Source organism: Collinsella sp. UBA1693 (assembly GCF_002320115.1).
In the GTDB taxonomy this organism is placed as follows: Bacteria; Actinomycetota; Coriobacteriia; order Coriobacteriales; family Coriobacteriaceae; genus Collinsella; species Collinsella tanakaei.
Window position 1 is genome coordinate 599,129 of sequence record NZ_DCJT01000010.1, and the last position, 90,609, is coordinate 689,737.

A 90,609-nucleotide genomic window follows, 5' to 3' on the forward strand; every position below is an offset into this window, starting at 1 on the left:
CCCGAGACATACGCACCGGAGGGCTCTAGGGCCTTGATCAAAAGCAGTGCCGTCTTATCGCGTTGACTTGCGTTCCACCAGGTCAAATCCCATCTTAACCTCGCGCACCGCGCCGGCGTCTTTGCCCATGAAGCCCAGCAGCATCTTGGCCGCCTCGATGCCGGTAGATTTGTAATGGTGGTGGATGGTTGTGAGGGGAGGATCGACAATCTGCGACAGGTCCCCATCGCCAATGCCCGCGACCTGGACGTCGCCGGGCACGGAGAGTCCGCGGTCGCGCAGGCAGGTAAGGGCGCCGCAGGCGATGGTGTCGGTCGCGCATACAACGGCGTCGATCGTTGGGTCGGCATCAAGGAGCTGCTCGGTGCAATCGTAACCGGCTTCAATATTGAAGTCGCCCACGGCGATATGGTCGAGCGGTACCTGAATGCCCGCCTGCTCGCATGCCGCCAAAAAGCCCTCGCGGCGCATCTGGCCTGCGGAGACATCGTCCTCGTCCACGCCTATGTAGGCGGGGTTCGAGCTGGTTTTCAATATGTGCCCGGTGATGGTGCGAACGGCACCCAGGTCATCCTGGTAGACGCAGGGACGGTCGGGCGTTATCTGGTCCACAATGACCAGCGGCACGCGCAGGGCGTCCATGGCGCGGTAGTGCTCCGGGCTAAACATGGTGGCGACCAGTATGGCGCCATCAACTTGGTTGGATTGCTGGAACAGTTTGAGAAACTCAACCTCGCGTGCGGAATCGTTGGCGGTGTTTGCAAGCAGCACTTGGTAGCCGGCATCGTTCACCACCTGGGATATTCCCGCGACAATGCGGCTTATAGAGGTTGAATTGATCTTGGGGATAATGACGCCAACCACGTTGGTCTTGCCAGTGCGCAGCGTCTTGGCTTGCTGCGACGGCGCGTAGCCGGTTTTTTCGATAACCTTCGCGATGATTTCGCGTTTCTCCTGGGATACGTATCCGTTATTGAAATACCTCGACACGGTGGCGCGAGAGACTCCCGCCATCTGCGCGATCTGGTTGATGTCCATGTGCTGGTCTCCCTTCTGGTTAGGCAGTCTAGCGTAAGGGGGACTGCACACGGGCGGGTTTTCTGTTATTCGGCGGTGCGTGAGTCGGCGATGCGCGGGGCGCATGCGGCGCGCACGGATGGATGGGGTGGAGACGAAGTTTTTGTAACCATACGTATAGAATGTAGCATTCTGGTTCGCACGGTATTCAGCTTTGTGGTTTGCTGGGATAATTATATGTATCTGTGATATCGGATGTATGAGATGACGCACGTGAGATGGCTGGTCGAAAGGGCGGTGGCATGACGGATGCGCTAACAAGCGATGAGCGCTGCGACAGGTCTGCGTTGGACGAGGTCGAGCGCGCGGCGCTTGCTCTCGAGCGCGACGGCAGGCTTGGTCTGACGCGCGGGTTTATCCAGCACGGCACCGTGAGCGTGTACGAACATGTACGATCGGTCGCGCGGGCTAGCTCCGCCATCGCTTCGGTGCTGGAGCGCGCGGGCGTGCGAGTTGACCGCGCCTCCCTCATTCGAGGCGCGCTGCTGCATGACTATTTTCTCTATGATTGGCATGATGCGGACCCCTCGCATCGTCTGCATGGGTTCACGCATCCCTCCTGCGCGCTCGCCCGGGCCGAGGAGGATTTCGAGCTTACGGAGCGCGAGCGAAATATCATCGCCCGTCATATGTTTCCGCTGGTGCCCGTGCCCCCCACTTGCCGCGAAGCATGGATTGTCTGCATGGCGGATAAATGGTGCGCCCTGTACGAGACGGTTGCCGCCCGGTTGCCCGGCAAGGGCGCGAGCGTTTCGGCATCGCGGCATGTGCGGACGAGGATGGGCGCAGAGGCCGATAGCATGACGGGGGAGTAGCGAGTGTTCGCTGAGTTTGTTGCAACGGGAGCCCCGCTATCGGCGCTGTTCATCTCTTTTTTGGTCTACTCGTTTGTGGGCTGGTTGTATGAATCAACCATTTGCGCGCTTGCCAACTACGGCCACTTTGCCAACAGCGGCTTTCTGTTGGGCCCGTGCTGCCCCATCTACGGAGCCGGCGCGTTGGCGTGCTGGTTCTTGCTGCGCGGCATCCCCGAGGTGGGCGCGCAGTTTGTCGCGGCGGCGCTAGTGTGCAGCGTACTGGAATATAGCGTGGGCGCCATGCTCGAGCGACTTACCGGAGCGCGTTTCTGGGATTACTCCAAGTTCCCCTTCAACATCAAGGGCAGGGTGTGCCTGTACGGCGCCATGCTATTTGGCGCGGGCGCGGTGGTGATATGCAGGGCGGCCGAGCCGTCTCTTCTGGCGGCGCTGCAGGCGGTGCCTCGGGAGGTGCTCGCCGCGATCGCGGGTGCATGCGCGGGGGTCCTCGTCCTTGATACGGCGTTTGCCCTGGCAAGCTGGCGACAGCTGTCGCTCAAGCTCGAACTGCTGCGGGACGAGATGGCCGATAAGATCAACGAATCGCTCAAAGACGCCTCGGCCTCGATGCTCGACCGCGTTCCCGCCGCGGCATTGGATACCGCTTCCGAGCTTAAATCGCGCAGCGGCGCCGTAAACTCCTGGCTGGCAGAGATGTCAGACGGAATGTTTGAATCCGTACGCGAGAAGGTGGAAATGCCCGCCTTTATCGCGGAGGGCGGCCGCGGGCTGCGCCTGGTTGCGCGCCGCATGAAAAACGTCGCCCAGCGAGCGGAGGCATCTGCCCCCGTAAAGCTCAAGACCATGATGACCCGTCGAGAGCTGAGATTCTTCAACGCGTTTCCAGAGATCAAGTTGAAGTCTTACGAGGGCGTTATCCGTGCGACCAACCTTAAGGAGCGGGCGCGCGAGCTTTTCTATAGAAAGTAGCCTATAGAAAGCGGCTTGGGGACAACCGCGCCTACAGGCCAAGCATGGTCCGTACGTCTGCCAAGATGCCCGCGGTCGACATGCCGTGCTTGGCAAGCAGTTCCTGTGGCTGGTAGCGGTCGGGGAAGCCCGGGGCCTTGGAGATGCCGTAGCATTTCATGCGCATGCCGCTTGCGGCCATCGCGACGACAACCTGCTGACCCCAGCCGCCCTCGACTATGCCGTCTTCAAGCGTGATCAACGCGGCGTGGTCGGCGGCGATGCGATCAAGCTCCTGCATATCGATGGTGCTGGCGATGCGCGGGTTGATGACGGTGGGCGAGAACCCAAGCTCGTCCAAAACGGCATCTGCGATCTGCTCGGCAAAGGGCAGGAAATCGCCCAGGCCAAGGATTGCTAGGCGCTCGCCCCGGCGCACGGTTTGGTAGGCGGGTCGGCTCCAGTCGATGGTTGCCGGCTCGGTGGTTGCGTGATCTGCCGCCGCGGCAGATGGGTCCACCGGCGCGGCGGGCGCAAGGTCTGGACGAGAAATGACGCCGGCTCCGGGCACGCGGATGAGGACGGGCAGCGCGCGCTGGCCGAGCGCCCAGTTGAGCATGGAGAGGTATTCCTCTTGACAGCACGGTGCTAGAACAACCAGGTTGGGCAGGTTGCTCACCATGGAGAGGTCGAAGAAGCTCAGGTGCGTCTCTGCCGTGGTGCCAAACACGGACGCGCCAAAGTCCAAAATGGTGACGGGTGCGCTGTTGAGGCAGACGTCATGCCACAGCTGATCATAGGCGCGCTGCAAAAAGACGCCGTACACGCCAAAGACGGGCGATGCCCCCGCCAAAGCCAGGGCCGCGGAGCAGGTGACGGCGTGCTCTTCTGCGATTCCCACATCGATGAACTGACGACCCGCCTGCGCGCGGCGCTGGGGGTCGAAACCCATGATGTAGGGGGTGCCGGCGCTCATGGCCACCACGCGCGGATCGCGCTGGATGGCGTCCATAAGGTACGTACCGGTGATCTGCGCGTAGGTGGCGCCGGATCCATGGGCGCTTGCGGGAGCTTTGGCGTCAAGGGGGAAGGGCCCCACGTGGTGCCAGGCTTCCGGATTGGTTTCCGCCGGGGCAAAGCCGGCGCCCTTTTTGGTGTGGACGTGCAGGACCACGGGACGCGGGGTGTCGCGGACCTCTTGCAGCGCGCGAACGAGCTCTACCACGTCGTTGCCCTGCTCAAGGTAGCGGTAATCAAGCCCCAGCGCACGGAACGGGTTGTTGGGCGAGGTGCCGCCGGTGGCACGGAGTTGGGCCATGCACTGGTACAGGCCGCCGTGGTTTTCCGCGATCGACTGGTCGTTGTCGTTGATGATAATGATGAGGCCGGTGTTTAACTCGCCCGCGGCATCGAGCCCTTCAAAGGCCAGGCCGCCGGAAAGCGCTCCGTCGCCAATGACGGCGACCACGCGAAAGTCCTGGTCCGTAAGGTCGCGAGCCATGGCAAGGCCGCAGGCAAGGCTTACAGACGTCGAGGTGTGGCCCATGGAGAACAGGTCGAAGGCGGATTCGCGCGGGTTGGAGAAACCGGAGACCTCGCTGGCGCGCGCGGGGTCCGTAAAGGCGGCGGCGCGGCCGGTGAGCATTTTGTGCGCGTATGTTTGATGCGAAACGTCGAAGATGATCTTATCGACCGGCGCGTTGAAGACGTGGTGCAGCGCTACCGTGAGCTCGATGGTCGCCAGGTTGGGGGCCACGTGGCCGCCCTCGCGCGAGCAGTAGGCGAGAATGGATTCACGCAGCTGGGAGCACAGCTCGACAAGCTGCGCATTGTCCAAGCTGTGGACGTCTGCGGGTGATGCTATGCGGTCCAGAATCATACGCTGCGTATCGCTCCAAGCTCATAGGGTATGCGACGGGCATCCGTGCGCGAAGACGCGGGTGGACGCTCGCCGGGGCATGCGTGTAGAGAGTAAAGTTTCTCACACGCATGCCATCAAGATGTGGTGGAACTTCGCAGTCGCGATGTGTGACAAATTCACTCCACACTCAAATGTAGCCGTATGACGAGCTGGTTGCAACGTATGCTCGCCGACAGGCGCATGCCCATGGCGGTGGCGAGCTTGGCGGCGGTGGCGAGCCCCAGGCCGGCGCCCTGTTTGCCGCGCGAGGCATCTGCCTGATAAAAGCGCTCGAAGAGGCGGGTGGGGTCGATGGCGGCGGGGTCTTGGACCTGGTTTGCGACATCCAGCACCGGGCGGCCGTCTTGCGTTTGCTGGGCGAGCGCGGGCGCGCTTGCCCCGTAGCGCAGCGCGTTGGTGATGAGGTTCTCCAGAATGCGCGCCAGGGCGTCCTCGTCCGCCTGCACCAAAAGGCCCTGGTCCTCAAAGGTGAGCGCGGGCTCCCAGCCGCGTGCCTCAAAATCGGGGTAGTGGGCGATCAACACGCGCTCCACCACCGGCCGCAAGGCGATGGGCTGCATGTCGAGCACAAGGTCCGGGTCGCTTGCCTTGGTGTACAAGAACAGCTGGTCTAGCAGGACGATGGTGCTATCGATGCGGTCCGTGGCGGCGGAGAGGTGCCGCTGGCGGCCTTGGGGCGAGTCTTCGTCCAGCGCAAGCTGCAGGTAGCCTTTGGCACCCATAAGCGGCGTGCGAATGTCATGCGATAGGGCGGAAAGATCGCGCTGGAACTCCTGCGTGTGGCGCTGGGCGGCGATGCGCTCCTCCATAGCGCGGTCAAGCTCTGCGTTGACGGCTGCGGCGAGGTCTTGCAGCGCGGGGGCTGCCGCCTGTACGGTGAGGCGCGCGTTGCTGCGGGGCTGGCGCTCGCGGATGAAGCGGGCCATGCGGCGCAGCTCCATGGCGTAGGTGGCGCCGGCGGCAAGCGCGCCTAAGGCTGCGCCCAGGATGAGCATGCATATGGCGAAGAGGGTGGAATCCACGGCGGAGCCTCCTTGTGGTGGTGCAGGGACACGTGCGGGTGTGGACGAGGATGGGTGCGGGTGCGTGCGCGGGTGCGCGGCAGTTAGTACTCGCGCTTGGGGCCCTTGGTGAGGATGATGGCGATGGAGAACAGAGCGACTATGCAAAATCCCAGCAGCGCCTGGGTGGCAAAGCCGCCGGGCAGCGCGAGGCCGGGGGTGGTGGCGGGCTCGAAGAGCACGTGCGATCCCAGGGCGAGCCTGCTGATGAGGTTGGTGGGCAAAAGCTCTGCAAACGAGCCCGCAGCGGCGTACATGGAGGAGGCGCCCAGCTTGAACTCTGAAAATACCCTGCAGAGCTCTGCGAAGAGGTCGAAAAAGCCCGAGATGGCGCCCGCGCCGATAAAGATGATGGCGACGTTGACGGCGCCCGTGCGGCGGATGAGCACGGCGATGGCGAGGGCCACAAGCGTGAGGGTCCACAGGCCAAGCCAGGTGAGCGCGAGCCAGGCGAAAAGATGCAAGGGGTCCTCGTCCAAAGACAGGGGAAAACGCAGGATAGCTGCGAATGCGATGGCGATAAGGCAAGCGGCGAGGAGGACCAGCGCGGTCCAGATGGCGTTGAAGACGATCTTCTCGAGGAAGTAGGTTGCGCGCCCGTAGCCCTGCATGAGGGTTTTGGCGAAGCCGTCGCGGAAGTCCGTGCAGGCGACAACGACGATGCCGAGCATGGTGACGATGTTGAGGATGGCTCCGTCGAGCAAGATAGAGCCAAGGAAGGCGGAGGGGTGGACGAGGGCGAGGTTGAATTCGCTGGCGAGCTCGGCGGCGTCTTGGCTGGTGACGAGGCCGGAGCCGGTGGAAGCCCGCGAGAGCATGAAGGCGGTGAAGCCGAGCGCGCCGCCGATGATGAGGACCAGCGCTACAAAGCAACCAAAGAACTCGCCGCGCAGACGATTTGGGTTGAAGATGCGGTAGAGGTCTGATTTGAGAAGGCCGAGCATGGTGAGACCTTTCGAAGTGACGGGCGGCTGAGGGGCAGGCTGCTAAGGCTGCCGCGGGTATAGGTCGCGAGGGTGCGGGCTACGGAGGCCGGCTGCAGAGGCTGGCTGCAGGCCGGGGGGGTTATTTGGGTGCAGGCGTACCCATGAGCTCGACAAAGTAGTCCTCGATATCGCGCTCCGTGACGGAGAGCTCGAGTACAACCTGGTCGGCGTCGTGAAGGATGCGGGAGATGTGCTCGACGGCCTGGGCGGCGGGGGCGGGATCAGTTGCAGAAGAGCTGGACGTTGCGGATGCGGCGGGCGCGGCGGGGGCGGATGCGGATGCGGCGGGCACGAGGCTGGGGAGCGAGATGGAGATCGCTTGGTCGGGCAGCGCGCGAAGGTTTGCGCCGGGTAGGCGCTCTTCCAGGATCGCGAGGGTGCGGGCGGGATCGGCGGTCTTTATGCGCACCGAGCTGCCGCAGGATTCGTGAACCTGCGCCTCGGTGATCTCGCGGACCAGTGCGCCGTCGCGGACCACGCCGTAGCGGGTGGCCATACGGTTGAGTTGGTCGAGCACGTGGCTGGAAATGACAATGGTAACGCCGCGCTCGCGATTGAGCCGGACCAGCGCTTGACGCATGTCGCGCGTGGCCTGCGGGTCCATGCCGTTGAAAGGCTCGTCCAAAAGCAGGAGGTCGGGCGTGCCGACCAGCGCGAGGGCCAGACCCAGGCGCTGCTTCATGCCCAAGGAGAACTTTTTGGCGGGCTGGCTGCCGGTATCTGCGAGGCCGACCAGCTTGAGCAGGTCGCGGCAGTGCTCTTTGGGGTTGATGACGCCGATGGCGAGCGCTTTCATCATGAGATTGTCGAAGGCGGAGTGGGCCTTGAGGACGCCGGGCTCCTCGATGAGTGCGCCCACGTGGTGCGTTTGGGTCGCGTTTACGCCGCCGTCATTGCCGCGTGCGGGATGAGCCCCGATTGGCCGGCCGTAGAGCTCGATCTCGCCCCAGGTGGGGGAGGCAAGCCCGGCGATCATCTTCATGGTAGTGGACTTGCCGGCTCCGTTGTTGCCGACGAATCCATAGATGTCGCCCTCGTGGACGGTCATGTTGAGATGGTCGACGGCGTGCTTCTTGCCGTAGATCTTTGTGAGGTCGTGCGTTTGGATGGCGTACATGGTTGCTCCTGAGGACGAGGATGGTTTGAGTATGGCAGGAGTGGCGGCGCGCGGCGGACGGCACGCTGGTAAAGAATTGCTAAAGATGGGGCGGTGCGGGCTGCGGCGTGCGGGCCGCATTGCCCCTCGGCACGGGCGCGGTCGTTACAGGTCGCGGCGTTTGCTGATGGCGATGTAGGCCGCGCTTCCTATGAGAATCCAGATGACGCCGGTGACTGCGCCCCATGCCCAGCCGGGCACGGCGCCGATAAGCGGCAGGGTTGTCGCGGTATCGAACATGGTGTTGGCGCCGTTGGAGAACGCCTTCAGTACGGAGCTGGGCATCCAAGCGGCTATGCTGGTGAGCGCGGGGGCGATGGGTTGCAGGAAGGAGAGCATGCCGCCAGACGAGAACGCGAGCGCGCTGAGCGTAAGCGGGAATAGGCCGCTGATAGGGGCAAACGCGAAGATATAGACGGGGAGCTTTTTGCGGAAGATCGCTACGGCGATCATGGCGATGACCGTGATTGCCCAGGTTGCAAGCCATGCGCCTAGAAGCCAGAGGGCGAAGGCGAGCGGGCTGTCCGGCCCCTGGATGGCAAAGCCGTAGGGCATGGTGAGGAAGACCTGCAAGATCACCAGGTGGAAGGTGCAGCCCAGGGCAAGCATGAGGGCGGACCAAATGCCGGCGAGAAGAATCTTCTCGCCCAAATACAAAGCGCGCCCTCGCGGGGAGGAGACCAGGCATTTTACATAGCCCTCCGAGAGATCAGGTAACGTGTGCTCGACCATGCCGAACGACGCGGCCAGGGCGAGGACGGAGAAGGATCCCAGCATGGTGCTTCCCAGGAAAGAGGACGGCGTCGCCAGCTCCTTGATGAGGTTGGCGTTTTCCGCCGGACCCAAGCCGGATTGCAAGATAAACCAGGTGAGGCCCGCCTCGAGGCAGGAGATAAAGAGCAGCACCGAGGCGTATTGCCAAAGTTCGCCGCGCAAGCCGCGGATGCGGGTCATGCGGTAGAGGTCCGAGCGCAACAGGTTGAGCATGGGGTCACCTTCCTTTTTGCGAAGTGAACAGAAGATAGGCGAGGGCAGCGATGATGGCAAGGTCGATCGCGATGTTTATGGCGTCGGCGGGGTGCATGCCGCGCCTCCTCTCTGATGCGGTTGCCGTGCATCTTTATAATGCTGGCCGGACCTTGGGAGAGTTATAAGCGGGGTTTAAGAATGCTTAAAGATGGGGCGGCGGGGAGAGGCGGTGGGGCGAGGCGGTGGGGCGAGGCGGTGGGGCGAGGCGAGCGGGGGCGCGGTGCGATTGGACGCAACGGGGAAGACGTCTCGGAGCACGCTGGGACAAAAATCGACTTAGTGCGGAGGTTGGACCAAATAATGGCTTAGTGCGGTTCAAATCGCGATAAATAATGCGTTAGTGCGGTCCGGGCGAGGTTATAGTAAGGGTACCTTATGAATAGGGTGTTTACATCATCCAAGCTAGAAGGCTTGGACGATGCCGGTCTATGCATAAGAAAGGTGTCCCGGGCCGCTTCCAAACCGCACTAACGCGCTATTTGACCAAATCTCCGCACTAACGCGTTTTTTGACACTCCGCCCTTTCCGCACTAACGCGTTTTTGGCCCATCCTTGCACGGAGGGGTTGTTGGTGTTGGTAGGCGACCTCGTGAATGGCTGGGAAGCTGTTCTGTGTTAGCCATAGTGAACAAAATGTTAGACCGTTCATACAAAATGGCGTCATAATGAGCTAGATAAAGTATCCCATAGCTAACATAGATAAGGCTAACTGTAGGGAGCTCGTTGCATGTTCGATAAGAGGTTGCTGTCGCTTGTACCAGGCATTATGCCGCTTATTGTTGGATCGGTCGCAGCAAAATGGATCGCCTTGCTATGCAATATCGCCATCATCGCAACGATCGGCAACGTGTTCGCCGCGCTGCTTGCGGGGATGCCGGCGTCCGGAATTGGCTCTGGTGCGGCGGCTGCGGGCGCGGCGGCGTTCGACGCTCGCACGTTGTTGACGCTTGCGATGCTGATCATCGTCCGCGCTATTTCGATCTATGCGGCCCAGCGCGCCGGCGACAAGGCGGCCTTCGCGGCCAAGCGCCAGGTGCGCCAGCTGGTGTACGACAAGCTGGTCCAGATGGGCCCGGCGTACACGGAGCAGGTGTCCACCGCGGAGGCGGTGCAAACCAGCGTCGAGGGCGCCCAACAGCTCGAGGTTTACTTTGGCGGCTACCTGCCACAGCTGTTCTACGCGGTACTTGCCCCCGTCACCCTGTTTGCGGCGCTAGTGGGGCAGGCGGGCTTGCCGGCGACCGTGCTGCTGGTCATCGTCCCACTCATCCCCATTTCCATCATGATGGTGATGCGCAACGCCAAGAAGGTGGCTGCCGAGTATTGGGGCAGCTATGTGGATTTGGGCGGCAGCTTTTTGGAGGCGGTGCAGGGCCTGACCACGCTGAAGATCTATCAGGCGGATGGGCGCTGGCACAAGCGGATGAACGACGAGTCGGAGGGCTTTCGCCGCGCGACCATGAAGATGTTGCGCGTGCAGCTCAACTCCATCAACGTGATGGACCTGGTCGCTTTTGGCGGCGCCGCTGCGGGTATTGTGGTGGCGGTGCTGCAGCTGGCGTCCGGCGCCATAGGCTTTTCGGGTGCCTTTTTGGTTGTGTTCCTGTCGCAGGAGTTCTTCTTGCCCATGCGTCGTCTGGGCTCGCTGTTCCATACGACCATGAACGGCATGAGTGCGGCTAAGACCATGTTTCGCATTTTGGACGCACCGGTACCGCCGCGCGGCGAGCGCGAACTGGACGGTCGCGGCGACATCGTGTGCCGTGGCGTGGGCTACTCCTACGGCGAGGGCGGTGCCCGCGGCGAACATGTGGTGCTTGATCAGGTGAATTGCTCGATGCGCCGCGGCAGCTTGGTGGCGATTGTGGGCGAGAGCGGCTCGGGCAAGTCGACTTTGGCGGGTATTTTGTCCGGTCGCAAGGCTTCTTACCTGGGAAAGCTCGAAGTAGGCGGCGTGGACGTGCGCGACGCCACGCTCGATTCGCTGGTGCGCGCGGTGACGCTGGTGCCCACGGCGGGCCATCTGTTCGCAGGATCGTTGCGGTCCAATTTGCTGCTGGCGCGCCCGGATGCGACGGACCGGGACCTTATGGACGTTCTCGAGCGGTGCCGCATCGCTGGGTTTGTGCGCGCCAACGGCGGGCTCGATATGGAGCTGGCGGAAGGCGGCGCCAACCTTTCCGGCGGCCAGCGCCAGCGCGTCTGCGTGGCCCGCGCCCTGCTGCATGATTCGCCCATCTACATCTTCGACGAGGCCACCTCGAACGTCGATGTGGAGAGCGAGCGCGCGATCGGCCGCGTGATCGATGAGCTGGCAGGGGACCATACGGTGATAGTCATCGCTCACCGTCTGGCTTCCGTGGTGCATGCGGACCAGATCCTGGTGTTTAGCTGCGGTCATCTGGTGGAGCAGGGAGCGCACGCCCAGCTGCTTGCTGCCGGCGGGATATACGCCAGCATGTGGAGCAGCCAGCATGAGCTTTCCGCCTATGCGTTGGACGAGGAGAACGAGCGCGCCTCGATGCCCGCGGGCACCGTGGTGGACGCGGCGGCGCTTGAATCCGGACCGGCTCCCGTGCAGGCATCGCACGCAGCTGCGGGGGTGCCTTCGTCCTGCGGACCCCGGCGCTCGGCGTTCTCCATCATGGCGCGTATGATCGGCCTGGTGCGTCCGCTGGCTGCGCACCTGGCACTCGCCGTCGCGCTGGGCACGGCGGGATCGTTGGCGGCGACGTTTGTGGCGGCCTTTGGCGGATACGGCATCATGGCCGCCGCAGGCCAGGGGACGGGCCTCGCCGTCGCGAGCGCCTGCGTGCTCGCGGTGGCGTGCGGCGTGCTGCGCGGACCGTTGCATTACGGCGAGCAGCTGGCAAACCACTACATCGCGTTTCGCTTGCTCGCCCTTATCCGCGACCACGTTTTCGCTGCGCTGCGACGCCTCGCCCCGGCCAAGCTCGAGGGGCGCGACCGCGGCGACTTGGTATCGCTGGTGACCGCCGATATCGAGCTGCTCGAGGTGTTCTACGCGCACACCATCTCGCCCATCGCGATCGCCATCGCGTCCTCTGCCATCATGCTCGCGTTCATCGGCGCGCACTCGCTGCCGCTGGCGGCCATCGCCCTGGCGGGTTACCTGGTGCTGGGCGCCATCATGCCCATCGCCTCGTCCAAGCTGTGCGGAAACGCCGGCAGGGCATCACGCGATGCGGCGGGATCCATCAGCGCGTACGTGCTCGATGGTTTGCGCGGCCTTGCCGAGACCGTGCAGTTCGCGGGCGTCTCCAAGCGCTCCGCCGGCCTCGCCGCGCAGACCGATGCCATGGGCGCCACGGACCGTTCCCTGCACGTGCGCTCCGCTGCGGTCGAGGGCCTGGCGGATGCGTTGGTGCTGCTCACCAGCCTCGCCATGATCGCGACGTCGCTGGGGCTCTACGCCGCGGGCGACCTCTCGTTCTCGTCCGCGTTCATTTGCTCCTTTGCGTACCTGTCCTCCTTTGGCCCGGTGCTGGCGGTGTACCGTCTGGGCACGTCCCTGCAGGCGACGCTCGCCTCCGGCGCGCGTGTGCTCGATCTTTTGGACGAGGAGCCCCAGACCGTGGACGTGCTCGATGGCGCGGATGCTTCCTTTGACGGCGCGGCGTGCGAGCACGTGACGTTCTCCTACGGCTGTGTCGCCGCCGACACGAGCGCCGGAACGTTGCGCGGTGCCAGGGCGGCTTCAAACGGCGCGCTCGCGTGCATGCCCTCGTCCAAAGACGATTGCATCTTGGATGACATCTCGATTTCGTTTGAGCCCGGTGAGATGGTGTGCGTTACCGGACGGTCCGGCTCGGGAAAGTCGACGCTGCTCAAGCTGCTTATGAGGTTTTGGGATCCTACGTCTGGCGCGGTGAAGATGAGCGGACGCGACCTGCGCGGCGTCAACACCGCGAGTCTGCGTAACGCGATTGGGTACATGACGCAGGATACGCATTTGTTTGTGGGCACCATTGGCGATAACCTGCGCATCGCGCGCGAGGACGCCACGGATTCCGAGCTCGATAGCGCCTGCGAGGCGGCGGCGCTCGCGTCGCTGATCGCAAGGCTGCCGCAGGGGTACGACACCCCGGTTGCGGAGCTGGGCGATTCTCTGTCCGGCGGCGAGCGCCAACGCATTGGCCTTGCGCGCATCTTCTTGCACGATGCCCCGTTTGTGTTGCTTGACGAGCCCACCAGCAACCTAGATGCGCTCAACGAGGCGGCGGTTATGCGCGCGATCGATCGTCGTCGCGCCGGCAAAACGGTGGTGTTGGTGAGCCATCGAGCGTCTACCTGCGCATTTGCCGATCGCTTCTACAGCGTGGAGCACGGTCGCATTAGCTAGCGCCTTGAGTTTGACAACCGTGGGCGTTGGCTATGGCAGTTGAGTGCCACGAGGTGGGTACGCGGAGGGCATGCATAGCCTTTTGGCGTGCCCCTCGTGGCATTTTCTTGGAGCAAGCGTTCTATTGGCGGCGATGTAGTTGCGCCTCGGCTGCGTCACGGCACCATTTCTGTTTAAAGTTGGAGACACATTGTGTAAACCTGTAGCCAAACGTGGTTATAAGTCTGGGTGAGCGTGAGTGAGATTTGCGGGATTCCGTGAAGGTCGGTAGCGCTTTTGCGAGCGGGGGCCCGGGTTTTACCCACCTCGTGGCCCTCAGCTGCCATCCCGAATGGACACGGTTTTGCATGCGCAAATCTCTATGCATTTTTTTGCATTGACAATCTTCTGAACAGGCAAAATAATGACCCGGTATCCAATGCTGTGAGAGCGCTGCCGGATGCTGAAGTGTCACAAAAAGCGGCCCGATTCGATACCAGGGAGTGCGGGGGTATCGAATCGGGCCGTGTCGTTATCGCGGTTTGCCGCGTGTTGGGTGCTCGATGTGCTCGACGCTAAGCGATGAGCCGCGCGATGCCGGGAGTCGCAAGCCGGGCATCAAACGCCGGGTACTAGAGCGTGCCTATTAGAGCGCGCCGCGTCCGTGCTCGCCGGTGCGAATACGGATGACGTCGTCGACCGGGGTGACAAAGATCTTGCCGTCGCCCACGCCACCGGTGTGCGCGGCGCTGCAGATGACCTGGATCAAGCCATCTACCTGGTCCTCGTCCACCACAATGTCGAACTTGACCTTAGGGATGGTGTTGAGAAGGACCTCGGTGCCGCGGACGTATTCCTTCCAACCGTGCTGGTTGCCGCAACCTTGCACCTGCGAGATGGTCATTCCACGGATGCCGGCGTCGAACAGGGCCTCTTTGAGAACCTCGAGCTTCTCCTGGCGAATGATAGCGGTCAGTTGTTTCATGGCTGCTCCTCCTCCAATTGATCTATGTGTTGGTAATGATTCCTATGCCAGGGGCATAGCTGCTAGTCCAAGCCGGTGAACGCGGGGTAGGCGCTCTCGCCGTGCTCGGAGATATCAAGGCCAAGGGCTTCATCGGCCTCGTCAACGCGTAGGCTGCCGCCGCACAGGGCCTTAACCACAAGAACAAGGACAAGGTCGAGAATCAGGACGATGGCGATGGTGACCACAATGCCCAGAACCTGGGCGATCAGCAGTGTGGGATCGCCGGTGTAGAACAAGCCGCCAAAGTTGGTCCAGGACAGCTCGGGCACGCAGAACAGGCCGGTGAGGACGCCGCCTACGATACCGCCGATACCGTGGCAGCCAAAGGCGTCGAGGGCGTCGTCATAACCAAAGCGGGCCTTGAGGTTGGAGATAGCGAAGAAGCAGACGGGCGGAACGGCGGCGCCAATGATCAGCGCGGCCCAGGGCTCGACAAAGCCAGCGCCCGGAGTGATTGCGACCAGGCCGGCGACCAGGCCGGTGCTGGCGCCAACAAGCGTAGGCTTACCGGTGACCAGGCGCTCGACTACCAACCAGGAAGCCAGGCCGGCGGCGCTTGCGGTGACGGTGTTGAGCAGGGCGAGTGCGGCGACGCCGTCGACAGCGAACTCGGAGCCGCTGTTAAAGCCGAACCAACCAAACCACAGCAGGCCAGCGCCCAGGGCGACAAACGGAACGTTGTGCGGGCGATAGCTCATAACGCCAAAGCCGCGGCGTCCACCAAGGGCAAGGCAGAGAACAAGACCGGTGAGGCCGGAGGAGATGTGGACAACGTCGCCGCCTGCAAAGTCGAGCGCGCCAATCTGCTCGCCAATGAGCGAGCCGGCACCGCCCCAGACCATGTGCGCCAGCGGGGCGTAGACAACAAGAACCCAGAATGCAAGGAACAGGGTGACGGCCTTGAACTTCATGCGGCCGGCGACGGAACCGGTGATGATGGCCGAGGTGATCATGGCAAACGCCATCTGGAACGCGATGTTAACGATAGAAGGATAGGTCGCGTCCGCGGGTGGGTTGGCCGCCTCGTCCAGAACCTGCTGGACAATGGGCAGGCAAAGCAGTTGGTCAAAGCCGCCAAAGAACGAGATGGAGCCGTCGCCGCCGTAGGCAAACGACCATCCGGCGACAACCCAGAGAACGCCAACGACGCCAATGACAATGAAGGTCATGAGCATGGTGTTGGTAACGTTCTTACGCCGGGCCAGTCCGCCGTAGAAAAAAGCAAGACCAGGCGTCATAAGGAACACGAGCATGGTACAGATAAGCATAAAGCCGGTGGAACCTGTATCAAACATGTTGTTTCCCCCTCACAAGTTCCGGTTTTATCGTAGAAGCCATTAGGACCGGTCGCGCCGCGCGGGTGCACGGCCGCGCAATTGCGACTTGCTCATAATGGCATCGAGTTGGCGTGAAAAAAGCGGGGGATTATGCCGTTAACGTATGGATGCAAGGCGGAAACAGAGCCGTCGGCGCTTGGAAACCGCGGCGCAATCTTGGAAACCCGTTAGAAAAACGTGGGAAATATCGGTGCTATTCCACCAGTTTAAAGCCCATGCCCCAAACCGTTTTGAGGTAGCCGTCCGTTCCGGACGCCTTGAGTTTGGATCGAATGTTGGAGACGTGCACGTTCACGGTGTTGTCGTCAGCGGCGTACGGCTCGCCCCAGGCTTGCTCAAAAAGCTCCTGCTTGGTGAACACGCGCTTGGGGTGGCGCATGAGGATCTCCATGATGTTGAACTCGATGCGGGTGAGGGATAGCTGCTCGCCGGCGGCGCAAAAGACGCGTGCCTGAGGGTCCAGGGTCCAATCGCGAAAACGCAGCACGCCGTCGTTTGAGGTGGCGATGGCCGAGGAGCGCCCGTGGTGGCGAAGCTGCACCTCTATGCGCGCGAGCAGCTCGTCCAAATCGAAAGGTTTGGCTAGGTAATCGTCCGCGCCCAGCTTGAGCAGGTCTATCTTGTCGCTTGCGGCGGTGCGGGCGGAGATGACGATGATGGGCGTGTCTTGGTCGCACTCGCGCATGAGCCGCACCAGCTCTTCGCCGGGAAGACCAGGGAGCATGAGGTCGCAGATCACCACGTCGGCCATGGGGGAGTTGCCGGAATCGAGCAGCAACTTTGCCTCGGTGCCGGAAAACGCCTGCGTGCACGTGTAGCCGGCGCGCGTGAGGTGCGTCGCTACGATGTTGTTGATGTCCGCATCGTCTTCAATGATCAGCACGCGCGTGCTCGCCATGGGTCCTCCGTGTTTTCTTGTGGGGCGAATGCCCTTGCCGGCCTGTATGAAACCTGCCGGCTGGAACTTGCCGCTTGATAGTTGTCTGCAGCCTGGCACAGATGCTAGCACCTTCACCGCGCCGGTTCCTTGTTGGAATGCATTAAGAAAGCCTAAGCGTTTGGAGCGTCGGCGGCGAACAGATACTGACGGCGTGCAGATGCCGGCCGCGCTGGCCACTTGGAGGGGACCTGGCCTGGCTGCTGGCGTGCCTTGCCTAGCGGACGGCCGCCGCTACGGTTGAGCGTTCGACCAAGGTGCCGGGGATACGCAGTGCAACGGGTGCCGCGGGCGTGTCCGCAATGGCGTGCTCGTAGACCAATCGTCCACGTTTGCGCAGGTCAAAACGAACGGTTGTGAGTTCTATATTGGGCACCATGGCATCCATCGAGTCGTCGATGCCAACTACGCTCACGTCCTGGGGCACGCGGCGGCCGCGGGAGCGCAGGGCCGCGATGACGCCCATGGCCATCTGGTCGTTGGCGGCGTAGACCGCGGTCATCTCTTTGTCTTCGGCAAGCTTGAGGCCAATGCGGTAACCGCTATTTGCCGTCCAGTCGCCCGCCATGGGCTCTGCAGGCTGCAGGCCACGCGCCGTCAGGGCATCGCGCCAGCCCGCCTCTCGAAACGCGCTGTCGATTGAGAACGAGGGGCCGCTTACAAAGCGGATCTCCTTGTGGCCGTGGTCGAACAAGTGGTTCATCACCAGCGTCGAGCAACCGTAATGGTCCGAATCGATGGTGGTGCAGCGCGGATGGGCGTACATGGTGACAATGACCGTGTTCATGCCCGGTTGGGGGCGGAACTGCTCGAAGTCCGGCGCCATGCGGCTCATGCCTATGATCATGCCGTCGACGGGGAGCGCGGCTAGCCGACGGGACGCCTCGGCGAGGGTGAACGCGTCGGAATCCTCCATCTCTATCATGGTGACGGCGCATTCCTGCTCGCGGGCGGCGGCGAGAATGCCGTCGAGCATGGTGAGGTTGCCAATCTGCGTGACGTCGTAGACGCATAGCCCTACGGCGTTATATTTGCCTCCGCGCAGCGATCGGCCGGCGTAATTGGGCCTAAACCCCAGCTGCTGCATGGCGTCCAGCACTTGCTTGCGCGTCTTTTCGCTTACGTTGGGAGCCCCGTTGGCAACACGCGATACGGTTTGCTGCGATACGCCGGCCGCCGCTGCGACGTCGCACATGGATACGGGGCGTCCTGTGGCGGGGCGCTGCGTGGCCGGGCCGTTCTCAGTGGAATGGGTCTGCATCTGCTTGTCCTTTCTGGCCTACAGGCTCCATGCGGCGCCCGCGCCGGGCGTTGCGCTCGCGAGGGCGCCTTGTTTTTACACACGGGACGCTCGCGCGATCTGCAGGTATGCCGGGGCGGACCGTTTACGGCAATAAAGCTGCCGATTAAAAAACATGGTGTCGTATGCTTGTGAGTACGTTAACATATGAGTACGTTAACATCTTGCCTGAAGGCCGAGATGCGTGAAAAGGCATGTGGATAATGCAGGGAGAGCCCTATGATCACCGTTGATATCTTTGGAAGCTTGCCGGACGGCCGCTGCGTAACCAAATACACGCTGTCGACGCACGGTGCATCCGTCTTCGTCATGGATTTTGGCGCAACCGTTCTGTCCGTTTGCATTCCCGACCGCACGGGTGCTGCCGCGGATGTGCTGCTGGGCTTTGGCGACCTTGCGGGCTATCTCGACAACCCGGCCTGCTACGGTTCGACCATTGCCCCCGTTGCAAACCGCACGGACCGAGCAGAGGTGCCGCTTGCCGGGCGCATCTACCACCTGCCCGCAAACGATGGCCCGGACCATGCGAACAACCTGCATACCGACCTTGCCCGGGGCCTGCACAAGCGCTTGTGGTCGACGGAGCTTTTTGAGGACGATAACGCCGTGCGCTTTAGCTGCGAGCTTGCGGACGGCGAGCTGGGCCTGCCCGGCAATCGCCGCTTCGCGGTCACCTATCGTTTGGACAAGGAGGCCCAAAAAGACGGCGCGGACGGGGGCGTGCGCCTTGAAGTGGAGCATGTCTGCGAGACCGACGCCGAGACTTATGTGAACATGACCAATCACAGCTATTTCAACCTTGCCGGCCACGCGAGCGGCGTCTGCCTTTCACAGCGCGTCTCCATCGATGCGGAGACCTTCTTGCCGCTTCGCGCAGACAGCGTGTCTGCGGGCGAGTCCTTGTCGGTCGCAGATACGCCGTTCGATTTTCGAAGCCTCAAGGAGCTCGGTGCGGACATTGAATGCGGCAACGCGCAGCTTGATCGCGCCCGTGGCTACGACCACTGCTTCTGCGTTGCCGGCTATGCGCGTGGCGCCGCGCCCCGCCATGCCCTGCGCGCGGTGGACGATGCATCCGGCCGCACGCTCGATATCTTCATTACCGCGCCGGGGGCGCACTTGTATACGGGCAATTGGCTGGGGGATGAGGGCGCCAAGGACGCCGCGTCATATGGCCCGCATGATGGATTTGCCTTTGAGCCCGAGTACTATCCGGACGCCGTGCACCATGCGGAATGGCCGCAGCCTGTCTGCGCGCCGGATCGTCCGTATCGCGAGCGCATCGTCTACCGTTTCGGCGTCGACCCTGATGCCGCCGGCGCCTCAGATGTCGCCGGTCCCGCCGGCGTTGCGTAAACGGCCTTTCATCAACAGGCGCGCTGCGATAGAGACGGGGCGCGTTATCAATAGCTTTTTTAAAGAGAGGATAGTCCATGCCAGCAACTAACAACCAAGCCGCCCTTGCCGCGGCGCGCGAGCTGTTTGAGAAGACGTTCGGCGAGATCTCGTCCAACGCAAAGGTCTTGGCGGTCCACGCGCCCGGCCGCTCTGAAATCTCCGGCAACCATACCGACCATGAGGGGGGCCACGTTATTGCCGGCGCGCTCGATGTCGCCGTGGACGGCGTGGCCGTTGCTAACGGAACCAACGTGGTGCGCGTAATCGACGCCAACTTTCCTCTGGTAGAGGTCGACCTGAGCGACCTGTCTGTACGCGAGGACGAGCGCGAGACCACTGCCGCGCTGGTCCGCGGCATGGCGTTCGAGTTGGCCCGGACCGGGCGCACGCCGGCGGGCTTTGATTTCGCCTCTATCTGCACCGTTCCCGCCGGCGGCGGTCTTTCCAGCTCGGCCGCGGTCGAGGCCGCGTACGGCCGCGCCATGGAGGCGCTGTGGGAGGGTCCCTCCATCGACCCCGTCGAGCTGGCCAAGATGGGCCAGTTTGCAGAGAACCGCTACTTTGGCAAGCCCTGCGGCCTTATGGACCAGGCCGCCGTTTGCCTGGGCGGGCTCGCCTACATGGACTTCGAGGTTCCCAGCGAGCCCAAGACCGCCAAGCTCGATTTCGATTTCGATAAGTCGGGTTACGCGCTGTGCCTGGTCAAGGTGGGGTCCGACCACGCCGACCTCACGTTTGAGTACGCCGCGATTCCGGATGAGATGCAGGCGATTGCGGGAGAGTTCGGCTGCAAGCGCCTATGCGAGGTCGACCCCGCCGTCTTCGACGCCGCCGTTCCCCAGCTGCGCGAAAAGTACGGTGACCGCGCGGTCCTGCGCGCTATCCACTATTGGTATGAGAACGGCTTGGTCGATAAGCGCTGGGAAGACCTGGCCGCCGGGGACATCGAATCCTTCCTCGTCCACACGCGCGCATCCGGTGCCAGCTCCGCCATGTTCTTGCAAAACGTGTCCGCAACCGTTGGCGACGTGCGCGAGCAGCACGCCATGTTGGCATTGGGCCTGGCCGAGCGCATCTTGGATGGTCGCGGGGCGGCCCGTATTCACGGCGGCGGCTTTGGCGGCTCGATCCAGTGCTTTGTCCCGCTTGATTTGGTGGACGAGTTCATCGCCCGCATGGACACGTGGCTGGGCGAGGGGTCGTGCCGTAAGTATTCCATTACCGAGGAAGGCGCGTGCGCGACATGGATGTAATCAAGGCCGCCGCACAGGCTCTTATCTCTTATGCGATTCGCTGCGGACTGATCGAGGAGGCCGATCGCCGCTGGGCGTACAACGAGCTGCTTGATGCATGCGGCATCGAGGCGGTCGCGCCCGACCACGCGTGGGAGATCGGCGTTGACGAGTGTGATCCCGACGCTTTTGACCTGGACGCGACGCTGGCGGTTTTGGCCGATGCCGCCGTTGACGCCGGTCGCTTTGAGGACTCATCCGGCGGCCGCGACCGCGCGGCTATGGCGGTTATGGGCCGCTTGATGCCGCGTCCCTCGCAGGTCGCCGCAGAGTTTGCGCGCCGCTCGCAGGCCGGCTCCGCCACCGCTACCGACTGGTTCTACCGTCTGTGCTGCGATGCGGGCTACGTCCGCCGCAGCGCTATCGCGCGCAATATCGCCTGGACCACGCCCACAAGGTGGGGCGACCTTGAGATCACCATCAACCTCTCCAAGCCGGAAAAGGATCCACGCGATATCGCCGCAGCCCTTTCTTGTCCCGCAGATGTTGAGCCGTATCCCGCCTGCCAGCTGTGCATGAGCAACGAAGGGTATGCGGGTCGCGCCGCCGCGAGCGCGCTGGGCGCGCACCCGGCCCGCCAGAACCTGCGAATTGTTCCCATCGAGCTGGGGGGAGAGCGCTGGGGCCTGCAATATAGCCCGTATGCGTACTTTGAAGAGCACTGCATCGCCATGAGCGCGGAGCACCGGCCCATGCATGTTGATCGCGAGAACATGTCGCGCCTGCTCGACTTTGTCGACGCCTTGCCGCACTACTTTGTGGGTTCCAACGCGGACCTGCCTATTGTGGGCGGCTCCATTCTCACCCATGACCACTTCCAGGGCGGCCGCCATGTGTTTCCCATGATGCGCGCCAAGGTTGAGCGCGTTTTCGAGATCTCTGGTTTTAGCGATGTGCGCGCAGAGGTGCTGGTGTGGCCGCTGAGCGTGCTCAAGCTCTCGAGCTCCTCGCGCGATTCCGTGCTCGACGCGGCGACCCGCGTGCTCGACGTGTGGCGCGACCATGATGACGTGGAGTGCGGTGTCATCTCGCATGACGCTGACGGCACTCGCCATAACACGGTCACGCCCGTGGTGGCCAAGGAGGGCGATGCCTACACGGTCTACCTGGCGTTGAGGTGCAACGTGACAACGGCTGGGCATCCGCTGGGCGTCTTTCACCCGCATGCGGACAAGCATCATATCAAGAAGGAGAACATTGGCCTCATCGAGGTCATGGGCCTTGCGATTTTGCCCCCGCGCCTAGTGGACGAGTTGTCTCGCACCCAAGAGCTCCTGCTTGCCGCTCAGTCGCGCGGCGCCGGGCCGGAAGAGCTGCGCGCTGACTTGGAAGCGGATGAGCTGTCTGCGTCCCATGCAGCTTGGGCAGTGGAGGTTGCGCAGAAGCACCCCGCCCTTGCTCAAAGCGACGCCGGGCACGTTTTGCGTGATGAGGTCGGCCTGGTCTTTGGCCGGGTGCTCGAGGACGCGGGCGTGTATAAATGGGACGACGCCGGCCGCGCCGGGCTGGAACGTTTCTTGAGTCGCCTGTAAGCCGCGCGTGATCCAGTTACTGCCGAACGCGTTGGCGAAGAACAGCTGAATAGTTGAGGTTGACCCCGTTGCGCTAGCGAATATGCGCAACGGGGTTTGTGGTTAGCTATGGGAAACTATTCTCGTCCAAAAAATGAAAACTAGTGTAGGATAGGGCGTTGAATGAATAGGGAGCCGCGCTTGCCAAGGGCGCTTCCGAGCGCATTTGGCGCCGCGCCCGCCGTCTTTAACGGTGCGGCCGGGCGAATGCGGTTGTGGGCGCGCTGGTGGATGGCGCGGTCGAGTAGGGGGCAGCTATGTATCAAAACTCTATCCAGCTCATGCAGAGCATGCGTGAGGCGGGTATTGAGCATCGAAGCGATACGCCGCTGGATGATGAAAACCTCATCGACACCATCCGCGTTGGATGGTCGGGCGCCAGCCTGCCTGCGACCGTGATCTTGTTTCGCGTGAACGATCGCGGCGCGCACCTGGAGGTCGAGGAGCTGGGGCGCGTGGCGCCGGGACTTCGCGCGCAGGCGCTCGAGCTGGTCAATGCGCTGAACGGGTCGTATCGTTGGATTACGTTTGTTGTGGAAGACGACGGGCGCATTGCCTGTTCGTCCGACGTGTTCATGATTCCCGAGGTGGCGGGGCTGTTTGGCATCGCGGCGATGGGCCGCATGTTCGATACGCTCGATGAAGTCTACCCCAGGCTGCTTCGCGTGCTGGCGTAAGGGCACCTTACTTGCTACGGGGTCCGCGGGTGCCCGGAGACCTGTTCTTGCTGTTTCTACTCGTTTTTGCTTGGAGGCGTTATGTTATCTGCGAATATTGGCCAGGCGTTGCTGTGGGCGGCGCTGGGCTGCGGGTTTACCTGGCTTATGACTACCGCGGGTGCGGCCATGGTCTTCTTCTTTAGAAGCGACCGCAAGCTTATGCATCATATCTTCTTGGGTTTTGCGGCGGGCGTCATGATCGCGGCGTCCGTGTGGTCGCTGCTCAATCCTGCTATCGAGCAGGCGGAGGAGCTGGGTCAGATAGGGTGGATCCCCGCTGCCGGCGGCTTTTTGCTGGGCGTGGCCTTTCTGCTCGCGCTCGATACGTTCTTGCCCCACCTGCATCCCGAGGAGGACCAGCCGGAGGGCATCCAGACCAGCTGGAAGCGAACCACGTTGCTGGTCTCCGCCGTCACGCTCCATAACATCCCCGAGGGCATGAGCGTTGGCCTGCTGTTTGCCATGGCGGCCCAGGCCTCCGGTGCCGCTGCGGACGCCTACCTTGGCATGGCATTTGCGCTCGCGCTGGGTATGGGCTTGCAGAACTTTCCCGAGGGCGCCGCGGTTTCGCTGCCCCTTGCGCGCGAGGGCATGAGCCGCGTCAAGGCGTTTGCCATGGGCAGCCTTTCCGGCATCGTAGAGCCCATCTTTGGCATCGCGGTGGTTCTGGTCTCCGGCTGGATCACGCCGTTTATGCCCTGGATGCTGGCATTTGCCGCTGGAGCCATGATCTACGTGGTTGTCGAGGAGCTTATTCCGGAGGCGCACCTGGGAGAGCACTCCAACGTGGGCACGCTGGGCGTCATCGCGGGCTTTGTTCTCATGATGGTCCTGGACGTTGCCCTGGGCTAGGGGGCTTTGCGATCGCGGATTCGCATGTTTAGCCTACGGGTGGTAGCTATTGGCCGGTAGATTGAAACCGTGCCCGATCGGGATGGCAGTTGAACCGCTCCAAGCGGGGATTTTCAAGCCATGTATAAAGCGATTTGGGCCGTTTGGCCGCAGAAAGAGAAGAAGAATGCAGAGGAGGTGCGGGCTGCCGCGCCTCCTTTGCCGAAGAGGGGCCTTTTTAAGCCGAAATATGGAGACATCTGTATCAATAAAGTGGCCTAGCGCGTTCATAACGTGGTTGATAGAGGCGTTTCGCAAGGGGAGCGGGCGCTGGGTTAGCCGGTTCTTACCCACCTCGTGGCCCTCAGTGACCATTTCAAAGCGGCACGGTTTTGCGGCGTTCAATTCTTATGCAAGGGCTTGACAGACGCGCAGGATGCATGGTGGCCGTTATGCATTTTGGCAAACGCGGTGCCCTTGCGTCGCGTTATGCCCGCATCGTCCCCGTGCGCACGCCGTGCCCATGCCCTCGCCGCCGCGCTTTTCGTCAAGGATGCGTACGACCTGTCTAACCACGGGCCAATCTGCTAACGTTTCGAGATACGTGAGCGCGCAGCGGGCGCTGATGTAAGACGCCCGCCGCAACGTATGACACGCACAAGGGGCCTTGGAAGAGGGAGAACGAATGATCAAGCTGTTTGCGAGCGACCTGGATGGAACCCTGCTCAACGCAACCCATATGGTCGACCCCGTCATCGTGTCCGCTCTGCGAACGGTTACTAAAAGCGGCGCGCATTTCGCCGTCGCCACCGGCCGCACCATGCGCAGCCCCAATGACTTTGGTTTTCACGGCGTTGACATAGAGGCGGTGTGTTCCAACGGGTCCATCATTTTGGATCGCGATGGCAACACCATCTACCATAGCGATGTGGACAAAGGGGTGCTCGAGGAAATGCTCCGCACATTCCCGCAGGTCTGCTTCGAGTGCGTGGGCCTGGATCGCACGTATGTCACCGGTAGCCCGCAAGACCAGCTCGCCGGATTTGTCGCCACGGGCGCTATCGAGAAGGTGAAGATGGCCGCCATGCGTATTCGCCGCCGCCAAATGCAGGCGGATTGCATCCACAACCAAAGCGTCTCTGACGTGCTTTCCCACAGCATCTGCAAAATCAACGCCCGCGTGAGCGACCCCTCGCTCGATAGCGAGCTCAAGGATTTCCTTTCCGGCCACGCTGACAAGGTGGTAAACGCCCCCTTTAGCCCCGTCATGTTCGAGATCACCAACGTCGGCGTCGACAAGGGCGCGGCGCTTGCATGGCTGGCTTCCTATTTTGGTTATTCCGCGGACGAAGTGGCCGTCTACGGCGACGGTGGCAACGACATCGCCATGCTCCAACGCTTTACGCACGCTTACGCCACCAGCAACGGAAGCGATGCCGCCAAGCACGCCGCGGGCAACGTCATCGGTAGCTGCGCGTTTCATGCCGTGCCGCGCCACATGGTCAAGACGGTCCGCGAACAGGGGAGCGTTGCTTCTTCCAATGCGGACGCAGGCAAGGGCTCCGGCTACGTTCGAATCGAATAATTCCCGTCTGCAGCCCTTCTGTAGACAAATGATTGATGGTTGTCAGGTTTCTGTAAGTGCTCCTCCACATTCGTTCAATTATGCACACCGTGTGCAATAATGCTCGGAGAGAGTAATATCGGGCCGCGTTACAACCACGGCCCCCTCAAGCCAAGGAGGGCCAGTGTCGAAAGAGGCCGTGACCGAACAAAAATGCGACCGTCGCAGTCTCCGCTCCCAGCGCCTGCTGCGCCAAGCGCTCGCGCGGGAGATCGGGGCGACGGGCGACCTTTCTAGCGTCACCGTCGCCGGTCTCACGGATTGCGCGGGCCTCACGCGCCGCACGTTTTACAGCCATTACAAAGACATCCCAGACTTCATCGAGCAGGTAGAAGCTTCCATTTTGGACGAGGTGGGGCGCCATGTGCTCGCCATCTCCGCCTCCACGCTGGATGATCTGTATCGCAACATACATGAGCTGGAGCCGGCGTCGGGTTCGGTGGAGCTGCTGTCCTATCTCAAGAAAGATGGAGAGCTCATCGGCGCTCTGTTGGGCCCCGGCGGCGACCCGGCGTTTATCGAGAAGCTGCTCGACCTGGTGCGCGCTTGCGTGAGGCATCGAATGGAGACGGGCATCTTCCCGGATGCGCTGGGCACGTTCTTCGATTATTACCTCGATTCCGTTATCACGTCCGAGCTGGGCGTTATCAAGCGCTGGTTCCAAACGGGTCTCAAGGAGGCCCCGGAGACCATGGCGCGCATCATGACCGTGATCGCATTCGTCCGTCCCGGCGACCTGTACGGCAAACCCATCGACATCAACGTGCCGGAGTACGGCATGAAGCTGCTAGGAAAAAGCGCCGCGCGGGACTTACGCAGCGTGCTGGAGGTTCTCGCTGCGTCAAACGTCGGTCTGCAGGCATCGTCGCTTTCATCATCAGGCGTCGAGCCGCGATCGAAAGCGGACGCCAAAGACACCATCTAGGGGGAGAGCTATGAGTAACCAAGAAGTAGAGAATACCGTGGTCGAGTCCGTAGCTATGGACCAGGCCGTGCGGGATGCGGCCGACGCGATGGCGGGTGCGCTTCAGTCCGCGCCCGCGTGCCCGCAGGCCCCGGTCGTTCCGGAGGGCGCCATCTACAATCCGCAAAACGCCACGGGCGATCTGCACCTGGGCATAGACGTGGGGTCGACCACGGTCAAGCTCGCCGTGCTCAACGACGCCAACCAGATCGTCTACGCCAAGTACCAGCGCCACCACACCGACGTGCGCGCCTGCGCTCGCGACCTGTTTGCGGGCGCCGCCGGCGTGCTGGGAGATGCCCGCATGACCTGCGCCATCACCGGTTCGGGCGGGCTTCTGCTCTCGCAGTGGTTGGATCTGGAGTTTGTCCAGGAGGTCATCGCCTCCAAGCGCGCCGTGGAGACCCTCATCCCGCAGACCGACGTCGCCATCGAACTGGGCGGCGAGGACGCCAAGATCATCTACTTCGATTCGGGCATCGAGCAGCGCATGAACGGCACCTGCGCGGGCGGCACCGGCGCCTTCATCGACCAGATGGCCACCCTGCTGCACACGGACGCCGCGGGCCTCAACAGGCTCGCCGCCGACGCGACCACCATCTACCCCATAGCCAGCCGCTGCGGCGTGTTCGCCAAGACGGACGTGCAGCCCCTGCTCAACGAGGGCGCCCGTCCGGAGGACGTCGCCGCGTCCATCTTCCAGGCCGTGGTGACCCAGACCATCTCCGGCCTGGCGTGCGGCCGTCCCATCCGCGGCTACGTCGCCTTTTTGGGCGGACCGCTGCAGTACCTCTCCGAGCTGCGCCGCCGCTTCTACATCACGCTTGATTTGGACGAGGAGCACCGCATCGTCCCCGACAACGCCCACCTCTTTGTGGCGTCCGGCGCCGCCATGGCGCACGAGTCCACCAAGCTGTCCACGTTTGGCGAGCTCATCACCGCTATCGACGCGCTGGGCGACACCCAGGGCGCGGAGGTCGAGCGCCTCTCCCCGCTGTTTGCGAGCGTGGACGAGTACGCCGAGTTCAAGGAGCGCCACAACAAGGAGGTCGTTCCCAAGGGCGATCCCGCCAGCTATGCCGGCGAGCGCGTCTTCATCGGCATCGACGCCGGCTCCACCACCATGAAGGCCGCGATGGTGGGCGAGGACGGCCAGCTGCTGCATACCTGGTACGGCAACAACAACGGCGACATCCTGGGTACCGCCAAGGTGATCATGGCCGATTTCTACCGGCACATCCCCGCCGGCGCGCGCATTGGCCACGTCACCACCACCGGCTACGGCGAGGCGCTGCTCATCGAGGCCCTCAAGGCCGACTCCGGCGAGATCGAGACCGTCGCCCACCTGCGCGGCAGCCGCGCGTTTCTGCCGGGCGTGGAGTTCATCCTGGACATCGGCGGCCAGGACATGAAGTGCCTGCGCGTGCGCGACGGCGTCATCGAGCACATCATGCTCAACGAGGCCTGCTCCAGCGGTTGCGGCAGCTTCATCGAGAGCTTCGCGGTCTCCATGAACATGGACGTGCGCGCGTTCGCCCAGGCGGCCATCGAGGCCAAGGCGCCGGTCGACCTTGGCAGCCGCTGCACGGTCTTTATGAACAGCCGCGTCAAGCAGGCTCAAAAAGAGGGGGCCACCGTGGGCGACATCGCTGCGGGCCTGTCCTACTCCGTTATCAAGAACGCGCTGTTCAAGGTCATCAAGCTGCGCGACCCCAAAGAGATCGGCACGCAGGTCATCGTCCAGGGCGGCACGTTTATGTCGGACGCCACGCTGCGCGCGTTTGAGCAGCTCACCGGTGTCAACGCGGTGCGCCCGGACATCGCCGGCTGCATGGGCGCCTACGGAGCCGCCCTGCTGGCACGCGACCGCGCTGGGGCGGACGGCATCTCAAACATCCTGTCTGCGGACCAGGTCGCGTCGCTCACGGTGACCCAGCGCCACGCGCGCTGCGGCCGCTGCTCCAACAACTGCCAGCTCACCATCAACGACTTTGGCGGCGGCCGTCGCTTCATCACGGGCAACCGCTGCGAAAAGGGCGCGGGCCATCGCTCCAACAAGACCGAGGCGCCCAACGTCTTCGCCCAGAAAAACGCCCTGCTGTTCGATCGCGAGTCGCTTGACCCGGACGCCGCGCCGCGCGGCACCGTGGGCATTCCCCGCGCGCTCAACATGTACGAGAACTACCCGTTCTGGCACACGTTCTTCACCAAGTTGGGCTTCTCCGTGGTGCTTTCGGACAACTCGACCAAGCAGACCTACGAGGCCGGCATCGAGTCCATGCCCAGCGAGTCCGTGTGCTATCCGGCTAAGCTCAGCCATGGCCACATCATGAACCTTATCGACAAGGACCCGGACTTTATCTGGATGCCCTGCGTGCGCTGGGAGCGCAAGGAGGATCCCACCGCGGGCAACTGCTATAACTGCCCCATCGTTATGAGCTACCCCACGGCGCTGGGCCTGAACATCGACGAGATCTCCGAGAAGCACGTCGAGTTCATGTACCCCTTTGTGCCTTACCATGACAAGATCGAGCTCAAGCGCCGCCTCTACGAGCTGATCGCCGTGGAGCGCGTGGCAGACGCCCAGGCGGGCCGCGGCCGCGTTCGCGGCCCCAAGATCACCCGTACGGAGATCGATGCCGCCGTCAACGCCGCCTATGAGGAGGATGCTCGCTTCCACCAGCAGATCCAGACCATGGGCGAGGAGGCCGTGAAGTGGATCGAGGACAACGGCGGACACGGCATCGTGCTCGCCGGCCGCCCCTACCATAACGACCCGGAAATCAACCATGCCCTGCCCGAGTTGATCACTTCCTTTGGCTTCGCGGTCCTTACCGAGGACTCCGTGGCGCACCTGGTGAAGCCCGAGCGCCCCATCCGCGTGGTCGACCAGTGGATGTTCCATAGCCGCCTGTACGCCGCCGCGCGCTTTGTCACCATGCGCAACGACCTCGACCTGGTGCAGATGAACTCCTTTGGCTGCGGCCTGGACGCCCTCACCACCGACCAGGTGCAGGAGATCCTGGAGGCGTCCGGTAAGATCTACACCGTGCTCAAGATCGACGAGGTCTCAAACCTTGGCGCCGCGCGCATCCGCATCCGCTCGCTCATGGCCGCGCTCAAGGACCAGGCGGCGGAGCGTGCCGCGGAGGCTGCCGCCGCGGGCGAGGAGTTCCAGGTTGGCGCCGCCAGCCCGGTTGAACCCTCCGCGGATCAGCCGGTGTTCGCCACGCATAAGTACGCCCTGGAGGCCCAGCGCGCGTCCAAGTCCGCGGCGTTCCCCAAGGTGAGCTTCACCCAGGAGATGAAGGACGCCGGCTACACCATCCTGTGCCCGCAGATGGCGCCCATCCACTTCGACCTTATCAAAGAGGTATTCCGCGCGTCCGGCTACAACCTGGAGCTTCTGCCCTCCACCGACCGCGGCGCCGTGGAGGCGGGCCTGCGCTACGTCAACAACGACATCTGCTACCCGTCCATCCTGGTCACGGGCCAGATCATGGAGGCCATCGAGAGCGGCCGCTACGACCTCTCCAAGACCGCCGTGGTCATCACCCAGACCGGCGGCGGCTGCCGTGCCACCAACTACATCGCCCTCATCCGCAAGGCCCTGCGCGACTCCGGACATGCGGACATCCCGGTCATCTCGCTTTCCGCGGTCAAGTTGGACGAGGACAACCCCGGTTTCAAGTTGACGCCCACCATGCTTAAAGCCGCCGTCTACAGCGTGCTGTTTGGCGATGTCATGATGCAGATGCTCTACCGCTGCCGTCCGTATGAGGCCACGCCGGGCGCTGCCAACCAGCTGTTCGAGCAGTTCATGGACCGTGCGCGCAAACTGGCGCCCGCTTTCAACCGCCGCAACTTCACCAAGCTGTCGCGTGAGGCGATCCGTGCGTTCGACACCATGCCGCTGGTGGGCGAGGGCACCAAGCCACGCGTGGGCGTAGTGGGCGAGATCCTGGTCAAGTTCCACCCCACGGCAAACAACCACGTTGTCGACGTCATCGAGGCCGAGGGCTGCGAGGCTGTAGTCCCGGGTCTTCTGGACTTCTTCCTCTACTCCATGAGCAACGCCACCGTGCAGAAAAACGAGCTTGGCAGCTCCGCGGTAACGCGCGCCGGCATGGACGCCGCCATTGGCATGGTCGATTGGATGCGCAGGCCGGTTGAGGAGATGCTCGAGCAAAGCGAGCGCTTCGAGCGCCCCGAACCCATCTCCGTTATGGCGCAAAAGGCCACGCAGGTGCTGTCGCTGTGCAACAACATGGGCGAGGGCTGGCTGCTCACGGCAGAGATGCTCGACCTCATCGACCACGGCGCGCCCAACATCATCTGCACCCAGCCGTTCGCCTGCCTGCCCAACCACGTGGTGGGCAAGGCGGTCATCAAGGAGCTGCGCCGCCAGCACCCGGAGAGCAACATCGTGGCGGTGGACTACGACCCCGGCGCCTCGGAGGTCAACCAGCTCAACCGTATCAAGCTCATGATCTCCGTGGCCAAGGAGAACCTGCGCGCGGGCAAAGGCTTTGTGATGGAGCCCGTCCACCCGCTTGAGATGGACGCGGTCGATAGCAAGTTCCGTCCGCACCACTTCACCACGCCGGCGGAGGTCGCCGCGCACGAGGCAGAGGTCGAGGCGACCGCACGCCGTCTTGGCCGCGGCCTCAAGCGCCATAAGAAGTAGCGCGCGTTTTTGGACGAGGACGGGCGGCTGCGATGTAACCTTTGCGGACCGTCCTCGTCCATACGCTGCCGAGCGCCCCGCTCGTACAACGCTTCGTTCGCACGGCACTAAGCCCCCGCCCCCGGCATCGCAGCTTTGAACTGCTGTGCCGGGGGCTTTTGTTGCAGCCCGGCAAAAGAGGCGGATCGACCCTGACTTCCTGACTTAATACATATGGTTATCGCCATCATATAAATAGGCGAAGTCAAGTATATGCGAGGGAGAAACGGAGGTGTCGGAGGACGTAGGTCAAGAACGAAAAGACCCTGCTTCGTTCCAATGTCCGCAGCTATTCGTTTACGTATTCATCAATCGTGTACGGAATCAATCATTTTGCTTGCTGTATAGGAGGGAACATGCCTGCATTCGTTACACAAATGCCGTTCCAGGGCATCCTCATCGCCGCGTTATTCCTTACCGTGGGTCTTGCGATTGCGTACAAGCTTGCTCGAAAAGCGGCGCCGCAGCCCCTCGAACGGTGGCGTTGATGGGGGCAACCGCCCTCTATGCGATCCTTATTTACGCTCTATTCATTCGTCCTAAATCCCTGGTTGCATCAGATATCCCGTTGGGTTCTATCTTGCAGTTAACGCCGTTCGCAACCATATCGACCGCCGGCCAACTTTCCATTTGGGGAACGCTTTTGGCGTTTGTTCCGCTTCCGTTGCTGGCATTTGCGTATACGCGCTCGATGAAGAAAGCGGTGGTATGGGCGCTTGCGATTGCGATTCTCATTGAGTCGCTGCAGTTGGTCATCGATCTTGCCACCGGCTTCCCCAGCTTTGTCGTCGATGTGGACGACATGATGCTTCAGGTGCTGGGAAGCGTTGCGGGCCTTGTTCTCACGGCGCTCATGGTTCGCGTTTCCTCGGGCAGCAAGGGCAACGGGCTGGCGCCAGATAGGGGTTAGCGAGGGTGCAAGGCAAAGAGCTTGCTTGGGAGTCTGCCTGCTCTGTTTTCCATTAAGCCTCTCGACGTCGGTGTAAATGTGCCCGGCGCCGAGAGGCTTTTGTCGTTAGCGGTTCGCCTGCAGGAAGATGCTGATCCTTGGCGAGCTGTACTCGTCAAACTCATCGCGCGAATCAGTTGAGAACGTTGCCCATGCGCGCAGGTCCCCGGTGTTGTCCAAGTCGACATCAAGCGGGGTGTAGTAGTCGCCTGCAAGAAAGGATTCGCGAAACTCTGCGGGTAGCTGGGGTTTGTTGAACAGACCTGCGGCGACTTGGGGCGCATCGACGTCGGCGATAAGCTCATAGAGGCGGTCGATATTCTCGTCCGCAAACGCCAAATTATCCTGTGCGGTCCTTTCGATATCGACACTTGCGGTGTAGACTACGCCGTCCACCGCGCCCTGAGAATCCGTTTCGATGGATATACGGGCGACGATGTCTCCATCTTGGTCGGTGACGTTGCCGCTGACCTGGTAGCCGCTGTCCTGTCGGCGCTCAAGGGGGTCGTCGGCCATGACGTAGGAGACGCCGGGCTCCAGAGCGTTTTGGAATGCGGAAAGGGTCTGGGCTGCGCTGTTTTGCGCGGAGGATGCCTGTGCCGCCGAGTCGATGAAGCGCGGGGTAAACGCGAGGACGAGCAGCAAGATGGGCGCGAGAAAGACGGTTGCTGCGGCGCGGCCCTGCCTTGGCAGCGCGATGTCTTGTTTGTGTGCGATGGCGGCGGCCGAGCTGCCGAGAAGGTCCATGAGCGCGAAGACGTTGAGCCCGCTTGCGGAATCCGGGCACACTGGTCCGCCGTGCGTTTCGCGTTCGATCGCTCCCCAGCGCTCGCTGCGCAGCGTGGCTTTAGCCGAGAGGCCGCAGGCGATGGTGAGGATTCCCTCGGCAATCATGACGGAGGATATGGCTATGAGCTGCAGGTCGCCAAGTCCGTTCGATCCCAGGGCGATGTTGTCGATCATTACGAGCAAAATAGCCGCCGCGCCCGTGGGGAAGAGCGATAGCAGGGAGTATCGCGCGATCTTGGGAACGAGATAGCACTTCTTAACGAGCTTTGCTTTGTTTTCGCTCAGCATGGAGCCTCCCGGAACGTGGATGCGCGGGCGCGCGATGCGAATCTGCCTCATCCACAGTATGACGAGGGCGCAAGGCGGTGGGGGCGCGGTTTTGGCCTTCGGCGCGATTCTGGTGGCGACCGCCTAGTTTACGCGCGCGCCAAACGGCAGCAGCGACAGCTTTGCCATCTTGAACGACTGCAGGCCAAAGGGGATACGGCAAGACGGTGCTGCTATGGGAGCTTGCAGACCGCGCGGCCGCCATGGGGTATGTGGTGGCGCACCCAACCATCGTGTCATCGGGGATGCTCGACCGAATTGTTGAGAAAGTACAGCAAGACGGCCGCAGGCACCTGGGGAGCAAGAGCGTTCGGCTTGCGAACGCGTCAATTGGCGCGTATGGGTTCTCCGCTGGATTAGAGTTCACACGAGAGGTTCAAGAAGGCAAGTCTTCTCAGTTCAAGCTCACCCAGCTGGCTAGAAAGCTCACGGCAGAAGGCCATGGCATGCTGATTTTGATCGATGAGCTGCAGGCGAACTCAGAGGAAATACGTCAGTTGGTTTCGCTCTATCAAGAGCTGGTGGGGGAGCGTCTCAATGTTGCGCTTGTTATGGCCGGCCTTCCCGGCGCCGTTTCCGCCACGCTGAACGACAAGGTCCTAACGTTTCTTAACCGAGCGCGTAAGGTGAGCCTGCCGCCGCTTTCCCTGGGCGATGTCGACGCGTATTACGCGCGGGCGTTTGAGGAACTGGGCGTCTGCATTTTGGACGGCGAGCGAAAGCGCATAGTAAAGGAGAGCATGGGGTCTCCGTACCTCATGCAGCTCTTGGGTCACAATGTGGTGGTGCGCGCAACAGACCAGGGGCAGCTAAGCGGCTCTATGATTGATGCGGCGGTCGAGGCGGCGCGAGCGGATTTTGAGAACGATGTTTGCGGCACGCTGTTGGCCGCGCTATCGGTTCGAGACGTTCAGTTCCTCAGCGCGATGGCCCGGGACGAAGGCGATAGCAGCATCTCTGCCACTGCCGAGCGCATGAACGTTACGCAGGACTATGCGCAAAAGTACCGAAAGCGCTTGATCGATGCCGGGGCGATCGAGCCCGCCGGCTGGGGCCTCATTAGGTTTGCCGTGCCGTATCTGGCGGACTACCTGCGCAGGGAGGCTGGGGTGTGGTAGCGTCTTTCTGACGGGGCGGGTGGATGAGCATATGTTGGATCATGCGCCCGTCCGGCTCCTACTCGACTTGCTGCCAGGCTCAGCCAGGTGTCAGGCTCCTCGTCCATATCCACAACATCTTCGCTTACAAGCGTTCGCGAAATCTGATAGGGTATTCCCCACGGCTGCAATATTCAATGTATCAGTTGGCGTCACCGCGCGAATCGGTGGCGCCTTTTTTGTTGCCGTGATGGTCGATTTGCCGCGGCTGCGCGGCGCTAAACGAAAGGACAAGGGATGCCCACCAACAAACGAGAAAGCTTGATCTTCACCTTTATTATGTGCTTTGCCATGGTGTTTTGGATGTCCATCTACAACGTGGCGCTGCATCAGGGGGCGCTTACCATGGGCGCCGTTGCGCAGGCGTGGCTTGGATTCCCCGTGGCCTACGTGTTCGCCATGTGCGCCGACTGGTTTGTCGCCGCGCCGCTTGCCAAGGGTTTTGCGTTTCGTTTTTTGGTGACGCCCGGCAAGAGCTCGCCGCTGGCCATGACGCTGGCCGTGAGCAGCTGCATGGTTGTGCCCATGGTGATCATCATGTCGCTGTTCGGCGCGGTCGAGGTCGCTTCTCAAACCGGAGAGTTTGCCGCGATTCCCTTTATGTGGATTTCCAACATCCCCACCAACTTCATCATGGCGCTGCCGTGGAACCTGCTGGTGGCGGGGCCCGTTTCTCGCTTTGTATTCCGCCGGGCGTTCCCCGTTGGCACCGTTCTTGCCTAGCGTGGGTGGACGGTATGCGTAGCGCGGCATGAGGCCCTGTGGACTCTAAGTGAGGCGGGGACTGGAGAAGGTCATCGTCAAAAGACGGTGGCCTTTTTCATTCCCGCTGCAGGTCAAATTCGCGTTACGGATCCAGCTGGTCCTCTCACATCACGTCATAATGGTCGAAAAACAATCGGGGCGGGACGCTGTTGTCGCGGCTTGCGGAGAATCGTTGCTGACGTCTGCGCAAAAGGGTGTGCGCAAAAGGCGTGGCGACAACGCCCGCGCTAAAAGGGGGAGCAATGTCTTTTGAGGCCGCAAAGGCGCATTTGGAACAATACGGGCTGGCAGATCGCGTGATTGTATTTGATCAGTCTTCCGCCACCGTGGCGATGGCGGCCCAGGCGGCCGGGACCAGCGAGGCAGAGATTGCCAAAACGCTCTCGTTTTTGGTGGACGATGCAGCGGTCCTCATCGTTTCGGCGGGCGACGCGAAGGTGAACAGCTCCAAGTTCAAGGCGAAGTTCCACATCAAGGCGAAGATGGTCCCGGCAGATCGCGTGGAAGAGTTGGTAGGTCACGCTCCTGGCGGTGTGTGCCCCTTTGCCGTGCACATTGGCGTGCCGGTGTATTTGGACGAGTCTCTCCGTCGTTTCGAATACGTCTACCCCGCATGCGGAAGCTCCAACAGCGCCGTGCGCCTTACGCCCGCGGAACTAGAGCGCGTATCCGGCTGTGTTGAGTGGGTCGACGTGTGCAAGCTGCCAGAAATGGCGCAGTAACTGCTCCCATGTTCAAGAAGATCGGTTGATTTCTCTTCGGGAACAATGCCAAGCGCTATGCTCCTTTGACCTCATAGGGGCGGCTGCTGAAAACGCCCTCCAGTTGGACTTGGTGCTCTGCTAAAAATGAGGTCCAGTTCACACGGGATGCTGAAAATGGCCTCCAGTTGGACTTGGCATTGGCGGGCGCCTGGTGCGCGTGGTTTCTATCCTGCGCTTTTGCGACGGCTCCTCGCTGGCCGCTGGATCAAAGTCTAACTGGAGCTCGTTTTCAGCGTCGTCAAGTCCAACTGGACCCAAAAAGTAGATAGCGGGTGCAAACGGAGGCTGTTTTCAGCAGAGACCCCAAGTCCAACCGAAGCCCAAAAACAGCAGGGAGACAAAAAAGAGCGCTTTCTTGTCGAAGCGCCCTTAAGAATCTTTTTGTAGGATGCTATGCGAAGAATATCCTGTTGATCATTATGTAGAGGATGATGATTGCGGCAATCATGGCTACGGCGATTGGTACGCCGGAACTCCCGTCGTTGTTGTTCTTACTCATGTTTACTGACCTTTCTGCTGGAATCTGACTTCAAGAGTGGCTCCCTCGGGTATCGCATCCCCGCGAAGAGGCCCTCGAAGGTGGTCTTCGCATTTCGCTGTGCTTCTTCGTAAAGTCCCAGGGATTTTGCTCTGTCGACCATAGGGGCCTTCTGGCTTTCGATCCAACTCGACTCTTCGCCGGCCTTGATTGTTCCGTCAAGCTGTAACCGTGGAATGAAGATGTCCTTTCGTCATAAAGTGCAACCTCTTGACGCGGGTGCGCCATCACCCATTGCTCAGACTGTTGGACATCTCATTTATTCTAGAGCTATCTTAATAGCAAAGAAAAAACGTGCTATCAGAAATAGTGCAGAAAAAGCGTGCTATTATGAGGACGTATTAAACTGCGAGTTATTTGGAATGGCTATGCAACAATGTGCGGCTCTTATGGTGGATGTTCGTGATTCTCGCAAAATGAAGGACGAGAAACGCGTTGATGCGCAACGCCTGCTTGCCGCTTCGATAGCTTATCTCAACGGGCTGTTTCGTCGTGATCTTCTTTGCGATGTGGTCTTTAGCGCAGGCGATGAGGTGCAGGGCTTGTTTGCTGACGCTGCTGCCGCGTTCCTCTATTTCCGACAGCTATCCCTTCTTATGGCTCCCGTCGAGTTGCGGGGCGGCGTGGGAATGGGCGGCTGGGAGATGAAGATCGAAGGGGCGCCGTCTACTGTTCAAGATGGAACTGCGTATCATCATGCCCGCGATGCAATCGCTACGTCGAAGAAAAGCCGGTTGTACGGTTTTACAATTTCATCTTCCACTCCAATGCCAGAGCAAACTGTGATTGCTAACTATCCCTTGCTGCTGGCATCTGCAAGGACGGCGCGCCAAGCTGAACTCGCGCGCCATGTGGAGTTGCTCTTTCCGCTGGCGGCCCAAGCGGACGCCCTTGGAAGCAAAGAAGTGCAGGGGGCGTTGGAAGTGCTGCTGGCTGCTCTCGAGCGAATAGATGGGCACGCGATTCTTCACAACTGGAAGGCGGAGCCTCCTTGTCCGGTGGATGCTGCGAAGCTGAATTCGGCAGGGATGGTTGAACTGCCGTCGCAATTGTCGGGATTGTCATATAGGATGGAAACGTGCGCTGGCCGCACCAGGCAGTCGCTCGATAGGCTGTTGGATGGGGGGATGGTAAATCAAGAGCGTGTTGCCGCTGTAATGGCAGCACGTTTCTTGGGGGAGAAGGAAGCCGGTGGTGAGCTTGGGTGAAACGCTGTGCCTGCTGCTTTTGGGGCACGTTGTGGGGGATTTTTACTTTCAATCCGATGAAATGGCGATCGCTAAAGAGCGCTCTTATGCCGAGAGGGTGCGCCACGGCGTCTTCTACGCACTGGGCATGGCGCCTGTATTAGTAGCGATCGCTATTTTCTTGGGGTGCCCTCTTGTGTTGGCTGTGGTGGCGTGGATGGTGTTGTCCGCAATGCATGGCGTGATTGACTTCATGATTCGTCCGGGGATAAAGAGCATGACTCACGGGGAAGTGCAGGCTTTTCTGCTGGACCAGGCCCTACATGTGGGTTGTTGCGTAGTGGCGGGCGTGTTTTTGGCAAAGAATGCCTCAAGGGAGCTTTCGCCATATTGGGCCGAAACGCTTGTGTGGACCGCCTCGCTTGCTCTTTGCATTGTACCTGCATGCGTGTTAGTCAAATTACTGCTGGGTTCTCTGCGAAGGGATGCGGCTTTTCCTGATGGATTTAGGAAGAATGCTGCCAATTCTGGGCGTTCAATAGGAATGCTTGAGCGTGCGATTGTGGGCGTACTTACCCTGCTGGGACAGTACGATGCGATTGCGTTTGTGGTGGCAGCGAAGAGCATCGCGCGATACGAGAAGCTGAAGGACGATAAAACGTTCGCGGAGGTGTACCTGGTAGGCACGCTGGCGAGCGTTGCGACCGCAATATTTCTTCCGCTGTTTGTACGTTGGGCCATGGTGCTGTGAGTCATTTATGCATGACTGTGATGTCGGCATAGGGATATTTTGTCCGTTTTAATCTGGATAGTCATGTCGCTATTGTTGGCGCGGAGCCAATCGATGATGATGGCGAAGCGGTAATGCACAAGAGGGGCGGAGCGTGATGATGGACAAGCGACAGACCTGCGACTGCCTCGACGCGCACGGCGTCTCTTACGAGGCGACCGAGCGCGCGGCGGTCTACAGCATGACGGAGCTCTAGGCGGTCGAGCTGCCGTACCCCGACTGCGACGCCAAGAACTTCTTTGTGCGCGACGACGAGAAGCGCGCCTACTACCTCATAACGCTCATGGGCGACAGACGCGTCGACCTTAAGGAGTTCAGGCGGAGGTGCGGTACGCGCCCGCTCTCGTTTGCGTCCGCCGACGACCTTGGGTCCATTATGGGGCTCGAGCCAGGTCCCGTGATGCCCCTGGGCCTTCTCAATGACGAGGAGTGGAAGATGGCGCTCTTTCTGGACGCCGACCTTGTCGACGGCATCATCGGCGTTCACCCCAGCGACAACACCGCCACCGTCTGGATGCAGACGGCAGATCTTGCGCACGTTGTCGAGAACCATGGCAACGAGGTGCGCATCGTCGAGCTGTCGCGAAGACTCCTTGCGGCTGCTGTTTTTCGTACTGTATAGAGCATGCGATTCTCGCAGGAATTGAACCTACTCTATTCACGCTTTATACAGATCGCCAACATCGAGCAAGCCGCCCTTGTTAGGGATGGCAGCTGAGGGCGGCGAGGTGGGTAAGCAACGCTCCGAAAACGCATTGAACGGCACCAAAGGGTGATTCAAGGCTTCTTTGGTCGGTCGGCATGGACTTGGTGAGCGCTTTAGCGGGTGCCAGAAGCGCCAAAGGCACTCTGCATAGAGAAAAATACCCACCTCGTGGCCCTCAGCTGCCATCCCGACCGGGCGCGGTTGAAAAGACGGCGTATTAGCTCGTGGAATCAGTACGCGGAGCTGGGATGCTAAAAGCGGGCGGGTGCCGTTGTGCGCCCTAGCTGCCCTCGCGGTCCTGGCGACCTTGGAAAATGTGGTGCGGACCTACCCCACGCTGAACTCCACGCGGTCCAGGTCCTTCGCGTCCAGGCGGATGAGCTCTTCCGCCATGGTTCGGTCCTCGCTATCGAGCTCCTCGTCCGTGACAACGCGCGCCACCAGCTCTTCGTCCATAGAAGTGCCGTTAGAAGCGGGGGCGGCTTGCAACCCAACCGTGTACTCCTTAAACCCTGGGCAGACCACGGCCAGCTCGCGCGCGGTCTCGGCGGCGCCGTAGGAATCAGGCGCGGGGTCGTCTGCCGCTCTCACCATGTTCGACGTGAGGATGATGCAGGGAATGGCGAAGATGGCGGTGCCAATGAGGATGCGCCACCGTACGGTGTGGGCACGCGAGCGCGCATCGGCGTCTTCCTGCGCGGTTACCACCCCATCGTCGTTGAGGTCGCGTTTAAGCGGGGTGCCCAGCAGCAACAGCACGAGCATGGCGGATAGCGCGATAAAGACCACGTTGATGCCAAATTCGTACAGCGCGCTCAGCGAGAGCCCCAGGTTCATGGCGGCGATGCCGTAGCCCGCGGCGCACAGCGGCGGCATCAGCGCGGTGGCCACGGCGACGCCCGAGATGAGCGTGGCGGGCTCCTGGTCGCGCGAGTTGCCCAGGCCTCCCGCAAAACCGCCTACCAGCGCCAGGATGAGGTCCCATACCGTGGGGCTCGAGTTGTCCGCCATGGCCTGCGTCATGCCGGCGACGGGGGAGAGATTGAAGTAGAGCGTCGAGGTGATGAGGCAGAAAACCATCTGGACGATGAGCCCCGCCGCGGCGTCGCGCGCCAGGGTGCGGTCAAGCGTCGCCGCGGCGTATGCGATGGCGAGCACCGATCCCATGAGGGGGCAGATGAGCATGGCGCCCACGATAGCGATGTCCGAGTTGGTATCCAGGCCAATGCACGCGATGACCATGGCGACGATGAGGATGCACAGGTGGTTGCCGTTGAGTCGCGCCCCGTTGACAAAGCGTTTGCGAATCACATGGTAGGGCGCGCGTCCCTCGCGAATATTGAAGGTGTGCTTGAAAAAGGTGGCGACGCTGCGCCAAATCCGCTGCAGCGCGGGTCTTTCGCCGTGGCGCCGGCGATGGCGGTCGATGTATTTTTGCAGGTCTATGGCGGCGGAACGGCCGACGCGCTCGCCGTGATGGTCTTCGCGCCGATTGTTGTGCTGGCTGCTGCGTTGGTCCGCCATAGTGTCCACCTGCCGTGTTGGTAGTCCTCGTCCCCATCATCACGATCGCCGCAACCGCCGCGGGGCGGGGGCATCTCATCGCATTCTTGCCCCTTGCGCCGCACCTGTCAACGCACTGGGCACATACGCCTTGCGCCAACATGGTATAGTGTACGTTTGCGCGGGTACAACCCGTGGAAGCCAATATGAGACGCGTGCGCCACCTTATCCGACGCGCGCTCGTTGAAAGGACTGCCCCATGGCAGTAAATGAACAGCTTTTGCTTGAAGTTCTTGAGCAGATCCGCCCCAACCTGCAGGCTGACGGCGGCGACATGGCCTACGTGGGCGTGGACGATGATGGCGTTGTTTCCCTTGAGCTGCAGGGCGCCTGCGCCGGCTGCCCCATGAGCCAGCTGACGCTCTCCATGGGCGTGGAGCGCATCCTCAAGGAGCACGTCCCCGGCGTGACCCGCGTTGAGGCCGTCAACAACGGTCCCGCTGCAGATATGTACGACGAGTACGCGCCGTTCTAGGCGATTGCCGTTTCAAAGCGTTTTGCCCCGTGCCGCGCGCGGGGTTGATGGAGGTCCGCTATGGTTCTCTCTGACCACGACATCAAGATCGAGATCGAGAAGGGGCGCATCGTCCTCGACCCGTTCTGCGCCGAGCTGATCCAGCCCGCTTCGATCGACGTGCGCCTTGGCAATGATTTCCGCGTGTTCCGCAACTCCGACCACGTGGCGATCGACCCCGAGCTGCACCAGCCCGATCTTACCGAGCAGATCATTGTTTCCGACGGGGACGCCTTTGTGCTGCACCCCGGTCAGTTTGTTTTGGGCACCACGCTGGAGCGCATCTGCGTTCCGGATGACGTGCTGGGCAAGCTTGAGGGCAAGAGCTCTTTGGGTCGCCTGGGCCTGATGATCCACTCCACCGCCGGCTACATCGATCCGGGCTGGAACGGCCAGATCACGCTGGAGCTTTCCAACGTGGCGAACCTGCCCATCCTGCTTCGCCCCGGCATGCGCATCGGCCAGATCAGCTTCGAGCGCATGAGCTCCCCGGTCGATGTGCCCTACGGCGCCCCCGGCTTGGGCAGCCATTACCAGGGCCAGGTGGGAGCCACCGCAGGCAGCCCGCTCACCAGGCCCGGAGTCGCCCGTGGCTAGCGAGATCCCCGCGCCCCAGTCGCCCATGCCGGCGCGGGGCGCGTCTTGTATGCCGGCACCGGGCGGCGCGCCCATGCCCGGCGGCCGCGACGTGGTGGTCGAGGATCCTCGCGGCGAGGACGGCGTGGTGCGCTGCTGGGAAGTGCGCGGCTGCGCGGGCCTGTACGGTTTTTCCGGTTTTATGCAGGACGAGTGCCCGCACAATGAAAAGGACCGCTATATGCCGTGCCCTGCTACCTGCGCCTTTACGCGCTGCCAGCGCCCGTGGCACAAAGACGCGGTCACGTTGGAGGACCTTACCGATCCAACCGTGGACCGCATGGCCACCATTAAGGAGCAGTGCCGCCACTGCCTGCACTTTATTAAAAACGGTCCGCGGGCATCTGCCCGCTAGCGTGCCGGCGCCCGTTCCCGCGCGGGGCGACCTATAAGAGAAAGGGAGCCATTTTGCTCAACGACCTCTATCACATGCTCGATCCCGTCGCGTTTTCAGCGGGCCCCATCACCATCTACTGGTACGGCATCGCCTACGTGGTGGGCTCCATTCTCGCCGGTTTCGTTATGTATCGCGTGCAGCGCCGCTGGAACATGGGCCTCACCGTGGATGATGTCTGGATGCTGGTAACGGGTGCGGTCTTTGGCCTCATCATTGGCGGCAGGCTGTTCTACGTCATCTTTTACGGCGACGGGTACTACTTCACCCACCCGCTTGAGATTTTCGCGACCAACCAGGGCGGCATGAGCTTCCACGGGGGCTTGGTAGGGGGCTTGGTAGGGGGCTACATCGTGTGCCGCATGCTCAAGTTGTCTGCCTGGACCATTGCCGACCTCGCCATCATAGGCGTGCCGCTGGCGCTGGCGCTGGGCCGCTGCGCCAACTTTGTGAACGGAGAGCTGTGGGGCAAGCCCACGGACCTGCCTTGGGGCGTGGTCTTTGGCGGGTCGGCCGGCGAGATCCCCCGTCATCCCTCCCAGCTTTACGAGGCGTTTCTAGAGGGCATCGTCCTTTTTGTGATCCTGTACTCCATGAGCCGCAAGAAGAAGCTGCCGCCGCAGGGCGCCTTTATAGGCACGTTTGTGCTGGGCTATGGCGTTGTCCGCTTCCTTATCGAGTTCGTTCGCGTGCCCGATGCACAGCTTGGTTATCTCTTTGGCGGCTTCATCACCATGGGCCAGCTGCTGAGCCTGCCCTTGATTGTGATCGGTGCCGCCTTGTTGTTCTATGCATACAAGGCTTCTCGTCCACAGCATGCGTTTTTGGACGAGGACTAGCGGGCAGCGGGGTAAGCGAGCAAGTGGAAAGGCCTATGAGGAAAAAGACGTTTTGTAGCGCCCTCGCACACGCGGGGGCGTATTTGGTTTCGATTGCCGTGCTGCTGGGGCTGTGGCACCTGGCTGCCGTGGTGATTTCAAGTCCGGCGCTACCAACCCCGGGGGCGACGGTGGCGGTGTTTCGCGAATATGTTCCCGATCTGGCCCCCGCGTTTGCGGTGAGCCTGTATAGAGTGCTCGCGTCGCTTGGCATCGCGTCGGTGCTGGCGGTGCCCGCGGGCTTGGCCCTGGGGAGATCCCCGCGCCTCGATGCGGCGGTGTCTCCGGCGCTGCACGTGCTGTACCCCATTCCCAAGGTGGTCTTGCTGCCGGTGTTCTTGGTGCTGTTGGGGCTGGGCGATGCAGCCAAGATCGCCCTGATGTCCGTCACGGTGTTCTTCCAGGTGCTGGTGAGCGTGCGAGACGCCGCGGCGTGCGTTCCGCGCGAGTCGATCCTGGCGGCGCGGAGCCTGGGTGCCGGCCGCGTGGTGACCTGCCTTCACGTGGTGGTTCCGGCGGTGCTGCCCGAGCTGTTCACGGCGCTTCGCGTTGGCTCTGGTACCGCGGTGGCGATTCTCTTTTTGGCCGAGTCCATCGCTGGTTCGACTGGGTTGGGCTATTTCATTGTGGATGCATGGTCGATGGTGGACTACCCGCGGATGTTTGCCGGCATGATTGGCATGGCGGTGCTGGGCGTGGGAATCTACGAGGTGCTTGCCCTGGTGGAACGCCTGCTCACTCCATGGCGGCGCGCCTAGCGCGTGTCGCGCGGTTATGCGCGGGCGGCCTCTGCTTAAGGCCGTGGGGTTGCTGAAAAGCCCCCTTTTGTCGCCTTGATGACCGCAGCAAGGCAGCGGGTATTTCCCGAGGCGGGCAAATGGACGTTTATTACTGGGGTTAGCCATCGGTAAAACGTCCAAATGTCCGTCTCAAGGGATGGGTGCCTGGCGGCAGGCTACTTTACCGGTCCAAATTCGCCGGTCTGCTCGTCAAAGAACAGGGCGTTTTTAAGGTAGCCGCGCGCGAGCATCCAATCCAGCTGCGGCTGGATCATGTCGCAGGTGGGCTTGGCGCTCGCGGGGTACTCCGCGATGGGGTAGGTCTTCTTGAGGGGGTCGGCCAGGTTGGTCTTCTCAATAAGCAGGTCGCGGTAGCTCTCCGGGTCGCTATTGATGGCCTGGGCAGCAAGGTCCCAGCCGCGGGCCACATCGGCCACGGCATCGCGGCCGCCCTCCTCGTCCTCAAACGCCTCGCGGACCACCACAACGGACTGGGAGAGGTTTTGGCCGTCGGAGTCCTGGGCGTCGTTCATGATAACGGTGCACCCGTTGATCTTGCCCAGTTCCAAAAGGCTGTTGGGCAGCGCCGCGGCGTCCACCTTGCCAGATGTCATCATCTCAAAGCGAACGGGCATCTTCTTGATTTCCTCTTTGGTGAAGTCGCCCTCGCCAATGCCCTGGATTTCCAGGAGCTTGTCCATCACGTACTCGGGCACGGTATTTGAGCCCACGCCAATGGAGGCGCCGCGTAGCTGATCGGCGGTCTTTATGGCGGAGTCCGGACCTACCATGATGCCGAAGATGCCCTGTTGGGGCGTGGCGCCAAGGGCGATCCAGCGCATGCGCACCGGCGTGCCGCCCGCGGTGAGCGAGGCGGAGACCTGCGGGTCGGTCATGGCCATGTCGATTTCACCGGCGGTCACGGCGGCGGAAAGCTCCTGAGCGCTTTGGAACTCGGTGACCTCCACGTTGACGCTTGCGGGGAACATCTGCTCCTTCGCGGCAACCCAGCCGGGAAGGAAGTCCTCGGTCATCATGGTGCCCATGCGCACGGTCCGCGCGTTGGCCCCGGTGCCCGCGCCGGAGCCCGCGGCAGATCCCGATACGGCTCCCTTGTTGGTGCATCCTGCGAGCATCATGGCTCCCAGCGCGCCGGCGCCGGCAAGAAAGCCGCGGCGCGTGGGGCAGGGGTTGGTGGGTTGTACGGTCATAGCGATCGCCTCCTGTGTCGTGGTTGCGTATCACTCGTCGCGCCAGTCGATGTATGTGTCGCTTGCGCGTCGAGCACGGGCAGTATAGATGCCGCCGCAAGTCCGTTTGTGAGCTTTCGTTACAATGAGCCATTGGTTTTTGCAACGGGCTCGCTTGGTCGAGTTTTTGGACGAGTTCTGGCGGAGCGTCTTAGCGCGCAGGCGGTGCCCTTGGGTTTTGCGCGGGCCCCTGCGTGCGACGCCGCGGGGCGACCGCGTACGGTAGGGGGCCATATGGCGCAAGAGAGTATAACGAATGTGGACGATGAAAGCGCCTTGGCGCCCATGAAATCCGCGGGCCCCGGCAACCTGGCGGGGGAGTCCGCGCCTGCCCCTGTTTCGCCCGCTGCGGGAACGGCCCGCAAAGACGCCATACGCCTGCTGTGGTTCAGGCACTATCCCCTGTGGCAAAGCGCGATCGCCTTCTTGCTGGGCTTGCTCGCGACGGCGGCGCTCTCCATCGACCTTGCGCCCGTGTCCTACAAGACAATCACCAAGCTCGACCCCACTGCCACCGGTGCGCTTTACATCTGCTACGAGGTGCTTCTTTCCTTTGCTGGGCACAGCGACGCGATCGTGCTGTTGGCGCTGGCCCTGCTGTTGGTGCTCCCTATACGCTACGTACTGTTTGGAAAGGGCGATTCGCTTAGGCCATCGGTTGTGCTTCCGGCGGCGGCGTTTGCCCTGTGCACGGTCTTTGGTATGAGCTATGACCTCACGGATAGCGCCGCGCTGGTGGCGGGCGGCATCTCGCAGGCGATCAAGGCCGTCATCATGGGAGCCGGCTGCGCAGTGCTGGGGCATACGGGCTTCTACTTGTTCTACGACTGCCTGGATTGGTTGGGTACCCAGCGCCCGGCGTTTAGCGAGTCGCGCTTTGGCGTTGCCTGGCGCGCGGCGCACGCCGCGCTGGATCGCCGGCCGTTCCTCGTTCCGTTGGCGCTCATCGCGCTGGCGTGGTCGCCCTCCTTTATCGCGGCGATGCCGGGCATTTTTATGGGGGATACCGGCGCCCAGATTCGCCAGTGGTTCAATCTGCCTAACGGCACCAGCGACTACCTTAACCTCATCAATCCCAACGTGCTGCTCAACGGCCACCACCCGGTGGCGCACACGGCGCTGGTTGGCGGCTGCGTGCAGCTAGGCATGCAGGTTTTTGGGGACGAGAACGCGGGCCTGCTTATCTACACCGCCTTGCAGTTCTTCATCACGGCGGCGACGGTCGCCTACCTGGTGTGCTCGCTGCGTCGGTTTGGCTGCGGGCTTGCGCCCCGCGCGGCGTCGCTGCTGTTTTTTGCGCTCATGCCCCTGTTCTCAAATTATGCGGTGCTCATCACCAAAGACGTCCTCTTTGCGGACGCTTTGGCGGTGCTGGTGGTGCAGACGGCGTCGCTGCTGGCTGCGGGAACAGGTCATGGCGTGACCATGCGCCCCCGCGACTGGGCGCTACTGGTCATCTCTTCGATTGGGTGTACGTTTTTGCGCAACGGAGGCTTGGTGTTTCCACTGGCCGCGTGTGGGCTGGCCGCCATATTCGCAGCGCGGGACGCGCGGGGCACGCGGGCGCCGCGCCGCCGTTGGATCGCCATCGTTGGGGTAGCGGCGCTTGTCCTTGTCCTCAACATGGCTTTTGCGCGTGTGGTCATGCCGGCGCTCGACATCACCCCGGGTAGCCGCCGCGAGATGCTCTCCATCCCATTTCAGCAGACCGCGCGGTTTGTGCAGAAGCACGATGGCGCCAACGCCGGCATCGAGGGCGGCGTCGACGATGGGTTGGTGAGCGAGGAGGAGCGCCGGGCAATCGACCGCGTGCTGGGGTACGACTCCCTGGCCTCGCGCTACGACCCCGACAAATCAGATGCGGTCAAGAACGGCTTCAACGAGGATGCGACCACGCAGGACCTGGCGGCGTATTTTGCGGTGTGGGCCAAGATGTTCCTACGCGATCCAGAGAGCTACATCTCTGCGGTGGTGAACAACTATTACGGCTACTTTTATCCCAGCGAGAGCGATGTATGGTTCTACAGCACAATCGAGGGCGCCAAGATTATGGCCAGGGAAGAGAACCGCGCCTACTTTGATTTTCACCCGGTTGAAAACTCGCTGGTAGAAGCCTGCGGGCATGCGGTGAACCTGTACCGCGTGGCAATACAGCGCGTGCCGTTGGTGTCGCTTACCATGAGCTCGGCATCGTATACGTGGTTGCTTATCGCCGTGGGCGTCTACCTGCTGAGAAGCGGACAGTGGCGTTCGCTGGCGATGATGGTGCCGTTGTTTGGCGTGCTGGCGGTCTGCCTCGTTGGCCCGTGCAATGGCTCCACCTACATGCGCTATCTCTATCCAGCCATCCTGTCTCTGCCCTTCGCCTTGTCCGTGGCGCTTGCCTGGCCGCGGCGTCTGTGGCGAGCGAGGTAGGCGTGGAAAGGGAGGGTCGTCACAAGGGGCTTTCGACGTCTCTTGCGGCGTATTGGCGGCGACGTCGCCCCGTGAGTATTGCGTGTTACCGCGCGGTGACTATAAAATTCATGCTTTCGCAGCTCGCGCATTCGGTATATCATTTCCAGCGTCTGTTTCTACAGGGTCACCGATCCGCCGCGACCGAGCGACCGAGCGCATATTCGATAGGAGTCTCGCATGTCCGGACACTCTAAATGGGCAACAACCAAGCATCGTAAGGGCGCACAGGACGCCAAGCGTTCCGCCCTGTTCTCCAAGCTGAGCCGTAACATCACCGTTGCCGCCCGCCTTGGTAACGACCCCAACCCCGACAACAACGCCTCCCTGGCCGCCGCCGTCGCCAAGGCCAAGGCTCAGTCCATGCCCAAGGACAAGATCAAGGCCGCTATCGACAAGGCTTTTGGCTCGGGTGCCGATGCCGCCGTGTACGAGAGCATCGTGTACGAGGGCTATGGCCCCGCAGGTGTCGCCGTGTACGTCGAGTGCCTGACCGACAACCGCAACCGCACCGCTGCCGACGTCCGCTCCGCGTTCTCCCACGCTGGCGGCAACCTGGGCACCACCGGTTCCGTCGCCTTCCAGTTTGAGCGCAAGGGCCAGGTTGTGGTCTCCAAGGAGATCCTCGATCCCAACGCCAAGAAGGAAACCATGATGGCCAACGGCGCCGCGGGCGATGAGGAAGAGTTCATGATGGCTATCGCCGAGGCCGGCGGCGACGATTACGAGGACGCCGGCGAGGAGTGGGTTGTCTGGACCGCCGCTGGCGACCTGATGGCCGTTTCCAAGGCCATCGAGGCCCAGGGCATCGAGGTCAAGGGTGCCGAGCTCACCATGGTTCCCACCACCCCCACCGCCGTTTCCGGCACCGACGCCAAGAAGGTCCAGCGCCTGATCGACCGTCTCGAGGAGCTCGACGACGTCCAGGACGTGTACTCCACCATGGACATGACCGACGAGGTCATCGCCGCCCTCGAGGAGGAGTAGGAACTTTTTAGACCCTTAGGGTTTCATTAAGAAGACTGCCTGCGAGCCGGGCCCGCCAACGCGTCGGGTCCGGCTCGTTTTATAATCGTTTTTTGTACCCGCGCCCCGTGCTCACCGCAGCGCGTGCCCGCCTGTGGTGCGCCGACATGTGGATGCATCGTCCACGGCATAGCGGGGTACAAGGTACTAATCTGCGCGCGGTGCCGGTCTTTGTCCGCAACGCGCATTCGATAGTTCTACTCGTCCATATGAGGGGAGGCGGTATGGGTAGGTTTAAAAAGCTCTGCGCCGTGGTGTACCTGCTTTCCTGCGTTGTCGCGCTGGGCACCTTCGCCGCTTCGCTGTTTGGCCCCGCAACCGGCCGTGTGGAGGCGTTGCTTGATAAGCCCGCCTTTCGCATCGTGCTGGCCGTATGCCTGGTTATCTGCGCGCTGCAGGCTCTGTGGGTGCTGTTGCGCGTGATTATTGAGCGCCCTGAGCCCGATTGCGTGCGCATCGATGCCGCGGGGGAGGTTCAGGTGACGTTGACCGCCATCGAGTCCGTGGCGCGCGCCGCCGCGCGCGAGGAGGATGTGCTGGTCGAGGAGGTGCACGGCCGCATTACGGGGAGGGACTCCTCCGGCGTCCGCGTGGCCATCGATGCCATCGCCTTGACGGAGACGGGTTTGGACGATGTGGCCCAGCGCATGCGCCAGCGCGTTGAGGCGGCGCTTGAAACCATGTTGGGAACGCCCGCGGCATCGGTGCGCGTGCGCTTTCTTCCCAGTAAGACCACTACCGTGACCAGGGAGGTTTAACGGTGAGCGATAGCAAGAGTACCGGTCGCGGCCCTCGCGCCGTGATTGAGCAGGAGCCCGAGCGGGCGCATGCGGATGAGCGCGCAGCCGAGCGTGAAGCCGGGGACCATGTCTCGTCCAAGAGTTTTCAGGATGCGACCATTGGATTTTTCACCGGGGTGGGCCGTCGCGCCTGGCGCTATGCCGACGCGCACCCGCATACCGTGCTGTACGGATGCATTGGCTTGGTGCTCGCTGTGTTGATCTTGTGGCTGGGCCTGTGGGATACCATCGTCATCGCGATCTTTGTTGGCGTCGGTGCGGCGATGGGCCAGGTACGCGACGGCGACGGCGGCATCTACCGCTTCTTCAACCGTTTGTTTGGCGGTAGGCGCTAGCGGCGACGCACGTTGGCGGCACCGGAGTCCACGGCACGCAAACCATGCTCGCAAGGCAAGATTTTGAGGCTTGATCAAGCTTGAAAGGGGATAGGCATCATGGCGGAGAAGGAAGTTATAGAGATGGCCGATGGGGCAAGCGAGGTCTCCACGGAGCAGACGCCCGCCCAGGATTTCGCGGCCAAGCTCAATGAGGATGATACCGTTGAGGCCGAGGGCGATGCCGAGGTGGAGGTCGAAGAGGACGAGCTCGATACGGATGATTCGCTGACCTATTCCAACGGCGTAATCGAGAAGATTGTAGCGCTGGCGACGCGCGAGGTGCCGCATGTGCTGGGCATGAAGGGCAACCTGATGCACTTTGTGCAGGAGCAGTTTGGTGCGGAGAACCTCACCAAGGGCGTAACCGTTGAGGTTACGGACGATAACCGCGTTGTGGTGAACATTTCCGTCATCATCGAGTACGGCGCCTACGCCCCGGATATCTTCGACGACGTGAAGGCCCGCGTGACCGAGCGCCTGGCCGCGATGACCGGCCTCGAAGTCGCGGGCATCAACCTGCGCATCGACGACGTGGTGACGCCGGAGGAGTACGCGGAGCGCCAGAAGCACCTGATCGACAATCTCAAAGCGGACGACGAAGACTAAGTCTGGTCTGGTGGCTCCCATTGGAAGCCGTGCATCTCTATCCGCTTTGCGGAAGCGCGGTTCTATCTGTCATTTTTGCCCGGGTCTCCTGGCTCGGGCTTTCTTATGCGAGCGGGGAGGGCGGACGGGCGTGCCCCGCTGCCGGCGCAAGCGCCCCGCGCCGTTGCTTGCGACGTTCACGAATCGGTAACAGTGCCGCTAGGGGTTGCGTCTGCAAATGCTACCGTGCTATTCTCGTCCGCATGATTACTTACGCTGAACATATCACGATGATGATGGTCATGGAGATGCCCTCGCCCGGGCACTTTGCCATGCCGCGCGATAGCCGGCGTGGGGAGACCGGGCGCCTCGATTAGGCCGTCTCCGGCGGGAGACGGTCCGCCTTCTCATACAACCAATCATCGAGCGGAGTTTCACTCGTGATCAGCATTCAACATGTTTCCAAAACCTATGACGTTCCTAAAAAGGCCGCGCGCAGGGCTCGCGGTAAGTCTGCGGGCATCGACACCAGCTACGCGGCATCCGTGAGCGGCAATGCCGTCCTTGCGGGGGCGGCAGTGTCCCAGGCTGCAGCCGAGGTCGCCGATGCCCTGCGTCCCGCGGTGCGCGACGGCGTGGTGTATGCGCTGGACGATATCAACATCGAGATCGCCGACGGCGACATCTTCGGCATCATCGGTATGAGCGGCGCGGGCAAGTCCACCTTGGTGCGCACCATCAACTTGCTGGAACGCCCCACGTCCGGTCGCATTGTGGTCGACGGGCAGGATGTCACCGACCTTGCCGGAAGCGCGCTGCGTGCGTATCGCCGCCGCGTCGCCATGATTTTCCAGAACTTTGGCCTGCTTGCCCAGAAGACGGTAATCGATAACGTGTGCTTCCCGTATCTCGCGGCAAACGGCAAGGTGACGGAGGCAAACCGTGTCCACGCCCTGGAGCTGCTTGATCGCGTTGGTCTTGCTGAGAAGGCACATTCTTATCCCAGCCAGCTTTCCGGCGGCCAGCAGCAGCGCGTCGCCATTGCCCGCGCCCTTGCCTGCGAGCCGGAAGTCATTCTCTGCGATGAAGCCACCTCTGCGCTGGATCCCAAGAGTACCAATACCATCTTGAAACTTCTGAGGGACATCAACCAAGAGACCGGCGTCACCTTGGTGGTCATCACCCACTCTATGGACGTTGTCCAAAAGATCTGCAAGAACGTAGCCGTGTTGGACTCCGGCCGCGTGGTGGAGACCGGCGAGGTCGCTCGCGTCTTTGCCGAGCCCGCTGCCGAGGCTACGCGCGTTTTGCTTGGAAAGGTGGACTGGGATGCTTAACGAATTTCTGGCCAACTTCTCCGGATTGCTCGCCCAAGGTACCCTCGACACCCTGGTGATGGTCTTTGTCTCGACCGCTATCGCCTATGTTTTTGGGACCGCATTGGGCGTGGTGCTGCATCTAACCGCTGCGAGCGGCCTGCGTCCCATGCCCGTTCTTAACGCGGTCTTGGGCTGGGTGGTCAATATTGGCCGCTCGCTGCCGTTTATCATTCTGCTTATCGCGCTTATGCCGTGGACTGCGGCGATTGTGGGCGTCTCCACCGGCGTTCGCGGCGTTATTCCGCCCTTGGTGGTCGCCACAGCTCCCTTTGTCGCCCGCATGATCGAGCAGTCTTTGGCCGAGGTTTCGCATGACGCCGTAGAGGCCGCCGAGGCATGCGGGGCGTCCGTGCCGCGCATCGTCTTCTCCGCCCTCCTTCCTGAGGCGCTGCCCTCCATTGTGCGCGGAGTCGCGGTCACTTTGATCGCCGTGCTGGGCTACACCGCCATCGCCGGCGCCGTGGGTGCGGGTGGACTTGGCGATATCGCTATCCGCTACGGTTACTACCGCTACGAGAACGAGGTCATGATCGTCACGGTGGTGTTGCTGATCATTCTCGTCCAGCTTATCCAGACCGTGTGCAATTTCATCGCACGCAAGGTGGACCATCGCTAGATTGGACTGCACGTAAGCGGGCATGCCTGCTGGTTTGGCATAAATCGCGCTTCTTTTGAAGGGTCGCGCGGGCATGCGGCTTCTACCTGTTCTATAAGATTTCTTCTGAATCACGCATCTAAGGCGCATTTCGCACCGTTTTCAACATCGATTTTGAAAGGGGTTATCCCATGACTACATTTACTGGCAACCATGGCGATCGTTTCGACGCCGCCGTCTCTCGCCGCTTTGTCCTCAAGGCTGGGTTTGCCGGCCTTGGCGCCGTCGCCCTGGGCGGCCTTACCGCTTGCGGCGCAGGCGATGCCAGCGGTTCCGGCGCTGTCGAGGCGTCCAAGAAGCTCACCGTTGCCGCCAGCCCCGCGCCCCACGCGGAGATCCTCAATTCCTTTGCCGCGTCCAAGCTTAAGGAGGAGGGCATCGAGCTGGTGGTTAAGGAGTATACGGATTACATCCTGCCCAACAAGGACACCACGTCCGGCTCGGTCGACGCCAACTACTTCCAGCACATCAACTACCTTGAGAACTACAACAAGGAGAACGGCACCGATCTTATCTCCGTGGGCTCCATCCACTACGAGCCCATGGCCGTCTACGCCGGCAAGTCTTCTGACCTCGCCGCCATCGCGGACGGTGCCACCATCGCGGTTCCCAACGATCCCACCAACGAGGGCCGTGCGCTGCTGCTGCTCCAGGACCAGGGCCTGATCACCCTCAAGGACCCCACCAACCTGGAGGCCACGCCCAACGACATCGCCGAGAACCCGCACGGCATCGTCTTCCAGGAGCTCGAGGCGGCCGCGGTGCCGCGCGCCCTCGAGTCCGTTGACTTCGCCGTCATCAATGGCAACTACGCCATCGAGGCCGGTTACCACGTCAAGGACGCCCTGGTGCATGAGGAGACCGGCTCCACCGCGGTCGAGCAGTACGCCAACATCGTCTGCACCACACCGGAGAAGGAGGAGGACGAGAACATCCAGGCGCTGGTCAAGGTCCTGCAGTCCGACGACTTCAAGGCGTATCTGGAAGAGAACTACGGTCAGGACGTTCTTCCTGCCTTCTAATCAACAATAGGGGAGTAGCGCCCGGCATCGTCGTTGAAGAGCGGTGCCGGGCGCTATGTGTGAGGATGAGAACAGTAGGACGAGAACCACGGCGGGTCTCCGTCCGATCGTCCCGGTTGGGCAAGGGCCTGCCAAAGTTATGGAATCGCCTGCACAGAATAACTTTTTGTAGCGTTCTTTACGCAAAGGGCGTATAGTAACGAATGTTTTGTCGGCTCCTGCCGTCAAATCGTCATGTCGCGAACAGCCAGATGCGGCGTGATGTATACGTCAGGAGGCACGAGGACAACCCGCAGTGGCCAAGCCCCGTGCTTAAAACCCCATGAAGGAGTGAAAATGGCTGAAGAGAAGTATGTCCCGCGTCTGAAGACCAAGTACAACGACGAGGTCAAGCAGCTTATGCAGGACAAGTTCCAGTACAAGAACGTCATGGAGATCCCCAAGTTCGAGAAGATCGTCGTCAACATGGGCGTTGGCGAGGCCGCTACGGACTCCAAGGCTATCGACGGCGCCGTCCGCGACCTGCGCGTCATCACCGGCCAGCAGCCCATGGTGACCCGCGCCCGCAAGTCCATCGCATCCTTCCGCCTGCGTGCCGGTATGCCCATCGGTGCCAAGGTCACCCTGCGCGGCGACCGCATGTGGGAGTTCTTCGATCGTCTGACCTCCGTCGCGATCCCCCGTATCCGCGACTTCCGCGGCATTTCCGCCAAGTCCTTCGACGGCCGTGGCAACTTCTCCATGGGCGTTACCGAGCAGCTTATCTTCCCCGAGGTTGACTTCGACTCCGTCGATCACACCCGTGGTATGGATATCACCATCGTCACCACCGCCAAGACCGATGAAGAGGCCAAGGCCCTTCTGGACGCCTTCGGCTTCCCGTTCAAGAAATAGGTTCTAATGTTCCGGGTCGCGGGCGGTGCGCGAAGAGCACGTGCCGCCCGTCCGGAATGAACAATACTCAATGTGAGGAGGAAATAAGTGGCTAAGACATCGATGATCGTCAAGTGCAATCGCGAGCCGAAGTTCTCGACGCGCAAGTACAGCCGTTGCCAGCGTTGCGGCCGTCCGCATTCGGTCTACCGCAAGTTCGGCATCTGCCGTGTCTGCTTCCGCGAGCTGGCACTGAAGGGCGAGCTTCCCGGCATCAAGAAGGCCAGCTGGTAAGTCACTGCCAGCGCGCGCGGACGAACGACTCGTCCGTTCGCACGGAAGAACGTGCTGTCCTGGCTTGTTCGCTAAGGGCGAAGAAGGACCGCAGCACGTGTTCATCAAGAACGAAGGAGAATCTGCATGAACGTCACAGACTCGATCGCAGACATGCTTACTCGCATTCGCAATGCGAACTCTGCGAACAAGGCTGAGGTCTCGATGCCGAGCAGCAAGAAGCTCGTCGAGATCGCTCGCGTTATCTGCGAGGAGGGTTACGTCGAGAGCTATTACGTCGAGGACACCGCTCCGGCCAAGACCCTGCACATCACGCTCAAGTACGGCCGCAAGAAGGCCAAGGTCATCAACGGCATCAAGCGCATTTCCAAGCCCGGTCTGCGCAAGTACGCCGGCGCCAAGGACCTTCCCCGCGTTCGCGGCGGCCTCGGCACTGCAATCATTTCCACCAGCCAGGGTGTTATGACCGACCGCGATGCCCGTAAGCTCGGCATCGGCGGCGAGGTCATCGCATTCGTTTGGTAAATCGCTTCGGCGTGTAGAAGGAAAGGAGACCACCGTGTCTCGTATCGGTAGGAAGCCTGTCCAGATTCCCGCTGGAGTCGAAGTGACAGTCAATGGCAACACCTGCGTCGTCAAGGGCCCCAAGGGCACCCTTCAGCAGGATTTCCATGAGAACATCACCGTGACCGTTGAGGAGAACGAGGTAATCGTTGACCGTGCCAACGACGAGCGCGAGTCCCGCGCCCAGCACGGCCTGACCCGCGCCCTCATCCAGAACATGGTCACCGGCGTTTCCGAGGGCTTCACCAAGTCCCTCGAGCTCGCTGGCGTTGGCTACCGTGTTCAGCTCAAGGGTACCTCCCTTGATTTCTCCCTTGGTTACTCTCACCCGGTCGTCGTCGAGGCTCCCGAGGGCATCACCTTCGAGGTTCCCGACAACACCCACATCAACGTCAAGGGCATCAACAAGCAGCAGGTCGGCCAGATCGCCGCTGAGATCCGTGCGAAGCGTCCGCCCGAGCCTTACAAGGGCAAGGGTATCCACTACGTTGGCGAGCACATCCGCCGCAAGCTCGGCAAGGCCGCTAAGTAGTAACGCGTTTACCTCGCACATAAGACCAGCACCCCGTTAGGTGTTGGCATGACTTCTTAAGGAGTTTCAGCATGAACAAGAACAAGGCGAAGCAGGCAGGCCTCAAGCGCCGTCAGCGTCGCGTTCGCGGCAAGATCTTCGGCACCCCCGAGCGTCCGCGTCTGCGCGTCGTTCGCACCAATGCGAACATCTACGCCATGATCGTTAACGATAACGAGGGCAAGACCCTGGTTTCCGCTTCCACTCTTGAGGCCGAGTTCAAGGGCACCAAGACTGGTAACAAGGATGCTGCCGAGAAGGTCGGCGAGCTCGTTGGCAAGCGCGCCATCGAGGCTGGCATCACCCAGGTCACCTTCGACCGCGGTGGCCGCATCTATCACGGTCGCGTCAAGGCCCTGGCTGACGGTGCTCGTGCCGCCGGCCTGGTCTTCTAGGAGGTATTAAGCAATGGCTCGTAATATCAAGCAGCAGCGCGAGGCCTCCGAGTTCGAGGAGCGCGTCGTTTTCATCAACCGTGTTGCTAAGACCGTCAAGGGCGGTCGTCGCATGTCCCTGGTGGCCCTCGTGGTCGTCGGCGACGGCAAGGGCAACGTTGGTCTGGGTATGGGCAAGTCCGCTGAGGTGCCCCTGGCCATCTCCAAGGCTACCCTGGACGCCAAGAAGCACATGTTCCACGTGCCCGTCACCGAGGAAGGCACCATTCCTCATGACGTTCTCGGCAAGTTCGGTGCCGCTAGCATCCTGATCAAGCCCGCTGTCGAGGGTACCGGCGTTATCGCCGGCGGCGCAGTGCGTCCCCTCTTCGAGCTCGCTGGCATCAAGAACGTTCTTTCCAAGTCGCTCGGTTCCGACAACGGCCTCAACATCATCAAGGCCGCTGCTGAGGGCCTCAAGGAGCTCTCCAGCCCCCAGGATATCGCTGAGCGCCGTGGCCTGACCGTCGCCGAGATGTTCGTCGGTAAGGAGAACTAAGCATGGCTAACACCATTAAGATTAAGCAGGTCCGCAGCACCAACGGTTGCAAGCAGGATCAGGTCAGGACCGTTCGCGCCCTCGGCCTCAAGAAGATGAACGCCACGCGCGAGATTGCCGACAATGACGGCGTCCGCGGCATGATCTTCAAGGTCAAGCACCTTGTCGAGATTGTAGAGGAGTAACAATGCAGCTTCATGATCTTACTCCGGCACCGGGTTCCAACAAGCGTCGCAAGCGCGTCGGCCGTGGTAACTCGTCCGGTAAGGGCACTTATTCCGGTCGCGGCCAGAACGGCCAGGGTTCCCGCTCCGGCGGCACCAAGGGTGCTGGCTTCGAGGGCGGCCAGACTCCGCTCGCGATGCGTCTCCCCAAGCTCCCCGGCTTTGTGAGCCCCCGTCGCATCGAGTACACCGCTATCAACGTCTCCGATCTCGAGGCCCGCTTTGAGAACGACGCCGTCGTCGACGGTGCTGCTCTGAAGGCTGCCCGCTTCGTCAAGAGCGAGTTCGAGCCCGTTAAGGTGCTCGGCAACGGCGAGATTACCAAGAAGCTCACGGTCAAGGTTGACAAGATCTCCGCCTCCGCTAAGGCCAAGATCGAGGCCGCGGGCGGAAAGGTCGAGCTCCCGTGCTAAATGGTTTGAAGAACACGTTCCGCATCAAGGAATTGCGCGGAAAGATTCTTTTCACCATCGCTATGCTCGTGGTGTACCGTATCGGTGCACACGTTCCTGTGCCCGGTATCCCCTTCCAGGGGATGCTGGGCCTTTTCCAGTCTGCGGGTGATTCCGTAGCTTCTGGAGCGATGGCCCTGCTGAACCTTTTCTCCGGTGGCGCACTTTCCTACGTGTCGGTATTCTCGCTGGGCATCATGCCCTACATCACAGGCTCGATCATCCTCCAGATGCTTCAGAGCGTTGTGCCTTCCCTGCATGCGCTCGCTCGCGAGGGCGAGGTTGGTCAGACCAAGATCACCCAGTACACACGCTACCTTACGCTTGGACTGGCGATCGTAAACGCCATTGGCTACCTTTTCCTCTTCAAGAGCTTCGGTATCAGCTTCAATGGTGCGGGCGCGCCCGAGATCATCTTCGATATCATGATCGTCGGCACGCTCGCTGCGGGTGCGATGCTCATCATGTGGATCGGCGAGCTCATTACCCAGCGTGGTATTGGCAACGGCATGAGCCTTATCATCTTTGCCAATATCATGGCCGGCCTTCCCCAGGCTATCTTCTCCTCTGTTGAGGGCACCGCGGGCGTAATCACCACGGTGGTCATCTTCGTGATCATCCTGTGCGTCATCCCGCTGATCGTCTTCATCGAGCGCGGCCAGCGCCGCATCCCGGTCCAGTACGCCAAGCGCGTTGTGGGTCGTCGCATCATGGGTGGCCAGTCCACTTATCTGCCCATCAAGGTCAACACCGCCGGCGTCATTCCCATCATCTTCGCCAGCGCGCTGCTGTACTTCCCGGCGCAGATCGCGGTCTTCTTCCCCAACATCGGTTGGATTCAGACCGTCGCTAACGCGATGTCTACCGGCTGGATCAACTGGATCCTCAACGTGTTGCTGATTGTCTTCTTTGCATACTTCTACACCTCCATGGTGTTCAACCCGGATGATACGGCAGACAATCTCAAGAAGCAGGGTGGCTTCATCCCGGGCGTCCGTCCCGGTAAGGCGACCGCGAACTACATCAAGAACGCGCTCAACAAGATCACCCTTCCTTCCGCCATCTTCCTGGCAATCATCGCTATCGTCCCGTCGATCGTGTTTTCTTTCACGGGCAACCAGCTGATCCAGGCTTTTGGCGGCACCTCTGTTCTCATCATGGTCGGTGTCGTTCTCGACACTATTTCCAAGGTTGAGAGCCAGCTTAAGATGTACGATTACGACGGGTTCTTTAAATAACAGCTGAGAGGAGACTCCCATGAACATCGTTCTTTTGGGTGCACCGGGCGCCGGCAAGGGCACGCAGGCCCAGCGTCTTGTGCGCGACTTTGGCGTAGCCCACATCTCCACTGGCGATTTGCTTCGCGCCGCCGTCAAGGGTGGTACGGAGCTGGGAATCCAAGCTAAGAAGTACATGGATGCCGGCGAGCTCGTTCCCGACCAGCTCGTTATCGATCTGGTTAAGGAGCGCCTTGCTGAGGACGACGCCCAGCAGGGCTTCCTCCTCGACGGCTTCCCCCGCAACACCCTGCAGGCCGTGACGCTCGATTCCGAGCTTTCCGAGCTTGGTCGCGAGCTTGATTGCGCCCTGCTGATCGACGTCGACCGCGACGTCATCATCAACCGTCTGTCCTCTCGCCGTACCTGCCGCGCTTGCGGCTACACCGGCACCGCTGCTGACGAGGTATGCCCCTCTTGTGGCGGAGAGATGTACCAGCGCGACGACGATAAGGCTGAGACCATCGCCAACCGCATGGATGTCTACGAGAAGCAGACGAGCCCCCTGGTCGAGTACTATCGCGGCCAGAACATCTTGAAGACCATCGATGGCGATCGTGACGTCGACGTCGTCTACGCGGACGTCAAGGAAGTCCTCGGTCTATGATCAAGATAAAGTCTGCGGATGAAATCGAGCAGATGAAGGTTGCCGGAGCGCTGTCTAAGATGGCGCTCCGGCGTATTGGTGCCATGGTTCGCCCCGGCGTTTCCACCTTTGAGCTCGATCAGCTTGCCGAGCAGATTATCCGCATGCACGGTGGCAAGCCAGCGTTTAAAGGATATGGTGGATTCCCCGGATCCATCTGCGCTTCTTTGAACGACGCCGTGGTCCACGGCATTCCCAATCCCGACATCATCCTTCGCGATGGCGATATCGTGTCCATAGACACCGGCGCCGTGGTCGATGGTTGGGTTGGCGACAACGCCTGGACCTTCTTCTGCGGAACCCCTTCGCCCGAAGCTAAGGCTTTGTGCGAGGTAACGCTCGATTGCCTGAAGGCGGCTATCGAGCAGGCGGTACCTGGTAACCATATCGGAGATATAGGGTATGCTGTTCAGTCCCTTGCCGAGTCACATGGCTACGGTGTCCTGCGCGATTATGTTGGCCATGGTGTCGGGCGCGTTATGCATGAAGAGCCCAATGTTCCCAACTACGGCAAGAAGGGGAGGGGCGTTAAGCTCCATGCCGGCATGGTCATCGCCATCGAGCCGATGATCACCATGGGTTCCCCGCGCGTGAAGGTTGGACGTGACGGTTGGCTTGTTTCTACCAAAGACCACCTGCCTGCTGCCCACTTCGAGAACACCGTTGCCATTACCAACGATGGGCCGGTCATCATCACCTCCGATGAATCGGGTGCCTGGTGTGATATGCAAGGCGGATCGCTAGTTGTGTAGCGATTGGGGAATTTTGTGAATTGGCGAATGTGTGATGTATCATTCGCTATTGCTGTCGTTTTCAACGTAGAGAAAGATGATTGCTTGTGAAGAAGGAAGATGCTATCGAACTCGAGGGCACGGTAACCGAGCCGCTGCCTAACGCTATGTTCCGCGTCGAGCTCGAGAACGGTCATTCGGTCCTTTGCTCGATTTCGGGCAAGATTCGTATGAATTACATCCGTATTCTCCCGGGCGACAAGGTTGTCGTGGAGCTTTCCCCGTATGACCTTACCCGTGGCCGCATCACCTATCGCTATAAGTAACGATAGCAGCCATCCACTGCCATTTCCGATCGCTAAGAAGTGCTCAGCCTAGCGGTCGTATTGGCATGTGTAGACCAGCCAGTGTTAAACGCCTGCGGCTGGGCGAGTAGATAGTACTGTTGTTTGAGCACTACCGAAAGGAAGAACGATGAAGGTACGTCCTTCGGTCAAGAAGATGTGCGATAAGTGCAAAATCATTAGGCGCCATGGCAAGGTTCTCGTCATCTGCGAGAATCCCCGCCACAAGCAGCGTCAGGGTTAAGAGAGGAGACCAACGTTGGCCCGTATTAATGGTGTCGACCTTCCGCGCGAGAAGCGCGTCGAGATCGGTCTGACCTACATCTACGGCATCGGCCGCACTACTGCTACCAAGATCTGCAACGAATGCCAGATCAACGTCGATACCCGCGTTAAGGACCTTACTGAAGATGAGGTTAACGCTATTCGCGAGTACATCGACAAGAACGCCATCATGGTCGAGGGTGACCTCCGCCGTGAGCGCACCCAGAATGTCAAGCGCCTTATGGACATCGGCTGCAACCGTGGCCTGCGTCACCGTAAGGGCCTGCCGGTCCGCGGCCAGCGCACCCACACCAACGCTCGCACCCGCAAGGGTCCGAAGCGTCAGATCGGTGCTAAGAAGAAGAAATAGGGAGTTTGACGCATAATGGCTACTGCTAAGAACAAGCGCGGCGCCGCTTCTCGCATCAAGCGTTCCGACCGCAAGAACATCTCCGTGGGCCAGGCTCACATCCGTTCCACGTTCAATAACACCATCGTTTCGATCACCGACGCTCAGGGCAATGTCATTGCCTGGAAGTCTGCCGGCACCGTGGGTTTCAAGGGCTCCCGTAAGTCCACCCCGTTCGCCGCTCAGATGGCTGCTGAGGCTTGCGCCAAGATCGCCATGGAGCACGGTATGCACAAGGTTTCCGTGTTCGTGAAGGGCCCCGGCTCTGGTCGCGAGACCGCCATCCGCTCCCTCCAGGCTGCTGGCCTCGAGGTTTCGAGCATCCAGGACAAGACCCCTATCCCACACAACGGCTGCCGCCCCAAGAAGCGTCGCCGCGTGTAACTGAAAGGATCGAAAAACTATGGCAATCGATAGGACTCCGGTTCTCAAGCGCTGCCGTCAGCTCGGGATCGATCCCGCTGAGCTCGGTTACAGCAGCAAGAAGGAATCTATTCGCCAGCCCAAGCGCCGTCGCAAGGAATCTGAGTACGGCATGCAGCTGCGCGAGAAGCAGAAGGTTAAGTTCATTTACGGCGTTCTGGAGAAGCAGTTCCATCACTACTTCGACCGCGCTCGTAAGATGAACGGCATCACCGGTGAGAATCTTCTCATTCTCCTGGAGAGCCGTCTCGACAACGTCGTGTTCCGTCTCGGCTTTGCTCGCACCCGCAAGGAGGCTCGTCAGACTGTCCGTCACGGCCACTTCACCGTTAACGGCCGTCGCGTTGACATCCCCTCCTATCAGGTCAAGCCTGGCGACGTCGTCGCCGTTGGCGAGAAGTTCCGCGATCTTCTCCCCATCAAGGAGGCCCTGATCTCCTCTGAGCGTTTCGAGGTTCCCGGCTGGCTCGAGGTCGATATCGAGAAGCTGTCTGGCAACGTTCTGGCTATGCCCGTTCGTGAGCAGATCAGCGGCGATATCAAAGAGCAGCTCATCGTCGAGCTCTACTCTAAGTAGTCCTTTTGGGCTGCTGAGGCTGGAGGTATTACATGTCAGAATTCATTAGGCCCCAGGTTCAGGTCGAGGAAATCAACGATACGTGTGCCCGCGTATCCGTCGAGCCGCTTGAGCGCGGCTATGGCGATACGCTCGGCAACTCGCTTCGTCGCGTGCTGCTGTCCTCTCTCGAGGGCGCAGCCGTCGAGGCGATTCAGATCGATGGCGCTCAGCATGAGTTCATGTCGATCGATAACATGGTCGAGGATGTCACCGACATTGTCCTGAACGTTAAGGGCCTGGTGTTCCATTCGCTCGGTACCACGGATGAGGCTACCGCGACCATCTCGGTCGACGGTCCGTGCGAGGTTACCGGTGCGGACTTCTTCATCCCGTCGGAGTTCGAGCTCGTGAACCCCGAGCAGCACATTGCAACCCTCACCGAGGGCGGACACCTCACCATGAGCATGCGCATCGGCTACGGTCGCGGCTATGTTTCTTACGAGGCCAACAAGCGTGACAACGATCCCATCGGCGTCATTCACGTTGACTCCTTGTATTCGCCGGTCCGTCGTTGCGCCAAGCTCGTCGAGGCTTGCCGCGTTGGCCAGCACACCGACTACGATCGCCTTGTTCTCGAGATCGAGACCAACGGCGCCGTTGCTCCGCGTGAGGCTGTTGTTCAGGCCGCCAATATCATCAACCAGCATATGGCTGCCTTCATGAACCTTGCCGACGCCCCCGAGGAAGAGGAGGAGATTTCGATCTTCGCTCCCGAGCAGGCAAACGATAACGCCGAGCTCGACAAGCAGATCGAGGATCTCGACCTTTCGGTGCGCTCCTACAACTGCCTGAAGCGTGCGAGCATCCACTCTGTGCGCCAGCTTGTGGAGTTCTCCGAGAACGATCTGCTGAACATCCGCAACTTCGGTGTGAAGTCGATCGAGGAAGTCAAGGACAAGCTTGAGTCCATGGGCCTGAGCCTGAAGGCTTAAGGGACCGTGTTTTAGAGGAGAACCAGACCATGCGTCACAACAAGAAGAAGGGCCTGAAGCTCGGTACTGATACGAGCCATACCAAGGCCATGAAGAAGAGCCTTGCCAAGGCGCTCTTCGAGAACGACCGCATCAAGACCACCGAGACCCGTGCTAAGGCGCTGCGCAGCGTCGTCGAGCCCATCATCACCTGGGCCAAGAAGGGTGACCTGCACTCTCGTCGTCTCGCTATCGCCAAGCTGGGCGATAAGAACCTCGTGGCCGAGATCTTCGATAAGGCCGCTCAGGGCATGTGGGCCGACCGCAACGGCGGTTACACCCGCATCATGAAGCTCGGCACCCGCAAGGGCGACAATGCCGAGATGGTCATCATCGAGCTCGTCACCGAGCCGGTCGTCAAGAAGGCCCCCAAGAAGGCCGCTGCTCCCAAGAAGGTTGCCGAGAAGGTCGAGGCTGCCGAGGAGACCGCCGAGGTTGAGGCTTCTGCCGAGGAGACCGCTGAGTAACATCAGCCGTATGGCGATATTGCTTAAGGTATATGAGGGGTGCTGAGAGGCGCCCCTCTTTTTGTATTTATGCAAAGTGCACTTTGGACGATAGTGCGGATTGGAACGATTGGGGGAGGGCGAACAATGATTGAGGTTTCCGGGGTCTCGGCATGCTATATCTCCGCTGATACGGGTGGGGACATTTGCGATCTCATCACTTCTCAATACGCCCTCAACGGCGTCTCCTGCTCGTTTTCGCCCGGCGAAGTCGTTAGTCTGGCCGGCTTGAACGGCTCTGGCAAGTCCACGCTGTCTCGCTTACTTTGCGCTATGCGCTTGGCTGACGCGGGCTCTGTTGTTGTCGATGGAGTTGATCCCGCAAAAAGCGAGCATGATCGCCTGGCCGTCCGCAAGGCCGTGGGTTTTGTCCAGCAAGATCCTGCCGATCAGATTGTTTCAACGCTCGTGTTTGATGAAGTTGCTTTTGGCCCCCGCAATCTTGGCTTGGACGAGGATGACGCATGCGAGCGCGTTCGTGCCTCGCTTGCCGCCGTGGGCCTCGACGGATTTGAAAAGCGCGATGTGAGCGGGTTGTCCGGCGGCGAGCAACAGCGTCTGGCGCTTGCCGGCGTATTGGCGATGGATCCGGCGTATTTGGTTCTCGATGAGGCGACATCTCATTTGGATAGCGCCGCCCGCCCCGCTTTCCGCGCACTGGTGGACGATCTCGCCCATAAGCGAGGTCTTGGAATCGTCCAGGTAACCCATGACCCGGTTGAACTACTGGCATCCGATCGCGTGATGGTGCTCGATGCTGGCCGCCTTATATGGCAGGGCTCGCCCGAGGCCCTTCTTATAGGGAAGCACGACCTATGGGATTCCCTCACGCTGCAATCGATGTATGTCTCAGCCGTTCAGATGGCCCTAGAAGGCGGTGCATTCTTATCTAGCATTCGCAGTCCACATATGTTGGCCACGTGGCTTATAACGCCGTCTGGTAGCTTTGTACGTTCCCGCATTGCAAATGACGGACGCTTCTCCTCCTATGGACAAAATGAGCTTGATGCCCAAAGCGCGACGAGCCGTCAGAATGGACGCGGCGGTATAGAGGTCCGCGACGTCTCGTTTGCCTATGATGACGCGCGCCCGGTTCTTCGGAGCGTGTCGCTTCGCGCCAAACCCGGCAGGCTCATGTTGCTTGCGGGTCGCTCGGGTTCCGGAAAGTCGACGCTTGCCATGTTGCTTGCCGGCCTTTCGCGACCAGACGCCGGGGAGATCTTTATCGACGGGCTGGCGGCGCATCCCGCGCGCTGCGGTCTTGCGTTCCAGCGCCCCGAGAACCAGTTGTTCTTGCAAACCGTGCGCGAAGAGATCGCTTTCGCGCCCCGCAACGCCGGAGTGGGGGCGGGGGAGCTTGATGGGCGCGTGCGCGAGATCGCCGCCCGTGTTGGCTTGGACGAGGAACTGCTCGACCGCTCACCCTTTGAGCTTTCCGGGGGGCAGGCCCGCCGCGTCGGCTTGGCGTGCGTGCTCTCGCTTGGTGCCCCCGCGTATGTGCTCGATGAGCCCACGGCGGGTTTGGACGCGCCGGGGCGTCGAGATTTGCACCGGCTTGTGAGGGAGCTTGCAGCTGAGGGGTCAGCGGTTGTGCTGATCAGCCATGATTTGGACGAGTGGCTTTGCGAGGTGGACGACGTCGCGCTGATGGCAGGCGGTCGCATCGCGTGGTCGGGGCCTGCGGGCGAGCTGTGGGAAAGTCCGGGGATTTATCGTTCGGCTGGAATAGAGCCACCGGATAGCGCGATGCTGCTCGAAGCGCTTTGGGCTGCCGGCGCGCAACGTTCGGTGGATGCAAAACGGGTTGACGGGGGAATGGGGGTGTTCGATGGCGAGCATGAATAAACCCCTGGGGTCTTTTGTGGCTGCGGACACGCCGCTTGCCCGCGTCGATGCGCGCGTCAAGTTGCTTTTGCTGCTTGCGCTTACCGTATTGGTTTTTGCAGCGGACAAGCTATGGGCCATCGCGTGTATCTACGCCTTTTTGGCCCTTGTTATGCGTCTATCGCGTATGAGTCCGCGCGCGATAGCGTCCACGGCTAAACCGGTCTCGGTAATCCTGGCGTTTACGCTGATGGCGAACCTGGTGTCATGCGATGGCACGGGTGCCGTGGCGTTGGCTGGGCCGGTGTCGCTTGACCCCGCGGGCGGCGTACGCGGGCTTTTGGCGGTCCTTCGCATTGTTGCCCTGCTGGGCTTTTCGCTGTGCGTCTCGGCATCTACCACGCCGCCGCAGCTTAGCGACGCCTGCATCCGGCTCATGTCGCCGCTTACGCACCTGGGCGTGCCCGTGGCGGATATAGGCTCGGTGTTGTCGCTGGCGCTGCGCTTCATCTCTGTTGTGGGCGAGGAGTTTCAGCGCATCCAGCTGGCTCAGCGCGCCCGCGGCGTCGAGTTTGACCAAGGGACCCTGCGCCATCGCATCAGCGTGTGGACGTCTGTGTTCACGCCGTTGATTGTGGGGCTGTTTAGGCGCGCGGACCGCCTGGCGGAGTCCATGGCCGCCCGATGCTATGCTGAGGGTTCCACGGCCGCTCCTCGTCCCGCCCCGCTTGCCGCGCGCGATCGCGCCATCTTGATGGGCGGGCTGGCATCCATGTTGGCGCTGGGCGCCGCGAGCCTGCTTCTCTAGCGTCGCGGGCTGCGTGCCGTAACGCGCGCCGCGCCCCGCGCGGGGGCATGCGAAGCCCATACGCGCGGCCAACCTTGTAGTATTCTCGTCCAAAACGCGAACGCCCATACGGGCGGCATCGCTTGAGCTTTGGAGCTGTTGATATGACGCAGACACCCATTACCCAGTACCCCGAGCGCGAGGTTTTGGATGGAACCATCGTGCTGTGCGTGGGCTATGACGGCGCGCGCTTTAGCGGGTATGCCGAGCAACCCGGACAGCTGACCGTGGCGGGCGAGATCCGTCGTGCCCTGCAGGTCTTTTTGCGCCGCGACGTGGAGCTGACGTGCGCGGGCCGTACCGACGCCGGGGTTCATGCCATATCCCAGTACGTGAGCTTTCCTGCCTATGAGAGCGAGCTTGAGATTTTGCGAAAGCGCTGGATGAGGGCCATGGCGGCGCTGCTTCCCTCGGACATCTCGCTTAACCAGGTCTATCATGCCTCGCCCGGCTTTTCCGCGCGCTTCGATGCCCGCGCCCGCACCTATACGTACCGCATCGCCACGGGCGAGTCCAAGCCCTTGTTGACGCGAAACTATTGCTGGTGGCATCGCATGCCCCTGGACGTGGGTGCTATGGAGCGCGCGGCGGCGTGCTTGGTGGGCGAGCATGACTTTAAGAGTTTTTGCAAGGTGGCGTCTGCCGTGGGCAAGCCCACGTGCCGTTTTGTGCGCGAGGTATCGTTTGCAAGCGAGCGTCAGCTGGGTGAGGAACTGATTGCGTTCACCATTACGGGCAACGCGTTTCTGCACTCCATGGTTCGCACCATTGTGGGCAGCCTGGTGGAGGTTGGATCGGGTCGCAGGGACGAGGAATGGCTTGCGCAGGCGCTGGCTGCATGCGACCGCCTTGCCGCCGGTCCCACCGCTCCTGCCCAGGGATTATGCTTTATGAACGTCGAGTATGATGACGGCGTGCTGCTGCCCTGCCCCGTTGCATAGGAATCCGGGACGTTGCCGAGTTCTGCGCGCCTGCGCTGGGTTGCGCCCGCATCCGCTCGCCCGCATTCGCTCGCGGGCGCTTCGCATGGCACGGGGCGTGCTTTAAGCGACGCCTGTTTACCGGCATGAGACGAATTATGGTGCATGGGTGTTGAGCCTCTGTACTTGCCGTGCACGGGAGAGTTCATGATAAAGGGACGCGCACGCTGAGATACCATGACCAAAGACATCAAATGCTCAGTCTCTAACGGAGGAATATCCTTGGTTCGTCGTGCTCCAAAGCGTCCCTGCGTCTCGGTGGTTCTTGCGGCCCATAATGCCGGAGAGCACCTAACGCGCGCTATAGAGAGCGTACTTAACCAGGACTACGAAGACCTTGAGCTTATTGTTGCCAACTGCGCTTCGAGCGATAGGACCGCATCGGTGTGCGAACGTTTTGTTGACCGTGATATACGCGTTGAAGCGGTCTCGGTGGACAACAATTCGATGTCGTGCGGCCGCGCCGCCGCATGCAGCGTCGCCCGCGGGCGCTATCTGCTGTTTGTGGGGCAGGACGATTGGCTGGGTGCGGGCTTTTTGGATGCGATGGTCGCCGTCGCGCGCGAGCATGATGCACAGATGGTGATCCCCGAGTTCTCCGTTGATACCGAGCAGGCAGATGGCAGCCGTGTATTTGCAACCCTGTCTCATGAGTCTTGTTTTTGGGATGGTGCGGAGGCGTTTCATCAGGGCGCCGCTCCTTTTGTAGAAAACGGCGTGTTGGCGTTTGCCGCGGGGAAGCTCTTTGCGCGCGAGTGCATAGAGGCCATGGCCGAGCTACCCGATATGTGCCATAACGAGGTCTCCTTTATGACCGGGTGCGTTCGAGACCTTGAGCGCGTCGCCGTGGTAGAGGGCGCCCGCTACCATTTGCTTCAGCCTTCCACCCCCGCGCACGCTGCTTTTGATCCGGGCATGTTCGCTCGCTGCCAAGAGGATTACCGCCGTCTGCGCGATCTTTATGAGTATTGGGGCTTGCTGGATGACGCCGCTGCCATGAGCGCCGTGCACCGCAGGTATCTTCGTGAGCTTATTCGCTGTATTGAGAACGTGTGCGCATCGAGCAACCGCCTTTCCGCTGCGGAGCGTCGAGATCGCGTGCAGGATATGTTGGATGCTGCGCCTACGCGCGAAGCAATCGAGGCCGTCAGGGAATCGAGCCACGAGTTTGGCATCATGTATGCGCCGATTGCCCGCCGCAGCGTCATGGCGTGTTTCATGGGCGCGCGTATCCAGGATATTGTGGGCAGGGCTCTGCTGCCGTTTGTGTCTTATGCTGAGGCGCGCCTATAGCGCTTGCGTCGAGTCGCTATATGCATGTTTGTGCATGCACCGCTCGTCCACAAGATAATCACTTATACAAATAGGTTGCAACTTCGGCCTACGGTTATGCACCGCCTACCGACATATCGCCAAATGATTGCCCACTTTAAGTCATCTTTGTAAAATGAATGGGATGAGGACTAATTCGTTTTAGTAATCGTTAAGCTTGAAACGATACACAAGCTAGGTGATCGGGGTGAAGCAAGATGGCTAAAAAGCGCAACGGGCGCCAAGACGCCATTCGCGATATTGTACGCAACAAGGATGTTCGCACCCAGCGCATGCTGGTAGACGAGCTGAAGGCGTGCGGATTTGATTGCACGCAGGCAACGGTGTCGCGCGATATCGCGGACATGGGTTTGCGCAAATTGCCCGAGGGCGTTTACGTGCTAGCAGAGGACCTTCACCTGCAGCGTATGGTCTCCGAATTGGTGACTGGCGTGCAGCGCACCGATAACCTGGTATTGGTTAAAGCGCAGCCCGGCACCGCGTCTGGCATTGCGGCTGCGGTCGACGCAGCGGAGCTGCCTGATGTGTTGGGTTCGTTGGCGGGTAATGATACGATTCTGGTAATCGCCCAGACCGCTGAGGATGGCGAGAAGTTCGAAAGCCTGATTACCAAGTTGAGGAGCGTACGCAAATAGTATGGTCGCCTTTGCACACATCGCAATGATTTCGCTGGTTATATTGCTGCCCATCGCCCTGGTGGCACTGTTGGTGGCGTATTGGATGAAGTCGCGCCGTTCGCGCGGGTAGCGAGGACCTTGCATCTCGCGATGCGGACGTCCCCGCGCGGGACTGAGGCAACGCAGAAGTTTAAGCCGGGTTGGGATTGTTCCTAGCCCGGCTTTTTGCGTGCGGCGCGGATTTGCGCGCGGTGTTGAATCCGGGCCGCATGGGCGGGGCGCCGTGTGCGGTTTTGTCCGTAGCTGCGGGCGTGGCCGTGTTTGAGGCGTAGACGCTGTTTTCGAGCTCCAGTTGGACTTCGCACTCTGCTGAAATCGGCCTCCGTTTCACTCCGCTTGCTATTAATGCGGTTCAGTTGGAGTTGCGTGGACTGCGGAATACAAAGAGTGTGGTTTCTACCTGCGCGTTCTCGTAAGAGATTGCATTAGCCTGCTGGGCGGAGTCCAACTGGACGTCATTTTCAGCATCTCCAAGTCCAACTGGACCTAAAAAGTAGCATGCGGGCGCGCACGGACCTCAATTTCAGCAGAGGGCGAAGTCCAACTGGAGCTCGAAAATCGCGTGATCATCGAATGCCTGCTAGCGAGGCGAAGAGAGGTCGAGTCTAGGCTTGTCGACGGTGCTGATGGTAGCGACGTCGATGTTGCCATGCGGCCGTACAAGTAGGGCCCCGCGCCGGCGTAGTAGGCGCCATGGCGTGGCGGCGAGCAAAGATAAAGAAAAAGGCCCGGGAAGCTCCGAGCCTTTTTGAGTCACCGTATGTATGCGTATTAATGCGGATTAGGATGTGGTGCCACCCGTGCCGCCGCCGGTCTCACCGCCACCGGAGGGAGGTGGAGTTTCGCCACCGCCCGTGTTGCCGCCACCGGTGCCGCCGCCGCCGGAAGGAGGTGTGGTCTCGCCGCCGCCCGTGTCGCCACCGCCGGTGTCGCCACCGCCAGTATTCCCTCCGCCGGTGTTGCCGCCACCGGTGTTACCACCGGTATTGCCACCAGTGTTGCCACCGGTGGTACCGCCTGTGTTTCCACCGGTTGATCCGCCCGTGTTGCCGCCGGTCTCGGTACCCTCGCCGGGAGTCTCGGTGCCCTCCTCGTCCTCTTTGTTCTCGTCCTCTTCTTCCTCATCTGGGTCCTTGTACTTGCCACCGGAGAAATCCCAGGACGAATTCGCCTTGTAATCGGGCGTGTCGCCCTCGGGGAACTCCTCGCGGGCCACGCCGGAGAGCGCCTGGGTCATAAACGCCTTGAAGATGGGCAGGGGAAGGTCTGCGGTGCCGTAGCCGGAGAACGAGGCATTGGTGCCGGAGCGCCCGGTCCAGATGGAGCAGACCAGCTCGGGGGTGTAGCCGACAAACCACAGGTCAGAGGTGCGGCTTGCAGTACCCGCCGTACCGGTTTTGCCCGCGACGGGCTGGTCGATGTTGGGACGGCCGTAGTAGCCGGTGCCGCCGCTGGACATAACGCCCTTAAGAACGTCCGTCACGGCCTCCGCCTCGCCGGTGGTCATGATCTGGTCCGGATCATCCTCATGCTGGTAGATCACCTTGCCGGTGCGGGACGTGATTTCGGTGATGGCAACCGCCTCGCGGTGGTAGCCGCCGTTTGCCAGCGCCGTGTAGGCCTCGGCCATCTCCAGCGGGGTGATGCTGGCGGTGCCCAGGGTGAGCGAGGGCACGTCCTGGAAGTTAGCGATCTCATCGGTGGTGTCGATGCCCATGGTGGCGCACATGTCGATGATCTTCTGGTTGCCAATAGCCTCTGCCACCTGCACGTAGGCGGTGTTGGAAGAGACCGCCGTGGCGGAGGCGAGGGTGCGCTCGCCGTAGTCGTGGTTGCCGTAGTTGCTGAACTCGGTGCCCCAGACCTTGAGGGGGGAGGAGCAGTTGAGCAGCACGTTGGGGCTCATGCCGGCTTTGATGGCGGCGGCAAGCGTGAAGGTTTTGAACGAGGAGCCCGTGGAGCGGCGCGACAGGGCGTGGTTCACGTGGTTCTCGTCCGCGTAATAATCCTTGCCGCCCACCATGGCCTTGATGTAGCCGGTCTTGGGGTCAACAACAACCATGCCCACCTGGAGCTCGTCGGCGCCTTCGGCGTTCATGCGCTCGACGGCGGTCTGCTCGGCCAGCGCCTGCAGGTTGGGGTCGATGGTGGTCTTTACGGTGAGGCCGCCCTTGAAGATCATGTCGGAGGAGAACTCCTCCTGCAGCAGCGACTTTACGTAATCGACAAAGTAGGGGTGGGCGAGCGTGCCGCTCTCGGGGATGCTGTTCACGTTGAGGGTGAGCGGCTCGGCCTGCGCGGCATCGCGCTCCTCCTCGGTGATCTTGCCGTTGGAGCACATGCGGTTCAAAACCGTGTTGCGGCGCTGGACGGCGTAGTCGGGGTTGACCGTGGGGTCGTAGCGCGACGGGGCGTTGGGCAGGCCCACAAGAAGCGCCGCCTCGGCCAGGGTGAGGTCCTTTGCGGACTTGCTCAGGTAGGTCTGCGCGGCGGTCTCGATGCCGTAGGCGCCATGGCCGTAGTAGATGGTGTTGAGGTACATCATCAGGATCTCTTCCTTTGAGTACACCTCTTCCATCTTGATGGCGATAAAGGCCTCGCGGACCTTGCGCTCGATGGTGTTGTCGAACTGCTCCTCTGAGAGGATGGTGTTGCGTACCAGCTGCTGGGTGATGGTGGACGCGCCCTCCGAGCCGCCGGTGAGCTGCACCATGACGGCGCGGGCGATGCCGATGAGGTCGACGCCGTTGTGCTCGTAGAAGCGCTCGTCCTCCGTGGCGACGGTGCCGTCAAGCACATACTGCGACACCTGGTCGATGGTCACGCTCTCGCGGTTCTGCACGTAGAGGGTCGCGATCTCGGTGCCGTTGGCATCGAGCACCGTGGTGGGCTCGCTTACCATGTACTGGTCCGGATCCGTGTAGTCTGGCAGGTCGGACAGCCAGCGGTTGATGTTTCCCAGCATGCCGACGCCAAAGGCGATGCCGGCGATGAACAGGAATCCAACCAGCGAGACGATGATGAGGGGAATGGCGTGTGTCTTTGAGCGTTGGCGCATGTGCCGCTCGCGAGAACCCATAGAAACCTCCAACCGGTTGCGCGGGGCGAAACCTCCCTGCGCGCGGGTACTTACCAAATGAACTACAAATAGATATAGATTAGCGCAAGTGCCAGGTGCGGGTCCGTTGTATCCTGTGGCTGCTACAAACAACAGACGCGCTGCATACGCCGTGCAAGGGGGAGGTTCGCGCACCACATGGCCTCATCGTCCACACCTATACGCTACCGCGCGCCGGAGCTGCTGGCGCCCGCCGGCACGCTCGACGCCTTTCTCGCCGCGCTGGATGCCGGCGCCGACGCTGTCTACACCGGTGCCGGCGCCTTCAACGCCCGTGCCGCGGCAGATGACTTGACCTGCGAGGAGCTTGCCTGGGCGTGCGAGGTTGCGCACGGGATGGGCGCGCGGGTCTACGTGACCATGAACATCTTTGTTCGCGACGATGAGCTGGGGGAGTGCGTCGCCCTTGCCCGCCGCGTGCTCGACGCCGGTGCCGATGCCTTGATTGTGGCTGATTTAGGATTGTGCCGCCGCCTGCGCAGGGAGGTGCCGGACGTCGAGATCCATCTGTCGACCCAAGCGGGCGTGCATGCCGCCGCGGGCGCCGTGCTGGCCGCAGAGCAGCTGGGGGCGTCGCGCGTGACGTGCGGTCGCGAGCTTACGGTGGACGAGATTGGGGCCATGGCGGCGACGGGCGTCGAGATCGAGGCGTTTTGCCACGGCGCCATCTGCATTTGCTATGCGGGGGCGTGTTCGTTTTCCGCGCGCCGGCGGGGCCGCTCGGCCAATCGCGGTGATTGCACCCAGCCCTGCCGCGTGCCCTACCGGCTGGTAGACGGTGAGGGCCGGCGCGTGGATGCGCGCGACGGCGACCTGTTGCTGTGCCCATGCGACTACCTGTCTGCCGGGCATTTGGACGAGCTGGTCCGCTCGGGCGTCGGGGCCCTCAAGATCGAGGGGCGCATGAAGAATCCGGATTACGTCTACAACGTGGTCTCGTGCTACCGTGAGGCGCTGGATGCCGCGGTGGCGCGCGTGAACGCCGCGGAGAGCGGCCCCGGCGCGACGGATGCGACGGATGCCGCCGTCGGCGATGCCGGGAGCGACGCTGCCGACGCGACCGCGAAGGTCGTCAGACGCTTGGCGCGCTCCTTTAACCGCGGGTTCACCGACGGCTATTTGACGGGAAGGGCCGGGGCGAACCTTATGAGTTGGGAGCGCTCTTGCAACCAGGGCGTGCGCGTGGGCAGGGTCATAGACCGCCGGCATGAGGAGGTGCTGGTGGCATTTGAAGACGCGGTCGACGCCGGCGACACGCTGGAGGTGCGCTTTATACCAGGGCCCAACACCGCCAAGGATGCGCCCAAGCGCTGGCCCATGGTGCCCGCCCCGGTTGATGCCGCAGACGGCGATAGCGTGTGGGTTCGCTGCAAGCGCAAGGTCGAGGTGGGCGCTCAGGTCAACCTTGTCCGCAGCGAGCGCTTGATAGAGGTAGCGCGCGAAAGGGTGGTCGCCCTGCGCGCCGCCGGTCCGGACCCTGCCTCTGGACGCGATGACGCCGCGGGCCATCGCGCCGCCGAGCGGTCCTTGTCCAAGAACCAGGGGGCGAGCATGCGAGGGGAGGCGGGCGACGCGGCCTGCGACGCTGCGGCCTGCGACGCCGCGGCGGTGCGAGCCGTCTGCATTGTCGACGACCCCCAAGCGGCGTCCGACCTGCTCGATGGATGTTATCCAGACGCCCTTTTAAGCTGTTGCCCGCAGGTGTTGGACGTGGTGCCGGCGGTGTTTGAGCACCGGCTGCTGGAGGCTGATGCCGACGCATGGGCGCCACTTGTGCCGGCGCTGGGCGTGGTGTTGGACGAGGTGTCGCGTGAAGGCGATGCCCGGCGTCAGCGCGACCTGTGCCGCAGGGCCGCGTTTACGGTGTGCCGCAACCTGACGCAGGTCGCCTACACGCGCGAAGCTGGATGCGCCTTTGAGGTGGCCTCTCCCGTGACCGCCGCCAACGGCGAGACGGTGCGAGAGCTGTCCCGTCTTGGCGCGCGGTGCGTATGGCTTCCCGAGGAGATGGGGGAGGAGCGCATTGAGGAGATCTCGCGGACCCTTTCCGGTGGGGTCCACCTCGCCGTGTGGGCGCACGGAGAGGCGCGCCTGATGGTGTGCGAGCACTGCGTGCTCACCGCCGAGGGCCCGTGCTCCGGGGACTGCCCGACCTGCCCGCGGCGCCTGGCGCCGCGCCTTTTGGTGGAGCGCGACGGATCGAGGCTTCCGGTGGCGGTGGACGCCCTGGGCAGGACGCGCATCTTCGACGAGGCGCCGCTCGACCGCGCCCGCGACGTCCCCGGATTGCTCGCGGCAGGGGTGGCGGGGCTGGTGTATGACTTCACCGGGCTTCGCTCTCGCGTCGAGCCATGCGCAAAAGAGGGATGAGTTAAGAATCTTTGGAAAGCTCACCCGCATAATTCGCGGCGTGGGCTACACTAAACAAATTGTGTATTCAAGCACCGCCGCGGGGCGCGAATCCCCTTTGGCGAGTATGCCGGGCGAGGGTGCTATTCGATTTAGCAGGAGGACAGAGTCTTGTTGCCAGTTGACGAGCAGATGCGAATCATCACCTCCGGCACGGCGAAGATCGTGCCCGAGGCCGACCTCAAGAAGAAGCTTGAGAAGGGCGAGCCCCTGAACATCAAGCTGGGCGTCGACCCCACCAGCCCGGACCTGCACCTGGGCCACGCCGTGCCGCTGCGCAAGATGCGCCAGTTCCAGGACCTGGGCCATCGCGTGACCCTGATCATCGGCAACGGCACCGCCACCATCGGCGATCCGTCCGGCAAGAACACTACCCGTCCGCAGCTTTCCCAGGAGCAGGTCGAGGCCAACGCGGAGACCTACGTCGCCCAGGCCATGAAGATCCTGGACCCCGAGAAGACCACCATCGTCCATAACGGCGACTGGATGTTCCCCATGGGCCTGAAGGAGCTGCTGGCCGTCGCGAGCAAGTTCACCGTCGCCCGCATCCTGGAGCGCGACGACTTCACCAAGCGCTACCAGTCCCAGACACCCATCGCCCTGCATGAGTTCCTCTACCCCGTGATGCAGGCTTATGACTCCGTCATGATCAACGCCGACGTGGAGATGGGCGGTACCGACCAGCTCTTCAACCTGCTTGCCGGTCGCGAGCTCATGGAGAAGACGGGTATGGAGCCCCAGGTCGCGCTCACCATGCCGCTGCTCGAGGGCACCGATGGCGTCCGTAAGATGTCCAAGTCCTACGGCAACTACATCGGTCTGACCGATGCGCCTGCCGACATGTTTGGCAAGACCATGTCCATCCCGGACGAGATGATCGCCAAGTACTATCGCCTGGCTTCCTCCAAGTCCCTCGACGAGGTCGAGGCGATCGAGGCTTCCCTGGCGGACGGCACCGGCGATCCCTACCAGCTCAAGCGCGCCCTCGCCCGCGACCTCATCACCACCTACCACTCCGCCGAGGACGCCGTGGCGGCAGAGGCTGAGTTCGACCGCGTCTTCAAGGAGAACCAGCTTCCCGAGGATATCGCCGAGGTCTCCCTTGACCTCACCCCCGGCGAGGACGGCACCGTGTACCTTGCCGGTCTTTTGAAGGATGCGGGTCTAGCGCCTTCTGCCGGCGAGGCCCGTCGCCTGATCGACGGCGGTGGCGTCAAGATCGACGGCGAGGCCGTGGCTCCCAAGAGCTATAACATCGATCCCGCATGCCTGAAGAGCGGCGTGGTGCTCCAGGTTGGCAAGCGCAAGTTCGCCCGTTTGGCCTAAAAGCCCCCGTGCCCGCGCGGCATAGAGCGTAGATAAGCCGGCGATCGGTTCCCGTAAGGGGGCCGGTTGCCGGCTTTATTCATGTATCGGTCTGTATTGTGCGGTTTTATACATGGGTTTTGGAGCGTTGGAAACCGTCCTCCTTCGGGTTGGTCAATAAGTGCCACGAGGCGGGTAAGTTTCCGCTTGTCAGGTGGCTTACAAGCCTGCCTTCGAGGCGGCTCGGTGCCGTTGCGGCGCATATGGACCGTCTTTGATCGAGTTTCTGTCTAAGATGCAATACAGGTGTCGCTAAACGGCAGCAGAAAAAGGCACTTCAGCGGTGGTAAGCGCGCTGGCGGGGCCCTTTCTGGCATGTATAAAGCAAAAAGTCCCCGCCTGAAGCGTTTCAATTGCCATACCGATCGGCCGCGGTATAAAAACGCCCCGGAAAAGAGTGAACTCCAGGGCGTTGCGAAATCCTTGCAAGGGCGCCATCCGCGTCCTAATGGAGCTGCGAACGGCGCGCGCCGCGATCGATGCGTTACAGCTGGCGCAAAAGCGCGGGCAGCTCCGCGAAGGTATCGATCACGGCATCGGCGCCCGCCGCGCGGAACACGGACGCGACGCGCTCGCGTGCGTCCGCCTGCTCGTCGGCGCCAAGCGCCTCGAACTCGTCGTGCGTCATCGCCATCTCAGAGGACCCCTCGATAACGCCGATAGAGATGCAGCCGGCGTTCTTGCCTTCGCGAATGTCTGAGACGGTGTCGCCCACCTTGGCAACGCGGCGCGCGTTGGTAACTCCCAGCGCCTCCATGTTGCGGAACATCATGTAGGGGTAGGGGCGGCCGTGGCCGTCCACGGCGTCCGGCGTGATGATGAAATCGGGCTCATACCCGGCCTCGCGCGCGGCGGGCACCACGATGGCCATCATCTTATCGTTGTAGCCCGTGGTCGAGCCAATGGAGATTCCCATCTCCCTAATCTGGGTGACGGCGTCTAGCACATGCGGCTTCGGCGCGGCGAAGTCGTGCAGGATCGATAACAGGCGCTGCTCATAGGGGCCGTAGAGAGCGTGCACGTCGTCCTCGCATGGGGCGGCGCCATGGACGCGCTCCCATTCGGCGGCGATGCGGTCCATTGCAAGCATGGTGCGGATGTGGTCGATCTTGAGCATGCCCATGGGCTCGCGCGTTTCCTCCATGGTGGGCTCCACGCCTGCCGCCTTGAAGGTCTCGATAAACGCTTGCACCGGGGCAAAGCACCCATAGTCCACCGTGGTTCCCGCCCAGTCAAAAATCACTGCCTCTACCATGTGTATCTCCTCATCAATCGTTGCGTCGTATCGGATGGCACGCGTTCCTACGCGCTGTGCTGCGCCAAGAAGTCGGCGAGCGCGTCGGTGACGTTCATGATGTCCTCTTCGTAAATCTCGCCGATGTTACCCATGCGGAACGTCTCCTCGTCCGTGAGCTTGCCGGGGTACAGCACGTAGCCGTGGTCCTTGATGTAGTCATACATCTCGGCAAAGCTAAACGTCGCGCCTTGCGGATAGTAGAACGTGGTGATGATGGGTCCCTGATGGTGGTCCAGGTACGCTTTGAAGCCCATGGCCTCCATGCGCCGGGCCAGCAGGCGCTGGTTGGCGGCGTAGCGCGCGGCGCGAGCGGGGATGCCGCCCTCCTCCTCGAGCTCTCGTAGGGCCTGTGCAAACGCCAGCACCACGTGGGTGGGCGAAGTGTAGCGCCACTTGCCGTCGCGCTCCATGGGGACCCACTGGTCGTAGAGGTCCATCGACAGGCTGCGCGCTTTGCCCGCGCTGGCCTCCAGCTTGTCGCGGCGGCAGATGATGAACGAGAATCCGGGCACGCCTTGAATGCCCTTGTTGGCGCTGGACACCAAGAAGTCGATGTGCCAGTCCTCCACGGGCATCTCCACGCAGGCGAAGCTGGACATGGCGTCGACAATAAAGGTGAGCCCGCGCTCATGACACAGCTCGCCAACCGGGGCGATGTCGTTCAGCAGGCCCGTGGTGGTCTCTGAGTGCACCATGCACACGTGGGTGATCGCCGGGTCTGCGTCCAGCATCTCGCGGATGCGCTCCACGTGCGGAATGTCGCTGTAGGGCTCGGAGTACACCGCATGCGGCACGCGGGCGTGGCGGCATACCTCCACCATGCGGTCGCCGTAGGCGCCGTTAGAGCAGATGAGCACCTTCTCGTCGTCGCCCACCACGCTGGTGAGGACGGCCTCGTCGCCAAACGTGCCGGAGCCCTGCATCAGCACGGCGGTATAGGTCTCAGGCGAGCAGTTGGCGATGCGCACCAGCTCGGCGCGGATCCACTGGGTGATCTGCTTGTAATCGTCGTCCCAGGTGCAGTGGTCAAACAGCATCTGCTCTTTAACGCTCATGGTGGTGGTCAGCGGTCCGGGGGTGAGAAGCTTGTAGGTTTTCATGCGCGGATTTCCTTTCTGTTTTCGCGTTTTTGTTTTTGCGTGCGTTCTGCGCGTTGTGAATGTGTCTGTGTTTTTGGACAAGGATTTATGCACGAGGCGTGGCTGCGCGGCTATTCCGCTGCGGCGCGTCGGCACCGCTCGGATACCTCTTTGTGTATTTCTAGCAGCGGGACGGTCAGGGCGTCGGGCCATTCCTTGGGGTTGGACGAGGAGTTCTCGCGGGGAGCCTCCCCTTGGTAGAGCGGCTTGGGGTAGGTGTTCATCAAGCGCTTGCGTCCGCTGTCGACTATCACGGCGGCGATCTCTTGCGCCAACGGGTTGACGCCTTCGTTATGGTCGACCACCGCTACGGATTCCGTCAGCGAGTAGGTGCCCTCCCGCGGCTCCACTACCTCGATGGGCAGGCCGCTCGCGCGATCGGATAGGGCTTGGTGGCGCAGGCCAAAGCCGATGGCCACCTCGCCGGCGCGCACGTTCTTGATGGGCGCGGAGCCGGATTGCGATAGGTAGGGCCCGGCGTTGCGGTAGATGCCCGTCAAGATCTCCGTGCCTTCCTCGTCCCCATAGGCGTCCATGATCGCCTGGATCATCAGCCAGCCGGTGGACGACCCGGAGATGTCGGGAACGGAAACCATGCCCCGGTAGACGGGGTCGGCAAGGTCCTTAAAGCTGCCGGGCACGGGCAGGCCCTCGCTTGCGAGCACCTGGGTGTTGTAGAAGATCGCGCCCTCCTGCGCCTGCACGGGCGCGCGCCAGGCGGGGGTGGCGGTGTCGAGCGGAGTGGACTGCACCTGCACGAGGTCGGCGAACATGTGGCTGTTGGCCTGGGCGCTATCGATGTAATAGGAGGACATGGTGATCACGTCCGCCTCGATGGCAGACCCTTCCGCCGCCAGTTTACCGCTTAGCTCGCTGGTGCCAAACGCTTGGATGATGTAGTCGCCGGCGTAGCCGTTTTTATCCAGCGCGGTCCTGTAGGCGTCCAGTGCCTCTTGGTCGGCGTTGGAGTAGATGATCACCTGGCTGCCCCCGGAGCCCGCGCTTGACGCAGCGCCGCCGCCCCCTGCCGGGCTGCCGCCTGCTGCAGCGCCGCCCACGCCTGCGCCGCCGGCGCCCGCGAAGACGCTGATCGCCAAGATGAGCGCCACGCCCGCCGCCGCAGCGGCAAGCCCGCGGTTGCTCACGCGGTCGGGATGCCCCAGCAGGCGAGCCGCCACGGTGACGTCGGAGCGGCCCGTGCCGCGCATCCGGATCGACTTGCGGGCGGTTCGCGCGCCGCTTGCCTGGGTAAGCAGCGCGGTTATACCCTTAACACCCAGGTTGAGCACCAGGATCGCAAGCGACAGCGCGAAGATGGAGTCGAAATCCGCCACGTGCTGCAGCGCGGAGATCTTGGTGGTGACCACCATGGTGCGGGCGCTGGTGAGAAACACCACGGCGGAGATGGTGACCATGGACGAGACAAAGTAGTAGCCAAACACCTGCAGCAGCGTGGGCCAGGCGTTGGGCGTGACCACGCGCAGGATGGTCTTGATCCAGGAGTCGCCCATAAGGCGCGCCGTGGTCTCCCAGCTGGCGTTCATCTTGGTAACGTTGTACTGTCCACCCACGGAGGTGGGGATGCCATAGTCGGTAAATGCCAGGAAGAACGACTGGATAAACGCCACGCACAAGGCGCCGGCCAGCGGCCTCACGATGGTGCGTGCAAAGGTCTGCGCGGGCGAGTCGCCCATGACGCGGCTCACGATGAGGTAGCGCTTATCGATGAAGCGAAAGCTGTTGTCGATCAGTAGAAACGCGGTGGGCAGCGTATAGATGACGTAGCCCATGAGCAGGCCGTTGAAGCCGTAGATGTCGAATGCCTGAAAGCCCAGGGCTCGGGTGAGCGGGCCCTGGCGTCCAAAGGTGTAGATGATGGCGAAGCCGTAGGTTATGGTGGGCAGCAGCATGGGCAGCTGGGCCAAAAGGCCGATGGCGCGTTTTAACGGCGCGGGCACGTTGGTGCAGTTGACCGTGTAGGAGAGCAAGAACGCAAGGCCCGTGGCGATCAACGCGGAGGCGCAGGAAACGGTGAGGCTGTTGGCTATGCTGGCGAGAAAATCCGGATCGGCGAAGGTGGCTGCGTAGTTGCCCAGCGAGGCGCCGCCGTCTGCCCCGGTAAGGGAGCGGATAAGGACCAGGGCTGCCGGCAGGGCTAGGAATGCGCAGAAGAACGCGGTCACCAAGACCAGGATCGCGCGAAGCTCCTTTTCGGACGAGAGGGAGGTGCCGCGGGCGAGGCGCCCGCGCAGCGAGGATTGCTGAATTGTCATGAGGGCCCTCCGTCTTATGCGACGTCCGCGGCGGCAAGGGGAGAGCGGGCGGCGGAAGGGCCGCCCTCGCCAAAGAGCGCGTAGATGTTGTCGCGCTTGATGGCGAGCTGGCGAAGGATAAAGTCGCAGATAAACTGGCTGGAAGGGCGCTGGATGATATCCTGCGGCGCGGCGAACTGGGCGATGCGGCCGTCCTTCAAGATGAGGACGCGGTCGCTCATGGTGAGCGCTTCTTCCGGGTCGTGCGTGACCATGATGGTGGTGAGGTTGTACTGCTCCACTATCTGCATGATCTTGCGCTTGATGGACTCCTTGATGACGCCGTCCAGCGCGGAGAGGGGTTCGTCCAGTAGCAGGACGCGCGGCTTGACCACCAGGGTGCGCGCCAGGGCGACGCGCTGCTTCTGCCCGCCGGAGAGCTGCGAGATGCGCTTATAGAGGTGCTCTTCCAAACCAAGCAGCGAGATCATCTCGGCCACTTCCTCGTCCGTGGAGACGCCGGGGTTGTTGCGAAGCCCATAGGTGATGTTGTCATAGGCGTTGAGGTTGGGGAATAGGGCGTAATCCTGAAAGACGATGTTGAAGCCGCGCTTCTCCATGGCGTGTGCGTGATGTCGTCGCCGTTCCACAAAATCTGGCCGTCCGTGGCGTCCGTGATGCCGAGCAAGATGTTGAGCAGCGTGGTCTTGCCGCCGCCGGACGGTCCCAGCACCGAGACGATCTGTCCGTCCTCGATGGCGAGGTTGATGTCGTCCAAGACGCGGTGGTCCGCATACGTCTTGCCGACATGCTTGAGTTCGAGCATAAAGCCCCCCCCTGGTCGATCGGCCTTCTAGCAGGCGCGCCGCGAGCGCATGGGTGCCCCGTGAGCGGGGGACCGGTGTATGGGTACGCGGGCGCGCGGGTGAGCGCGAAATAATTGCGAGCCATGGCCGTGGGAGGTCGCGTTTGCAGGGCCCCGGGTCTAGCTCGGGTCTGAGTTGCGGGAAACGCGGCAAGGCGATATCGATTATCGGAGCGGCGATTTATGGGACTGAAAGCCGTTTGTAAGGTATGGGCAAGGGATGGGGCCGTAACGTCACGCGTCTGCAAGGACGCTGCCGAGACGTAAGGATATCCGCGGGATTCTCGTCCTAAAACGCAAACGCCGGACGCCTCGCGCGCCAGATGGGTACCAGCAACGTATTGGGGCGCGCCGCCACCGGTGCTTCGATAAGCGCCGCCGGTTCGTCTGTATCCGCAAGAGACCCTACAAGGGGGAGTTCACATGATCAAGCTGATCGCGTCCGACATGGACGGCACGCTTTTGGACGAGAACGGCGAGGTGCCGCCGGAGACCTTCGACCTTATCCTAGCGCTGCGCGAGAAGGGGATCCATTTCGCCGCGTCGTCCGGTCGCCGCTACGACCGCCTGTGCCAGTTCTTCGCCCCGGTGAAGGACAAGATGGATTTTGTGGCATCCAACGGCGCGCAGGTCTACGTGGAGGGCCGGCAGGTGGGTCGCGAGGTCTACTCGCACCTGTCCATCAAGCGCCTTGCCCGCACGGTGGCGATGTTCGACAACATGCACTTGGCCCTGTTCGACCGCACCAAGTCCTACCTCATGGACGATGAGTGCAAGTTCGTGCGCGAGATCGACAAGGACCTGCCCAACGCCGAGCGCATCTGGGAGCTGCCGGACGCGGGCGTGAACATCATCAAGGCGTCGATTTTCTGCGATGACGGCAACGTGATGGACAACGCTTACGTGCTTACCCGCGAGCTGGGGGACGAGTTTGTGTTCGCGCCCTCGGGCAACGCGTGGATCGACGCCATGCAGCCGCATGTGAACAAGGCGACGGGCGTGGCCGAGTTGATGGATCACTACGGTATCGCCCGCGAGGAGGTCATGGCGTTTGGCGACTCCATGAACGATTACGAAGCCATCCGCTTTGTGGGCGTCGGCTGCGCCATGGCCAACGGTCGCCCCGCCCTGCGAGCCGTTGCCGACCGCGTGGTGGGCTACAACTACGAGCAGGCGGTGCAGCGGGAGATGCGCAAGCTGCTGGAGGCGGCGGAAGCGTAGCGGCGGCGTAGGTGGACGAGGATTCCTGCGAGAAGTCCTTTGTGCACGGAAGGGCCCGCCGGCCTTTATCACGGAAATGCGTTCGGTGCGCTTCGCGCGCCTCAGAGCATTTCCTTAGATAAAGGCCGGCGGGTCTGTTGCTGTGAAGGATGCGTCTCGCCTTGCCTGCCAGGTGGGTAGCGTGCGTATTCGCTGGCTAGCTTGTGGGTAGATACGTGCGCTCGCTGGTCGAGGTGTCTTCAAGCTTGATGCTTGTGATGCTGCTCACCTGCTCCGGGTCAACCAGCCCACTCATTACCAGTACATCTCCTGGTGCATCTGGATGGGAATCAACGCCTGACTGCACGTAGGTGTTGAAGATGCTGACGCCCTCCTCGTTGAGTAGCTCATCCTCCAGGATTGTCCACGATGACCCGTCGGAGAGGTTCAGCTTTAGCGATTCTCTGATTCCGTAATGGTCTTTGAGCCAGATGCTGAAGGGGCTTATATAGCAGGTATTGTCGCTTTGCTGATCGCGAAATTCACGCGTTTCCAATAGACCGCTTGGGGTGAAGACCTCGCTGTAGACCTTGCCTTCCTGCAGTTCGTTTAGATACCATTTCACACCGCTCATAACGGTGGCTGCTCCGGGGGTCTCGTCATCAGCTCGGTCTATGTCGTCAATGGGAGTGAAGTACATGGTGCCATCGAGATGGGTATCGCTAAGCGTTTCTTCGTCATAGAACGAGTACGTATTGAGGTCTACGCCGTTTGCGCACTCCATGTACATACCGCCCACGTAGCAGTCGTTCGATCCATCAAAGATAATTTCATTTGTAGACCCGTATTGCATGGCAAGGTGCAGGCCGTCTGGGTTGTCAAGGGAGAAGCGCACCACGCCGCAGCCGTTCTCATCCGCAATCATATCCCTAATGGTCATGGTATAGCCCCAGGCGTGCAGTTGTATGCCCACAGCCTCGACCTCATTCTCCATGTCTGATATGACGTCTTCCGCGGCTATCACGCGATATTCCTGCTTGCATGGGATCCTTTTCGAATCGTCTGCGCCTCCGATGGCATCCCAGGCGACTTGGCTGGATCCGTTGTCGCCGCGTGGCGCGAATGCCTTAGCGAAGAACTCCGAGTTCGAAACGGCGCTCACTGCGATGCCTCCCATAGCGGCGATCGCGATACCTATGGCTGCGACCACGGGGATGGAGCGTAGGGCCAACCGTCCGGGCTTGGGGACCCCGTGTCCGTGGCCCTTCTCCGCGCGTTCCCGCGACTCGGCGACCACGCGGTCATAGAGATCGTCCGATGCATGCAGCGTGTGCATGGCCTTGTCGATCTTGTTACTCCTCATGGCGATCATCCTCCAGATAATCGGCTTTTAGCTTGGCGCGCCCGCGTGGAAGGCGGGTTCTGGCAGTTGCCGGGGGAATCTTGAGTAACGCGGCGACCTCGTTGGTCGAAAATCTTCCGTAGTAATACAGGACCAAAGGCACGCGGTACTTTTCCGGTAGCGCCAGCAACGCGGCGAGCACTTCGCGGACCTCTTGCTTGTCAGGTATAGATAGCGTCCGCGCATGGTCGTCGATGTTTTCGATCCAGCGCCAAGACATGCGAAAGAGCGATTTGCAGCGGTTGATGGCGACGCGCGCCAGCCAGCGGCGGACGTGCTCATCGCTCTCAAAGGCGACGTCGCACCTCATGACTTGGACAAAGACGTCTTGCGTGACATCGTCCGCGTCCGCGGGGTTGCGCAGGTAGGTGTAGGCGATACGGTATACCAGGTCGCGGTAGCGACCCATGACGTCTTTCAGCTCTGTTGCGTCCATGATGGCGGGCCCTCCCTTCGCTTGGTCGTGTGCGTTGCTTGTAAGGATCCTCAACCAATCTACGTTTGAAGGCGCCCACATGTTTCATGCTGTCCTGAAAAAGCTTGCCGGCACTATCTATGGAAAAGCTCTGAGGCGCGCGAAGCGTGCCGAACGCATTTCCGTAGCTAGTGCCGGCGGATTCAACGGGGTTGCCCAGCGATGTATGGAATGACTGTTATCCCACGCAGGAGAGTATGTAGGCGGGAACGCCGTCCTCGTCGTTGCTGGCCAAGATGACGTCGGCGGCGTCGCGGACCTCGCGCTCTGCGTTGCAGACTGCCGCGCCGCAGCCGGCGAGCTCGAGCATGGAGATGTCGTTGTGGTTGTCGCCAAAGCACGTGGCCTTTGAGGGGTCGATGCCAAGGTGTCCGCAGAGCCAGGTCATCGCGGTGCCCTTGGAGGTGCCTGCTTCCATGACCTCGATGTTTTGGGGATAGGAGCGTGTGATCTCGATGCCGTCCACGGAGCGTAGGCGCGCTAGGATTGCGTCGCGATCCGCTGAGTCCTTCCAGTACATCGCCACGCGCTCCAGCACATCGACGCGCTGGATGGTCTGCTCGGGTTCCTCGTCCACGGGCGTGCGCGTGGTGCGCATGGATTGCAGGATAAAGGGATCCGGCATGAACTCGTCCAAACGGTTATAGAGGTCGCGGCGCAGCAGGCAGCCGCCGTCGGCGAAGAGGTCGAAGGTAACGTCGTAATCGCGGGCGATCTGGTGAACGGCCAGGGCCTTCTCGCGGGAGAGCGGCGCGCTGTAGATCACGGTTGCGAGATCGGTGTTCTGGGGGCTCTCCGCATCGAGTTTGGCTGCCACGGCGCCGTTTGCGCTTACGGCGTAGTGCACGGACGGGTGGGCGAGCACCTCTGCGGGGATGCCGGAGAGCGGGCGACCCGTGCAGGGGACGAACTCGATTTCTGCCGCCGCCAGCGCGTCAAGGGCTCGCCAGCCCATGTCGCTCACCTGCTTGGTGGAGGTGAGAAACGTGCTGTCCATATCTGAAAAGAAGATCATGGGTGAACTCCCCGGTTTAGCGCTTACAAGGTTTTAGGCAAAAAGCCCGCCCTCACAGGATACATCGTGAGGGCGGGCTTATGGATTTTGACGGAGATGTTTAACGCGCGCGAGGCGCCTGCGGGCTCTGGTCGACGCGGCGTCGCGGCGAAGGCGGTGGAGCTCGCGCGGCTAGCGCTGGCTTAGGGGCACGTATTCCATATCGTCGTAAACGGTGTTGTATGCCGGGCGGATGATGCGGTGCGCGCCAAAGAGCTCTTCCATGCGGTGGGCAGCCCAGCCGGCGGTGCGGGCGACGGCGAACATAGGCGTGAAAAGCGTCTGCGGGATGCCGAGCATGCTGTAGATGAAGCCGGTATACAAATCGATGTTGGCGCAGATGGGCTTGGAAGTGCCGCGCACATCGCGCATAACTTGGGGCGCCAGACGCTCGACGCTCTCGATCAGGCGGAACTCGTCGCCCAGACCCTTCTCGTCCGCAATCGCTTCTGCGTAGTGGCGGCAGATCTTGGCGCGCGGGTCCGAGAGGGTGTAGACGGCATGCCCCATGCCGTAGATGAGGCCGGAGCCGTCGAAGGCCTCGCGGCGCAGGATCTTCTCGAGATAGGCCGCGATCTCGTCGTCGTTGTCCCAGTTTTTGACGTGGTTGCGGATATCCTCGTGCATGTGCACCACTTTGGAGTTGGCTCCGCCGTGGCGCGGGCCCTTGAGGGAGCCGATCGCCGAAGCGTAGGCGGAGTAGGCGTCCGTGGCGGAACTGGACAGCACGCGGCAGGCGAAGGTGGAGTTGTTGCCGCCGCCGTGCTCGGCGTGGAGCATGAGCATGACGTCGAGCAGCATGGCTTCGCCGCGGGTGAAGTTGTCGTCCCCGTGAAGCACCTGCAGGATAGTTTCCGCTGTGGAGAGCTTGGGGTCGGGCGTGGGGATGAGCGCGCGGCGGCCCTGCTGGCGGGCGATCGCGAGCGCATGGGCCATGGCGGCGATGCGCGGCAGGCGGGAGAGCATGGAGACGGCGACGTCGATCTCGTGCTCGGGCGAGATGTTGTCCGGCTCGGCATCGAAGGCGTACAGCAGCAGCACGGCGCGCATGAGCACGTTCATGATGGAGCTGGAGACCGTGGTGATGGGGAACTGCGCCACGTAGCCATCGGAGATGTGGCGGTATGCGCCCAGGCGCGCCTGGAAGTCCGCGAGCTCGTCTACGTTGGGCAGGGCGCCGGTGATGAGCAGGTAGGCGACCTCTTCGTAACCAAAGCGGCCCTCCGCCTGCGAGCTATTGATAAGGTCCTCGATGCTGTAACCGCGAAGCGTCAGCTTGCCCTCGTCCGGAACCAGCTTGCCGTCCACGATGTTGTAGCCGTGGACGTCGCAGATGCGGGTGAGGCCGGCCACCACGCCGGAACCGTCCGCGTTGCGCAGGCCGCGCTTGACGTCGTGCTCTTTGTAGAGGCTTTCGTCATAGGGCTCGCTAGGGGCACCGTGGTAGAGGCGCTCGCTTTCGGGGGAGACCTGGCGGCTCGCTTCATAGTCGATGACCAAGCGGCTCAGCGCATCGTCGAAGCGGTAGTAGATGTTTTGCGTGGTGTAAGCCATGGGGTGCCTCCTATTCGCAGGGGGATGCGTCGATGCCGCGGGGCCGCCGGCGCGGTGCGGGGCGACGGCGCGGCATCGAGGTCGCGGAGAGCGACTAGAGTCGATACATGAAGTTGAAGACGTCCTCGCGCTGGATGGTGACAGTGACGCCCACCGCCTCGCCGCCGGCGGCCAGGGCCTCCTGCAGGGCGGTGAAGTCCGTGGGGCTCTCGGACATATCGGCCAGCATGGTCATGGTGAAGATGTCCTCGATGATGCTCTGGGTGATGTCGCGGATGTCGACGTTGGCCTCGCCCAGGATCTTGGAGATCGCGGCGACGATGCCGGCGCGGTTCTTGCCAAGGACGGTGATGACGATGCGATGGGAATCGGTCTGTGCCATGGTGGGACCCTTCTGGTTGATGCGACGCCGCCTGCCTATCGCGGGCGCCGCGTGCCCGCGCTCGAGCGGCTGCGCGCACTTTGACTTGGTACAGTGTTCACCATTGTAGCGTGTGTTTTGCGTCACCTGTTGGATAACCGTGAGTATTACAGGGATGTCACGGGGTCGCGGGCGCGGTCGGCCGCGAGAATTGCTGCAATTTGTAGTTCTCGTGCATAAGGGTTCGCCTGTGGTAGACTAGCAAGGCTGTTTTGCCTTGGTCGGAAACCAAGGCACCCCTTAGTTCTGGTCGGTAACCAGAACGCGAGTAATAAGAGGAGCCCTGCCATGAAACAAGGTATCCATCCCGAGTACGTCGAGTGCACGGTGCGCTGCTCCTGCGGCAACACCTTCAAGACCCGCTCGACCAAGCCCGAGATCACCGTCGAACTTTGCAACGAGTGCCACCCGTTCTACACCGGCCAGCAGAAGTTCGTCGACACCGGTGGACGCGTCCAGCGCTTCGCCGACAAGTTCGGTGGCGCCGCTCAGGCCGCCCTCGAGCGCGAGGCCGCCAAGAAGGCCGCCAAGGCTGCTGCTGCCGCTGAGGCTGCTGCCAAGAAGGCCGCCGAGCGCGAGGCCAAGGCCGCCGAGAAGGCCAAGCGTGCTGAGAAGTTCGCTGCTGAGGCTGCCAAGAAGGCCGCCGAGGCTCCCGCAGCTGAGGCTGAGGTTGCCGAGACCGCCGAGACCGAGGCTGCTGCCGAGTAGCACCTCGCTGTAACAGGCATTGAAAACCCCGTATCGAGTTTGAAGCTCGGTGCGGGGTTTCTTTTTTGCTCAATCGATGTTTGTTGGCGGCGCGAGCGCAGCTGTCTGGGCGACGTGAACGACCCTTTCGCGCATCGTCGCCCTGCCGTCGTCGGTGGGGGCGATCGTCCTATATGTGCGTGCGCGCCTTGCCCGTGAACTCGTCTACGTCGATGCGCCACACGTGCGTGCGGTCGATGATACCCGGGCCGTAGGCGGTGGGGGCGTCCGGCGCCAGGTGCTCCATGATGAGGTCGAGGCCGTAGACCTTGTCTTCGCCGCTGGTGACAGGCCGGAGCGTGCCGGTTCCCATGATGCTGCGATACGCGAACGAATAGTCGCAGGCGTGCTCGCCGGAGATCACGCCGTCCTCGATGTCCATCTCTATGGCGACGGGGCAGCCGGCGTTGCCCGCACTCTTCCATGCGGCGGCCTTGCGGCCTTCGCCGGCAGAATGCAGCCACAGGCTCAAATGGCGCGTTTCATCATCGAGTTCAAAACCAAAGCTCATGGGGACTATGAAGAGCCCCTGGTCATCAACGCACGCGATGCGGACCGTCTTGCATGCTTCAAGGATTTCTCGCAGTTTGGCGATATCCGTAACCTCGCGTTTCGACAACCTCATGATGGAGCCTCCTTGGCCGGTCCGCCCACGCATGGGTTCATCCGCGCGGGGCGCGGTGGGGCGCGGGCGGGCGCTTTTTTTCGAACCACACCATAGTATCAGGGCGGCGCCCGTGTCTGAGTACTCGCACTTCGCGTTTCCTTATCATGCGTCTTTCTAAACCCGCATGTTGGTTGCTCTTCCGTGGTGTGGGAGCCGCACGCAGATGTGCGCAAACCGTGTACATGTGTAGACGTTTGCATGGGGTGCTTGTGGGATACTCCGCTCGGGAATAGTATGAACGGCGTTCAGTTGAACATAGTTCATTATTTGGACGAGTAGGAATCGGCCGTGGCCTGACCGCGAGGCAGGCGGGTGGGGCGCTGCCGGCCATCGTCCACATGCGTATACAAGGGAGGCCCCCATGAGCAACAATACTGAGAAACAGGCGCGTTCCGCCGGGGCGCGCGTCGTCGAGATCGAGAACTCCATGAGCCCTAAGGCTTTCTACGTGACCAAAGAGGTTCTGCTGGGCATCGCGGGGTTTGTGTGGTGCGCCGCGGGCTTCAACATCGTCCGCATCGGGTTGCTCGCCTACGCCGAGCAGTCGGGCGCGCTGCTGATCGCGGGCCTGCTCGCGGGCAGCGTCGCCGTGTTCCTGGTCTTTTGGACCCGCATCTTCTCCAAGCTGCTGGGCAAGCATACCGACCGCATCGTGGGCTACGGCAACGCGCGCCAGCCGTTTTGGCGCTTCTTCGACCGCCAGGCATTCGTCATCATGGCGGTCATGATGACGGCTGGTATCTCGCTGCGCGCCTTCTCGCTGGTTCCCAGCTGGTTCATCGCCTCGTTCTACACCGGATTGGGCATCGCGCTCTTTGGCGCGGGCGTGGGATTCCTGATCAACCTCGCACGCCTGCTCAAGGCATCGCGCAGGACAGGCACGCTGGCATAAGGGTTATTGGCGCCGAGCTGCTCGTCCGCTATTTGCCGATGACGTGAGACCACGGCGCTTCCTCGCATGAGGGGGAGCGCCGTGGTTTCTACGTGTTCGCTCACATTAACCGATGGAATGCGCGGGCAAATGGTTAGAGTTATGGTCGTCTGAGTATCTACCGTGGAACGCAGCGCGCCCGTCCGACCTTTGGGGCCCGCTTCGACCCACGTCAGCCCGTATCGCACGGGTGAGGATCATTGAAGAGGAAACCACATGGGATTCGTTTCTAAGCTGCTTTCGTTTGGCTCTGATAAAGATCTCAAGCGCTACTACAAGCTGGTTGATAAGATCAACGCCCTCGAGCCCACCTATGAGAAGATGGACGAGGAGGAGCTCAAAAAGCAGACGGACCTGTTCCGCGAGCGCTACGCCAACGGCGAGTCGCTCGATTCCATGCTTCCCGAGGCCTTCGCCGTCACCCGCGAGGCGTCCAAGCGCGTGCTGGGCATGCGTCACTTCGACGTCCAGCTGATCGGCGCCATGGCGCTGCACGAGGGCCACATCGCCGAGATGAAGACGGGCGAGGGCAAGACCCTGGTTTCCACGCTCGCCGGCTACCTCAACGCTATCGCCGGCAAGGGCGTGCACATCGTCACCGTCA

82 protein-coding genes and 2 pseudogenes are annotated in these 90,609 nt (G+C 61.7%); 60 read left to right on the top strand and 24 right to left on the bottom strand.

Going from position 1 to position 90,609, the window contains the following annotated elements; translation table 11 throughout:
* Positions 1-54 precede the first annotated feature (54 nt).
* Positions 55-1,038: a LacI family DNA-binding transcriptional regulator gene (locus B3H65_RS07075; protein ID WP_009141418.1), complete on the bottom strand. Its 984-nt coding sequence runs from the start codon at positions 1,036-1,038 to the stop codon at positions 55-57.
* Between the two features lie 281 nt (positions 1,039-1,319).
* Between B3H65_RS07075 and B3H65_RS07080 the strand changes: the two genes are divergently transcribed.
* Both B3H65_RS07080 and B3H65_RS07085 read left to right on the top strand, forming a co-directional pair.
* Complete coding sequence (locus B3H65_RS07080) at positions 1,320-1,892, top strand: HD domain-containing protein (RefSeq protein ID WP_414630715.1); 573 nt, start codon at positions 1,320-1,322, stop codon at positions 1,890-1,892.
* A 3-nt stretch (positions 1,893-1,895) separates the two neighbouring features.
* Positions 1,896-2,864: a putative ABC transporter permease gene (locus tag B3H65_RS07085; RefSeq protein WP_286684691.1), complete on the top strand. Its 969-nt coding sequence runs from the start codon at positions 1,896-1,898 to the stop codon at positions 2,862-2,864.
* A 31-nt stretch (positions 2,865-2,895) separates the two neighbouring features.
* Here B3H65_RS07085 and B3H65_RS07090 read toward each other — a convergent pair whose 3' ends face one another.
* The 5 genes from B3H65_RS07090 to B3H65_RS07110 form a co-directional block, all read right to left on the bottom strand.
* Positions 2,896-4,722, bottom strand: coding sequence for a 1-deoxy-D-xylulose-5-phosphate synthase (locus tag B3H65_RS07090; RefSeq protein ID WP_286684692.1), 1,827 nt, complete (start codon positions 4,720-4,722; stop codon positions 2,896-2,898).
* A gap of 158 nt (positions 4,723-4,880) precedes the next feature.
* Entirely contained in the window at positions 4,881-5,786 is a 906-nt protein-coding gene (locus tag B3H65_RS07095) for a sensor histidine kinase (protein ID WP_286684693.1), read from the bottom strand.
* An 83-nt stretch (positions 5,787-5,869) separates the two neighbouring features.
* Positions 5,870-6,769: a hypothetical protein gene (locus tag B3H65_RS07100; protein ID WP_286684694.1), complete on the bottom strand. Its 900-nt coding sequence runs from the start codon at positions 6,767-6,769 to the stop codon at positions 5,870-5,872.
* 121 nt (positions 6,770-6,890) lie between these two features.
* Positions 6,891-7,928 carry an ATP-binding cassette domain-containing protein gene (locus B3H65_RS07105; RefSeq protein ID WP_286684695.1) on the bottom strand — a complete coding sequence of 346 codons (1,038 nt, stop codon included), beginning with the start codon at positions 7,926-7,928 and terminating at the stop codon, positions 6,891-6,893.
* Positions 7,929-8,072: 144 nt separating this feature from the next.
* Positions 8,073-8,954, bottom strand: a complete 882-nt coding sequence (locus B3H65_RS07110) for a hypothetical protein (RefSeq protein ID WP_286684696.1) — start codon at positions 8,952-8,954, stop codon at positions 8,073-8,075.
* Between the two features lie 769 nt (positions 8,955-9,723).
* Between B3H65_RS07110 and B3H65_RS07115 the strand changes: the two genes are divergently transcribed.
* Positions 9,724-13,359, top strand: coding sequence for an ATP-binding cassette domain-containing protein (locus B3H65_RS07115; RefSeq protein WP_286684697.1), 3,636 nt, complete (start codon positions 9,724-9,726; stop codon positions 13,357-13,359).
* A 625-nt stretch (positions 13,360-13,984) separates the two neighbouring features.
* Here B3H65_RS07115 and B3H65_RS07120 read toward each other — a convergent pair.
* The 4 genes from B3H65_RS07120 to B3H65_RS07135 all read right to left on the bottom strand — a co-directional run bounded on the left by B3H65_RS07120 (position 13,985) and on the right by B3H65_RS07135 (position 17,900).
* Positions 13,985-14,323 carry a P-II family nitrogen regulator gene (locus B3H65_RS07120; RefSeq protein WP_009141428.1) on the bottom strand — a complete coding sequence of 113 codons (339 nt, stop codon included), beginning with the start codon at positions 14,321-14,323 and terminating at the stop codon, positions 13,985-13,987.
* A 62-nt stretch (positions 14,324-14,385) separates the two neighbouring features.
* On the bottom strand, positions 14,386-15,660 hold the full coding sequence (locus B3H65_RS07125; protein ID WP_286684698.1) for an ammonium transporter: 1,275 nt from the start codon (positions 15,658-15,660) through the stop codon (positions 14,386-14,388).
* 235 nt (positions 15,661-15,895) lie between these two features.
* Entirely contained in the window at positions 15,896-16,600 is a 705-nt protein-coding gene (locus B3H65_RS07130) for a response regulator transcription factor (protein WP_117679627.1), read from the bottom strand.
* Between the two features lie 256 nt (positions 16,601-16,856).
* Entirely contained in the window at positions 16,857-17,900 is a 1,044-nt protein-coding gene (locus B3H65_RS07135; RefSeq protein WP_286684699.1) for a LacI family DNA-binding transcriptional regulator, read from the bottom strand.
* A gap of 258 nt (positions 17,901-18,158) precedes the next feature.
* Here B3H65_RS07135 and B3H65_RS07140 point away from each other — a divergent pair, with 258 nt between their 5' ends.
* The 9 genes from B3H65_RS07140 to B3H65_RS07180 all read left to right on the top strand — a co-directional run bounded on the left by B3H65_RS07140 (position 18,159) and on the right by B3H65_RS07180 (position 31,974).
* Positions 18,159-19,295 (top strand): aldose epimerase family protein, encoded by a 1,137-nt coding sequence (locus B3H65_RS07140; protein ID WP_286684700.1) that lies wholly within the window; start codon positions 18,159-18,161, stop codon positions 19,293-19,295.
* 77 nt (positions 19,296-19,372) lie between these two features.
* Positions 19,373-20,590, top strand: coding sequence for a galactokinase (locus tag B3H65_RS07145; RefSeq protein WP_286684701.1), 1,218 nt, complete (start codon positions 19,373-19,375; stop codon positions 20,588-20,590).
* Entirely contained in the window at positions 20,581-22,161 is a 1,581-nt protein-coding gene (locus B3H65_RS07150) for a UDP-glucose--hexose-1-phosphate uridylyltransferase (RefSeq protein WP_286684702.1), read from the top strand. The genes B3H65_RS07145 and B3H65_RS07150 overlap by 10 nt, the downstream gene beginning before the upstream one ends.
* A 296-nt stretch (positions 22,162-22,457) precedes the next feature.
* Positions 22,458-22,877: a YbjN domain-containing protein gene (locus B3H65_RS07155; protein WP_286684703.1), complete on the top strand. Its 420-nt coding sequence runs from the start codon at positions 22,458-22,460 to the stop codon at positions 22,875-22,877.
* 81 nt (positions 22,878-22,958) lie between these two features.
* Positions 22,959-23,771 carry a ZIP family metal transporter gene (locus B3H65_RS07160; RefSeq protein ID WP_286684704.1) on the top strand — a complete coding sequence of 271 codons (813 nt, stop codon included), beginning with the start codon at positions 22,959-22,961 and terminating at the stop codon, positions 23,769-23,771.
* A gap of 664 nt (positions 23,772-24,435) precedes the next feature.
* The gene (locus tag B3H65_RS07165) at positions 24,436-25,335 is read left to right on the top strand and encodes an HAD-IIB family hydrolase (RefSeq protein WP_286684705.1); all 900 of its coding nucleotides are present in this window, start codon (positions 24,436-24,438) and stop codon (positions 25,333-25,335) included.
* Between the two features lie 163 nt (positions 25,336-25,498).
* Positions 25,499-26,299, top strand: coding sequence for a TetR/AcrR family transcriptional regulator (locus B3H65_RS07170; protein WP_286684706.1), 801 nt, complete (start codon positions 25,499-25,501; stop codon positions 26,297-26,299).
* 10 nt (positions 26,300-26,309) lie between these two features.
* Positions 26,310-31,025 (top strand): acyl-CoA dehydratase activase-related protein, encoded by a 4,716-nt coding sequence (locus B3H65_RS07175; protein ID WP_414630712.1) that lies wholly within the window; start codon positions 26,310-26,312, stop codon positions 31,023-31,025.
* 526 nt (positions 31,026-31,551) lie between these two features.
* On the top strand, positions 31,552-31,974 hold the full coding sequence (locus tag B3H65_RS07180; protein WP_286684707.1) for a VanZ family protein: 423 nt from the start codon (positions 31,552-31,554) through the stop codon (positions 31,972-31,974).
* Positions 31,975-32,079: 105 nt separating this feature from the next.
* On the opposite strand, the gene B3H65_RS07185 is transcribed toward B3H65_RS07180, so the two are convergent.
* Positions 32,080-33,090, bottom strand: a complete 1,011-nt coding sequence (locus B3H65_RS07185) for a polymer-forming cytoskeletal protein (RefSeq protein WP_286684708.1) — start codon at positions 33,088-33,090, stop codon at positions 32,080-32,082.
* A gap of 206 nt (positions 33,091-33,296) precedes the next feature.
* Between B3H65_RS07185 and B3H65_RS07190 the strand changes: the two genes are divergently transcribed.
* From B3H65_RS07190 to B3H65_RS07215, 6 genes are all read left to right on the top strand, one after another.
* Entirely contained in the window at positions 33,297-34,247 is a 951-nt protein-coding gene (locus B3H65_RS07190; RefSeq protein WP_286684709.1) for an ATP-binding protein, read from the top strand.
* Between the two features lie 276 nt (positions 34,248-34,523).
* Positions 34,524-35,009, top strand: a complete 486-nt coding sequence (locus B3H65_RS07195) for a DUF2798 domain-containing protein (RefSeq protein ID WP_286684710.1) — start codon at positions 34,524-34,526, stop codon at positions 35,007-35,009.
* A 284-nt stretch (positions 35,010-35,293) separates the two neighbouring features.
* Positions 35,294-35,773 carry a YbaK/EbsC family protein gene (locus B3H65_RS07200; protein ID WP_286684711.1) on the top strand — a complete coding sequence of 160 codons (480 nt, stop codon included), beginning with the start codon at positions 35,294-35,296 and terminating at the stop codon, positions 35,771-35,773.
* Between the two features lie 762 nt (positions 35,774-36,535).
* Positions 36,536-37,561, top strand: a complete 1,026-nt coding sequence (locus B3H65_RS07205; RefSeq protein WP_286684712.1) for a SatD family protein — start codon at positions 36,536-36,538, stop codon at positions 37,559-37,561.
* Positions 37,548-38,291 carry a DUF3307 domain-containing protein gene (locus B3H65_RS07210; RefSeq protein ID WP_286684713.1) on the top strand — a complete coding sequence of 248 codons (744 nt, stop codon included), beginning with the start codon at positions 37,548-37,550 and terminating at the stop codon, positions 38,289-38,291. Before B3H65_RS07205 ends, B3H65_RS07210 begins: the two co-directional genes overlap by 14 nt.
* 244 nt (positions 38,292-38,535) lie before the next feature.
* Positions 38,536-38,952 carry a YbaK/EbsC family protein gene (locus B3H65_RS07215; protein ID WP_286684757.1) on the top strand — a complete coding sequence of 139 codons (417 nt, stop codon included), beginning with the start codon at positions 38,536-38,538 and terminating at the stop codon, positions 38,950-38,952.
* Between the two features lie 411 nt (positions 38,953-39,363).
* Here the strand turns inward: B3H65_RS07215 and B3H65_RS07220 are convergent, their stop codons facing one another.
* On the bottom strand, positions 39,364-40,560 hold the full coding sequence (locus B3H65_RS07220) for a DUF389 domain-containing protein (protein WP_286684714.1): 1,197 nt from the start codon (positions 40,558-40,560) through the stop codon (positions 39,364-39,366).
* A gap of 238 nt (positions 40,561-40,798) precedes the next feature.
* Here B3H65_RS07220 and B3H65_RS07225 point away from each other — a divergent pair, with 238 nt between their 5' ends.
* The 5 genes from B3H65_RS07225 (at position 40,799) to B3H65_RS07245 (ending at position 43,779) form a co-directional block, all read left to right on the top strand.
* Entirely contained in the window at positions 40,799-41,074 is a 276-nt protein-coding gene (locus B3H65_RS07225) for a NifU family protein (RefSeq protein WP_009141452.1), read from the top strand.
* 60 nt (positions 41,075-41,134) lie between these two features.
* Complete coding sequence (gene dcd, locus B3H65_RS07230; protein WP_009141453.1) at positions 41,135-41,710, top strand: dCTP deaminase; 576 nt, start codon at positions 41,135-41,137, stop codon at positions 41,708-41,710.
* Entirely contained in the window at positions 41,703-42,104 is a 402-nt protein-coding gene (locus tag B3H65_RS07235; protein WP_286684715.1) for a hypothetical protein, read from the top strand. Before dcd ends, B3H65_RS07235 begins: the two co-directional genes overlap by 8 nt.
* Before the next feature lie 53 nt (positions 42,105-42,157).
* Positions 42,158-42,982, top strand: coding sequence for a prolipoprotein diacylglyceryl transferase (gene lgt, locus B3H65_RS07240; protein WP_286684716.1), 825 nt, complete (start codon positions 42,158-42,160; stop codon positions 42,980-42,982).
* Between the two features lie 83 nt (positions 42,983-43,065).
* Positions 43,066-43,779 carry an ABC transporter permease gene (locus B3H65_RS07245; protein WP_286684717.1) on the top strand — a complete coding sequence of 238 codons (714 nt, stop codon included), beginning with the start codon at positions 43,066-43,068 and terminating at the stop codon, positions 43,777-43,779.
* A gap of 197 nt (positions 43,780-43,976) precedes the next feature.
* Here the strand turns inward: B3H65_RS07245 and B3H65_RS07250 are convergent, their stop codons facing one another.
* The gene (locus B3H65_RS07250) at positions 43,977-45,011 is read right to left on the bottom strand and encodes an ABC transporter substrate-binding protein (RefSeq protein ID WP_270479771.1); all 1,035 of its coding nucleotides are present in this window, start codon (positions 45,009-45,011) and stop codon (positions 43,977-43,979) included.
* Between the two features lie 273 nt (positions 45,012-45,284).
* Here B3H65_RS07250 and B3H65_RS07255 point away from each other — a divergent pair, with 273 nt between their 5' ends.
* The 31 genes from B3H65_RS07255 (at position 45,285) to B3H65_RS07405 (ending at position 69,067) form a co-directional block, all read left to right on the top strand.
* Positions 45,285-47,465: a DUF6020 family protein gene (locus B3H65_RS07255; protein ID WP_286684718.1), complete on the top strand. Its 2,181-nt coding sequence runs from the start codon at positions 45,285-45,287 to the stop codon at positions 47,463-47,465.
* A 219-nt stretch (positions 47,466-47,684) separates the two neighbouring features.
* On the top strand, positions 47,685-48,491 hold the full coding sequence (locus B3H65_RS07260) for a YebC/PmpR family DNA-binding transcriptional regulator (RefSeq protein ID WP_286684719.1): 807 nt from the start codon (positions 47,685-47,687) through the stop codon (positions 48,489-48,491).
* Positions 48,492-48,754: 263 nt separating this feature from the next.
* A complete protein-coding gene (amaP, locus tag B3H65_RS07265) occupies positions 48,755-49,288 on the top strand; it encodes an alkaline shock response membrane anchor protein AmaP (RefSeq protein ID WP_286684720.1) in 534 nt (177 codons plus the stop codon).
* Positions 49,289-49,290: 2 nt separating this feature from the next.
* Complete coding sequence (locus B3H65_RS07270; RefSeq protein WP_286684721.1) at positions 49,291-49,665, top strand: DUF2273 domain-containing protein; 375 nt, start codon at positions 49,291-49,293, stop codon at positions 49,663-49,665.
* Positions 49,666-49,764: 99 nt separating this feature from the next.
* On the top strand, positions 49,765-50,313 hold the full coding sequence (locus tag B3H65_RS07275; RefSeq protein WP_286684722.1) for an Asp23/Gls24 family envelope stress response protein: 549 nt from the start codon (positions 49,765-49,767) through the stop codon (positions 50,311-50,313).
* 419 nt (positions 50,314-50,732) lie between these two features.
* Positions 50,733-51,629, top strand: a complete 897-nt coding sequence (locus B3H65_RS07280; protein ID WP_009141463.1) for a methionine ABC transporter ATP-binding protein — start codon at positions 50,733-50,735, stop codon at positions 51,627-51,629.
* Entirely contained in the window at positions 51,622-52,287 is a 666-nt protein-coding gene (locus B3H65_RS07285; RefSeq protein ID WP_009141464.1) for a methionine ABC transporter permease, read from the top strand. The genes B3H65_RS07280 and B3H65_RS07285 overlap by 8 nt, the downstream gene beginning before the upstream one ends.
* 170 nt (positions 52,288-52,457) lie before the next feature.
* Positions 52,458-53,348, top strand: a complete 891-nt coding sequence (locus tag B3H65_RS07290; RefSeq protein WP_286684723.1) for a MetQ/NlpA family ABC transporter substrate-binding protein — start codon at positions 52,458-52,460, stop codon at positions 53,346-53,348.
* A gap of 336 nt (positions 53,349-53,684) precedes the next feature.
* Positions 53,685-54,242: a 50S ribosomal protein L5 gene (rplE, locus tag B3H65_RS07295; RefSeq protein ID WP_009141466.1), complete on the top strand. Its 558-nt coding sequence runs from the start codon at positions 53,685-53,687 to the stop codon at positions 54,240-54,242.
* Between the two features lie 87 nt (positions 54,243-54,329).
* Positions 54,330-54,515: a type Z 30S ribosomal protein S14 gene (locus B3H65_RS07300; RefSeq protein ID WP_009141467.1), complete on the top strand. Its 186-nt coding sequence runs from the start codon at positions 54,330-54,332 to the stop codon at positions 54,513-54,515.
* A gap of 126 nt (positions 54,516-54,641) precedes the next feature.
* Positions 54,642-55,040 (top strand): 30S ribosomal protein S8, encoded by a 399-nt coding sequence (gene rpsH / locus B3H65_RS07305; protein ID WP_009141468.1) that lies wholly within the window; start codon positions 54,642-54,644, stop codon positions 55,038-55,040.
* A gap of 34 nt (positions 55,041-55,074) precedes the next feature.
* Positions 55,075-55,611, top strand: a complete 537-nt coding sequence (gene rplF / locus B3H65_RS07310) for a 50S ribosomal protein L6 (RefSeq protein WP_117679657.1) — start codon at positions 55,075-55,077, stop codon at positions 55,609-55,611.
* Positions 55,612-55,682: 71 nt separating this feature from the next.
* Entirely contained in the window at positions 55,683-56,045 is a 363-nt protein-coding gene (gene rplR / locus B3H65_RS07315; protein WP_009141470.1) for a 50S ribosomal protein L18, read from the top strand.
* A 13-nt stretch (positions 56,046-56,058) separates the two neighbouring features.
* Complete coding sequence (gene rpsE / locus B3H65_RS07320) at positions 56,059-56,583, top strand: 30S ribosomal protein S5 (protein WP_009141471.1); 525 nt, start codon at positions 56,059-56,061, stop codon at positions 56,581-56,583.
* A 2-nt stretch (positions 56,584-56,585) separates the two neighbouring features.
* Positions 56,586-56,768, top strand: a complete 183-nt coding sequence (rpmD, locus tag B3H65_RS07325) for a 50S ribosomal protein L30 (RefSeq protein WP_009141472.1) — start codon at positions 56,586-56,588, stop codon at positions 56,766-56,768.
* Positions 56,769-56,770: 2 nt separating this feature from the next.
* Positions 56,771-57,220 (top strand): 50S ribosomal protein L15, encoded by a 450-nt coding sequence (rplO, locus tag B3H65_RS07330; RefSeq protein WP_286684724.1) that lies wholly within the window; start codon positions 56,771-56,773, stop codon positions 57,218-57,220.
* Positions 57,214-58,497 (top strand): preprotein translocase subunit SecY, encoded by a 1,284-nt coding sequence (gene secY / locus B3H65_RS07335; protein ID WP_286684725.1) that lies wholly within the window; start codon positions 57,214-57,216, stop codon positions 58,495-58,497. Before rplO ends, secY begins: the two co-directional genes overlap by 7 nt.
* Before the next feature lie 19 nt (positions 58,498-58,516).
* On the top strand, positions 58,517-59,143 hold the full coding sequence (locus B3H65_RS07340; protein ID WP_009141475.1) for an adenylate kinase: 627 nt from the start codon (positions 58,517-58,519) through the stop codon (positions 59,141-59,143).
* Positions 59,140-59,934 (top strand): type I methionyl aminopeptidase, encoded by a 795-nt coding sequence (gene map / locus B3H65_RS07345; RefSeq protein ID WP_286684726.1) that lies wholly within the window; start codon positions 59,140-59,142, stop codon positions 59,932-59,934. The genes B3H65_RS07340 and map overlap by 4 nt, the downstream gene beginning before the upstream one ends.
* 86 nt (positions 59,935-60,020) lie before the next feature.
* Positions 60,021-60,239 carry a translation initiation factor IF-1 gene (infA, locus tag B3H65_RS07350; protein ID WP_009141477.1) on the top strand — a complete coding sequence of 73 codons (219 nt, stop codon included), beginning with the start codon at positions 60,021-60,023 and terminating at the stop codon, positions 60,237-60,239.
* Positions 60,240-60,387: 148 nt separating this feature from the next.
* A complete protein-coding gene (gene rpmJ / locus B3H65_RS07355; RefSeq protein ID WP_006363204.1) occupies positions 60,388-60,501 on the top strand; it encodes a 50S ribosomal protein L36 in 114 nt (37 codons plus the stop codon).
* Between the two features lie 15 nt (positions 60,502-60,516).
* Positions 60,517-60,891, top strand: a complete 375-nt coding sequence (gene rpsM / locus B3H65_RS07360) for a 30S ribosomal protein S13 (protein ID WP_009141478.1) — start codon at positions 60,517-60,519, stop codon at positions 60,889-60,891.
* Between the two features lie 15 nt (positions 60,892-60,906).
* Positions 60,907-61,314, top strand: coding sequence for a 30S ribosomal protein S11 (gene rpsK / locus B3H65_RS07365; protein ID WP_009141479.1), 408 nt, complete (start codon positions 60,907-60,909; stop codon positions 61,312-61,314).
* Positions 61,315-61,333: 19 nt separating this feature from the next.
* Complete coding sequence (gene rpsD / locus B3H65_RS07370) at positions 61,334-61,930, top strand: 30S ribosomal protein S4 (RefSeq protein ID WP_009141480.1); 597 nt, start codon at positions 61,334-61,336, stop codon at positions 61,928-61,930.
* 32 nt (positions 61,931-61,962) lie between these two features.
* A complete protein-coding gene (locus B3H65_RS07375; RefSeq protein ID WP_009141481.1) occupies positions 61,963-62,904 on the top strand; it encodes a DNA-directed RNA polymerase subunit alpha in 942 nt (313 codons plus the stop codon).
* 29 nt (positions 62,905-62,933) lie between these two features.
* Positions 62,934-63,410, top strand: a complete 477-nt coding sequence (gene rplQ, locus B3H65_RS07380) for a 50S ribosomal protein L17 (protein ID WP_270243094.1) — start codon at positions 62,934-62,936, stop codon at positions 63,408-63,410.
* 126 nt (positions 63,411-63,536) lie between these two features.
* A complete protein-coding gene (locus B3H65_RS07385; RefSeq protein ID WP_286684727.1) occupies positions 63,537-65,294 on the top strand; it encodes an ABC transporter ATP-binding protein in 1,758 nt (585 codons plus the stop codon).
* A complete protein-coding gene (locus tag B3H65_RS07390) occupies positions 65,278-66,081 on the top strand; it encodes an energy-coupling factor transporter transmembrane component T family protein (RefSeq protein WP_286684728.1) in 804 nt (267 codons plus the stop codon). Before B3H65_RS07385 ends, B3H65_RS07390 begins: the two co-directional genes overlap by 17 nt.
* Positions 66,082-66,224: 143 nt before the next feature.
* Positions 66,225-67,061, top strand: coding sequence for a tRNA pseudouridine(38-40) synthase TruA (truA, locus tag B3H65_RS07395; RefSeq protein ID WP_009141485.1), 837 nt, complete (start codon positions 66,225-66,227; stop codon positions 67,059-67,061).
* A 261-nt stretch (positions 67,062-67,322) separates the two neighbouring features.
* Positions 67,323-68,393, top strand: coding sequence for a glycosyltransferase family 2 protein (locus B3H65_RS07400; protein ID WP_286684729.1), 1,071 nt, complete (start codon positions 67,323-67,325; stop codon positions 68,391-68,393).
* Between the two features lie 236 nt (positions 68,394-68,629).
* The gene (locus tag B3H65_RS07405) at positions 68,630-69,067 is read left to right on the top strand and encodes an arginine repressor (protein WP_009141487.1); all 438 of its coding nucleotides are present in this window, start codon (positions 68,630-68,632) and stop codon (positions 69,065-69,067) included.
* A gap of 823 nt (positions 69,068-69,890) precedes the next feature.
* On the opposite strand, the gene B3H65_RS07410 is transcribed toward B3H65_RS07405, so the two are convergent.
* Positions 69,891-72,188: a transglycosylase domain-containing protein gene (locus B3H65_RS07410; RefSeq protein WP_286684730.1), complete on the bottom strand. Its 2,298-nt coding sequence runs from the start codon at positions 72,186-72,188 to the stop codon at positions 69,891-69,893.
* A 177-nt stretch (positions 72,189-72,365) separates the two neighbouring features.
* On the opposite strand from B3H65_RS07410, the gene B3H65_RS07415 reads away from it, so the two are divergent.
* Positions 72,366-74,597 carry a peptidase U32 family protein gene (locus tag B3H65_RS07415; protein WP_286684731.1) on the top strand — a complete coding sequence of 744 codons (2,232 nt, stop codon included), beginning with the start codon at positions 72,366-72,368 and terminating at the stop codon, positions 74,595-74,597.
* 150 nt (positions 74,598-74,747) lie between these two features.
* The gene (tyrS, locus tag B3H65_RS07420; protein ID WP_181973336.1) at positions 74,748-75,962 is read left to right on the top strand and encodes a tyrosine--tRNA ligase; all 1,215 of its coding nucleotides are present in this window, start codon (positions 74,748-74,750) and stop codon (positions 75,960-75,962) included.
* A gap of 523 nt (positions 75,963-76,485) precedes the next feature.
* Here tyrS and phnX read toward each other — a convergent pair.
* From phnX to B3H65_RS07440, 4 genes and pseudogenes are all read right to left on the bottom strand, one after another.
* The gene (gene phnX / locus B3H65_RS07425; protein ID WP_286684732.1) at positions 76,486-77,256 is read right to left on the bottom strand and encodes a phosphonoacetaldehyde hydrolase; all 771 of its coding nucleotides are present in this window, start codon (positions 77,254-77,256) and stop codon (positions 76,486-76,488) included.
* Positions 77,257-77,303: 47 nt separating this feature from the next.
* Complete coding sequence (locus B3H65_RS07430) at positions 77,304-78,398, bottom strand: 2-aminoethylphosphonate--pyruvate transaminase (RefSeq protein WP_286684733.1); 1,095 nt, start codon at positions 78,396-78,398, stop codon at positions 77,304-77,306.
* A 110-nt stretch (positions 78,399-78,508) separates the two neighbouring features.
* Positions 78,509-80,710: an ABC transporter substrate-binding protein gene (locus tag B3H65_RS07435; protein ID WP_286684734.1), complete on the bottom strand. Its 2,202-nt coding sequence runs from the start codon at positions 80,708-80,710 to the stop codon at positions 78,509-78,511.
* 14 nt (positions 80,711-80,724) lie between these two features.
* Positions 80,725-81,515, bottom strand: a pseudogene (locus B3H65_RS07440) (ABC transporter ATP-binding protein).
* 462 nt (positions 81,516-81,977) lie between these two features.
* On the opposite strand from B3H65_RS07440, the gene B3H65_RS07445 reads away from it, so the two are divergent.
* Positions 81,978-82,775, top strand: a complete 798-nt coding sequence (locus B3H65_RS07445; protein ID WP_286684736.1) for an HAD family hydrolase — start codon at positions 81,978-81,980, stop codon at positions 82,773-82,775.
* 196 nt (positions 82,776-82,971) lie between these two features.
* Here B3H65_RS07445 and B3H65_RS07450 read toward each other — a convergent pair whose 3' ends face one another.
* The 5 genes from B3H65_RS07450 to B3H65_RS07470 form a co-directional block, all read right to left on the bottom strand.
* Positions 82,972-84,117, bottom strand: a complete 1,146-nt coding sequence (locus B3H65_RS07450) for a hypothetical protein (protein WP_286684737.1) — start codon at positions 84,115-84,117, stop codon at positions 82,972-82,974.
* Positions 84,107-84,592: an RNA polymerase sigma factor gene (locus tag B3H65_RS07455; RefSeq protein ID WP_286684738.1), complete on the bottom strand. Its 486-nt coding sequence runs from the start codon at positions 84,590-84,592 to the stop codon at positions 84,107-84,109. Before B3H65_RS07455 ends, B3H65_RS07450 begins: the two co-directional genes overlap by 11 nt.
* Before the next feature lie 217 nt (positions 84,593-84,809).
* A complete protein-coding gene (locus B3H65_RS07460; protein ID WP_286684739.1) occupies positions 84,810-85,646 on the bottom strand; it encodes an HAD family hydrolase in 837 nt (278 codons plus the stop codon).
* Positions 85,647-85,817: 171 nt separating this feature from the next.
* Positions 85,818-87,239: a citrate synthase gene (locus B3H65_RS07465; protein WP_286684740.1), complete on the bottom strand. Its 1,422-nt coding sequence runs from the start codon at positions 87,237-87,239 to the stop codon at positions 85,818-85,820.
* Between the two features lie 94 nt (positions 87,240-87,333).
* Positions 87,334-87,621, bottom strand: a complete 288-nt coding sequence (locus B3H65_RS07470) for an ACT domain-containing protein (protein ID WP_286684741.1) — start codon at positions 87,619-87,621, stop codon at positions 87,334-87,336.
* A 327-nt stretch (positions 87,622-87,948) separates the two neighbouring features.
* Between B3H65_RS07470 and rpmE the strand changes: the two genes are divergently transcribed.
* The gene (gene rpmE / locus B3H65_RS07475; protein WP_117679674.1) at positions 87,949-88,368 is read left to right on the top strand and encodes a 50S ribosomal protein L31; all 420 of its coding nucleotides are present in this window, start codon (positions 87,949-87,951) and stop codon (positions 88,366-88,368) included.
* Between the two features lie 169 nt (positions 88,369-88,537).
* Here the strand turns inward: rpmE and B3H65_RS07480 are convergent, their stop codons facing one another.
* Positions 88,538-89,032, bottom strand: a complete 495-nt coding sequence (locus tag B3H65_RS07480) for a pyridoxamine 5'-phosphate oxidase family protein (RefSeq protein ID WP_286684742.1) — start codon at positions 89,030-89,032, stop codon at positions 88,538-88,540.
* Positions 89,033-89,435: 403 nt separating this feature from the next.
* Between B3H65_RS07480 and B3H65_RS07485 the strand changes: the two genes are divergently transcribed.
* Together B3H65_RS07485 and B3H65_RS07490 are read left to right on the top strand one after the other, a co-directional pair.
* Positions 89,436-89,966 carry a hypothetical protein gene (locus B3H65_RS07485; RefSeq protein ID WP_286684743.1) on the top strand — a complete coding sequence of 177 codons (531 nt, stop codon included), beginning with the start codon at positions 89,436-89,438 and terminating at the stop codon, positions 89,964-89,966.
* Between the two features lie 255 nt (positions 89,967-90,221).
* Positions 90,222-90,609: pseudogene (locus B3H65_RS07490) on the top strand (preprotein translocase subunit SecA); the annotation flags it as partial.

Coding starts and splice junctions, on each gene's coding strand:
- B3H65_RS07075 (WP_009141418.1), bottom strand. CDS start 1,038: ATGGACATCAACCAGATCGCGCAGATGGCGGGAGTCTCTCGCGCCACC.
- B3H65_RS07080 (WP_414630715.1), top strand. CDS start 1,320: ATGACGGATGCGCTAACAAGCGATGAGCGCTGCGACAGGTCTGCGTTG.
- B3H65_RS07090 (WP_286684692.1), bottom strand. CDS start 4,722: ATGATTCTGGACCGCATAGCATCACCCGCAGACGTCCACAGCTTGGAC.
- B3H65_RS07100 (WP_286684694.1), bottom strand. CDS start 6,769: ATGCTCGGCCTTCTCAAATCAGACCTCTACCGCATCTTCAACCCAAAT.
- B3H65_RS07105 (WP_286684695.1), bottom strand. CDS start 7,928: ATGTACGCCATCCAAACGCACGACCTCACAAAGATCTACGGCAAGAAG.
- B3H65_RS07110 (WP_286684696.1), bottom strand. CDS start 8,954: ATGCTCAACCTGTTGCGCTCGGACCTCTACCGCATGACCCGCATCCGC.
- B3H65_RS07115 (WP_286684697.1), top strand. CDS start 9,724: ATGTTCGATAAGAGGTTGCTGTCGCTTGTACCAGGCATTATGCCGCTT.
- B3H65_RS07120 (WP_009141428.1), bottom strand. CDS start 14,323: ATGAAACAACTGACCGCTATCATTCGCCAGGAGAAGCTCGAGGTTCTC.
- B3H65_RS07125 (WP_286684698.1), bottom strand. CDS start 15,660: ATGTTTGATACAGGTTCCACCGGCTTTATGCTTATCTGTACCATGCTC.
- B3H65_RS07130 (WP_117679627.1), bottom strand. CDS start 16,600: ATGGCGAGCACGCGCGTGCTGATCATTGAAGACGATGCGGACATCAAC.
- B3H65_RS07135 (WP_286684699.1), bottom strand. CDS start 17,900: ATGCAGACCCATTCCACTGAGAACGGCCCGGCCACGCAGCGCCCCGCC.
- B3H65_RS07140 (WP_286684700.1), top strand. CDS start 18,159: ATGATCACCGTTGATATCTTTGGAAGCTTGCCGGACGGCCGCTGCGTA.
- B3H65_RS07145 (WP_286684701.1), top strand. CDS start 19,373: ATGCCAGCAACTAACAACCAAGCCGCCCTTGCCGCGGCGCGCGAGCTG.
- B3H65_RS07150 (WP_286684702.1), top strand. CDS start 20,581: ATGGATGTAATCAAGGCCGCCGCACAGGCTCTTATCTCTTATGCGATT.
- B3H65_RS07155 (WP_286684703.1), top strand. CDS start 22,458: ATGTATCAAAACTCTATCCAGCTCATGCAGAGCATGCGTGAGGCGGGT.
- B3H65_RS07160 (WP_286684704.1), top strand. CDS start 22,959: ATGTTATCTGCGAATATTGGCCAGGCGTTGCTGTGGGCGGCGCTGGGC.
- B3H65_RS07165 (WP_286684705.1), top strand. CDS start 24,436: ATGATCAAGCTGTTTGCGAGCGACCTGGATGGAACCCTGCTCAACGCA.
- B3H65_RS07175 (WP_414630712.1), top strand. CDS start 26,310: ATGAGTAACCAAGAAGTAGAGAATACCGTGGTCGAGTCCGTAGCTATG.
- B3H65_RS07180 (WP_286684707.1), top strand. CDS start 31,552: ATGGGGGCAACCGCCCTCTATGCGATCCTTATTTACGCTCTATTCATT.
- B3H65_RS07185 (WP_286684708.1), bottom strand. CDS start 33,090: ATGCTGAGCGAAAACAAAGCAAAGCTCGTTAAGAAGTGCTATCTCGTT.
- B3H65_RS07195 (WP_286684710.1), top strand. CDS start 34,524: ATGCCCACCAACAAACGAGAAAGCTTGATCTTCACCTTTATTATGTGC.
- B3H65_RS07200 (WP_286684711.1), top strand. CDS start 35,294: ATGTCTTTTGAGGCCGCAAAGGCGCATTTGGAACAATACGGGCTGGCA.
- B3H65_RS07205 (WP_286684712.1), top strand. CDS start 36,536: ATGTCCTTTCGTCATAAAGTGCAACCTCTTGACGCGGGTGCGCCATCA.
- B3H65_RS07220 (WP_286684714.1), bottom strand. CDS start 40,560: ATGGCGGACCAACGCAGCAGCCAGCACAACAATCGGCGCGAAGACCAT.
- B3H65_RS07225 (WP_009141452.1), top strand. CDS start 40,799: ATGGCAGTAAATGAACAGCTTTTGCTTGAAGTTCTTGAGCAGATCCGC.
- dcd (WP_009141453.1), top strand. CDS start 41,135: ATGGTTCTCTCTGACCACGACATCAAGATCGAGATCGAGAAGGGGCGC.
- B3H65_RS07250 (WP_270479771.1), bottom strand. CDS start 45,011: ATGACCGTACAACCCACCAACCCCTGCCCCACGCGCCGCGGCTTTCTT.
- B3H65_RS07255 (WP_286684718.1), top strand. CDS start 45,285: ATGGCGCAAGAGAGTATAACGAATGTGGACGATGAAAGCGCCTTGGCG.
- B3H65_RS07260 (WP_286684719.1), top strand. CDS start 47,685: ATGTCCGGACACTCTAAATGGGCAACAACCAAGCATCGTAAGGGCGCA.
- amaP (WP_286684720.1), top strand. CDS start 48,755: ATGGGTAGGTTTAAAAAGCTCTGCGCCGTGGTGTACCTGCTTTCCTGC.
- B3H65_RS07275 (WP_286684722.1), top strand. CDS start 49,765: ATGGCGGAGAAGGAAGTTATAGAGATGGCCGATGGGGCAAGCGAGGTC.
- B3H65_RS07285 (WP_009141464.1), top strand. CDS start 51,622: ATGCTTAACGAATTTCTGGCCAACTTCTCCGGATTGCTCGCCCAAGGT.
- B3H65_RS07290 (WP_286684723.1), top strand. CDS start 52,458: ATGACTACATTTACTGGCAACCATGGCGATCGTTTCGACGCCGCCGTC.
- rplE (WP_009141466.1), top strand. CDS start 53,685: ATGGCTGAAGAGAAGTATGTCCCGCGTCTGAAGACCAAGTACAACGAC.
- rpsH (WP_009141468.1), top strand. CDS start 54,642: ATGAACGTCACAGACTCGATCGCAGACATGCTTACTCGCATTCGCAAT.
- rplR (WP_009141470.1), top strand. CDS start 55,683: ATGAACAAGAACAAGGCGAAGCAGGCAGGCCTCAAGCGCCGTCAGCGT.
- rpsE (WP_009141471.1), top strand. CDS start 56,059: ATGGCTCGTAATATCAAGCAGCAGCGCGAGGCCTCCGAGTTCGAGGAG.
- rpmD (WP_009141472.1), top strand. CDS start 56,586: ATGGCTAACACCATTAAGATTAAGCAGGTCCGCAGCACCAACGGTTGC.
- rplO (WP_286684724.1), top strand. CDS start 56,771: ATGCAGCTTCATGATCTTACTCCGGCACCGGGTTCCAACAAGCGTCGC.
- B3H65_RS07340 (WP_009141475.1), top strand. CDS start 58,517: ATGAACATCGTTCTTTTGGGTGCACCGGGCGCCGGCAAGGGCACGCAG.
- map (WP_286684726.1), top strand. CDS start 59,140: ATGATCAAGATAAAGTCTGCGGATGAAATCGAGCAGATGAAGGTTGCC.
- rpmJ (WP_006363204.1), top strand. CDS start 60,388: ATGAAGGTACGTCCTTCGGTCAAGAAGATGTGCGATAAGTGCAAAATC.
- rpsK (WP_009141479.1), top strand. CDS start 60,907: ATGGCTACTGCTAAGAACAAGCGCGGCGCCGCTTCTCGCATCAAGCGT.
- rpsD (WP_009141480.1), top strand. CDS start 61,334: ATGGCAATCGATAGGACTCCGGTTCTCAAGCGCTGCCGTCAGCTCGGG.
- B3H65_RS07375 (WP_009141481.1), top strand. CDS start 61,963: ATGTCAGAATTCATTAGGCCCCAGGTTCAGGTCGAGGAAATCAACGAT.
- rplQ (WP_270243094.1), top strand. CDS start 62,934: ATGCGTCACAACAAGAAGAAGGGCCTGAAGCTCGGTACTGATACGAGC.
- B3H65_RS07385 (WP_286684727.1), top strand. CDS start 63,537: ATGATTGAGGTTTCCGGGGTCTCGGCATGCTATATCTCCGCTGATACG.
- B3H65_RS07390 (WP_286684728.1), top strand. CDS start 65,278: ATGGCGAGCATGAATAAACCCCTGGGGTCTTTTGTGGCTGCGGACACG.
- truA (WP_009141485.1), top strand. CDS start 66,225: ATGACGCAGACACCCATTACCCAGTACCCCGAGCGCGAGGTTTTGGAT.
- B3H65_RS07405 (WP_009141487.1), top strand. CDS start 68,630: ATGGCTAAAAAGCGCAACGGGCGCCAAGACGCCATTCGCGATATTGTA.
- B3H65_RS07410 (WP_286684730.1), bottom strand. CDS start 72,188: ATGGGTTCTCGCGAGCGGCACATGCGCCAACGCTCAAAGACACACGCC.
- B3H65_RS07415 (WP_286684731.1), top strand. CDS start 72,366: ATGGCCTCATCGTCCACACCTATACGCTACCGCGCGCCGGAGCTGCTG.
- phnX (WP_286684732.1), bottom strand. CDS start 77,256: ATGGTAGAGGCAGTGATTTTTGACTGGGCGGGAACCACGGTGGACTAT.
- B3H65_RS07430 (WP_286684733.1), bottom strand. CDS start 78,398: ATGAAAACCTACAAGCTTCTCACCCCCGGACCGCTGACCACCACCATG.
- B3H65_RS07435 (WP_286684734.1), bottom strand. CDS start 80,710: ATGACAATTCAGCAATCCTCGCTGCGCGGGCGCCTCGCCCGCGGCACC.
- B3H65_RS07445 (WP_286684736.1), top strand. CDS start 81,978: ATGATCAAGCTGATCGCGTCCGACATGGACGGCACGCTTTTGGACGAG.
- B3H65_RS07450 (WP_286684737.1), bottom strand. CDS start 84,117: ATGAGGAGTAACAAGATCGACAAGGCCATGCACACGCTGCATGCATCG.
- B3H65_RS07455 (WP_286684738.1), bottom strand. CDS start 84,592: ATGGACGCAACAGAGCTGAAAGACGTCATGGGTCGCTACCGCGACCTG.
- B3H65_RS07460 (WP_286684739.1), bottom strand. CDS start 85,646: ATGATCTTCTTTTCAGATATGGACAGCACGTTTCTCACCTCCACCAAG.
- B3H65_RS07465 (WP_286684740.1), bottom strand. CDS start 87,239: ATGGCTTACACCACGCAAAACATCTACTACCGCTTCGACGATGCGCTG.
- B3H65_RS07470 (WP_286684741.1), bottom strand. CDS start 87,621: ATGGCACAGACCGATTCCCATCGCATCGTCATCACCGTCCTTGGCAAG.
- rpmE (WP_117679674.1), top strand. CDS start 87,949: ATGAAACAAGGTATCCATCCCGAGTACGTCGAGTGCACGGTGCGCTGC.
- B3H65_RS07480 (WP_286684742.1), bottom strand. CDS start 89,032: ATGAGGTTGTCGAAACGCGAGGTTACGGATATCGCCAAACTGCGAGAA.
- B3H65_RS07485 (WP_286684743.1), top strand. CDS start 89,436: ATGAGCAACAATACTGAGAAACAGGCGCGTTCCGCCGGGGCGCGCGTC.